A 113,844-nucleotide genomic window follows, 5' to 3' on the forward strand; every position below is an offset into this window, starting at 1 on the left:
GCGGGCACGGGCTTGAGCAGCTCCGGATCCGCCGACTCCAGCACCTCGTGCACCAGGGACCCGTAGCGGTCCAGCAGGTGCCGCACCCGGTACGGGTGCAGGCCGTACCGGGTCGCCAGCTGGTCCGCCTGGTTGACCAGGGCGTGGTACCCGTCCGCGCCGATCAGCGGGACCTTGTCGGTGATCGACGGCTGGATCCGGCCCGGCAGGTCCACCGAGGCCGCGTCCACCGCGTCCGCGCCCATCACCCGGTAGGTCGTGTACTTGCCACCGGCGATCGCGACCAGACCGGGCGCCACCCGCGCCACCGCGTGCTCGCGGGACAGCTTCGACGTCGACTCGCTCTCACCCGCCAGCAACGGCCGCAGCCCGGCGTACACGCCCTCGATGTCGTCGTGCGTCAACGGCGTCGCGAGCACCTCGTTGACGTGCTCCAGGATGTAGTCGATGTCCTTGCGCGTCGCCGCCGGGTGCGCCAGGTCGAGTTTCCAATCGGTGTCGGTCGTTCCCACGATCCAGTGATTTCGCCACGGGATCACGAACAGCACCGACTTCTCCGTGCGCAGGATCAACCCCGACTCGGACACGATCCGATCGCGCGGCACGACGATGTGCACGCCCTTGGAGGCCCGCACCCGGAACCGACCGCGACTGCCCGACAACCGCTGCAACTCGTCGGTCCACACCCCGGTCGCGTTGATCACCGCGTGCGCCCGCACGGACGTCTCCCGCCCGTCCTCCACGTCGCGCACCCGCACCCCGGACACCCGGTCCGCCTCCCGCAGGAAGCCCACGACCTGCGTGGACGACCGCACGACCGCCCCGTAGTGCGCCGCGGTCCGCCCGACCATCATGGTGTGCCGCGCGTCGTCGGCCTGCGCGTCGTAGTACCTGATCCCGCCGACCAGCGCGGTCGGCTTCAACGCCGGCACCAGCCGCAGCGCGCCGGCCTTGGTCAGGTGCTTCTGGCCCGGCACGGACCGCGCGCCGCCCATCGTGTCGTACATGAGCAGGCCGGCCGCGGTGTACGGGCGCTCCCAGCCGCGGTGCGTCAGCGGGTACAGGAACGGCACGGGCTTGACCAGGTGCGGTGCCAGGCGGGTCAGCATCAGCTCGCGTTCCCGCAGCGCCTCCCGCACGAGCCCGAACTCCAGCTGCTCCAGGTACCGCAGACCGCCGTGGAACAGCTTGGACGACCGGCTCGACGTGCCCGAGGCCAGGTCGCGCGCCTCGACCAGGGCCACCCGCAGACCGCGGGTCGCGGCGTCCAGCGCGGAACCGACGCCGACCACGCCGCCACCGATGATCACCAGGTCGAACGTCTCCGCGGCGAGGCGGTCCCAGGCCTGGGCGCGTTCGAGCGGTCCGAGCCGGCCTGCCGTGGTGGGGTGCTTGCGCATGACCACTGACGCCTCCCTGATGCTCGAACCGACTGGCCAGACCAGGACTGACTCGACCACGTTACCCGCTGGTACGCCACCCGTGGACAACTGATCAGGCCGGAACTAGCGTCAACATGCATTGTGGGGTGGGCAGCGCCGCCGGACCCGGACCGTGCTGCCTCCTGTCAAGGCGAGGAGGTCGGCGAGTGAGCAGTGGCTCGATCTTCGTGTGGGAATTGCTGGGCACCGCGATCCTGATCCTGCTGGGTGCGGGTGTCGTCGCCAACGTCGTCCTGAAGGACACGCTGGGCAACGCCGGTGGCTGGCTCCTGATCAACCTGGGCTGGGGTTTCGCGGTCTTCGCGGGCGCCAGCATCGCCGCGCCGAGCGGCGCGCACCTCAACCCCGCGGTGACCCTCGGTCTGGCCATCGCGGACAAGACGCCCTGGGACCAGGTCCCCGTCTACTTCGCCGGTCAGCTGGTCGGCGCGTTCCTCGGCGCCGTGCTCGCCTGGCTGGCGTACAAGGCGCAGTTCGACGCGCACGACGACCCGGCGGGCACGCGCGGCATCTTCTGCACGGGCCCGACCATCCCCAAGGCCGGCTGGAACGTCGTCACCGAGGTGATCGGCACGTTCGTGCTGGTCGCGTGGGTCCTGCTGAGCCCGGCCGCGAAGGAGACCGCGGACGGCGTCCCGCAGCTGGGCAACTCCGCCCTCGGCTACGCCGGTGTCGCGTTCGTCGTGATCGGCATCGGCGCCTCGCTCGGCGGCCCCACCGGCTACGCCATCAACCCCGCCCGCGACCTCGGTCCGCGCATCGCCTACGCGATCCTGCCCATCCGCGACAAGGGCAGCGCCGAGTGGGGCTACGCCTGGGTGCCGGTGGTCGGCCCGCTCGTCGGTGGCGCGCTCGCCGCACTCCTGTACCTGGTTCTCCCGGTCTGAAAGGACTCCAGCGCATGACGAAGTACGTGGCCGCGATCGACCAGGGCACGACGTCGACCCGGTGCATGGTCTTCGACCACTCGGGCCGGGTGGTCTCCGTCGACCAGAAGGAGCACGAGCAGATCTTCCCCAGGGCCGGGTGGGTCGAGCACGACGCGAACGAGATCTGGACCAACGCCAGGCAGGTGGCCGCGGGCGCGTTGGCCAAGGCCGACCTCACCGCCGCCGACATCGCCGCGGTCGGCATCACCAACCAGCGCGAGACCGCGCTCGTCTGGGACAGGACCACCGGGCAGCCGGTCTACAACGCGATCGTCTGGCAGGACACCCGCACCGACAAGATCTGCCAGGACCTGGCCGCTTTGGGCGGTGGTCAGGAGCGGTACCGGGACAAGACCGGCCTGCCGCTGGCGACGTACTTCTCCGGCCCCAAGATCCGCTGGGTCCTGGACAACGTCGAGGGCGCGCGGGAGCGTGCCGAGGCCGGTGACCTGCTGTTCGGGAACATGGACACGTGGGTGCTGTGGAACATGACGGGCGGGGTCGACGGCGGCGTGCACGTCACCGACCCCACCAACGCGTCCCGCACGCTGCTGATGGACCTCGACACGCTGAGCTGGGACGAGGGCATCGCGGCCGACATGGGCATCCCCCTGTCGATGCTGCCGGAGATCCGGTCGTCGTCCGAGGAGTACGGCAGGGTGCGCGAACGCGGCGCGCTGGCCGGCGTGCCGATCTCGGGCATCCTCGGCGACCAGCAGGCGGCGACGTTCGGCCAGGCGTGCCTGTCGCCGGGCGAGGCCAAGAACACCTACGGCACCGGCAACTTCGTGCTGCTCAACACCGGCACGGACAAGGTGATGAGCGAGAACGGGCTGCTCACCACGGTCTGCTACAAGATCGGCTCGCAGGCGCCGGTGTACGCGCTGGAGGGTTCGATCGCGGTCACCGGGTCGCTCGTGCAGTGGCTGCGCGACAACCTCGGCATGATCTCGACGGCCGCCGAGATCGAGGAGCACGCCCGCACGGTGGAGGACAACGGCGGCGCGTACTTCGTGCCCGCGTTCTCCGGCCTGTTCGCGCCGTACTGGCGTTCGGACGCGCGTGGCGCGATCGTCGGGCTGACCCGGTTCGTGAACAAGGGCCACCTGGCGCGCGCGGTGCTGGAGGCGACGGCGTTCCAGACCCGTGAGGTGATCGACGCGATGAACGCCGACTCGGGCGTGCCGCTGAAGTCGTTGAAGGTCGACGGCGGCATGGTCGTCAACGAGCTGCTGATGCAGTTCCAGGCCGACATCCTGGGCGTGCCGGTGATCCGGCCGGTGGTGAACGAGACGACCGCGCTGGGTGCGGCCTACGCGGCGGGCCTGGCGGTCGGGTTCTGGGCGTCGGAGGACGACATCCGGCAGAACTGGGCGCAGGACAAGCAGTGGGATCCGGCGATGGACGACGAGGCCCGTGCTCGGACCTACGCGTCCTGGAAGAAGGCCGTGACCAGGACCTTCGACTGGGTCGACTAGCAGGGGGTCGACTGGCAGGTCGGGGGGCGTCGCCAGGTGGTGGCGCCCCCCAGCAGGTCAGGAGGTGCCGCCTCCGCCGGTGTCCGGCGCGCCCTTCGGCTTCTTGACCGGCTGACGCGGCGGCTGGTTCGCCGGCGGGTCGCCGAGCACGCTGAAACCGACCGCGAACAGGCCGTCGCGGCACTGCATGGTCGCCTGGTAGGCGCCCGGTGCGGCGACCGCCCTCGCGGTGCCGACGAGTTCGGCGCCCTGGGGCCGGAGTTCCAGCGGCGCCACGAACCCGGTCGACTCGACCGTCGTCCCCGTGCAGTCGTGCTCGGCGGGGATGCGGGCGGTCAGCTCACCACCGGGCCGTACCTGCGCCGGGCTCAACGTGAACGCCCGCAGCGGCGGCGACAGGATGGTGAACGTCGCGTAGCCCGGTTGCCGGTGCCACAGGCAGTCGAGCCGCGCGGTGTAGGTGCCCGGGGTGGTGATCACCCGGCCGCGGGCGACCCGCGTGCCGCCCGAGTCCTGGAAGCCGATCGGCGCGGCGAAACCGGGTGACGTGGCCCGGTCGTGCGCCTCGCACATGCCGCCGGCCGTGACGGTGATCTCGCCGCCGGGCTCGACCTCGGTCGGCGACAGCAGGAGCGTCGGCGCCCCGTGGTCGGGGGTGCTCGCCCCGGCGGTGGCGGTCGTGGAGGCGGTGGCGGTGGCTGTTGCGAGCAATAACACGGCGGCCAGCACAGCGGGCCGGGTGAGCGGTCTTCGTTGCATTTCCGGTGGTCCTCTCAGATCAACTTGGCGTACACGATGATGTTGTCGAGATAGCTGCCGCCGGTCCGGTCGAACGTGCCGCCGCACGTGATCAGGCGCAGTTCGGGTCCGGGCGTGTCCCCGTACACGGCGTCGGTCGGGAACCGCTCCTTGGCGACCTGCTCGACCGCGTCGACGCGGAACCTCAGCGTCGAACCGTCGGCCCTGGACACCTCGACCTCGTCGCCGACGACGAGTTCGCGCAGCCGGTGGAAGATGCCCGGCTGCGAGTTGCCGTCGACGTGGCCGAGGATGATCGCGGGGCCCGGCTCGCCCGGTGCCCGCGCGTGGACGTACCAACCGGCCTGCATGGGCTGTGAGACCGGCGGCACTTCGACGGTTTCGTCCGGGTTGAGGCCCAGCGGGATCAGCGACGAGCGCGCGGCGATCTTCGGCACGTTCACCTCGACCGGTGCGACCCGCGCTCCGACCGCGCCCGCCGCGGCCCCTGTGGTGCTTTCCGTCGCTTTCGTGCTTTCCGCCGACGTTGCCGTCGAAGCCGCTGTCGTGATCGCCGTCGTGGTCGCGGTCGTGGTCGCGGTCGTCGCGCAACCGGTCAGCGTGAGGGCGAGCGCTTGTGCCAACACGGCGGCGTGCAGGCGGGACAGCGGCATATGGCCAGCGTCCGCCTGCTCAGGTCGGAGTAGTGATCAACCGCTCACTATCACCCGATCCGCCTAGTGGAGGTCTCCGACGGGGGTATTCAGTCGAGGTCGTCGTGACGCATGAGCTGGCGACCGGCCTCGGTGATCGAACCGGTCAGGGACGGGTAGACGGAGAACGTGGTCGCCAGGTCGTCCACCGTGAGCTGGTTCTGCACGGCCAGCGTGATCGACAGGATCAGCTCGCTGGCGTTCGGCGCGACCACGACACCGCCGATCACCACCCCGGTCGCCGGGCGGCAGAACAGCTTGACGAAACCGCGGCGCAGGCCTTCCATCTTCGCCCGCGGGTTGGTGGCCAGCGGCAGCATGATCGTGCGCGCGGGCACCTCGCCGGAGTCGATCGCCTGCTGGCTGATGCCGACGCTGGCGATCTCCGGGTTGGTGAACACGTTCGCCGCGACCGTCTTGAGCCGGATCGGGCTGACGCCCTCGCCGAGCGCGTGCCACATGGCGATGCGGCCCTGCATGGCGGCGACGCTGGCCAGCAGCAGCAGGCCCGTGCAGTCGCCCGCCGCGTAGACGCCGGCGACGTTGGTGCGCGAGACCCGGTCGACCGGGATGTACCCGCCTCGACCGAGCTCGATGCCGATCTTGTCCAGGCCCAGGTCGGCGGTGTTCGGGACGGAGCCGACCGTCATCAGGGCGTGGCTCGCCTCGATCGTGCGACCGTCTTCCAAGTGAATCAGGACGCCGTCGCCGACGTTCTCGACCCGGTCCGCGCGGGCGTGCTTGACCACCGCCGTGCCGCGTTCGGCGAACACGTCCTCCAGCACCACAGCCGCGTCGGCGTCCTCGTGCGGGAGCACCCGGTCGCGGCTGGAGACCATGGTCACCTTCACACCCAGTTCGGTGTACGCGGAGGCGAACTCCACCCCGGTGACACCCGAACCGATGACGGCGAGGTGCTCCGGCAGCTCGGGGAGGTCGTAGATCTGCCGCCAGGTCAGGATCCGCTTGCCGTCGGGCTCGGCGCCGGGCAACACGCGCGGGGTCGCACCGGTTGCGATGAGCACCACATCGGCGGGCAGGACTTCCTTCGTGCCGTCGTCCGCGACCGCCACGACCTCGTGCTGGGCGAGGCCGCGGGCGTTGTCGCAGAACTTGCCGATGCCGTTGACGATCCGGACGCCCTCGCGCTGGAGGCGGGCGCGGACGTCGGCGGACTGGGCGAGCGCAAGGCCCTTCACCCGTCCGTGGACGACCGGCAGCTCGACCGCCGCTTCCGCGTTGTTCGTGCGAATGCCCAGCTCACCGGCGTTGCGGAAGGCGCTGCGGCCGCCGGCGGAGGCGATGAACGTCTTCGACGGCACGCAGTCGTAGAGCACGCAGGCGCCGCCGAGGCCCTCGCGTTCCACGATGGTCACGTCGGCCCCGTGCTGGGCCGCGACCAGTGCCGCCTCGTAACCTGCGGGGCCACCGCCCATGATGACGATGCGGGTCACGACACGTCCTCCTCGTGGTCGTCGGCGCCGTTCGCGCCGCTGGAAGCCGCTGGTAACCGTACGCGGTCGGGTGTCGGGGTGTGTCGTCCGGTCTTCTGGTGCCTCGCGGTGATCGCGAGGTCGCTAGGCTGTCCTCGTGCCGCTCTATGCCGCGTACGGGTCCAACATGGACCCGAACCAGATGATGGAGCGAGCCCCCTACTCCCCGATGGCGGGGACCGGGTGGCTCGCCGGATGGCGTCTGACGTTCGGTGGCGAGGACCTGGGCTGGGAGGGCGCGCTCGCCACCATCGTCGAAGACCCCGACTCGCAGGTGTTCTGCGTGCTCTACGACGTGAGCCCGCGTGACGAGTCCCGACTCGACCGATGGGAAGGCGCCCTCGGCCTCTACAAGAAGATCCGCCTCCGCGTCCAAACCCTGGAAGGCTCGGTCACCGCCTGGCTCTACATCCTGGACGCCTACGAAGGCGGCCTGCCCTCGGCGCGCTACATCGGCGTGGTGGCCGACGCCGCCGAAGCCGCCGGCGCCCCCGACGACTACGTAGCCGACCTCCGCACCCGCCCCTGCCAAGGCATCGGCCCCTGACCCCCGCGAGAGTCCAACACTCACGCCGCGAGAGTCCTACGTTCAACGCGCGTGAGTCCTACACCCAGAACGCGTGAGTCCTACGTTCAGGACCCCCGAGTTCAACACTCAGCTGTCGAAACAGCCGCGTGGGGTCGCGCAGGTCCGAGACGTCGGCGCGGAGCACCTTCCAACCGCGCCGGCGCAAGTCCTCGTCACGGGCTTGGTCGGCCTCGGCTTTGTCGACGTGCGCGGCGTAGCCGTCGTACTCAAGCGCCATGCGTGCGTCGGGCCAGGCGAAGTCCAGGCGCCAGACCTCGCGGTCGTCGAGGTCGCGGATCGAGTACTGTGGCTGGGGGAGCGGGAAACCCGCTTCGGCGATGCTGAGCAGGAGCGCGCTCTCCGCGGGTGACTCGGGCAGTCCGGTGGCGAGATCCAGCAGGAACACTCCTTGCCTCCGACCGCGGTGGTCACGACGGGTCGTGATGCGGACCGCGAGGTCGGCCTTGAACGCGGCACGCTGCTGCGGTGGGAGAGCGCCGAGTGCCTGATCCGCGCAGGCCAGGGCCGTGGAACGGTGGCGCGCACGGCAGAGCAGGTCGGCGATGGTGAAGTCGAGCACCATGCTGCGCAGGCCGTCGACCTCGACCACGTCCGCTCGGTCGTACGAGTGGTAGTGGACGGCCAGGTCCGGGCGCGGTCGGAGCCGGCGGTCGTAGTCCAGCAGGATGTGCACTCGATGGGTCTCGGCGGCCGTGCAGCCGTGCAGCCAGGCGGCCGTGTGGTCGGTCAGCACGGCACCCGGACCGGCCATGAGCAGCGCCGCGGCGGCTCGGGTGTGCAGGTCGGTCATGCGTTCCCGTCGGATGACGACCGTGCGGCAGTAGTTGACCAGGTGGCCGTCGCGGATGGCACGGCTCAGCGCTTGCGTGCCGATGTGGTCGTGCAGACGGGTACGCGGGTAGGCGCCGTGGAGGCCCGGAGGCAATTCGATCATGTAGAACCGAGCGCCTAGACGCCGATTCCGTACACGGCTCACCTGATCGTGTGAAGCCGCGCCGAGCTGAGCGTTGAATTCGGGTGCCGTGAACGTTGGACTCTCGCGCGTTGAACGTTGGACTCTCGCGCGTTGAGTGTTGGACTCTAGCGGTTAGGGGGTGGTTAGGGAGTCCAGGTGTTGGATTAGGCGGCGGGAGTCGACGGGGGAGATGGTGCTCCAGGGTTGTTGGCCCGGGGTGGCGCGGCGGAGTTGGATGTAGCGGCCGTGCGGGTTGTCGAAGAACGACACGACGTGCTCCTGGCGGACGCGCTTGCCCCACTTGTCACGGGCCGCGGCGCCGAACTGGCCGCGGTTGCCCGCGTCCCGGAACATGTCGGCCAACGTCCGGGCGTCCTCCGCCCGGACACCCCGTGCCACCAACGCGTTCTGCAGGTCGTCGGGCGTGTTGGCGACGGCCGCGGCGGCGTCCAGGTCGGCGCTGGGCAGGGTCACCGAGTGCCCCGGGCCGGCGGGGAGCGGCGGCAACACGGAGAGGGCCTCGCGCGGCAGGCCTTCCCCGGACGCCGGACGCAGCGTCAACTGGTCGTGCGACAGCACCGCGAGCACGCCCGACTGGCCCTTCGCCGCCGCCAGGACGCGCACGCTGTGCCCGAGCCACAAACGGCCGTCCACCTCCTGCTGCGGCCGGTTGAGCAGGTGCAGCAGGTCCTCCAGCAACGGGTCCAGCGAAGCCGGGCGGCCCAGACCCCGCCGGTCCAGGTCCGCCCACGCCCGCTGCTCCAACTCGGCCCGCTCGGCGTGCGTCTTGCCCGGCGACGGCACCTTGAGCACCAGCGGCATGGTCTCCAGCCGCAGGTGCTCCCACAGCACGTCGAACTCCAGCGCCGAGATGGTCACGGGTTCGCGCAGGTCGTTGCTGCCCAAGTCCAAGCCGAACGTCGTCATCAGTGGGTGGTGCTCTCCCCGATCACCGGGGGCGAGATGGTCCCGCCAACGCCGTAGATGTCGTCCGTCTGCCGAAGGTAGTCGGCGGCGTCGTGGGTGGCATCCTCTTCCTCTTCCGCGCCACGAGGACCGCCCAGTCCGCCGAACGGGTCGAACGTGGGCTGCGCCGGCGCCGCGACGGTGCGCTTGTGCACGGTGTCATTCCCGCCGACCTGTCCGCCCGCGCCGAGCATCGAGCCCGGCGACCCGGGAGTCGACGTCGCCGCGTGCTGCGCGTTGGCCGTGGCGAACGCACCGATCTCCGCCGAGCTCACCGACGTCGTGCCGCTGGGCAGCGGCAGGGATCCGCCCGCGCCCGGGAGCAGTTGCTGGTTCGCACCGCCGCCACCAGAGCCACCAGAGCCGCTGCCACCCGCACCGTTGCCACCCGCACCGCTGCCGGCGTGCTGGCCGTTGGTCAGGTCGGGCGACTCGGACGACGACTTGCGCCGGTCCTTGTCCTGCTGGCCGCCGCCACCGCCGATCACGCCACCCGGCCCGAACGTCGCCGGGCCCGACGCGGACGCCGGTAACGTGGCCGACGAAGGTCTGGTCGCCCCCGCCCCCGCCCCAGCCCCCGCCGCGGGCGCCGAGGACGGGCCGGTCGGCGAACCGCCGCCGAACCACGGCTGAGCCGCCGGGCGCTGAGGCGAGTAGCCGCCACGACCACCACGGCCGCCGCGCCACCCACCACGACCGCCGCCACGTCCGCCACCGCGCGGACCGCCGTACCCCCAACCGGGCCCGGACACGCCCGCCGAGTCGTTGCGCACGACCTCGGGCGCGCTGATCACCAACTGCGGCGGCTGGTGGAACTGGCCCAACGTGCTGGTGTTCGAGACGGTGCTGGAGGCGTAGGTCGTCATCACCTCACGCGCGCGCTGCTCGGCCGCGTTCTGCGCCTTCTCCTGCTGCTCGTAGTCCGTCTGCCCGCCGACCAGGTTGGTCACCACGCTGACGAGCATGTTCGGCTGCTCCGCGGTCACCTTCACCGGCGGCGGCATGTCGGAGCGCGCCTTGGCGATGTAGTCCGCCTGGAGCTCGGCCGAGATGCGCATCACCTCCGCGCCGGCACGGGCGTCGTCCGCCCACGCGGCCAGCGGGTTGATGCCCGCCCGGGCCCGGTCCGCCGCGCCGCCCTCCCAGGAAGCCCCGGAACGCAGCACGCCGGCGTGCAGCTCGGAGTTGATCTCGGTCAACGCGGCGGAGACGCCCTGCCACCGCTCCATCGAGGCGTGCGAGGCCTTCGGCCCCGGCCCGGAGTTGATCTGCTCGTACAGCTCTTCATGGCTGTACCCGCTCCAGCGGTGTCCATCGGGCATGAACTTCCCCTTGCCTGCGCCGGGCGATCAGCGGCCGCCCTGCTGTCCCATCAACCCGGTGTTGTCGTCTTCGATGGACTTGTACTGCTGCTCGACCAGGTTGAGCGCGTCCATGGCCGACTTGAGCTGCCGCTGGTAGTTCTCCAACGCGATCAGCGCCGAGTCGCCCGATTCGAGCGACCGCTCGTTGAACCTCTCCGCGGCGTCCTGGCTCACCGGATCACCGGCCCAGGGTCGGACCCTGACCTCGGTGATGGCCAGCTCGATCTGCTTGTCCAGCTTCGTCAACGCGCCTGCGAACGCGCTGCGCAAGCTGGGGATGGCACTCGGCTCGACGTTCAACGTGTGCGACAGGGGCGGTGGTGAGCCCGTGTCAGCACCGTGGCCGTGGTCTTCCGACGGCATGGACAACCTCCCGCCTTCCTCGTTCCCACCGCGCACTCCCGATATCCATCGCGCACGGTCACTCTAGCCACACGGTCTGACAACGGGGAGTAGGTGCACCGCACATCCCCCGCGTGGGTCAGCGCCGTTGCAACAAACCGGCTATCGCCGCCTCTGCCGCCCGTTGCGCCCCCTGGCACAGCGTGTCTTGCTTGGCCGCCGTTTCGTTACCGCCGTCGCGGAACATCACGTCGAGGAACTGCCCCTCCGCGACGTCCACCTCGACGTTGCACACGTTGTCCATGCCCGGCGTCCGCACGGTCAAACCGGGGAACCCGGCCACCGTGATCTGCTCGGCATCGACCTGGGCGTTCTCGCTGAGCCACACGCCGACGCCCTCCACTGTGACGAGCGCGAGCCGGACCACGTTCCCGCTGATGTTGCTGCGCATGGTGCACGCCTTCGCGTTGCCGAAGCCCGCTTCCACATAACCGCTCGGCGGGTTGTCCAAGCTCAGCGCGATGCGCTGGTCGGGTGAGAGGACCGCGCACGGGTCGACGTCGTCCAGCCGGATCTCCTGCGGCCGGGGCGGCAACGACGGCGCGGTGGTCGTGGTGGCGGCCGGCGGTTCGTCCACCCGGCCGTCGGCCTTCTTCTCCGGGACGGGCGTGCAGGAGGCCATCGCCAACGCGCAGAGCGTGGCGGTGAGCACCCGAGCACCCCTCATGGACACCTACCGTAGCCGGGTCCACACGCCAAGTGGACCCTCGGCTGTGAAGCCGCACTTCTCGGCGACGCGACGCGCCGGTCCGTCCGGGGGTCTGGCGGTGACGAGCGGTAGGTCGAGGAAGCCGAAGCCGAACCGCAGCACGGCCGAGGTCGCGTGCGTCGCGATGCCCTTGCCGCGCAGGTCGGGCGTGGTCCAGCAGGTGAGCTCGCCGGTGCGGGTCAGGGCGATGACGCCGACGGCCGTACCGGTGAGCTGGTCGCACACGGCCCAGGAGCACGACTCTTCGGTGTGCCACTGCTCCGCGCGTTCGGCGATGTGCGCGCCCGCCGCGTCGAGGTCGGGGAACAGGCCGCCGGCCACCAACGCCACGCGGTCGTCGACGCGGTCGTCGGCGCGGAGCGCGCGCAGGTAGAACTCACCCGCGTTGATCTCGACGGACTCCATGCCGGGTGGTCCTCGTTCCGCTCGACCGGGCGGGGTCGCCCGGGCGACCTCGGTGGGCAGGGAGACTAGTCCGTCACGAACCCGTCGTAGCGCCCGGCCAGCTGTTCGAGCAGCCCGCGGTGGGCGGCTGCGGGCTGGTCGTCGGGACCGGTGGTCAACTCCACCACCCAGTCGGCGTCCTCGGCGTCGTCCTCGCCGGCCAGCAGGTCCTTGTGCACCGCGCACGGCGACCAGCCGGCCGTCGCCAGCTCCCGCGCGGCTTCCTCCGCGTCGTCACGGTCGTGCAGGACCAGCAACAACGAACCCGAAGGTCCGGACGTACCCGTGCCGACGCCGTCGTCCAGCAGGCCACGCGACGACAACGCCCCGTGCAACGCGGCGAAGTCCGGCGTGTGCACGGCGTCGATGCCGATCGTCCGCGCCGCCTGCGCGTTCTCCGCGTTGTCATCGCAGAACAACGTCCCCGAAGGGGAGTGCTGGAGCACGCGCAGCGCGCGCCGGAACGCCTCGGGCGACGGCTTGGCCACCCCGATCCGGGCGGACGACACGACCGCGTCCACCTCGCGGTCCAGCCCCAACGCCGCCAGGTCGCGCGGCAGCCGGTCGGTCGCGTTGGACAGCAACGCCACCCGGCACCGCTTGCGCACCCGCCGCACCAGGTCCAACGCCTCGGGGATGACCTCGCCGACCCGGGTCCACGCCGCCACCGCGTCGGCCGCGCGTTCCGCCGGCAGCCCTTCGCCGACCAACCGCTCCCGCACCGCCGAGCGCCACTCCTCATCGGTGGCACGGCCCGCGGTCGCGGGTCCGGACAGCGGGAACGACACCCGCGCCAACGTGCCGCGCGGCAGGCCGTACCGGTCCTCGACCGGCCCGTCCGGTGGGAACCGCCGCAGCACGCCGTCCAGGTCGAGCAGCAGCAGCGACGGCGCGCTCACCGCCTGCCCATCCGGCCGATCAGCAGCATCACCGCGGGGATCAGCAGGAACACCAGCGGCGTCTTGGCCACGAAGAACAACACCACGCTGACCAGCGCGACCGCCGTGACGGCCGCGCTGCTGACCCGGAAGTCGACCGGGAGCCCGCGCCGGGCGGACGCCTGCGCCACCGGCGCGGACGGGTCGACCTGCGTGAACTGAGGCCGCGGCGCGGGCAGGTCGCCGAAGAGCCCGTACAGGTCGCCGCGGGTCTTGGCGGTGGCGACGCGAGCGGAGCGCTCGCCGTACTCGTCCACGCTCAACCGCCCCTCGCCGAGGTGCGTGCCGAGCAGTTCGAGCGCGTGCTGGCGCTCCGCGTCGCCGATCCGGATGTCCCGCTCGCTCACACAGGTGAGCCTATTCCTTGATCTCGCAGATGACCGTGCCCTGGGTGACCGTCGAGCCCTGCTCGGCGGTCAGGCCGGTGACCACGCCGGACTTGTGCGCGATGACCGGGTTCTCCATCTTCATCGCCTCCAGCACGACGATCAGCTCGCCCGCCTCGACCGGCTGCCCGTCCTCGACGGCCACCTTCACGATCGTGCCCTGCATGGGCGCGGCCACCGCGTCACCCGACGCCGCCGCACCGCCCTTGCCGCCGCCGCGCTTGCGCGGCTTGGCCTTCACGCCCGCCTTGGCGCCGCCGCCACCGCCACCGCCGGTCAACGCCAGGTCACCGGGCAGCGAGACCTCCAGCCGCCGTCCGCCGACCTCGACCACCAGGGTCTGCCGCGGCTCGTCCTCCTCGGCCTCCGCGCCGTCGGTGAACGGCGCGATGGTGTTGTCGAACTCCGTCTCGATCCACCGCGTGTGCACGGTGAAGCCGTCATCGGAGCCCACGAACGCCGGGTCGCGCACGATCGCGCGGTGGAACGGCAGCACGGTCGCCATGCCCTCCACCACCATCTCGTCCAGCGCGCGCCGTGCCCGTTCCAGGGCCTGGGTGCGGTCCTCGCCGGTGACGATCAGCTTGGCCAGCAGCGAGTCGAACTGGCCGCCGATGACCGTGCCGCTCTCGACGCCCGCGTCCACGCGGACACCGGGGCCGAACGGGGCGGTGAACGTGGTGACCGTGCCGGGGGCGGGCAGGAAGTTGCGGCCCGCGTCCTCGCCGTTGATGCGGAACTCGATCGAGTGGCCGCGCGGGGTCGGGTCCTCGGTGAACCGCAGCTCCTCGCCGGCGGCGATCCGGAACTGCTCGCGCACCAGGTCGAGGCCCGCGGTCTCCTCGCTGACCGGGTGCTCCACCTGCAACCGGGTGTTGACCTCCAGGAACGAGATCGTGCCGTCCACCGCGACCAGGTACTCGACCGTGCCGGCGCCGTGGTAGCCGGCCTCCTTGCAGATGGCGCGGGCGGAGGTGTGGATCGCGGCGCGCTGCTCGTCGGTGAGGAACGGCGCGGGCGCCTCCTCGACCAGCTTCTGGTGGCGGCGCTGCAACGAGCAGTCACGCGTGCCGACGACGATGACGTTGCCGTGCTGGTCGGCCAGCACCTGCGCCTCGACGTGCCGCGGCTTGTCCAGGTACCGCTCCACGAAGCACTCGCCGCGGCCGAACGCCGTGACGGCCTCGCGCACCGCGCTGTCGAACAGCTCGGGGATCTCCTCCAGCGTGCGGGCCACCTTCAGGCCGCGGCCACCGCCGCCGAACGCCGCCTTGATCGCGACCGGCAGGCCGTGCTCCCGGGCGAAGGCGATGATCTCCTCCGGGCCGTTCACCGGGTCCTTGGTGCCGGGCACCAGCGGCGCGCCCGCGCGCATCGCGATGTGCCGCGCGGTCACCTTGTCGCCCAGGTCGCGGATGGCCTGCGGGGTCGGCCCGATCCAGATCAGGCCCGCGTCCAGCACCGCCTGCGCGAAGTCCGCGTTCTCGGACAGGAAGCCGTAGCCGGGGTGCACCGAGTCGGCGCCCGCCCGCTTGGCCACGTCGAGGAGCTTGTCGATGGAGAGGTAGCTGTCCCCGGGCGTGCTGCCGCCCAGGGCGAACGCCTCGTCCGCCAACCGGACGAACGGGGCGTCCCGGTCCGGGTCGGCGTACACGGCGACGCTGGCCAGACCGGCGTCCCGGCAGGCACGGATGACCCGGACGGCGATCTCACCGCGGTTGGCGACGAGGACCTTGCGCAGCGACACGACGTCCTACCTCCTGGCAACGCTGGGACTTGGAGCGGCAATGGTCGGGGAGTTTAGTGACCCGTCAGTTCCCGGTGACCGAGAGACCGCTCACGCTTGGGTGGAACAATCGGGAATCGTGACACGTCCGCCCGCCGCCGCGCTTCTGACAGCTTGCCTTGCTGTCCTGACGACCGTCGCGGGCCTGGTAATCGCCTGGTCACTGCGCCCCGCACCGGCGGCCGCCCCCGACACCGCGGCGCCCCAGGACGAATTGCGGTGCGGCGCGACCGCGTGCCGTTCGGTGGTGAAGCAGGAGGTCGGTGTCGATTCAGTGGAATTGGTCGTGGGCGAGGGCGCGGGCCGGATCCGGATCAGCGGGGCGTCCGGGCCGAACATCTTCGAGTTGACCATCGCGTCTTCGGGAGCCCGGATCGACGCCGGTTCGCTGCGGTGCGTGGACGCCGAGGTCGCGGTGTGCCTGGTGCGCGGCGAGGTCGGCGGCAAGGTGCGCGGCGAGGTGCTGGGCGAGGTGCTGGTGCGCAGGTCGGGGGCCTGGTCGCGGGCGCAGGTGCCGTACGTGTCCGACGGCGGGTACTTGGCGCTGCACGACGTGAACAACGACACGGTCGCGGACGTGGTGGCCGTGCAGCGGGGGTGCCCGGGGCAGGCGGACTGCGGGCGGTGGTTCGCGCAGGTGTTCTCGCTGGCGGACGGGGGTGGCGAGGTGGGCTGCACGCCGGTGGTGCGTGCGCCGGAGTCCCTGCCCGGCTGGCCGACCGTCACCCCGGACCCGGCGGACCTGCGCCAATGCGGTCACTGACCCGCCGGTCGGCGTTCTGAGCGTTGAACTCGGGGGTCCTGAACGTAGGACACGGCTGTTCTGGACGTAGGACTCGCGCGACCTGAACGTAGGACTCTCGCGCGTGTCCTACGTTCGGAACGCGCGTGTCCTACGTCCAGGTCGGGTGAGGTGAGCGGTCGGAACAGGTGGGAGGGAGAGGGAGGGGGTTAGGCGGGGACGGGGGTGGGGCGGGGGGTGGTGAGCAGCGGCGGGTCGCTGGGGGCGTTCAGGACCTCGTCGTCCAGCAGGCCCTCGGAGCGGGCGACCAGGACCGGGACGGTGATCTGGCCGGTCACGTTGGTGGCCGTGCGGACCATGTCCAGGATCGGGTCGATCGCGTAGACCACGGCGACACCGGTGGCGATGACCTCCGGCGGCATGTTCACCGCGCCCAGGGTCAGCGTCAGCATGGTGAACCAGCCGGTGGTCCCGGCGGTGGCCAGCGCGCCGAACACGGCCACGGCGACGATCGCCACGTACTGCCACACGCCCAGCTGCACGCCGAACAGGTTCGCGATGAACACCGTGGCGATGGCCGGGTACACCGCGGCGCAACCGTCCATCTTCGTGGTCGTCCCCAGCGGCACGGCGAACGACGCGTAGTCGTTGTCGACGCCGAGGTTGGCCGCGGTCTGCCTGCTCAACGGCAGCGTCGCGCCCGACGAGCGGGACACGAAGGCGAACTGGATCGCGGTCCACGCCTTGGCGAAGAACGTCACCGGCGACACCCGGCCGACGAACCGCAGCAGCAGCGGGTACACCACGAACAGCACCAGCAGCGACCCGCCGTACACCGACGCGATCAGCGAGAACAGCGGCTGGACGAACGAGTTGCCGTACGTCGCGAACGCGGTGCCGATCAGCCCGAACACGCCGATCGGGGCGAGCAGCACGATCCAGCCGACGACCTTCTGGATCAGGTCGAACACCGACCGGGTCAGCGTGACGAACGGCGTGGCCTTCTCGCCGAGCGCGTACGCGGCGAAGCCGACCAGCACCGCGATGAACACGACCTGGAGCACTTCACCCTCGGTGAACGCGCTGAACAGGTTCGACGGGATCAGGGTCTCCAGCAGCGTGCTCCAAGAGCCCTGGTCACGGGCGGCGAGCTTCTCCACCGCCGCCTGCGACGGCTCGACCCGCACGCCCGCGCCCGGCTTGAACACCAACGCGATGGCCAGGCCGATGAGCACGGCGATCAGCGACGTGGCGGCGAACCACAGCAGCGTCTTGCCGCCCAGCCGCGCGGCGCGCGAGTTGCCGAGGCGGCGCAGGCTGGTGATGCCCACGACGATCGCGGTGAACACCAGGGGGATGACGGTGAACTGCAACAGGCTGGTGAAGGCGTCACCGATGTGGCCGAGGGTGGTGGTGAGCCACGCCTGGTCGGCGCTCTTGGCGACGTAGCCCGCCAAGGCGCCCAGGACGAGCGCGGCGAGGACGGTGATGCCGAACACCTTCGGCTTCGTATAGCTGCGGACGAACGACACGACTGCTCCGGGTTGGGTGCGCAGGGGTGGACGACGGGGGCGGCGTCAGCCGCGACAACCCGTGTTCGTCCTGCGCCCGAAGTCGATGTGACGGCGGCGCGTCAGCAGTTCACCCACAGCTCCCCCAACGCGAAAGTGCTTCGGAGAGCTTCCCGGATCAGCGGAAGTGTGACAACGGCTACCAGATGTCGGACACCACGACGTCGACTTGACGCAGCAGCCGGCGCGTGAGCGGCAGGCTGATGCCGATCACGCTGGACGGGTCGCCGTCGATGCCGTCCACGAACCAGCCGCCCAGGCCGTCGAGCGTGAACGCGCCCGCGACGTGCAGCGGCTCGCCGGTGGCCAGGTACGCCTCCAGCTCGTCGTCGGTCGGGCGGCCGAACCGGACCAGCGTCGCCTCGTGCCCGGCGGCGCGCGCCACGACCTGCCCCTCGCGCACCCGCAGCACCGAGTGCCCGGTCAGCAGCGTGCCGGTGGTGCCCGCCATCTTCTTCCAGCGCTCGCGCGCGACCTCGACCGTGCCGGGCTTGCCGTGCACCTCGCCGTCGGCGGTGCGCAGCATCGAGTCGCACCCGACGACCACGGCGTCGTCCTCCTCGTCGCGGGCGATGGCCTCGGCCTTCGCCGTCGCCAGCGCGGTGACCAGCTCCTCCGGCGTCGGGTCGGCGAGGGAGGCGGCCAGCGCGTCCTCGTCGACGCCGGACACGCGGACCACGGGTTCGACCCCGGCGGCGCGGAGCACGGCCAGGCGGGCGGGGGACTGGGAGGCGAGGACGAAGCGCACGGCGTGCAGCCTAGGACGAGGGCGGGAACCAGGTGGCACGAGCGGTGCGTAGAACTACCGATGTGCGCCGTGACGGCGTTCGGCAACCTCGGAGTGGTGCAGCGCTTGGCTCTGGTGGTCCGCCGGATCGACCGGGGAAGGGGACGGTACCGGTGGCTCCTGGTGGTGCCGGCCGTCCTGCTCCTGGTCCTGACGGCTCGGGTCGTGTCCACGGACCCGGTCGGCTACGGCGTGCCGTTCTGGCCGTTCGCGAACGACAGCGACGACGTCGAGCACCGGGTGATGGACCGGGTGACCTCGATCGCGCGGGCGCTTCGGCGGCCCGACGCGGTGCCGTCGGCGCTGGCCGCCGAGGGCGTCGACGTGCTGGAGGCACGGGTCGGCGCCGGCGACACGTGGATGCGCGTGCGCGTCCAGGCGCCGGACGGCACGCGCTGCCGCGAGGTCACCGTCCTCGGCGACGGCATCGAGGTCAACTCGAGGCGCGTCGAGTGCTGAGTGCGGAGCAGGGGCGGTTCAGCTCGGCAGGGTGGAGGTTCGCCAGGCGCCGGGGCCGTGCGGTATCGGGCGCCTGACCTGCCTGGACTTGTCCGACCAGGCCGAGCGGCGCGGTTCGTCGCCGGTGGGACCGCCGGCCGCGGCCAGACCGACCACGACCGCCGTCACCGCGGCCAGCTCGACGTCGTCCGGGTTGCCGCGCACCACCCGGAGGTGCGGTGCCCCGCTCACAGCGGGATGTTCCCGTGCTTCTTGGGCGGCAGCGCTTCGCGCTTGTCCCGCAGCATCGCCAGCGCCCGGGCGACGTAGGAGCGCGTGAAAGAGGGAGGGATCACACTGTCAACATAGCCGCGTTCCGCCGCGACGTAAGGGTTGCAGAGGGTGTCTTCGTACTCTTGCTGCAAACGGGCCCGAAGCGCGTCGACGTCCTCGCCCGCGGCGACCGCGTTGGCCAACGTCTTGCGGTGCACGATGTTCGCCGCGCCCTGCGCGCCCATGACCGCGATCTGCGCCGTCGGCCACGCCAGGTTGATGTCCGCGCCCAGGTGCTTGGACCCCATCACGTCGTACGCGCCGCCGTAGGCCTTCCGGGTGATCACGGTGACCAGCGGCACGGTGGCCTCGGCGTAGGCGTAGATCAGCTTCGCGCCGCGCCGGATGATGCCGTTCCACTCCTGGTCGGTGCCGGGCAGGAAGCCGGGCACGTCCACGAAGGTGAGCACCGGGACGTTGAACGCGTCGCAGGTGCGCACGAACCGCGCGGCCTTCTCCGAGGCGTCGATGTCCAGGCAGCCCGCGAACTGGGTGGGCTGGTTGGCCACGATGCCGACCGAGTGGCCGTCGACCCGGCCGAACCCGATCAGGATGTTCGGCGCGAACAGCGGCTGGACCTCCAGGAACTCGCCCTCGTCCAGCACGCGGGTGATGACCTCGTGCATGTCGTAGGGCTGGTTCGCCGAGTCCGGGATCAGGGTGTCGAGCTCGCGGTCGGAGTCGGTGACCGAGTCCTCGACCGAGCCGTGCACCAGGTCGTCCGGCGCGTCGAAGACGGGCGGCTCGGACATGTTGTTCGCGGGCAGGAAGGACAGCAGATCCTTGACGTAGGAGATGGCGTCCTCCTCGTTGTCGCCGAGGTAGTGCGCGTTGCCCGACTTGGTGTTGTGCGTGCGCCCGCCGCCCAGCTCCTCGAAGCCGACGTCCTCGCCGGTGACGGTCTTGATCACGTCCGGGCCGGTGATGAACATGTGCGAGGTCTGGTCGACCATGACCACGAAGTCGGTCAACGCGGGCGAGTAGACGTGGCCGCCCGCGTTCGCGCCCATGATGAGCGAGATCTGCGGCACGACGCCGGACGCGGCCACGTTGCGGCGGAAGATCTCGCCGTAGAGGCCGAGCGAGACGACACCCTCCTGGATGCGCGCGCCGCCGCCCTCGTTGATGCCGACGATCGGCCGGCCGGTCTTGATCGCCAGCTCCATGACCTTGACGATCTTCTCGCCGTAGACCTCGCCGAGCGAGCCGCCGAAGACCGTGACGTCCTGGCTGAACACGCACACGGGCCGGCCGTCGACCGTGCCGTAGCCGGTCACCACGCCGTCGCCGTAGGGCCGGTTGCGCTCCTGCCCGAAGTTGGTCGAGCGGTGCCGCGCCAACTCGTCCAGCTCGACGAACGAGCCGGGGTCGAGCAGCAGCTCGATGCGCTCGCGGGCCGTTTTCTTGCCCTTGGCGTGCTGCTTCTCCACCATGCGCGCGGAGCCTGCGTGCACGGCCTCCTCGTTGCGCCGGTAGAGGTCGGCCAGCTTCCCGGCCGTGGTGTGGACGTCCGGCTCCTCGCCGTTGGGGGCGGTCGCACTGCTCATAGCGCGGCAGCTTAACCGTGTGGGATTGCTGTGTTGGATTGCGCCGCCTTCGGCGTCGCGGGCTCGACCGACGCGACCTCGCAAGTGCGTGAAATGGGTCACGGGGGTGCGGCGGAGTGTCGCGGGTGGGTGAATTCGGGGGTCGGGTGAGCGGGCGGGTGTCGTGGGTGGTCGGTTCGATCCCGAAAGGTTGTTGACCTCCAGCGCGGTGGAGGTTGCAGGCTGGGGTGCGCGATCCGCCCCGCCATCCACACCGCTCCGACGAAGCGGGTGGGGCGGGTCGCTCCTAGTCTGGCGAGCGTGATCCTCGACACCGCCGCACTCCGCGACCAGCTCATCGGCCCCTACGCGGCGCTCGACGTGGTCGCCGAGACCGGTTCGACCAACGACGACCTGCGTGGCGCGGCCGTTCGCGGCGCGCACGACCGGACCGTCCTCATCGCCGAGCGGCAGACCGCGGGCCAGGGACGGCGCGGCCGGGGCTGGACGTCGCCCGCGGGCGGCCTCTACCTGAGCGTGCTGTTCCGCCCGTCCGGGGTGGCGCCGGCGCGGCTGCCGTGGTTGACGCTGCTCGCGGGCGTGGCGCTGGTCCGCACGGCGCGCGGCCTCGGCGTCGAGGCGTCCCTGAAGTGGCCGAACGACCTCTTGATCGGCGATGCCAAGGCGGCGGGCGTGCTGGCCGAGATCACCGCGGGCGTGGCCCAGGCCGTGATCGTCGGCATCGGGCTCAACGTGGCGAAGCTGCCCGACGACGTCGAGCCGGGCGCGGGCGGTCTCCGGCCGACGAGCCTGGAGGACCACGCCGGTCCGCTGGACCGCACCGAGGTGGCGATCGCGCTGCTGCGCGAGTTGGCCGCGTTGGAGCGGCAGTGGCGGCACGCCGGTGGTGACGAGCCGTCGTTGCGCGACGAGTACCGCCGGTACTGCGTCACGCTCGGCAGTCAGGTGCGGGTGGACCTGGCCAAAGGCGAACCGCTGCTCGGCACGGCCCGCTACCTGGAGCCCGACGGCACGCTGGTGGTGCGCGACTACCAGGGCGCCGACCACTCCGTTTCCGCCGGGGACGTGGTGCACCTGCGGGTACGGTGAGGCCGGGCCCCAAGAGGGCCGGCGCTGCTTCGAGGCGAGCCCAGCCACCGAAAGGGACCCGTCGTGGCCTACCCGGACGACCTGCTCAGCACCGGCGAGCACGTCGTGACCCACCGGCACCCGCACTGGAAGACGCTGGTGGCCCCCGTGCTCGCGCTGGTCGTCGCGGTCGGTGGTGGCGCCTACCTCGCGGTGCAGGTGTCGGACTTCGGCTGGGCGTCGATCGCCTGGACCGTGCTCGCCGCGGTCGTCGTGGTGCTGGTCACCTGGTTGACCCTGGCGCCGGTGCTCCGCTGGCGCACCACGCACTTCATCGTCACCAACGAGCGGGTGATGTACCGGATCGGCGTGTTCAAGCGGACCGGCCTGGACATCCGGCTCGACCGCATCGACGGCGTCAGCTTCGAGCGCAACCTGGTGGACCGGCTGTTCGGCTGCGGCACGCTGATCATCGAGTCGGCGTCGGACGAGCCGTGGGAGTTCGACGACATCCCGGACGTGGAGAAGGTGCAGTCGATGGTCTACGGGGGCACCACCCCCGACCAGCGGACGGAGGACAGGGTCACAGATGGGCGCGCGTGAAGTCGGTCTGCCGGACACGGTCGGCGCGAACGGTCTGCCGGACCGCGTGACGATCTGGGAGGTCGGGCCGCGGGACGGCCTGCAGAACGAGTCCGAGGTGGTGTCGGTCGACACCAAGCTGGAGTTCCTGGACCGGCTGGCCGACGCGGGCGGCACGGTGCTGGAGGCCACGAGCTTCGTGCACCCGAAGTGGGTGCCGCAGTTGGCCGACGCCGAGGAGCTGCTGGCCGGCCTGGTCAGGCGCCCCGGCGCGAGCTACCCGGTGCTGGTGCCCAACGAACGGGGGCTGGAGCGGGCGCTGCGGGCGGGCGTCGAGCACGTCGCGATCTTCGCCAGCGCCACCGAGACCTTCGCGCGGCGCAACCTCAACCGGTCCTTGGACGAGCAGTTCGCCATGTTCGACCCGGTCGTGTCCCGGGCCAAGGCCGAGGGGCTGGCGGTCCGCGGGTACGTCTCGATGTGCTTCGGCGACCCGTGGGAGGGCGCCGTGCCGCGCGACCAGGTGGTCGGCGTGGGCAAGCGGTTGTTGGACATGGGCTGCGACCAGCTGTCGCTGGGTGACACGATCGGCGTGGCCACGCCGGGCCAGGTGACCGCGCTGCTGGCCGGCTTCGACGACGTCGACCGGCTCGCGGTGCACTTCCACGACACCTACGGGCAGGCGTTGGCGAACACGTTGGCCGCGTTGCAGGCGGGCGTGCGGACGGTCGACTCGTCGGCGGGCGGGCTGGGCGGCTGCCCGTACGCGGAGTCCGCGACCGGCAACCTGGCCACCGAGGACCTGGTGTGGATGCTCGACGGGCTGGGTGTCGAGCACGGCGTCGACCTGGACAAGCTCGCCGACACCAGCGCGTGGATGGCCGAGCGGCTGGGTCGGCCGAGCCCGTCGCGGGTGGTCCGGGCACTGCGGGGGTAGTGCGGCCGACGGCCCGCCGGCGTCGCCGAGGCGAGGCGCGGGCGTCGGCCGGGATTTCCCCGGAACGCGCGGGAACCGGGACGGGGGTCGTAACGTCCAACGCGCTACCGACGACCATGCCCGGCGACGGCGAAGACCGGAGGTGGCCGTGACGACCGATCACCGCGCCCAGGTGGACGAGCTGCTCGCCGACTACCGGCGCAGCCGCGACCAGCTGGCGTCCGTGCAGCGCGACCTGGCCCGGGTCTCCGGATCCGCCACCAGCCCCGACGGCTCGGTGACCGCCGTGGTCGACGCCAAGGGCACGCTCACCGACCTGGAGCTGAGCGACGGCGCGTACCGGTTGCGGCCGCCGCAGCTCGCCCGGTTGATCCTGCGCACGACGCAGGAGGCGGTGGCCAGCGCCGCCGAGGGCGCCTACCGGACGTTGAGCCCGGTGCTGCCCGCCGGCACGGACCCCGAAGCTTTGTTGCGCGGCACCGCCGACCTCCGACCGGACGAGATCCGGCCGGAGGACACCGACGAGGCCAAGCCGGCGCGCCGCCGGGCCGTCGATGACGACGACGACCTCGAACAGCGCGAGTGGATGACCAACGTCGACGAGACCGTGCCGAAGACCGTTCCGAGGAACGCGGCGAGGAGAACGAGATGAACGGCTTCCAGACCGACCTCGCCCGCCTGGCCGAGGGGGCGGACGACTTCACCGCGTTCGCCGAGCGGGCCGGGAAGATCGCGGGCGAGCTCGGCGGCGTGCTCGCCTCGGTCGGCGACTGCTGGGGCGGTGACGCGATCGGGCAGAGCTTCGCGGCGAGCCACGTGCAGCCGTCGGGCGAGGCGTTGAGCGGGTTGACCGGGTTGAGCGGTGGGTTCGGCGGCGTCGGGCAGCGCTTCGCCGAGACGGCCCGCACCTACCGCGAGGTCGAAGAGGGCAACCGCAACGCGCTCGGCGCGATCTGACTCAGGGGGCCGTGATGGGGATCGAGCTGCCGGCCGAACTGGCCGACGTCGCCGCGAAGGCCGGGGTGTCGTGGCCCCAGGCGGACGAGGACAAGTTGCGCACCTCCGCGACCGCCTGGCGGGACGCGGGCGTGAAGCTCTCCACGTTGGCGGGCGAGTCCGACGGCGCGGCGGGCAAGGCGTTGGCCGCGATGTCCGGGTCGACCGGTGAGGCGGCGCGCGGCCACTGGAACAAGTTCACCGCGCCGGACGGCACGCTGAACTCCGTGCTGCGCGGCTGCAACGCGGCGGCCGACCGGTTGGACCACGCGGCCGAGCAGATCGGCGCGGCCAAGGTCGAGCTGGTGCGCGAGCTGGTCAACCTGGCGAAGAACAGCGACGCGGCCCAGCAGGCCGCGAACGCCGGGCACCCGACGGCGTTGCTCGGGCTGGAAACGGCGGTGCGCGGTGCGGCGGCGAACGTCGCCCACCTGACCGACACCTTGTCCAGCGCGGTGCGGTTGGACAGCGGCGTGCAGATCGGTGGCCAGCAGCCCCCGGTCAACGCCAACCCGGGGGTGCACGCGCCCGGTGACGTGGGGCCGGGCCAAGGCCAAGGGCAGGGGCAGGGTTCCGGCTCGTCGCACGGTGGCGGTCAGTCCGCTGGTGGCGGCCAGTCCCAGGGTGGCGGCCTGCTCGGCGGTGGCGGTCTGCTCGGCGGCGGTGGCCTGGTGGGCGGCGGTCAGGGTGGCGGTCTGCTCGACGGTGTGCTGCCCGGGGGTGTGCTGCCTGGGGGTGTGCTGCCCGGCGGGTCCGAGGGTGGCGGTGGCGCGTCCGGTGGCGGTGCCGTTCCTGGCGCTGCTCCTGGCGCTGCTCCTGGTGGCGGTGCTCCTGGCGGTGGGCAGGCGCCCGGCTTGATCGGTGGTCTGGTGGGCGGGGTGACCGACACGGTGGGTGCGGTCGTGCAGCCCGTCGTGGACACGGTCGGCGCGGTCGCACCACCGGTCGCGGCCGTGGTCGAACCCGTGCTGGACACGGCGGGCAAAGTCGTCGAGAACGTCGGCGGCGCGGTGGACGACGCGGTGGCGCCGGGACAGGGCCACGGACCGGATCGCGGACCCGACCGGGGATCGGATCGCGGACCCGACCGAGGACCGGACCAGGCACCTGGCCACGGCAACGCGCCCGGTCGGGGCGGCACTCCGCCAGGCCTGGGCAACGTGGTCGGCGACGTGCTGAACCCGGTGCTCGGCGCGGTCCCGGGCGTCGCGGCCCAGGTCGTGGACCCCGTCACCCGCCCCGAGGGCACGGTCACCCAGTCCGCGGCGGCGGTCATGGAGCGTCCGCTGTTGGCGCACACCGAAGCACCGCACGCCACCGCCCAACCCGCGGCCCCGGCCGCGAACCAGGCCACGCCGCAGGGTCCGGCGTTCGGCGGCCCGTCCGTCGGTGGTGGGCCCGCGGCGGCTCCGACGTCGGCGGTCGCAGCGGGCTCGGCCGCCGCGGCCAACGCCGCCGCCGGCGCCGCGAACACCCAGGCACCGGGGCAGCAGTCCGGTCAGCCGGCGGCGCCGAAGGCCGAGGCACGTGCTGCGCAGGTGCAGCCGCAACCCGGCCAGACGCCGGCGGGTCAGACGTCGACGGGCCAGCCGGGTTCCGCGCCGTCCGGCGCGGGCCAGTCGGGTTCGGCGCAACCGGGTTCGGCGCAGTCGGGTCAGGGCCAGTCGGGTCAAGGGCAGGGCCAGGGGCAGGGCGGTCAGGCCAAGGACGCGGGCGCGGGCCAGGCCAAGGGTGAAGCCGCCGCCAAGGCGGAGGGCCAGCCCAAGGGCGAGGTCAGGGACGTCCAGGCGAAGGACGTCAAGGACGCCCTGGCCGCGATCGGGCAGCAGGTCAAGGAGGGCGACCTCGCGTTCGCGATCGTCCCCGTCCCGGTCGGCGGTCGTGACACCGCGGGCTTGCCGCTCCAGGCCGGCCCCACGTCGGCGATCCTGCCGACCGAGCCGGACGACACCCCGCCCGCGCCCCGGGTCAAGGCCGCGCAGACCGCGCAGCCGAGCACCGAAGCGGCCGCGTTGTTCCTGCTGCACATGTTCCCCGGCGGCACGCTGCCGCCGCCCAGCGCGAGGCCCGCCCGCCAGCTGCCGCCGCCGTCGGAGGACGAGACGTTCGCCGGTGGCCTGCGCTTCGAGCCGCAGGCGCACCCGGACGGCCACCTGGTGGACGCCTCCGCCCGGTTCGGCCTCGACCTGCGCGCCGGTGGCCCGGACGGGCTGCGGTCGCGGCTCTCCGGCGAGGAGCCGACCGGTCCGGTGTCGACGGACCCGGTGCCCGCGGGCAACCGGCCGCGCCTGGTCCTCGGTCCCGGCACCGCGCCGGATCCGGTGCTGCTGGCCGGCTACGACCCGCTCGCGGGGATGCACGAACGCGACTGGGACCGCCGGTTCCTGGTCCGCGCCGACCCGCCCGAGTACGCCTGGCCGCCCGGTGAGCTGTTCCCCGAGGGCGGTTACGAGGCGGGCCAGGCCGGTGTGCTCGCGGTCGGCGTCGAGCTCGACCGGTTCGGCGGGCCGGAGGGCCGGGTGCTGTCCCAGCTCGGCACCGCCTACGCCGAGCGCTCGTTGCCACCCGCGCTGGTGGACGCGGGCTACCACCGCTACCGGGTGGTGCAGGTCCTGCCGGTGTGGTTCACCCTGTCCGCCGAGTGGTTCGGCCAGCCCGGTGGCGGCGCCCGCTTCCGGGCCACCTACCCGGTCGCCGACCTGGTCGCGCTGGGCTACCTGGAGGAGATGGCATGAACGCGGAGTCGATCCAGGGTTGGCTGCTGGCGGTCGGCGTGCCCGCGGAGGTCGTGTCGATCGGCGTGGAGGCGGACAACACGTGGTGCCTGCTGCCGACCGAGGAGGGCTTCGAGGTCTTCTGGCGCGAGCAGGGCAACCGGTACGACTGGGCGGCGTTCACCAGCGAGGACGTCGCCTGCCACTACCTGTTCGGCCGGCTGGTGTGGGCGCAGGTGGTGCGCGGCGCGGTCGGCGTGCTGCCCCAACCCGGAGCCGCCCAACCCGAGGACACGCGGCCCGCAGCCGGCGAGCCGGAGGCCGCGACTAGCGAGGCGTGAGGTCGGTCCGCCAGGTCACGCCCACCACGTCCTCGGCCTTCGGCACGGGCAGGAACAGCGCGAACGTCGCCGGCCGGGCCGTGGACAGCTCCAGCCGCCCGCCGTCGGCGTCCACCAGGGCCCGGGCCAGCGCCAAGCCCACACCGGTGGACCCGCCGCCGGACACGCCGCGTTCGAAGATGTGGTGCGCCAACTCGTCCGGCACGCCCGCGCCGCCGTCGGCGACCTCCACGACCACCGTGCCGTCGTCCCGGCGCGCGGAAACCACGACCTGACCCTCGCCGTGCCGCAGGGCGTTGTCCAGCAGCACGCCGATCGCCTCACGCAGCCGTGCGGGCGTGGCACGCGCCAGCAGCCCGTCCGGCACCCGGACCCGCAGCGCGCGCCCGACGCTGCGCAGCGGTTCACGCCACTCCTCGGCGATGGCCGTCAGCTCGGCGCCGAGGTCGAGCGGTTCCGCGTCGACCGCCCGGGCGGCCCGCGCGGCGGCCAGCATCTCGTTGAGCACCTCCGCCAGCCGCTCGGCCTGCTCCAGCGCGGCCCGCGCCTCGACGGCCATGTCCGGCTCCGGGTGCAACGACAACGCCTCCAGCCGCAGCTGCAGGGCGGTCAACCGGCTGCGCAGCTGGTGCGAGACGTCGCCGACCAGCTCGCGCTCCCGCTGCACGAGCTGCGCCAGCGCGCCCGCCGACCGGTCCAGCGCGTCGGCCACGAGGTCCAGTTCCGGCACGCCGTGCCGCCGGTCGTCGCGCCGGAAGTCACCCGCGCCCAACCGGGCCGCCCGCGCCGCCACGTGCCGCAACGGCATGGCGAGCTTGCGCGCCGTCACCGTGGCGACCACCGTGCCGGTGCTCACCGACAGCACGACCAGCAGCACCACCAGCCCCGCCACCTGGTACTGCGCGGTGTGCATGGCCGCCGACGACAGCTCCAGCCGGACCGTGCCCTGCTGCGCGATCGGCACCTCCACCGACAGCGGGTTCGGGCCCGGCGTCCGGCCGAACTCGTGCACCCCGCTGGACGACGTCACCACCAGGTGGCCGCCCTCCGGCACGCCGACCTCGACCGGCCCGAGGTCTATCGGCCGACCGCTCGCGATCTGGTCGTCGATGGACGCCGCGATCCGCTGGGCCCGTGCCGCCAGGTCGGTGCGCGCGCCGTCCTCCACGAGCCGCAACGCGGTGTAGCCGAGGGGGATGCCGAGGGCGAACCCGGTGACCGCGACGGCCAGCAGGATGGCGCGCAGGATCCGGCTGCGCATCAGTCGGCGGTGTTGAAGCGGAAACCGACACCGCGCACGGTCGCGATGCGGCGTTCCACCGAGCGCGCGTCACCGAGCTTCCGCCGCAGCCACGACATGTGCATGTCGAGGGTCTTGCTGCTCTTGAGCTCCGGGTCGTTCCAGACCTCGGAGAGGATCTCGTCGCGGTGCACCACCTGGCCCGCGCGCTGGATCAGCACGCGCAGCAGCTCGAACTCCTTGTTGGCCAGCTGCACCTCCATCCCGTCCACCGTGACGCGGCGGGCGGCGAGGTCCATGCGCACGCCGTTGACCTCCAGCGTGCCGGGCGAGCGGCGGCGCAGCAGGGCGCGGATGCGGGCCATCAGCTCGGCCAGCCGGAACGGCTTGGCCACGTAGTCGTCCGCGCCCGCGTCGAGCCCGACGACGAAGTCGACCTCGTCGGACCGCGCGGTGAGCATCAGCACCGGCAGGCCCCGGCCGCCCGCGCGCAGCCGGCGGCACACCTCCAGCCCGTCCATCCCGGGCAGGCCGAGGTCGAGCACCAGCAGGTCGATGCCGTTGTGCTCGGCGGCGTCCAGCGCGCCCGGGCCGTCCGCGACGACCTGCACCTGGTAGCCCTCCCGCTGCAACGCGCGGGACAGCGGTTCGGCGATCGCCGGGTCGTCCTCGGCCAACAAGACCACGCTCACACCACCCAGCGTAGGCGTGGCACGATCCCGTGCGTGCCCGACCTTCGCGCAGATCTGTCCCTGGCCCTCCGCCTGGCCGACGAGGCCGACAAGATCACCACCGCCCGGTTCCGCGCCCTCGACCTCGTGGTGCAGCGCAAGCCCGACCGCACACCGGTGACGGACGCGGACGTGGCGGTCGAGGACGCGATCCGCGCGGTGCTGGCGGTGCGGGCCCCGGACGACCGGATCGCGGGCGAGGAGCGCGGCGGCACGGCGGGCGAAGGCCGGACGTGGGTGCTCGACCCGATCGACGGCACGAAGAACTTCCTGCGCGGCGTGCCCGTGTGGGCGACGCTGATCGCGCTGGTGACCGACGGCGTGCCGGTGGTCGGCGTGGTCAGCGCACCCGCGTTGGGCCGTCGTTGGTGGGCTTCGGCGGGCGGCGGCGCGCACACCTCGGACGCGTCGGGCGAGCGGGCCGTCTCGGTGTCGGCGGTGCGGGACCTGTCCGACGCCTACCTGTCCACCACGCACCTGGGCACGTGGCGCGAGCACCACTCCCGCGAGGCCTACCTGGCCCTGGTCGACGCGTGCTGGGAGAACCGGGCGTTCGGCGACTTCTGGCAGCACTGCCTGGTCGCGGAGGGCGCGATCGACCTGGCCGCCGAGCCGATCGTGAACCCGTGGGACGTGGCGCCGTTCCAGGTGCTGGTGACCGAGGCCGGTGGCCGGTTCAGCGACCTCGGCGGCGTGGTGCGCTTCGACGGCGGCCACGTGCTCACCAGCAACGGGCACCTGCACGACGCGGCGCTGAAGGTGCTCGGCGAGGGCCGCTGACCGCCGGTCAGGAGTGGCCGAGCGCTTGCTCGTCGTCGTCCGGGCGGTCGTAGGCCCTGGTCACGCGGCGCGGCCGGAAGTCGGCCTCGGGGAAGACCCACTTCTTGTAGCCCCACCAGCGGAACGCCATGGCGATCAGGGTGCCGATGACCTGGGCGCTGATGAAGTCGGCGAACTCCTCGCCGAGCCTGCTCACGTGCGGCTCCTGGAAGTGCAGCAGGTACCGCGACACCCACAGCGGCAGCGAGTTGAGCGCGATGCCGATGCCGTTGACGAGGAAGAACAGCGCCGCCTCGTGGTGGCGTTCACGCCCGCCCCTGGTCTTGAACGACCACTCGCGGTTGAGCACGTACGACACGATCGTCGCCACCAGCGTCGCGACGATCTTCGCGGTGACCGGTTTCTCGGTCAGCACGGTCGTCTTGAGGCCGAAGAAGATGGCCGTGTCGATCACGAAGCAGGTGCCGCCGACCAAGGCGAACTTCAGCAGCTCCCTGTGCTTGAGGGCCAGCGAGCGCAGGGGTTCGGGCAGGCGCAGGACGACGCTTTCCACAACGGACACCCGGGTAGTCTACGGAAACCGGGGTGAAAGGCCTGTTCAGGCGACTTCGCGCTGCTCGGTGACGACGTGCAGCGGCTGCACGGACGGCCGCGCGTCCGCCTGGGGGAACACGAACTTCCGCATCGCCCAGAACTTGAAACCGGTGGCCAGCAGCATGCCGATCACCGAACCCGCGGCGAAGTCGGCGACCTCCGAGTGCAGGTCGAACACGTGCCGCGAGACGTACAGCGGCAGCAGGTTCACCCCGATGCCGATGCCGCTGACCAGGAAGAACAGCGCCGCCTCGTGGTGTCGCTCACGTCCGCCGCGGGTGTGGAAGGACCACTCGCGGCTCAGCACGTACGACGAGATGACCGCCACCAGCACCGCGATCGCCTTCGCCGTGACGACCTTGTCCTGCAGGACGGTCAGCTTCAGCGCGTACCAGACGCCGTTGTCGATCACGAACGTCGTGCCGCCGACGACGGCGAACCGGATCAGCTCGCGGTGCTTGTTGATCAGGAAGCGGACCGGTTCCGGGAGGAGGCCCAAGACCCTGCGCACTAGTGGCAGCACCGGGGCAGGCTACCGACACCGTGATCGAACGATCACGAAGGGGTGCGACAACGATCGGGCAGCAGATCGTCCAGCAACGGCGGCAACCACGGCGGTCTGGGTTGGCACGGCTCGCTGCGCGGTGGTGGCGGTGTCGTCGTCGGTGGCGGCTCGGTCGTGGTCGGCGCCGTGGTGGGCGGGGGTTCGGACGTGCCCGGTTCCCCGGCTGGATCCGTCGCGGGCGAGGACGGCGTCGCAGGACCGGACGGCTTGGTCGTCGTCGGAGTCGGCGTGGTGGTGGTCGTCGGCGGCGTGGTGCGCGTGGTGGTCGGCGTCGGGGTCGGTGTGCCGGTCGGCGGTCCGGGCAGGTGGCCGTCGCCACCGCCGGGGCGCGTCGAGACGGGCACCTCGACGGTCTCGGACGCGGTGCCGAGGGTCGCGCTGACCCGCACCACGCCGTCCCGGTGCACCGATCCGAACACCCACACCGCGAGCCGGAACGACTCACCGCGCGCCAACGGGACCTCGCACACCACCTTGTGCCACGACCGCTCGCAGCCGTGCCGGAGCGCGACCAGCACGAGGTGCCGGTCGGCCTCCACGACCAGCCGCAACTCGCCCGCCCGGCCACCGGTGTTGGTGGCCTTGATGTCCAGCCGCGGTTCCCAGAACCCGTGCTGCCAGGTCCGGACCAGCAGCTCCAGGTCGTCGGCCGGGGGCCGCACCTCGACGTCGACGCCGATCGACACGCTCGACGTGCCCGCGCGGACGGTGCCGGTGATGCGGCCGGTCACCGCCTCCAGGTCGGCCTGGACGCGGAACACGAACGTCGCCGTGCCGCCGGGCGCGATGCCCAGCGGGGTGGTGCACGTCACCGTGCCCGTGCCGGCGGGGCAGGTCACGGACTGGTCGGCCGAGCCGTCGAGCCCGGCCAGTCGTCCTCCCCCGAACGACGGGGCCGGCCCGGTGGAGCGGACACCGGGCGGCAGGTCCAGCACGGCGCTCACCGGGTCCGAGGCCGTCCCGCCGGAGTTGCGCACGGTGACCGGCAGGTCGACGGGGTCGTCGCCGGGGGTCAGCACGAACCCGCTCGGCACCACCGGCACCAGGTTGGGCGGCGTCGGCTGCGGCTCGGGTTCGGGTTCAGGTTCGGGCTGGGGCTCAGGTTCGGGCTGCGGCTGCGGCTGCGGCTGTGGTTCCGGCGACGGCACCGGTTCGGCCGTCGGCGCGGGCTCGGTCGTGGGCGCCGGTTCCGTGGTCGGTGCGGGGGCGGGTTCGGTCGTCGGTGCGGGCGGCGGCGGCTCCGGCGACCGGGTGGGTTGAGCCGGCTGCGTGGTGGTCGCCGGTGCGACCTGCGCGGCCGGCACCTCCTGCTCACCGCCCGCCGCCAAGCCGATCGCCACGGCCACCACCAGGGCCACGGCCGAGGCGGCGGTGACGAGGAGGTTGCGCGGCGCGGACGCGGCGGCACCGGCGGCACCGCCCGTGCCCGCGGCGGCGGCGACCGCGGCGGCCTTGCCCGCGCCGGCCGCGGCCAGGTAGCCGGACGCGCCGACACCCAGCACCAGCGGCGCGATGATCCCGCGCAGCGCACCGTTGACGTCGGCCAGCTCGGCGGCCAGCGCGCGGCAGTGCGAGCACTCGTCCAGGTGGGCCTCGACCTGCGTGGTCTCCCGCTTCGACAACCCGCCGCGGGTCCACGCGCCGAGCCGGTCGACGGTCGCGCGGCACTGCTCGGTCCGCGACTCCGCCAGGTGCACCTGGAGGTAGGCCTGCTTCAGGCCCTCACGGGCCCGGTAGGCCAGGGCGGACACGCCGTTGGCGGTCAGGCCGAGCAGCGGCGCGACCTCGGCGGGCGACTGGCCCTCGATCTCGGTGTGCCACAGCACGGTCTGCCAGCGCTCGGGCAGCCGGGCGAACGCCTTCGCCGCCATCGACCGCTCCAGCCCGGCCACGGCGGTGTCCTTGAACGGCACGCTGGTCGCCTCGGGTGCGACCTCGGCCACGTCGTCGGCCAGTTCGAGCTTGCGGTCCCGCCGGGTCTTGTCGTAGGCGGTGTGGCGCAGCGCCGTGAGCAGGTAGGCGCGGAACGCCGTGTCGGGCCCGCGGCCCGCGCGCAGCGCGTCGAGGACCTTCGCGAACGCGTCCGAGACCAGGTCGTCGGCCTCGGCGGACGACCTGGCGAGCTGGCGGGCCAGGTTGTACGCGGCGCTGACGTGGCGTTCGTAGAGCTGCCCATAGGAGTCGATGTCCCCGGCGCGCACGGAGTCGATCAGCTCCGCGTCGCTCGGTCCCTGGACTTCGGCAGGAACGGTCGCCACGTGTCAGTCCCTCCTCGCGCGGCGCCAGTCTGACGCACCGGGTCGCGCACCGTCACCTAGAACCGCCCGACTGGGTGGACTAAATGCCGTCATGGATGAGCCGAGACAACGTCCCGTATCCGGAGACCAACGTCGAGGAGGCAACCGGGTGGGTGTTCGGGAAGCGGTCGCACGGCGCTCGGGCGCTGGAGGGTCGCGGGCACTGCGGTCGAGGTGGCGCACCGCCACGATAGCCGCCGGCTGGGCGTTCCCGGCGGACTGGCCGCTGGCCGAGGTGGACGACGTCTGCCGGGCCGTGCTGGGTGAGGGCGATCCGGGCGCCGAGCTGTACCGGCTGGGTGGCGCGCGTGCCGAGGCGGGCGCCGGGCTGGCCGAGACGTTGCTCGACCTGGCGGCGCTGCACGCGGTGCTGGCCGAGCCGCCGGGATCGAGCGGCATCGTGTCGCCGAACGTGGACGCGATCCCGGCGCGGATGCTGCGGTGCACCGCGCTCGGCTGGGGCGACGTGATGAGCAGGCAGGCCGCGAACTGCTCGGCGGACAACCCGCTGACCGGCCTGGCCACGCCCGCGTACCTGCGGACCAGGCTGCGCGAGGTGTACGCGGAGACGCGGGCCGTCGGTCGCCAGGAGCACGTGCTGGTGCTGGTGTCGCTGGACCTGTCCAGGACGTCCGGGTGGTCGCGCGTGGTGGCGATGACCCTGTTGGCCGACGCGGTGAAGGAGGTGTTCGACGCCGGCCAGACGGTCGCCTCGATCGGGCCGTCGGTGGCGTGCGTGCTGCTGCGCCGTGACCGGCACCTGCTGCGCGCGGTGGCGAACCTCCAGGTGCTCACCGCGGACCGGCTCGCCGTGGACCCGCACGTCGCGCCGACCGGACCGGTCCGGGTCTGGTTGGAGGAACTGCCCCCGACCTGCGAGGACGCGATGGCGCTGGTGGCGCGGCTCGGTCGCTGACCGCCGGTCGCCGAACACCGAGCACCGAGCACCGGACGCCGAATCCCCTGTCCGGCGTCCGGCACCTGTTGACAGCCTCCGGACTGTGATGGTCTTCTAGTGTCTTAGTTGACCAACACAATTCGGAGGCGCCGGGTGGAGTTCCGCATCGACCGGTCCACCGGCCTCCCCGCCTACCTCCAGCTCGTGCGCCAGGTGCGGGAAGCGTTGCGCCTGGGCTGGCTGGGGCCGGGAGACCGGCTGCCGACCGTCCGCGACGTCGTCGCGAGGAGTGGTGTGAACGCGAACACGGTGCTCAAGGCGTATCGGGAACTGGAACTGTCCGGCCTGGTCGAGGCACGCCAGGGCTCGGGCACGTTCATCAAGGCCGGTCTCGGCTCCACCGAGCCCGAGGTGATGGCCGCGCTGAGAGCGCGGCTGGCCGAGTGGGTCCGCGAAGCGCGCGCGGCGGGGTTGGACGACGAGGACGTCGACGCGCTCGTGCGCACGGTTCTTGCCGCCGACGGAGAGGGCGACCGGCCGACGGCCGGCGAGGGGGTGGCGGTCCGGTGAGCACCGCGGTCGAGTCCGTCGACGGCACCGCGATGGCGGTGCGCGCACAGGCGCTGGGCAAGCGCTACCGGGGCAAGTGGGCGCTGCGGGAGTGCACGTTCGACCTGCCCGCGGGTCGGGTGGCGGCACTGGTCGGCGCGAACGGCGCCGGCAAGACGACGTTGATGACCGTGCTGGCCGGTCTCCTCGGCGCCGACGAGGGGTCGGCGGGCGCGGTGGGCCGGGTGGCGTTCGTGTCGCAGGAGAAGCCGGTGTACCGGCACTTCACGGCGGCCGAGATGCTGCGCCTCGGCGCGCGGCTGAACGTCGTATGGGACGAGCCGCGGGCCCGGCGCTGGTTGGCGCGCTTCGAGATCCCGCTCGACTCCGCCTGCGGCAGGCTGTCCGGCGGCCAGCAGGCCCAGGTGGCGTTCGCGCTGGCCATCGGTTCCCGGCCGGACGTGCTCATGCTGGACGAGCCGCTGGCCAACCTCGACCCGCTGGCCCGGCGCGAGGTGACCGCCGAACTGCTCGGCGAGGTCGACGAGACCGGCATGACCGTGCTGCTGTCCACGCACGTCGTGGCGGAGCTGTCCGGCGTGGCGGACTACCTGCTGCTCCTCGCGCACGGGCGGCTGCTGGCGGGCGGTGACCTGGACGAGCTGCTCGGCGGGCACGTCAGCTACACCGGCCCGCGCTCGGACGTGCCGCCCGCGTTGGGCGACGTCGTGGAGGCGCGGCACTCCGGTACCCAGTCGACGTTCCTGGTCCGGTTGCCCGAGGGGCAGCCGCGCCCGGTGGTGGCCGGCCCGTGGGTCGAGCGCCCGCCGACGTTGGAGGACTACGTGCTCGCGCAGCTCGAAGCCACCCGGAAGGGGCTCCGCGGATGACCGCCACGACGACCGGCGTCGCGACCGCCGCGCCCGTGACCGAGCGCACCCGCGTGGGGTGGGGGGACCTGGCGTGGCTGACCTGGCGGCAGCACCGGTGGACGATCCTCGGCACGACCGTCGTCGTGGTCGGGATCGTCGCCCTGGCGCTCGGCATCGCGTGGCACGTCGACGCGACCGGCGAGACGCACCGGCTGTTCGGGCGGTGGCGCTACCTCAGCGTCGGCCAGGCGCTGGTGCTGACGCCGGCGCTGTTCGGCCTGGTCGTCGGGGCGTTCTGGGGTGCGCCGCTGGTGTCGCGCGAGCACGAGCAGCGCACGCACCTGGTGGCGTGGGGGCAGGACGTCACCGCGACCCGCTGGCTGGCGGGCAAGGTGGTGCTGCTCGGCGTGCCCGCGGTGGCGTTGGCGGCGGGCCTGGGCTTGGCCTTGATCACCCTGATGAACAGCCTCAACGCCGTCTCGACCGACTACGCGCCGTTCGTGCCGTTCGACGTGCCGGCGTTCGAGGCGGCGCCGCAGGTGCAGGTCGGTTATGCGGCGTTCGGCTTCGCCCTCGGCCTGGCGTTCAGCGCCACCACCCGGCGCACGGTGCTGTCCATGGGCCTCACGGTCGGCTTGTTCTTCGCCGTGCGCGCCGCCGTCGCAGCGGGGTGGCGGCCGTACTTCCAGGCGCCCGTGCGCGTCGTGGAGGAGTACGACGAGTTCGACCGGTCCTGGAGCGGCCATGACGGCACCTGGTCGGTGAACGGCGGTTTCGTCGACACGGCCGGCAACGAGGTCCCGTTCCCCGATGCGTGCGACGAGGTCCAGGGCATCGGGGAGTACGCGCGGTGCCTCAAGGAGACCGGCGTGCGGTACTTCGTCGACCACCACCCGGCCGACCGGCTCGTCCCGTTCCAGCTGTTCGAGTTCACGATCTTCACCACGCTCGCCGCCGGACTGCTCGCGCTGACCTTCCTGTGGGTGCGCCGGGCACGTCGGGTCTGATGGGACCGGGCCTGCCGCCTTCGCACCGCGGCGGCCCTGCTGAGGGGGGTCCCGCGTGCTTCGCCGAAGCGCGCGGGACTTCCCGCACGGCCGGTCGACACCCGGTCCTGACCATCGCGTTTGTGCAGGTAGAATCACCGAACCGTGGACTCCCGAACCCGCCTCCCCGTCGTCGGCATGATCGGCGGCGGCCAGCTCGCCCGCATGACGCACCAGGCCGCCATCCCGCTCGGCCAGTCGCTGCGGGTGCTCGCCGAGTCGGACTCCGACCCCGCCGCGCTCGTCGCCCGTGACGTGGAGCTGGGCAAGCACACCGACCTCGACGCGTTGCGCGCGTTCGCCAAGTCGTGCGACGTCGTGACGTTCGACCACGAGCACGTCCCGCAGGAGCACCTGCACGCGCTGGTCGCCGAGGGCGTGAAGGTGTTCCCCGGGCCCGACGCGCTGGTGCACGCGCAGGACAAGCTGGTCATGCGCGTGCGGCTGGCCGAGATGGGCGCGCCCGTGCCGCCGTTCTCCGCCGTGCTGGAGACGGCCGACGTGCTCCGGTTCGGCGCGCGGCACGGGTGGCCGTGCGTGCTGAAGGCCGTGCGCGGCGGCTACGACGGTCGAGGCGTGTGGATGCTCAACACGCCGCAGAGCGCGCAGCGGGTCGTGCCCGAGCTGTTGGCGGCCGGCACGCCGTTGATGGTCGAGCAGTGCGTACCGATGCGCCGGGAGCTGTCCGCGCTGGTCGCGCGCTCGCCGTTCGGCCAGGGCGCGTCGTGGCCGCTGGTGCAGACCGTGCAGCAGGACGGGATCTGCGTCGAGGTGCTGGCGCCCGCCCCGGACGTGGACCCCGCCCTCGCCGAGCAGGCGCAGGAGCTGGCGCTGAAGATCGCCGCCGAGCTCGGCGTGGTCGGGCTGTTGGCGGTGGAGCTGTTCGAGACCGCGGCCGGGCTGGTCGTCAACGAGCTCGCCATGCGCCCGCACAACTCCGGCCACTGGACCATCGAAGGCGCCCGGACCTCGCAGTTCGAGCAGCACCTGCGGGCCGTGCTGGACTACCCGCTCGGCGCGACGGACCTCGCCGCGCCCGCCGTCGTGATGGCCAACGTCCTGGGCGCCTCGTCGCCGCCCGAGATGGGGCCGGACGAGCGGTTGCACCACCTGTTCGCCCGGTTCCCCGACGCGCACGTGCACCTGTACGGCAAGGCGGAGCGGCCGGGACGCAAGATCGGTCACGTGACGCTGCTCGGTGAGCGGATGGACGAGGTGCGGCAGCGGGCCCGGCTCGCCGCCCACTGGCTGTCCGACGGTGTGTGGCTGGACGGGTACGACATCCACGGAGGGCAGCAGTGACGCAGGTCGGCGTGATCATGGGCAGTGACTCGGACTGGCCGGTGATGAAGGCCGCGGCGGAGGCGCTGGCGGAGTTCGACGTGACCTACGAGGTCGGCGTGTACTCGGCCCACCGCACCCCGCAGCGGATGCTGGACTACGCCGCGACCGCCGCGTCCCGGGGACTGCGGGTGATCATCGCGGGCGCCGGTGGCGCGGCGCACCTGCCGGGCATGGTGGCGTCGGCGACCGTGCTGCCGGTGATCGGTGTGCCGGTGCCACTGAAGTACCTGGACGGGATGGACTCGCTGCTGTCGATCGTGCAGATGCCGGCGGGGGTGCCGGTGGCGGCGGTGTCGGTCGCCGGCGCCCGCAACGCGGGACTGCTGGCGGTGCGCGTGCTGGCGGCGTCGGACCCCGAGCTGCAGAAGCGGATGGCCGAGTTCCAGGCGTCGCTGGCGGACCTCGTGCTGGAGAAGGACGCGGCGCTGCGGGGTGTTGTGGACGGCACAGCGGACAAGTGAGTGAACGCGCGCTAACATCCGGGTAGGACGCCCTACCGGGAGGTAACTTAACGTGGACCCGAGCTTCGGTACCTACCAGCTCGCCGAGGAGCACGAGGCGCTGCGCGAGGCGGTCCGGTCGCTGGCCGACAAGGAGATCGCACCGCACGCGGCGGACGTGGACGAGCAGGAGCGCTTCCCGGTCGAGGCGTTGCACGCGCTGGTCAAGTCGGGGTTCGCGGCCGTGCACGTGCCCGAGGCCTACGACGGTCAGGGTGCCGACTCGGTGGCGACGTGCATCGTGATCGAGGAGGTGGCGCGCGTGTGCGCGTCGTCGTCCCTGATCCCGGCGGTGAACAAGCTGGGCACGATGCCGATCCTGCTGTCCGCGTCGGAGTCGCTGAAGCAGCAGGTGCTGCCGTCCATCGCGGCGGGCGAGGCGATGGCGTCCTACGCGCTGTCCGAGCGCGAGGCCGGTTCGGACACCGCGTCGATGCGCACCAGGGCCCGGCTCGACGGCGACCACTGGGTGTTGAACGGCACGAAGTGCTGGATCACCAACGCCGGCGAGTCCACCTGGTACACGGTCATGGCCGTGACCGACCCGGACGCGCCGAAGAAGTCGCAGGGCATCTCGGCGTTCGTCGTGCACAAGGACGACCCGGGCTTCGTCGTGGGGTCGAAGGAGCGCAAGCTCGGCATCAAGGGCTCGCCCACCCGCGAGATCCACTTCGAGAACTGCACGATCCCGGCGGACCGCATCATCGGCGAACCGGGCACCGGCCTGAAGACCGCGCTGCGCACCCTCGACCACACCCGTCCGACCATCGGGGCGCAGGCCGTCGGCATTGCCCAGGGCGCCCTGGAAGCCGCCGTCGCCTACGTCAAGGACCGCAAGCAGTTCGGCAAGTCGATCTCCGAGTTCCAGGGCGTCCAGTTCATGCTGGCGGACATGGCCATGAAGATCGAGGCGGCCCGCCACATGGTCTACGTGGCCGCCGCCAAGGCCGAGCGGGGCGAGCCGAACATCGGCTTCATCACCGCCGCGGCCAAGTGCTTCGCCTCGGACGTGGCGATGGAGGTGACGACGGACGCCGTGCAGCTGTTCGGCGGCGCCGGCTACACCCGCGACTTCCCGGTGGAGCGCATGATGCGCGACGCCAAGATCACCCAGATCTACGAGGGCACGAACCAGATCCAGCGCGTGGTCATGTCGCGCGCCCTGCTCAACCGCTAGAGCGCATCGCGACCCGGAGGCGGCCTGTTCTTCGTGATCAGGCCGCCTTTGGTGTGTCTACGGAAATCCGCACGCGGTCAAGTGGATTATCACGGTTGGTAGCGGCGCGTTACTCGGTTGGTCGAGTGTGTTCCGGTGTTTCCTGCCCCTAACGTTGCGTCCCGGTTCGACGGATCGAACCTGGACGCGATACCGGAATGGAAGCAGGGCTCATGAACAGGATCAGGAACGCGGTCGCGGCACTCGCCGTCGGCGTCGGCCTCACGGTGTCCGGCGGGGTCGCGGCCGCCGCCCCGGTCGAGGTCACGACCGGTGACGTCGGTGTCCAGTGCACCCGGCAGTACGTGGTGACGGGGAACGCGACGCTGCGCAACAGCCCCGGCGGCGCGGTCATCGCCTACGCGATCACCGGCGACAAGTTCAACGTTCCCAACCCGTCGGGTGTCTGGTACCTGGGGAACCTCTACGACCAGTACAACAACCACCTCGGCTACGGTTACATGCTGGCTTCCTCATTGGCCTACACCGGCACCTGCTTCTGATCCGCGAATTCGGTCCGACCCGGTGGTGGAATTCCCGGTTTCCCTAATTCGGGACGCCGGACAACGCGGTCGGGTGACGGTGGTTCGCCGTCGGGATCGCGCGCGTGTCGGCGGCCAGGTCCGGCCAGCCCCGTTGGTCCCGGCGGAAGACCGGGACGACGAACGCGCCCACGACGAACAGGGCCAGCACGGCCATGTCGACGGCGAACCACCAGCTCGACGGTGCCAGGGCGGCGTAGGTGATCAGGCCCGTGACACCCAGGAGTTCACGCAGGGCGATCCGCAAGGGGTTGGCACGCCCGCCGCCTGCCCGCCCGTCGCCCGCAGGTCCGCCGTCGGCACGACCCAGGCGGTAGCGCAGCAGCCATCCGCCCGGGGTTCGGCCGGTCGCGGACGGCAGCAGCACGCGGATGGTCGCGGTCAGGGCGACCAGCCACCAGCGGTTGTCGTCGAACACCAGGTGGGTGATCACGATCAGGGCTGTCACATCGACCGCCAGGCCCAGCAGCCTGCGCGGCACGGTCACCGTGTCCGGCGAGGCGGTGGACGCGTCCGGGTGCGGCACGGCCGGCACCACGAGCGCCACCGGCGCGATCATCCACCCCAGCAGCGAGCCGGCGGTGTTCGAGATCAGGTCGTCGACGTCCGCGATGCGGTACGGGCACGGGTACGCGCCCAGGTTGCCCGTGTACTGCACGACCTCGACCGCCAGCGAGATGCCCAGGCCGATCAGCACCACCGCGAGCGGCCCCCGGCCGTAGGACTTGCGCAGCACCACGCCCAGCGGCACGAACAGGGCGACGTTGAACGCCTGCTGGAGGAACACGGTCGACGTGACCACGGCCCCCAACCCGGAACGCCCGTTGGCCGCCAGGTTGTTGCGCATGTCCGTCACCCACCCGAACGGGGTGGTGGACAGCATCTCCTCGCCGTCGCACACCAGGGACGACGGGAACGGCAGGAAGATCAGCGCCAACGCCACCAACCCGTACGCCAGCAGTCCGTACAGGACCAGGGCCCGACGTGGCTCCACCCGCCCGAACCGGTAGTAGTGCAACGCGATCAACGGCAGCAGGACGAGCGCACCGACGCCGACGAACGCCGTGAAGCCCGTCCGAATCGACTCCAGGTAGGAACTCAGCATCTCCACCGATCCGGTTCAGCGGCTCACGGCCCGCGACGTAGGTCAATCCGCTCATTAACCCCATCGCGTGATCGTCAAACCCGATCGAGGCGCGCTGCCGCCGAACGGACGCGGTCAGCCGACCGTCGCCAGGTACGCGTCCAGCCGGTCGTAGCTGGTGTCGGCGCCGTCCTTCATGCCCGTCTCGACGGCACGGTCGCGGTCGGCCCGGGACGGGAACCTCATCGTCTGCACGACCGTCGTGCGGTCACCGTCGGCGATGAACTCGGTCGTGTTGACCGTCGACGCCCACTCCGGACCCCACGACTCGGTCTGCACGGTCCGCGAGTGCGGCGTGACCTCCTGGAACTCGCCGGTCATGGACATCTCGCTGCCGTCGGCGCGCCGCCACACCATGTGCCACCGCCCGCCCGGCCGCAGGTCGATCTCGCACACCGGCATGGTCCAGCCGTCGGGGCCGAGCATCCAGTGCACGACGTGCTCCGGCTTGGTGAACGCGTCGAACACCAGCCGCTGCGGCGCGTCGAACGTCCTGGTGACGGCAACCTCCACATCGGACGGTGTGGTCCACCGCGCGGTCGTCTCAGTCGACATGGTCCTGCTCCTTCATCCGTTCGAGGTAGGTGTCCAAGCGGCGGTAGCTGTCGTCCCAGAACCGGCGGAAGTCGTCGGCCCATGCGCTGACCTCGCGCAACGGCGTCGCGTCGAGCGTGCAGGGCCGCCACTGGGCGTCCCGGCCACGGGTGATGAGCCCGGCCCGTTCCAGCACCCGCAGGTGCTTGGAGACCGCCGGGCCGCTCATCGCGAACGGCTCGGAGAGTTCCTTCACCGTCGCCGCGCCCTCGGCCAGCCGCGCCAGGATGGCTCGTCGCGTCGGGTCGGCCAACGCCGCGAAGGTGATGCTCAGGGGATCGTCCGCCATGACTACCTAACCACTTGGTTATCTAACTGATTGGTTTTCTACGCTCCTGTCGAGTCGCTGTCAACCCCGTCCGCGGACGCCAGAACTGGTTGAAAGTTCATATAACGTCGGGGCGGTTCGACCGTCGACACGAAGGGAAACGCAATGCTCAAGGACGTGGCAGCGCTCATCGGCCGCATCGCCGTGGGGGTCGTCTTCATCGCCCACGGCTGGCAGAAGGTCACCGAGTGGGGGCTCGACGGCACCGCCACCGCCTTCGCGGGCATGGGCGTGCCGCTGCCGACGCTGTCCGCCTGGTTCGCCGCGGTCGTCGAACTCGCCGGCGGCGCGCTGCTGATCCTCGGCGTCGCGATGCCGGTAGTCGGCGTGCTGCTGGCCGTGAACATGCTCGGCGCGCTGGTCCTGGTGCACCTGCCGAACGGCCTGCTCGGCCAGGGCGGCTACGAGTTCGTGCTCGTGCTCGGCGCGGCCGCGCTCGCGATCGGGTTCAACGGCGGGTCGCTGTCGGTCGCCCGGCTGGCGAAGGGCCGCAAGGTCGCGCAACCGGCGTAGGGCCGCGCGGCCGGTCGGCCGGAGCTCAGCCGACCAGGTCCAGGGTGGTCTGCTCACTGGCGCGGCGCGCGGCCAGCAGGTCCGGTGCGGCGTTGCTGCACTGCACCAGCGAACCGCCGCCCGCCAGCACGGCCAGCAGACCGTTCAGCAGCCCGTCCGGCATGGTCCACTCCACAGTGGACAGCACGCGGGAGGTCGTGGTGATGCCCAACGTCGCCGCCCGCTGGTGCGCCTCCTCCACCACCTCGTCCACAGTGGAGCGCAGCAGCGCCGGGGTGTTGCCGGGGACCGGCTCCCACGGCGTGAAGTCGTCGCCGAACACGCGCACGTCGTCGTTGTAGTCCACCGGAGCGCCGCTGCCCAACCCCATGGGGTGCAACGACGCGACCGCCGTCACCAGGGCTCCGGGCGCTTCGGCACCGGGCGCCACGACCGCCACCTTCGCGCCCGCCGGGTCGTCCGTCACCGCCGCGCCGCACCACCACGCGCCCAGCAGCACACCGGCCGTCTGCCAGTGCGCGGGCAGCAGCACGGCCACCGGGTCGCCCGGCTCGACGTCGTGCTCGTCCCGCAGCCAGTTCGCCGTCTTGGCCGCCCAGTTCCGGATGGTGGCCCGCGACAGCTCGACCCGCGTGCCCGCCGCGTCGTCGTAGTGCGTGATCAGGGGCCGGCCGGGATTCGCCGCGAACAAGGGCGCGAACAGGGCATCCGTGACGGTCATGGTCCAACCTTGCCACGCCCCACACCACCCCCGCCCCCCACCCCAACCGCGAGAGTCCAACCCCCACCGCCCGAGAGTCCAACCTCCACGTCGCGCGTGTCCTACGTTCGCGTCGCGCTTGTCCTACGTTCAGGACCCCCGAGTTCAACGCTCAGAACAGTCGATCTTGTTCTGAGCGTTGAACTCGGGGTACGCGAACGTAGGACACGCGCGTTCTGAACGTAGGACACGCGCGACGTGAAGGTACGACTCTCGGGGGTTAGTCGATGCAGGGTGGGGTTGGTTGGGTGGCGGTGCGAGGGCGGGGGTGAGGGCCGTCGAGGGTGAGGAGGTGGTTGGGGGCGAAGCGGTTGGTGGGGGAGGGGTCGGTGGAAGCGGAGGGGGAGGTGGGGGGAGTGGTCGGAGGTGGGGTTTTGGCGCCCAGGAGTTGGGCGACGAAGGCTTGGACCTGGGTGGGGTCCACGGTCACGACGTTCTGGCCGCGCTCGTTGACCGCGTCGACGCCGGTCACCGGGATGGTCGCGAACTCGACGTTCCCGCCCGCCAGCCCGCGCGCCTGACCGGCGAACGTCGCCAGGTCCAGCTTCTCGTCCACCACGACCGACTTGCTCACCGCGTCCAGCAGCCCCGACAGCCGCGCCGGGTCGGCGAGCGTCCCCGCCGACAGCAGCTTCGACATCGCGGCCGACATGAACACCTGCTGCCGCGTGATCCGCCCCAGGTCACCGTTCGGGATGCCCTTGCGCTGCCGCACGAACGCCAGCGCGTCCCCACCGGAGATCGACTGCACGCCCGCCCGGAAGTTCGCGCCCGAGTCCGGGTCCGACGTGGCCTGCTTCAGGCACACGTCCACACCCCCGATGACCTCGGTGAGCAGGTAGAACCCGTACAGGTTGATCTCCGCGTAGTGGTCGACCCGCACCCCGGTCAGCTCCTGCACCACCTGCACCAACGCCCGCCGCCCGGCCTGGTCGCCCGCCTTGGACCGCTCCGCCAGGTCGGACGTGCCGGAGGCCGCCAAGCGCTCCATGGTCAAGAACTTGGTCACCCCGTACGCGGAGTTGATCTTCTCCTGGCCGTGGTCGGGGATCGTCACGTAGGTGTCGCGCGGGATCGACACGGCGTGCGCCTTGCTGCCGTCGCGCGGCACCCGCATGACGATGATCGTGTCCGTGTTGAGCGTGTCCGTCGCCTCCGTGCGCAGCTTCCGCAGCACGTGGTCCGGCAGCGGCACGCCCTGGGCGTCGGTGCGGCTGTCGCTGCCGACCAGCAGGATGTCGGTCGCGCCGTCGTTCGCGGGCGGCGCGTTCGGCACGTCCGACAACGCGGTCAGCACGTCCGTCGTGTTCACGCTCTCCTGCACGCGCTGCAACGTCGACCAGCCGTACCCGGCCGCCGCCAGCACGGCCGCGGACAGCAGCGCGACGAGCACGCGTAGCACGCGTCCGGCGATCACCGCAGCCCTCACCGGCGTTCCTCCTACGAATGGGTGTCCGATCAGGCTAGCCACCTGCGGCCGGTCGGACGTCCGGGTTCACCAGGAGGTGGTGTTCAGTTGACGCAGACCACACCGTCGGCGGTGATCGGCGGGGTGGAACTGGTCGTGGGCGCGATCCGGGTGCCGGTGACGTCGACCGACGCCGGGTCGGACTGGTCCGGCGGCGCGTAGTCGGCGCCGGCGTACACCAGAACCTGCCCCCTGGGCACGGAGTCGTCCTCGACGGCCTCGGCGTTACCGCCCATGGCCGAGATCACCCTGTCGGCGCTCGCCCGCTCACCGGGCGCGTGCCGGACCGTCGTCGTGTCCGCGTACGGCCCGGAGTCCGCCTCACCGCGGCGGAACCCCTTCTCCACCAACATGTCCAGCACGCTGGCGGCCAGCCGGCTCACCCCCGCCGAGTTGTAGACGTGCACGGTGATCGCCGAGTTCGGCGGCCCGGACGGGGTCGTGGTGGTTGGCGCGTTCGAGGGGCGCTTGTCGGTCGCCAGGTCCTTGATGAACTGCCGCACCTGCGCCGGGTCGACCGGCAGCACGTTGCCGTCCCCCCAGGTGTCCATCGGCTCGCCGACCGGGATCGTGCGGAACTGGATGTTGCCGCCCACCAGGCCCTGCATCTGCTCGGCGAACTCGGTGATGTTCCAGCCCTCGCTGAGCACGACCGACTTCTTCACCGCCGTGACGAGCTGTTCGAGCTTGTCGAAGTCGGTCAGCGTGCCGGTGGACAGCACCTTGCGGGCCAGCGCGCCGATGAACACCTGCTGCCGCACGATCCGGTCCAGGTCGCCGCCGGGCAGCCCGCCGCGCTGCCGCACGAACGACAGCGCCTTCGCGCCCTCGACGGTCTGCCGACCCGCCGGGAAGTCCGCCCCCGAGTCCTGGTCGCGGGTGGCCTCGTTCAGGCACACCTCGACGCCGCCGAGCGCCTTCGTCACCTCGTAGAAGCTGGCCAGGTTCACCTCGGCGTACCGGTCGACGGTGACCGAGCCGCCGGTCAGCCCCTCGATCGTCCTGATCAACGTCTTGCGGCCGGCCAGCGTCGACTCCAGCTCGATGCGGGCCTCGCTGGTCACGCCCTCGTTGCGCAGCTTCTGCGCGGTCTCGTTCTTCTGCCTGGCCAACGCCGAGTTCAGCTTGTGCTTGCCGAACCCGTCCGCGATCTCCACGTACGCGTCGCGCGGGAACGAGATCGCCACCGCGCGCGTGCCGTCCTGCGGGATGTGCACCAGGATCATCGTGTCGGTGTTCAGCGTGCCGTCCGCCACACCGCCGTTGAGCAGCGCCAACACCTCGTCCGACAGCGGGTTGCCCTGCGCGTCCGTGCGGCTGTCGACACCCACCAGGAGGATGTCGATCGCCCCGTCGAGCGGCTTGCGGGCCACCCCGTCGGCGTCCTGGGTGACCGAGGAGGCGATGACGTCGGTGGTGGTGATGTCCTCGTCGAGGTCGCTGAGGTAGTACCAGCCGTACCACGTGACGACGAGCACAGCCGCCGACAGCAGCGCCAGCAGTGAACGCGCGGTGAGCGCGAGAGCACGGAACGCGGCCGACCCACCGGCCGATCCGGGCGGACTGGAGTCCACTGCCTGCCTCCCCCGTGTGCTCAGGCGTGCCTGTTCGAGATTAGTGGCGCGACCGTGCACCGCGCCGCACATTCCTCTTATACGGGAGACGCTGTAACAACCAGGTGGGTTGCACAGAAGGTGCTCGTGACAGACTGCGATGAGCAACGCCGTCGGGAGGGCATGGAGCATGCGGGTACTGGTAACGGGCGGAGCCGGGTTCATCGGGTCGCACTACGTGCGGGAGATGGTGGGGGGCGCCTACCCGGCCTACGCCGACGCCGAGGTGGTGGTGCTGGACAAGCTCACCTACGCCGGCAACCAGGCCAACCTGGCGCCGGTCGCGGACGACGAGCGGTTGACCTTCGTCCAGGGCGACATCTGCGACCGCGAGCTGGTCGCCGACCTGATGAGCCGAACGGACGTGGTGGTGCACTTCGCCGCCGAGTCGCATGTGGACCGTTCGATCTCCGGGTCGGCCGACTTCGTGCTGACCAACGTGCTGGGCACCCAGACGCTGCTCCAGGGCGCGCTGGAGGCCGGTGTGGCGAAGTTCGTGCACGTCTCCACCGACGAGGTGTACGGCACGATCGACGAGGGCTCGTGGACCGAGGACCACATCCTGGAGCCGAACTCGCCGTACTCGGCGTCCAAGGCGTCGTCGGACCTGCTGGCGCGGTCGTTCTTCCGCACCCACGGGCTGCCGGTGTGCATCACCCGGTGCTCGAACAACTACGGGCCGTACCAGTTCCCCGAGAAGGTCATCCCGCTGTTCGTCACCAACCTGGTGGACGGCAAGAAGGTGCCGCTGTACGGCGACGGGCTCAACGTCCGCGACTGGCTGCACGTGGACGACCACTGCCGGGGCATCCAGCTCGTGCTGGAGGGTGGCCGCGGCGGCGAGATCTACAACATCGGTGGCGGCACGGAGCTCACCAACCGGGAGCTGACCGAGCGCCTGCTGGAGGCCACCGGGCGCGACTGGGACTCCTCCGTCGAGCCGGTGACCGACCGCAAGGGCCACGACCGGCGCTACTCGGTGGACATCACCAAGATCGCCACCGAGCTGGGTTACGCGCCGCGGGTCGACTTCGCCGACGGCCTGGCCGCCACTGTGCAGTGGTACCGCGACAACAGGTCGTGGTGGGAGCCGCTCAAGCAGCGCGCGGCCCTGGCCGGCTGATGGCGCTCGCACTCCTGGTACCCGGTGGCCGCGGCCAGCTCGGGCGGGACGTCGCCGCGGCGGCGCCCGGTGACGCGCTGGTGCACGCGCCGTCGTCGGCCGAGCTGGACCTGACCGACGGCTCGGCGGTGGCGGACGCGGTGGCCGTGTTCGCCGCGACCGCGCGTGACGCCGGGTTCCGGCCCGTGGTCGTGAACGCGGCGGCGTACACGGCGGTGGACGCGGCCGAGACCGACGCCGACCGGGCGTTCGAGGTCAACGCGGTCGGCCCGGGGAACCTGGCCACGAGCTGCCGCGAGCACAACGTGCCGCTGCTGCACGTCTCGACGGACTACGTGTTCCCCGGTGACGGCACGCGGCCGTACGAGCCGACCGACGACACCGGGCCGAAGTCGGTCTACGGTCGGACCAAGCTCGACGGTGAGCGGCGCGTGCTGTCCACTTGGGACCACGCGTGGGTCGTGCGCACCGCCTGGGTCTACGGCGAGCACGGCAGCAACTTCGCGAAGACCATGGTGCGGCTGGCGGGCACGCACGACACGCTGTCCGTTGTGGACGACCAGGTCGGTTCGCCGACGTGGTCGCTCGACCTGGCGAACGGCCTGCTGGAGCTGGCGGCCCTGGTGTCGTCGGGCGGCACGCCCGCGCGGGTGCTGCACGCGACCGGCGGCGGCGAGACCACGTGGTGCGGTTTCGCCCGCGCCATCTTCGCCGAACGGGGCCTCGACCCGGAGCGCGTGCGCCCCTGCACGACCGCCGACTTCCCCCGCCCCGCCCCGCGCCCGGCCTACTCCGTGCTGTCCGGCAAGGCGTGGGCGGACGCGGGGTTGACCCCGCTGCGGCACTGGCGAGAAGCCCTGGCGGCCGCAGCAAGCTGTATTTGATGGCTACTGCCCCGCAGCCGGCGGGCGAGGCCGCCTGGTGCTCGTCCACCGTCCAGGCGACCCTCGCGCGGTGGCGGGAGTGGACCGGGTTGCCGTTCGACCGGGACGGGCCGGTGGTCGTGCCCGGCGCGCTCGCCCCGGTGCACGTGTCGACGTCACAGAACGTAGCCGTGTACGTCGAGCCGAACGTCTGGGTCTCCCGCCCGCTGCCGACGGGCTAGGCGGCCTGCCACGGGACGGACCTCGGTCGCTCGGCGGTGGTGAGGAACTCCTTCAGCGCGGTCGCCAGGACCTCCACCGGCACGCCCGCGCCGGCCGGGTAGTCGACGTACTCGGAGCGGTACCCGGGGGACGCCGGGTCGCCCTGCAAGGTCGAGTAGTCGTGCTCCGGATCGGCGTAGGTCAGGTAGCCGTACCCCTGGTGGACGGTGGCGGCCACGTCGTGGTCGGGGATCTTGGTGGTGCCCGGCGCACCGAGCAGGCCCTCCGTGTCGGTGATCAGCTCCCGCTCCTGGTGCTCGATCACGGCAGGGCCCGCGCCGGGCTCGGCCAGGCGGCTCAGGAGGGTGTCGACGTCCTCCGGCGCGTCGACGGTCATCTCGTCGGCGGAGTCGGCGTCGGTCTCGGCGATGATCGGCCACACAGCCGTGAAGCTCATGGCCGGCATCATCGCAGTGGACGCGGTGAGTGACCACCGGAGGGGTCGGTTGCGCCGTTGGGGTGGAGTAGGTTTATCGCACTGGTTTTGCGCTCAACCGGTGCGAGAACCTTTCCGCCATGTCCGCGCTCGGGCGATCCCCTGAAGCGACCGCGCCTCGCCACGAAGGTGAGCGCCAGCGGTTCCTGCGTCGCGTTTGTGCCGTGACCGGCTCACGGCAGATCTCGTGGAGCGTGCTGAAGAACCCCCAGGACCGACAGCCCGGGCATCCCTAGGGCACCGGCCCGAAACCCTTGGCGCGCAACGCCATCGCGCGCGTCAGCGCAGAGCGGCGAAGAACTCCCGGACGTCGCCGACGAGCAGGTCCGGCGCCTCCATGGCGGCGAAGTGGCCACCGCGGTCGAACTCGGACCAGTGCACGACGGTGTGCTCCAGCTCGACCGTGCGCCGGATCGACACGTCCATGGGGAACACCGCGACACCGGTCGGCACCGGTGACCGCTCGCTGGCGCTCCACGCGCCGGCGTGCGCCGTCTCGTAGTAGCCGTTGGCCGAGGACCCGGCGGTGCCGGTCAGCCAGTACAGCATCACGTTGGTGAGCAACAGGTCCCGGTCCACCGCGTCCTCGGGCAGCTCGGCGGCCGGATCGGTCCACTCCTTGAACTTCTCCACGATCCAGGCCAGCTGACCGACCGGTGAGTCGTGCAGCGCGTGCGCCAACGTCTGCGGCCGGGTGATCTGGACCGCCACGTACCCGGCCTGCTCGGTGGTCAGGTAGTCGAGGGTCTTCAGCCGGGCCCGTTCGGCATCGGTCAGCTCGCCCACCTCGTCCGCGGGGATCCCGGTGAACGCGGAGAGCCCGTTCGCGTGCACGCCGACGACCTTGTCGGGGTTCAGCCTGCCGAGACCGGGTGAGACGACGGCGCCGGTGTCGCCGCCCTGCGCGCCGTAGCGGTCGTACCCGAGCCGGTCCATCAGCTCGGCGAACGCCCTGGTGACCCGGTTGGTGTCCCAGCCCGCCTCGACCGTGGGGCCGGAGAACCCGGTGCCGGGGATGGACGGGATCACCAGGTGGAACGCGTCCGCCGGGTCGCCGCCGTGCGCCCGCGGGTCGGTGAGCGGGCCGATGACGTCGAGGAACTCCACGACCGAACCCGGCCAGCCGTGGGTCAGGATCAGCGGCAGCGCGTCCGGCTCGGGTGAGCGCACGTGCAGGAAGTGGATGTCCTGCCCGTCGATCTCGGTGGTGAACTGCGGGTAGGAGTTCAGCCGCCGCTCGTGGACGCGCCAGTCGTAGCCGTCGCGCCAGTACCCGGCCAGGCCCTTGAGGTAGCTCACGGGCACCCCGCGGCTCCAGCCGGCGCCGGGCAGGTCCGCGGTCCACCGGGTCCTGGCGAGCCGGTCCCGCAGGTCGTCCAGGTCGGCCTGGGGGATGTCGATGGTGAAGGGCCGGATCGCGCCGTTGTCGCTCATGTGGACAACCCTAGGAACCTGCTAGGTCAGGTTCGGTCCTAGGACGGTGCCAGACTTCGAGGCATGTGGGAAACCTCGGCACGGCTGCTGCGACTCCTCTCGCTCCTCCAGACCCGACGTGACTGGTCCGGCGCGGAGCTGGCGGAGCGCCTGGAGGTCACCCCGCGCACGGTGCGCCGCGACATCGACCGGCTGCGCGTCCTCGGCTATCCCGTGGACGCCACCGCGGGAACCGCCGGTTACCGGCTCGGCGCGGGCGCGGACCTGCCGCCGCTGCTGCTGGACGACGACGAGGCCGTCGCGGTCGCGATGGGCCTGCGCACGGCCGCCGGTGGTTCGATCACCGGCATCGAGGAGACCTCGGTGCGGGCGCTGGCCAAGCTCGAACAGGTGCTGCCGTCCCGGCTGCGCCACCGGATCAACGCCCTTCAGTCGATGACGGTGCCGATGGCCAACGCCGGTCCCACCGTCGACCCGGGCACCCTGACCGCCATCGCCGCCGCCTGTCGCGACTCGCTGCGCCTGCGCTTCGACTACCGCACCCACGACGGGACCGCCGGCGTCCGCACGACGGAGCCGCACCGCCTGGTGCACGCGGGCAGGCGCTGGTACCTCGTCGGCTGGGACGTCGACCGGCAGGACTGGCGCACCTACCGGGTCGACCGCCTGGAGCCGCGCACCCCGACCGGCCCCCGGTTCACCCCGCGCACGCCGCCCGACCCCGACCTCGGCGGCTACACCTCACGGGCGATCTCCACGTCCGCCTACCGGTATCAGGCCAGGTTCACGCTGCACGTCGGCGTGGAGGTGGCGGCGGAGCGGATCGCGCCCACCACCGGGGCGCTGGAGCCGATCGACGAGCGCAGCTGCACGTTGCGGGCGGGGTCCGACTCGCTGGACGAGCTGGCGATCCACGTGACGACGAAGGGGTTCGACTTCACCGTGCACGAACCACCGGAACTGGTCGAGCACGTCCGCGCGCTGGCCGCCCGGCTGGCCAACGCCACCGCCAACGCCACCGCCACCTCGACGGCTCCCGTCACCGCTGCGCGGCACGCCGGTAGGCCGCGACCGTCTTCTCCGCCGTCCGCCGCCACGTGAACTCCGCCGCGTGCGTCCGCCGTGCCGCCTGGGCGGCGGCCGTGGGCGGGGCCTCGACGGCGTCGACCATGGCCGTCGCCAAGGCCTCCACGTCACCGACCGGCACGTGCACCGCGTGCCCACCGGCCACCTCGCGCAACGCCGCCACGTCCGTGCACACCACGGGCACGTTGCAGGCCAACGCCTCCAGCACGGGCAGCCCGAACCCCTCGTCGCGAGACGGCAGCACCAACGCCGCCGCGCCCGCCACGACGCGCCTGAGGTCCACGTCGTTCAGGTAGCCGGTCCGCAGCACGCGATCGTCGGAGCCGACCACGTGCGGCCCGGCCAGCACCAGCGGCGGCAACGAGGGCCGGGCGGCGTGGGCGGTCAGCAACGTCCCCAAGCCCTTGCGCGGCCCGCCCGCGCCCACGAACAGCAGGTACTCCGACGGCAGCCCCAACCGGGCGCGCAGCGCGGGCGACGGCGACCGGGCGGCGAACCAGGCCGGGTCGACGCCCAGCGGCGTCACCACGATCTTCGACTCCGGCACGCCCAACCGCTCCATCACCACCTCGGCCACCGCACGGGTCGGCGTGCACACGACGTCCGCCCGCGTGGCCGACTTCTGCACCAGCTCGGGCAGCCGGCGGTCCGACGGCGGCAGGTCGCCGGGCGTGTCCAGGAACGCCAGGTCGTGGATGGTGGTCACGCCGCCGGCCCGCAGCACGGGCGGCAGGATGAAGTTCGTCGCGTGCATGACGTCGGTCGGCCCGGCCAGGAACTCCACCGGCGGGAACGGCATCCGCAGCCAGAACTGGCGCAGCAGCCGCGCCGACACCGGCAACCCGCGCGCCACCACGTCGTGCGGCAGCACGGTCCGCAGCGCACGCCACCCGCGCAACGTGAACGCGACCGCCCGGACGTCCACCTCGTCCAGCATCGACGCCAGCTCCTCGGCCAACGCCGCGGTGTACCGGCCGATCCCGGTCCGCTGCCCGAGCAGCGGGGTGCCGTCGATCAGCACCCGCAACGGCCTAGCCACGGCCGCGCAACTTCTTCAGCACCCGCCCGGTCGCCCGCCGGGCCACCTCGCCCGCGCCGCCGGCGGTCATGTACTCCTTGACCAGCGCCACGTCCCGCTGCACCTTCTCCAGCCGCCCGAGCGGCCGGTTGGCCACCATGAACGACGCGCCGGGCAGGCGGTCCGCGGCCGGCCGCGGGTTGCGGCAGAACGCGGTCAGCGGCGCGAGCACGTTCTCCCAGGTGAACCGCTCCCGCACGGCCGCGATCCGCTCCACGCAGGCGGCGGCGAAAGCGGTGTCGTACATGACCTTCTCCAGCGCGTCGGCCAGCGCGTCCGGGTCCTCCGACGGCACCACGACCCCGAGGCGCTCCCGGCGCACGAGGTCGGCGAACGAGTCGCCGTCGGTGGTCACGATCGGCAGCCCGGCCCACAGGTAGTCCAGCACCCGCGTCCGGAACGCGAACGTCGTCTCCACGTGCTCGTAGTGCGTGGTGACGCCGGCGTCCGCGTCGAGCAGCCAGTTCTGCCGGTCGTGGTAGGGCACCCAGGTCTCGTTGAAGAACACGTGCTCGCCGGCGAGGCCGAGCCGGTCGGCCAACGCGCGGGTCTGCCCGGCGATGTCCATGTCCGGCACCTCGGGGTTGGGGTGCTTCATGCCCAGGAACACCAGCCGCACGTCCGACCGGCGCTTGCGCAGCCGGTCCACCGCGTGCAGCAGGGTCAGCGGGTCGAACCAGCTGTAGACGCCGCCCGCCCACAGCACGACCTTGTCACCGGCGTCGATGCCCAGGGTGGCGCGCAGACCCGGCCCGGTGCGCTGCGGCGGCTTGCCCGCCAGCCCGAACGGCGCCTCGGCCAGCAGCGAGCGCGTGGTCGGGTCGTTGTCGTACAGCGACGGGGTGATGCGGCCGATCGCGGTCAGGTGGCCGAGCCAGAAGTGCCGTTGCCGCTCGGAGGCGCACAGGAAGAAGTCGCCGCGCCGCAGCTGGTTGTCGATGATCCGGGTGACGCCGACCAGGTCGAGCTCGCGCTGCTCGTCGGTCGAGTCCTTGCCCTGCTCCAGCAGCTCCAGGTGCATCGGGTCGTAGATGTCGCAGACCACGATCTTGGTGTTGCCGGGTTCCTTGAGGAAGCCCAGGTTCTCCAGCACGTGGCCCTGGAGCACGATGATGTCCGCCCACTTGGCGTGCTCGACCAGCTCGCGCGGCGCGGCGCGGTCCACCGGGAACGACGACTCGGGCGGCGCGCACAGCGCGTTGATCGTGACCAGCCGGACGTCGTGCTCACCGGACAGCACGTCGGCCATGTTCCACGCCCGGATCGCGGGGCCAGCCATCTTGTCGGAGATGGCGTCGCCGGTGACCACCAGCACCCGCCGGGGCCGGCCGAACACCTCCTCCAGCCCGAACACCTCGACCAGCACGTCGTGCGCGGCCAGGTAGCGGGGCAGCGGGTAGGCGGGCTCCATCGCCTTGCGCATCAACGGCACCAGGTCGGCGTCGGTCAGCCGGCGCGCGGCCTGCTCGGCCTGGCGCGACTCGGCCAGCGACGGCAGCAGCTCCACGAACTGGTCGATCGCGAGGAACCCGGCCAGCGCCTGCCGCGGCACCGGCACCGGCGCGCGGTCGTCGGCGGGGTCGTCCGGGCGCCGGGTGATCTCCAGCTGGGTGGCGTCGAGCTCGCCGCGCGCGGTGGCCCGGCGGACCACCAGGGCCAGCGCCGCGGGCAGCACCTTGGCCAGCGTCTCGTCGGAGAAGTTCTTGTAGAGCGCGGCGAGGGCGTTGCGCTCCAACAGGTACAGCTCACGGCTGGTGTCCACGGTGGACATCGAGGCGTGGTGCTTGTGGAAGGTCAGGGAGGTGGGCACGTACCGGACGCGCCAGCCGCGCAGGTTCATCCGCCAGCCGAGGTCCACGTCCTCGTAGAACATGAAGAACCGCTCGTCGAACCCACCGAGCTCGCGGAACACCGCGGTCCGCGCCACGAGCGCCGAGCCGGTGCCGAACAGCACGTCGCGCGGTGTGTCGTGGGAGCCGTCGTCGGGCTGCCCCGCGTGCCGCTTGTAGCCCATGCCGAACCAGGTGAGGCCGCCGTCCACGAAGTCGATCTCGCGGCCGTCCCAGTCGAGCACCTTGCTCGCCACCGCGCCGACGGCGGGCTCGGCGCGCAGCACCGCCACCGCCTCGCGCAGCCACCGGGGGTGCGGGCGGGCGTCGTTGTTGAGGAACGCGACCACCGACCCGCGAGCGCCGCGCACACCCAGGTTGCAGCCGCCCGCGAAGCCCAGGTTGGCCGGGGCCTCGACCACCTCGGCGTTCGGCGCGGCGGCCCGGACGCGGTCCGCACCGCCGTCGCCCGAGGCGTTGTCGACCACGATGACCTGGAGTTTCTCCGCCGGGTAGTCGAGGTCGCCGAACAACGCGCGCAGGCAGGTGATGGTGTCGTCGGCGCCGCGGTAGTTGACCACGACCACCGAGACCACAGGCAGGGTCCCTTGCTCCACGGGCTAACTCTGCCTCATCACGCTCCGCAGCGTGAGGTCAAGGTGGCCTACGCCTCGGCGTCGGGCTCGGCGCTGCGCTACCGGCCCGCCCACTCCCGCCACACCACGCGCCGGGCCACCGTCGCACGTCGGCCGATCCGCCACCGCTCGACCAGCGTGCCCGGCAGCCTGCCCAGCACCTCCAGCAGCACCCGCAGGCGGAGCGGAACCTCGAAGTTCGCCGCGTCGGGGACGTTCCTGCGCACCGGCAGCAGGGCGGTGATCGCGGTGAACCTGGCCAGCTCCCGCACCGCCGTGCCGAGGGGCGCGCAGCGCAGGAGCGTCAGCAGCCGGTTGCGCTCGTTCCAGTGGTGGAAGAGGCGGGAGCCGGGGTTGGTGCTCGCGCCGTGCCGGTGGCGGACGCGGGCCGGGCCGACGGAGAGCACCCGGTGGCCGGCCAGCCGCAGCCGCCACGCCGTGTCGGTGTCCTCGTAGTAGCAGAAGAACGCGGCCGGCACACCGCCCACCTGCGTCAACGCGTCCCGGCGGAGCAGCGCCGCGCCCCCGCAGAAGCCGAAGACGTCGCGTCCCGCGAGGACCAGGTCGGCGCCGTGCCCGTCGGCGGTGAGCCGGACGCCCACCGACTGGGTCGAGCCGTCGGCCAACAGCATCGACGGGGTCGCCGCGGCGGCGTCGGGGGTGGCGTGCAAGGCGTCTTCGAGCTCGGCGAGCCAGTCGTCGTCGGGCACGGCGTCGTCGTTGAGCCAGGCCACGTACTTCGTGGTGACCCTGGGCAGCGCGGCCGCGAGACCGCCCGCGTAACCGCGGTTCGCGGTCAGGCGGAGGGTCTCCGGGCGGCTGGGGTGCGCGGCGACCAGGTCGGCCGTGCCGTCGTCGGAGGCGTTGTCCACCACGAGCGTCCGATGTGGACGTTGCCGGGCGAGGGCGTCGAGGCACGCGGTGATGTGCTCGCGGCCCCGCCACGTCACCACGACCACCGTCGTGCTGGGGATCGACACGGCGTGAGACGGTACGCGACGTGCCCGACCTCGTTGTGCTGACCGAGCAGTTGCTGGCGCCGGTGCCCGGTGGCACCGGCCGGTACACCCGTGAGCTGGCCGCCGCGCTGGCCGCCACCGCGCCCGCCGGGTGGACCGTCACGGGTGTGGTGAGCAGGCACGCGGACGTGTCGGCGGCCGTGGTGCCCGGGGTGCTCGGGCCGCGCGTGCTGCCGCTGCCCCGACGTGCGCTGATCGCGGCGTGGGAGCGTGGCGTGCCCTACTGGCCGGGCGGTGACTCGGTGCACGCGTTCACGCCGCTCGCGCCGCCGCGCGGTCGGGTGGTGGTGACCGTGCACGACACCGTGCCGTGGACCCACCCGTCGACGTTGACGCCACGCGGAGTGGCGTGGCACCAGCGCGTGATCAGCCGTGCCGCGGCCCGGGCGGGCGCGATCGTGGTGCCGACGTCCGCAGTGGCCGAGCAGCTGCGGCGGTACGCGCCGGGGCCGGTACCCGTCCACGTGGTGGGAAACGGGGTGACGGCGTTCCCGGCCGAGGAGCCGGTCGACGTGCCGCCCCGGTACGTGCTGGCGATCGGCACCATCGAGCCGCGCAAGGGCTTCGACCTGTTGGCGTCCGCGACCGCCGACCTGGGCGTGCCGCTGGTCGTGGTCGGGCCGCAGGGGTGGGGTGGGGTGGACCTGCGCGCACCGCACGTCCACCTGCTGGGACGGCTGAGCGACGCCCGGTTGGCGTACGTGCTGCGTCGGGCGGCGGTGCTGGCCGCGCCGAGCCTGGCCGAGGGGTTCGGGCTGCCCGTGGTGGAGGCGATGGCGGCCGGCGTGCCGGTGGTCCACTCGGACGCGCCCGCGTTGGTCGAGGTGGCCGGCGGCGCGGGTGTGGTGGTGGCGCGCGGCGACCGTGAGGCGCTGGTCACAGGACTGCGCTCGGTGTTGTCCGACGCGGCGCCGGCGGACCGCCTGGTCGCCGCCGGACGGCTCCGGGCCGAGGCGTTCACCTGGGAGAACGCCGCCCGGTCGGTGTGGGGCATCCACCTGGGGCTGTTTCGTTAATGAACCGTTTGCGCCATTCCCGGTCAACCTGTCGGCCGCCCGCCGTACCCTTCACCGCGTGTCACCCGTCGAACCCAGCGTGCTGATCGACGCCACCGCCGTCCCAGCCGACCGAGGTGGCGTCGGACGGTACGTGGACTCCCTGGTGGCCGCGCTGGACGCGGACGGGGCCCGGCTCAGCGTGGTGTGCCAACCCCGTGACGCGGAGCTCTACACGTCCCTGGCGCCCGACTCGCGGATCATCCCCGCGGCGGAGGCGGTGGCGACCCGGACCGCCCGGTTGACCTGGGAGCAGACCACCCTGCCGCGGCTGGCGAACCGGCTCGGCGTGGCCGTCGTGCACTCGCCGCACTACACCGTGCCGCTGGCGAACCGCGCGGCCTCGGTGGTGACGCTGCACGACGCGACCTTCTTCACCGACGCGGTGCTGCACTCGTCGGTCAAGGCGCGCTTCTTCCGGGCTTGGACCAGGGCCTCGCTGCGGCGGGCCGCGCTGTGCATCGTGCCGTCGCGGGCGACCGCGGACGAGTTGACGCGGGTCGCGGGCGCGGACCGGCGGCTGCTGCACATCGCCCAGCACGGCGTGGAGACCGAGCGGTTCCACCCGCCGACGCCCGAGGAGGTGGCCGAGGTCCGGCGGATGCTGTCGCTGGGTGACGCGCCCTACGTGGCGTTCTTGGGCGCACTGGAACCGCGCAAGAACGTCCCGGCGCTCATCCGCGGTTTCGCGCAGGCGTGCCGCGACCGGTCCGACCCGCCCGCGCTCGTGCTGGCCGGCCAGCCCGGCTGGGACAGCCAGGTCGAACGGGCGCTCGACGCCGTGCCGCACCGGGTCCGCGTGATCCGGGCCGGTTACCTGCCGTTCCCGTCGCTGGCCGGGTTCCTCGGCGGTGCGGAGATGGTGGCGTACCCGTCGCTCGGCGAGGGGTTCGGGCTGCCGGTGCTGGAGGCGATGGCCTGCGGCGCGGCCGTGCTGACCACCCGGCGGTTGAGCCTGCCCGAGGTCGGCGGCGACGCGGTGGCGTACTGCGGGGTCGGCGCCGGCGACATCGCGGCGGCCCTGGGCGAGCTGCTCGACGACCCGGCCCGGCGCGCCGAGCTCGCGTCGGCGGCGGTCGTGCGGGCGAAGGACTTCTCCTGGTCGACGTCGGCGGCCCGGCACCGGTTGGCCTACGAGCGCGCCGCGCGCTCGCACCGGCGGCGTTAGGGCGAACGCCACGGCCGCACCCCCAAGGCCCGGCGTGAACCGGTGGCTCCTCCCACGCGGCGAGGGACACGCCGTCGTGCACGACGCGCACCACCACTATGGTGGCCGGCGTGACGCGTTACGGAGACGAGCTGGCGGTGGTGACCGTCACCTACTCGCCCGGTGAGACCCTGGACACCTTCCTGTCCACGCTGTCCGCGGCGACCACCCGGCCGGTGTCGGTCGTGCTGGCGGACAACGGGTCCACCGACGGTGTACCCGAGCGCGCCGCCGCCGAGCACCCGCACGTCACGTTCGTGCCGACCGGGGGCAACCTCGGCTACGGCGCGGGCGCGAACCGCGGCGTGGCGTCGCTGCCGGAGTCGGTCGGGTGGGTGGTGATCGCCAACCCGGACCTGTCGTGGGGCGTGGGCAGCCTGGACAAGCTGCTGGACGCGGCCAAGCGGTGGCCCCGCGGCGGCGCGTTCGGTCCTCTGATCCGGGAACCGTCCGGCACCGTGTACCCCTCGGCACGCCTGCTGCCGTCGTTGGGGCGCGGTGTGGGGCACGCGTTGTTCGCGGTCGTGTGGCCGTCGAACCCGTGGTCGCGGGAGTACCGGCAGGCCGCGTCGGCGCCGGAGGAGCGCACCGCCGGGTGGCTGTCCGGCTCGTGCCTGCTGATGCGGCGCGAGGCGTTCGACTCGGTCGACGGCTTCGACCCGCGCTACTTCATGTACTTCGAGGACGTCGACCTGGGCGACCGGCTCGGCCGGGCCGGCTGGCTGAACGTGTACGTGCCGGAGGCGGAGGTCGTGCACATCGGCGGCCACTCCACCCGGCGCGCGTCCAAGCGGATGCTCGCCGCCCACCACTCCAGCGCTTACCGCTACCTGGCCGACCGCCACCGCGGCCCGCTCTGGGCACCGCTGATGCTGGCCGTGCGCGCGGGCCTGTCCCTGCGGCTCCGGATGATGACCCGCTGATTGCGCCTTGCCGCCGGTCGTTCCGGTGGATGATGGCTCGATGCGCAGCGGGTTCTCCTACAGCGACGCGGTGAAGCTGCTGGGCGGCGACACCGGTCTCGCGAAGCTCCTGGACCACGCCTCGGCGGCGGGGGTGGTGGTCACGGGCGGGATCGACCTGCTGGACGCCCGCACCGAGGTGGTCCGGGTGGGCAAGAAGGTGCTGTCGTCGGTGCGCGAGCGGGTAACCGGCCTGCACCGCGTCGACCGGACCCGATTACTCGAAGCCGCGCACAGCATCCTCGTGGTCACCGCCTTCTTCGAGGCCCTGGACGACTTGAGGATGCCGTTCAAGCTGAGGATGACCAAGGGTGAGCAGGTGGTCCTGGCCGGCGGGGACTGGCCCGTTTCCCGGCGCGAGGCGGGCGTCGTGGGCGGGCTGCTGGACACCGCGATCCCGTTGCCGAGCGCCGAGCAGCCCTCCGAAGTCGTCACCGATGAGCTGTCGGCCTTCTACCTGAAGACGGTCGGGAGGTTCCTCGACTTCGTGGCGGGCTTCGAAGCCTGGGGTGACCTCCCCGTGCGCCGACGCGACGAACTCGTCGTGGAGGCACAGGAGGTGCCGAGCCGGGCCGTGGCCCTCTACCAGGCGCGATACCGGCAGCTGGCGGTCGACTGCCCCGAGTTCTCGCTGTGGACCTCCGGCATCGAGCACGCGGCGACCCGTGCCGAGGTCCGAACCGCTCTGCAGGACATGCGGGCGCTGTTGACGCGGTTCGCGGGTCCCGAGGCGCCTGACGAACGCCGCAAGGCCCTGGCCCGGACCTACCGCGCCGCGCTGGAACGGCCGGTGGTCGACGGCGAGGTCCCGTCCGGGCTGGTCCTGCCGACGTTGGCGCAGGCGTACGTGTCACCGTGCTTCAAGGTCGTGGAAGCCGGCACGGCCGACGACGTCAGCGCGGACGGCTGGTGGTCGGAGCAGCCGGTCCGCGTCGACCTGGACGACTACCTCGCGGGCTACCTCACCTCCTCGCGGGCGACCGCCGCGCCGCTGGTCGTGCTGGGTCAACCGGGCGCGGGCAAGTCGCTGCTGACCAAGGTGCTGGCCGCGCAGCTGCCCGCCGAGGACTTCCTGCCGATCCGGGTCGTGCTGCGGGACGTGGCCGCCGACACGACGTTGCAGGACCAGATCGAGGCCGCCATCACGCACGCCACCGGTGAACGGCTGACCTGGCCGGATCTCGCCCGTTCGGCGAAGCCGGCCATTCCGGTGGTGCTCCTCGACGGCTTCGACGAACTGCTCCAGGCCACCGGCACGAGCAAGTCGGACTACCTGGCCCGGGTGCGCGAGTTCCAGCAGCGGGAGCTCGACCAGGGACGAGCGGTGATCGTCGTGGTGACCACCCGCGTCGCGGTGGCGAACCGCGCGCGGTTGGCCGGCCCGACCATGGTGCTGAGGCTGGAGCCGTTCAGCGCCGACCAGGTCCGCCGCTGGCTGGACGTGTGGAACGCGGCCAACCCCGGCGCGGTCCTCGAACCCGACGTGGCTCTTCGCTTCGACGACCTGGCCGGCCAGCCGTTGTTGCTGTTCATGCTGGCCCTCTACAACGCCGACGGGAACGCCCTCGACACCGAGGGCGCGGAACTCGCCAAGGCCCGCCTGTACGAACGGCTGCTGACCAGGTTCGCCCGCCGCGAGGTCGACAAGAGCCTCCGGCACGCCATGGACGACCACGTCGCGCTGGCCGTGGAGGAGGAACTGGTCCGGCTGTCGGTCGTGGCCTTCGCGATGTTCAACCGGGGCGTCCAGTGGATTGACGAGAGAGAGCTGGACGACGACCTGAACGCCCTCCTCCAATCCGGTGCGCGAGGGGTCCGCGACAAGCTCCGACTCAGCTCGGCGCAGCTGGCGGTGGGTCGTTTCTTCTTCGTCCACGCCGCCCGTGCCGCGCACGACGACCAGGTCTTGCGGACCTACGAGTTCCTGCACGCGACGTTCGGCGAGTACCTGGTCGCGCGCCTCGTCCACCGGCTGTCGCTGGAGGTGCTGGCGAAGGAACGGGCGGCGACGTCGCTGTACGGCCGCCAGGAGGGCACGGGTTGGCTGGAGCCGGTGCTGTCCTTCGCGTCGCTGACCACGCGCACCCCGGTGATCTCGTTCCTGCGCGAGCTGTTCGACGGAACTCCCGAAGCCGACCGCGCGGAACTGCACGGCTTGTTCACCGCCCTGGTGGCCACGGCCCAACACCGGCTACCGGGCGCCGACCACCCCGACTACCTCCCGCGCACGCTGCCGATCGCCCACCGCATCGCGGCGTACACGGCGAACCTGGTCGTCCTAACCGTCGCGGTGGGCGGCCGATGGGCCTTCCCCGACCGAACGACGTGGCAATCCCTGACCCTTTTGTGGCAGTCACAACTGGGCGAGGAGGAGTGGGACACCATCACCCAGGTGCTCACGATCGAGCCGTCACCGGACCCGTCGGTCGTGCTGCGGGGCGTGGAACCGGTTTCCCCGGTCGATGTGAGGTGGTTGTTGGAGATTTCGAGCCCTCACGGGAGCCACGACCTGCCGAATTACCTCGATGAGATTCGCAGGTGGGAGTCCGTTCACATGTCCTGGCGTGAGGGCTTGCTGCTCCACAACGTCGAACCCCTCATGGCGAGAATGAGATCCGCGTCGAGCATGCTCTTGGTCCACCAAGGGCGTCTCACCACCCCGTTGCACCTGCTGCTGACTGCCCTGACCGCGCCCGACCCGAGCGAGCGGGTGGCCGCCTACACGTCCGCCTTGACCGTGCTGAAACCAGGGTTGGCGCTGGGAGTGCGTTACTGGTCAGTGCTGTTCCACGCCTTGGCCAGGGATCCGGCGGCGACCCCCGCACTGCTCGAACAGGTCGTTGTCCTCGGGAGCGGCGAGATCAGACCGTTGATCAGGTGCGCGTTGCGCCTGTTGGCGGACACCGGTGAGGAACACCCCGGCGCGATCAACCTGCTCGCGGAGTCGTTCGCCAATCGAGCAGTGCGCGACAACCAGCCGGACGCGGTCGCCGAAGCGCTCGTCTGGTGCGTCGAATTGGGCCTCGACCCCGAAGCCGTTTTTCAGGACGTCCCCGAGCTGCTGCACGACCTCGACCTCGACCGGATCGCCGCCGGCAATCGGCACCTGTACGTCCGTCTTCGGCGGGCGTTGGAGTCAGTCGGTCTGGGTGATCACATGGCGCGGTAGTCGCGGGGGGAGAAGCGGGGACCTCGGCGTGGCTTGGTGACGCCCGAGGAGAGGATGTAGCGGACGGCGCGGTGGCGTTGAGGGGAGTACGGGGCCAGGAGTTCGGCCATGCGGTCGTCGTCCACGGCCTCTCCCACCAACGCCCAGCCGACGATGCCGGCCAGGTGGTAGTCGCCGAAGCTGACCGCGTCCGGGTCGCCCCACGCCCGCTGCGCGACCTCGGCGGCCGTCCACACCCCGATTCCCGGCACCTTCCGGAGCAGGTTGCGGCCTTCCTCGCCACGCATCTCGCACGCCCGCTCCAAGCGGTGTGCGACCTGGGCCGCTGCGATGAGCGCACGGCGCCGTCCACCGTCGACACCGGCCCGGTGCCACTCCCAGTCCGTGATGCTCAAGATCGCCCGCGGCGTCGGCGGGACGTGCAGGCCGGTCGTGCCGGGCGCCGGCGTGCCGAACCTGCGCGTCAGTTCCCGGTACGACCGGAACGCCTCGATGCCCGTCACCTTCTGCTCCAGGATCGCGGGCAGCAGCGCGTCCCACACCCGGCCCGTCGTGCCCAGCCTGAGCCCGGGACGTCGCCGTCGCGCCTCCGCGACCAACGGGTGGTGGCACTCGAACGCCGAGTCGTCGTCACCGGCGCCCAGCAACGCGGGCAGCCCGTCGAGCAGCCACTCCGCGCCGTCACCCCACGCGTCCGCCTCCACCACGTCGGTGACGCGGACGCGCAGGGTGCCCGGCCCCGCCGGGGTGTTGGCGGCCAGCCACACGCCGTCGGCACCGGCGCGGAACGTCGGATCGCCCGCGCCCCGCCGCAACGGCATCAGCAGCGCGCCGACGTCCAGCGGGAACGTCGGCGTCCACGTCCTAGAGAGCATCACTGGCCATTACACCTCGGCTACACATCGGCGGAGAACCGCACCCCGCCCTCGGGCAGCGCGACACCCGGCCACACCCGGGCGCCGTTGATCAGCTCGCACCGCGCGCCGACCACCGCGTTGTCGCCGATCACCGCGTCGGACACCACCGCACCGGCCTGCACCAGCGAGTTCGCCCCGAGCACGCTGCGCTCGACGCGCGCACCCTCGCCGACCACCGCGCCGTCGAACAGCACCGAGCCGTCCACCACCGCCCCGGCCGCGACCGTGCAGCCAGCACCGATCGTCGCACCGCCCGTGACCACCGCGTTCTCGTCCACCGTCGCGCCGTCGAGGATCACCGCGTCGCCCTGGAGCGCGAGCGCGGCCGTCGGCGCGATCCCGCGCACCAGGTCGGCCGAACCCTGCACGAACGCGGCCGGCGTGCCCAGGTCCAGCCAGTACGACGCGTCGACGTAGGCCTGCAATCGCGCGCCCGCCGCCAAGAGCCCCGGGAACGTCTCCCGCTCCACCGACACCGGCCGACCCGCGGGGATGCCCTCGATCACCTCGCGGCGGAACACGTAGCAACCCGCGTTGATCTGGTTGGTCGGCGGGTCCTCCGTCTTCTCCAGGAACGCCGTGACGCGGCCGTCGGCGTCCGTGGGGACGCAGCCGAACCGGCGTGGGTCCTCCACCCGCACCAGGTGCAGCGTCACGTCGGCCTCGGCCTTGCGGTGCGTGTCGACCACCGCGCGCAGGTCGACGCCCGACAGGATGTCGCCGTTGAACACCACCACGTCGCGTTCGCGCAGCTTGTGGGCGACGTTGCGGATCGCGCCCGCCGTGTCCAGCGGCACGTCCTCGACCACGTACTCCAGCTCCAGGCCGAGCGCCGCGCCGTCGCCGAAGTGCTCCTCGAAGACCTCGGCCTTGTAGGACGTGCCGAGCACGACGTGAGTGATGCCGGCTTCCCGGATCCGCGACAGCAAGTGGGTGAGGAACGGCACCCCGGCGGTCGGCAGCATGGGCTTGGGCGCGGACAGGGTCAGTGGTCGGAGTCGGGTTCCCTTGCCCCCGACCAGAACCACTGCCTCGGCGCCTTGCAGCTCCGACATGCCGTTTTTCCTCCTCCGCTTACTTCCACCCGTAGTTTGCGAATACTCTGGCACGAGCACTCCGGCGGCACGGGCGGTGGTCCGTGTCGGCGAGCGTCACCGATCGGCACGCCGGCGTTCCCCAAGCCGGCCCAAGGCACACGCAGGAGAGATCCGGATGGACCCCCGCGCTCGGGCCGACGCGGCGCTGGCCCGTGCTCGTGCTCGTGGCATCCACGTCGTGACGCCGGACAACATGACGTCGCCCATGGACTCGTCGGCGACCCAGCAGATCCCGCGGTCCATGGTCAACGCGGTCGACCCGCGTGCCGACCCCGACTCGACCATGGTGCTGGCCGCGCACGTCGCCGCAGGTCAGCCCGCCCCGCCAGCTCCGCCACCACCACCGGCCGCCCCGGAACCCGAGCCCGAACTCCGCGTCGCCCCCGGCCCGGTCCCGACCGTCCAACAGGTCCCGACCTCCCGCCCGTCCCTGTCCCAACGCCTCTCCGGCGGCCAGCCCCAACACCCCCCGGGCCTGACCCAACGCCTCAACGGCGACACCTGACCCCCACGAGAGTCCTACCTCCAACCCGCGAGAGTCCTACGTTCGCGTCGCGTGAGTCCAACGTTCACGCACCCCGAGTTCAACGCTCACGACGAACGGTCGGCTACCTGAGTGTTGAATTCAGGTGCTCTGAACGTAGGACTCTCGGGCCGCGAACGTAGGACTCACGGGCGGTGGAGGTTGGACTCTCGGCGCGTGGAGGTTGGACTCTCGGGTTTGTGCAGGTCGGGGTGGGCGGCGGTGATCATGGGGTGCAGGTCGTCGGTGTCCGGGGGGAGGGCGGTCAGGGGCCACCAGCGGAGGTCGACGGACTCGGTGCTGCGGAACGGGCGGGCGGACAGCGGCGCGCGGACCAGGAAGCGGACGTCGAAGTGACGGGTCGGCTTGCCCAGTGAGCACGTGATCGGGTGGACGTCCAGGTGGATCGGGGTCGGGGAGATCTCCAGGCCCTCGATGCCCGACTCCTCCGTCGCCTCACGCAGCGCGGCGCCTGCCAGGGTCACGTCCGACGGCTCGCAGTGCCCGCCCAACTGCAACCACCGACCCACGCGCGGGTGCAGCGTGAGCAACGTCCGGTCCCCGGAAGCGTCCACCACCAGCGCCGACGCCGTGACGTGCCCCGGCTCGCACGAGCGCAGGCAGGCGTCCCCACGAGCCGCCAGGAACCCCAGGTACGCCTGTCGCAGCGACTCCTGCGTCCGGTCGGCGGGACGCCAGGCGCCCAACGTCGCCACCACGTCCGCGTGCAGCTCCGAGCGGCTCACAGCTCCAGGAACCTCTCGTCCGACTCAGCGGGCGAACGCGGCGTCAGCTCGACCTCCGGGTGCCCGATCGCCACCGCACCCAGCGGCTCCCACGAGTCGGGCAGCTCCAGCACCTCGCGCACCACGTCCGCGCAGAAGATCGTGGACGACACCCAGCACGACCCCAGCCCCTCGGCGGCCAACGCCACCAACAGCCCCTGCACCGCCGCACCGCCCGCGATCGTGAACATGGTCCGCTCGGCCGCCGTCCGCCGTGCGTCCGGGTAGGCGTGCTCCCCGGTCCGCACCAGGAACGGCACGACGACCTCCGGCGCGTCCCGCAGGATGTCACCCCGCCGCACCCGCGCGTCGACCCGGTCCTCCGGCAACCCGTCGCCACGCAGGTCCGCACGCCACCGGTCGGCCATCGCGTCCAGCAGCACGTCCCGCCGAGCGGTCAACCGCACGAACCGCACCGGCCGCGTGTGGTGCGGCGCGGGCGCGGTCAACGCCGCCGCCACGGCCCGCCGCACCGCCTCCGCGGCGACGGGCGCAGGAGAGAACGCCCGCACCGAACGGCGCAGCAGCACCGCCTCGGCCCGACCCTGCGCCACCGCCTCGGCCGTGCCCAGCCGGAACAGGTCCTCCGCCACCGGCCGGGCCAGGTCACGCGCGGTCGACCCGTCGTCGGCCACCGCCAGCCCCCGCACCACCGCCACCGGCACCGCGCCCAGCTTGCCCTTCACCAGGTCGGCCGCCGCCGCGATCTCGTCGGCCACCGCGACCTCGGTCACCACCAGCGGGTTGCCGAACCCGTCCGCCGACCCCGCGTACCGGTGCAGCACGGCGAGCCCGGACGCGCCGATCGCGGCATCGGTCTGCCCCACCCGCCACGCCCGGCCCATCGTGTCCGTCACCACGACCGCCACCGACACGCCCAACCGCGACGCCAACGCCGCCCGCAGCGCCGCGGCCGAGCCGTCCGGGTCGACCGGCAGCAGCGCGATCTCGTCACCGGCCACGTTGGACGCGTCCACACCGGACGCCGCCTGCACGATCCCCAGCTTGTTCTCGGTGATCAACGTCCGCCCGCGCCGCGCCAGCACGCGCACCGCCTCGGCCTCGACCCACTGCCGCCGCACGGCGTCGCGCTCCTCGGGGTCGGCGGGCACCGACACCAACCGACCCTCCACTTTGGACAGCACCTTGGACGTCACCACGACGACGTCACCGTCGGCCAACCAGGGCGCGGCGGAAGCGACGGCGGACGCCAGGTCGTCACCGGGCCGGAACTCCGGCAGCCCGGTCACCGGCAGCACCGTGATCGGCGCGGGTGCGGCGTGATCAGCGGACATCGACACCGGCCAGTTCCAGCGCCGCCCGCGCCATCGCCGCCGTGGCGTCCACATCGGACATCAACAGCGGCACCGCGCGCACCGCGACACCCGGCACGTCCGACCGGTCACCGGTGTGCACGAGCCAGCCGTCCAGCACGCCCTTGTCCGTCGTCTTGCGCGAGCCGTAGTACCGGCCGACGGCCTCGGCGGAGGTCTCCACGCCGATCGCCGACAGGCACGCGTCCGCCATCCCGCGCAACGGTTTGCCGCCGATGATCGGCGACATGCCGACCACACCCGCCTCCGTCTTGCGCAACGCGTCACGCACCCCCGGCACACCCAGGATCGTGTTCACGCTCACCACCGGGTTCGACGGCGCGATCAACACCGCGTCCGCGTCGCGCAACGCGTCCAGCACACCGGGGGCGGGCGTCGCCGTCTCCACCCCGACCGACGCGAACGACCGCGCGGGCAGCTGGGCGCGGTGCTTGACCCACCACTCCTGGAAGTGGATCGCCTTCTCGCCCTCGTCCATCGTCACGACGACGTGCGTCTCGACCCGGTCGTCCGACATGGGCAGCAACCGCACGCCGGGCTCCCAGCGGTGGCACAACGCCTCGGTCACCGCCGACAAGGGGTAGCCCGCGCGCAGCATCCGGGTCCGCACCAGGTGCGTGGCGACGTCGCGGTCGCCCAGCCCGAACCACGTCGGGTCGGCGCCGTAGGCCGCCAGCTCCTCCTTGACCGCCCACGTCTCGCCCGCGCGGCCCCAGCCCCGTTCGGAGTCGATACCGCCCCCGAGGGTGTACATGCAGGTGTCCAGGTCGGGACAGATCCGCAACCCGTGCATCCACACGTCGTCACCCGTGTTCACCACGGCGGTGATCTCGTGCTCCGGACCGGCCAGCAGGCTCTTCAGCCCGACCAGGAACCGCGCCCCGCCAACCCCGCCAACCAGTACGACGACCTTCACGAGTCGCCATCCTCCCACGGGCCGGTCGACGCGAGGACCTCAACGCCAGAACAGGAACGTGCCCTGGCCGTCGGCGGCCAGCCACCGGTCGCCGCCGATCAACTCGAACACCGCGTACCCGGCCTCGAAGAACAGCCTGCCGATGGTCGGGAACCCGATCAGCACCGCGAAGAGCACGAACGGCGCCCACATCCGCGCCTTCGCGCCGAACTGCCGCGCCGAGTACGACATGTACGGCTCGATCGCGCCCCACCCGTCCAGGCCGGGGATCGGCAGGATGTTCAGCACGAACGCGAGGATCTGCACGGCCGCCAGGTACGACAGCGCGGCGGCCAAACCCGCGGGCGGCGTGAAAAGGATCACCGACAGCGACAGGAGCACGCCGAGCACGAGGTTGCTCAGCGGTCCGGCCAGCGACACCATCGACTCGACCCGCTTGTTGCGCAAGGCGTGGTGGTTGATCCACACCGCCCCGCCGGGCAGCGGGATTCCGCCGAACGCCAGCAGCACCAGCGGCAGCACGATGCTGAACACCGGGTCGGTGTAGCGGCGGATGTCGAGGGTCAGGTACCCCTTGGCCTGCACGGCGTAGTCGCCGCCGCGGTAGGCGACGATCGCGTGGCCGAACTCGTGCAGGCACAGCGAAACCGCCCAGCCGCCGAGCACGAACAGCACCGTGCCGGCCGTCAGCGCGGCCGAGGAATCGTCGAACAGGGTCAGCACGGCGCCTGCCACCGTCACCGCGAGCAGGCTGAGGAACAGTGGACTCGGTCGCACCGCTGATCGCTTCACCCCTCCAGTGTGGCCTCCCCGATCCGGTGTCCCACAGCCCGTCCCGCAGGCCTTCCGCGCAGCTGTTATGGCACGCCGCACTCCCTCAATCACCGTCTGTGCTGCTAGTCAAGGCTTTTCACGCCATCTGCGGGAATATCCCCCGACCTGTGGACTCCGCTTGACCGCGTGTTGTGACACAGGTGTAATCACATCGGTGTCATTCGTCGTTGTGGGGACGGCGAGTGGTGTCCGCCAACCGGGGAGAGCGGAAGGCGAGGAGGCGGACTATGCAGGAATTCGACGGGGGTCGCATCGTGGACGGGGACGTCCCGGCACGGGAGCCGGTCGTGCTCGACCTGTTCGACGCGGCCGATGAGCAGGACTGGCAGGAGCGCGCCCTGTGCGCGCAGACCGACCCCGAGGCGTTCTTCCCGGAGAAGGGCGGCTCGACCAGGGAGGCCAAGCGGATCTGCCTCGGTTGCGAGGTGCGCTCGGAATGCCTGGAGTACGCCTTGCAGCACGACGAGCGCTTCGGCATTTGGGGCGGGCTGTCCGAGCGTGAGCGGAGGAAGCTCAAAAAGCGCGCGGTGTGATGCGCGCGGTCTGATGTGTGCGGTGTGATCGCTTGCGCGGTCGCTCTGGCCTACCGTGGTCGTCCCACGGCGTAGTCGGAGCAACTAGGAGCGGCACTTGACGAGCGGGGCCACTCCGCGGCTGCGCACCGCGCCCGTGCTGGCGGTGCTGGTGTGCCACGACGGCGACCGGTGGTTGGGCACGGCGCTGTCCGCGCTGCGCCGTCAACAGCCGCGCCCGCGGCACGTGATCGCGGTCGACACCGGGTCGGTGGACGGCACCGCGAAGGTGCTCGCCGAAGCCGCCGTCGGCCCCGATCGGGTGATCGACGGTGTGCTGACGCTGCCGCGCGGCACGGGTTTCGGCGCGGCCGTGCACGCCGCCGTCGAGCACGCCGTGCAGCGGTGGGGCGATCCGGGCGCGTGGTTGTGGTTGCTGCACGACGACTGCGCGCCGGAACCGGACTGCCTGTCTGCCCTGCTGACCGCGGCCGAGGTGTCGCCGTCGGCGGCCGTGCTCGGGCCGTTGAGCCTGGACTGGACCGACCCGCGGCTGGTCGTGGAGGCGGGCCTGTCGACCGACGCGTCCGGGCACCGGCAGACCGGCATGGGCCGGGTCGAGCTGGCCGGGTCGTTCCGGCAGAGCACCGAGGCGTTGGCGGTGCCGTCGGCCGGGTCGCTGATCCGCCGCGCGGTGTGGGAGGAGCTCGGCGGCTACGACCGGTCGATGCCGTTGCTGCGCGATGACATCGACTTCGGCTGGCGCGCCAACCTCGCCGGCCACCTGGTGCTGTCTGTCCCGGTGGCTCGGATGCGGCACGCGCGTGCGGCCGGGCGCGGCACGCGGCGGTTGGACGCGGCGGCGGCACGGCCGGGGCCCGCGTTGCGAGGTGTGGACCGGGCGCACGGGTTGCGCACGTTCCTGGTCAACTGCGGCGCGGTGTCGTTCGTCCTGGGGCTGCCGCGGATCACCGGCCTCGCGTTCCTGCGCGCCCTCGGGTTCGTGGTGCTGCGCCGGTTCTCCGACGCGCACGCCGAGCTGGGCGCGTTGCGGTACCTGCTCAGCGGGCGCGCGGGGCTGCTGGCCGGACGTGCCGAACGGCCGGTGCACGGGGTCGTGCGCGGGTTGTTCACCAGCCGCGTCACGCGGTTGCGCAACGCGGTCCGCGCCGCGTCGGCCGCGCTGGTCCGGCGGCGCGTCGAGGCCGACCTGGCGCTGGGCCGGCTGCCCGAGGACGACGCACGGCCCAGCGGGTGGTCGGTCCCGTCCGAAGTGGAACGTCCGGTGGTCGGCCCGTCGGCGTTGCCCGCCGGTGTGCTGTCCCGGCGTCGTCCCGTGCGGGCGACGGGCGGGTTGCGCCGTCCGGCGGTGATGGTGCCGGTGGAGGCCCCGTCCGGCCCGCGGCCCTCGCCCCGGCCGCGACCTTCGCCCGTGCCGCGCTCCGGTGCGCCGGGGATCGTGTTCGTGGAGGTCGACCGGGCACGGGTGCTGCGGTCGTTGGTGCTCGGGCCGCCGTTGTTGCTGGTCCTGGGGCTGGCCGTGTTCGGGATCCTGGCCAACGCCGCGCGCATCGGGCTGGACCTGAGCGGCGGTCGGCTGCTCCCGGTGGGCGACCTGGCGAGCACCTGGTCGTCCTACCTGGCCGCCTGGCACCCGGTGGCGGGTGGGACGGCCGCGCCCGCGCCGGCGGCGTTGGCCGTGCTGGGGACGGTCGGCGTGCTGCTCGGGTCGCCCGCCGCGCTGGTGGCGCTGCTGTTCATCGGCGACGCGCCGCTGGCCGGGCTCTTCGCCTACGTGGCGTCACGGCGGATGCCCGTGCGGCGGCCCGTTCGCGCGCTCGTGGCGGCGGCGTACGCGCTGCTGCCGGCGGCGACGTCGGCGGTGAGCCAGGGACGGTTGGACGTCGTCGTGGTGCACGTGATGGCGCCCGTGGTGTTCGCCGGGGTGGCGTCCGTGCTGCGGGGTGGGGCGGGCGCGTCGTGGCTGCCGGTGGCGTCGGGGACGGCGTTGGCGGTGGCGGCGGTGGGAGCGTTCTCGCCGTTGGTGCACGGGCTGGTGGCGTTGGCCGCGCTGGTCGGGTTCGTGGTGGTGCCCGGCAGGCACGGCGACGGGCGGCGGCGGGTGGCGGCGCTGTTCATGGTCGTGCTGCTGCCGATGGCGTTGTTGCTGCCGTGGCCGGCGGTGGTGTTGCAGAACCCGTCCGTGGTGCTGCACGGCGTGGGCGCGTTCGTGGAGTCGCCCGCAGTGGGGTTGCTCGACCTGATGTCGTTGCGGCCGGGTGGCACCGGTGCGGTGCCGTTCGTCGGGTTCCTGGTGGTCGGGTTCGCGCTGCTGGCCCTGGTGCTGCGGCCGAGCCGGTCGATGCTGGCGGGGCTCGCGGTGGTGGTGCTGGGCGGCCTCGCGGTGATCGTGCTGCAGACCGTGGCGGTGGCCCCGCTGCCCGGCGGTGACTCGTCGCCGGGGTGGACCGGTGGGCCGTTGGTGCTGGTCGGGTGGGGGTTGCTGTGGGTGGTGCTGTCGGCGTTCCGGCGGGACGCGGACGCGGTGCCGCTGCGGCGGGTCGTGTCGGTGCTCGGGGTGCTGTCGGTGCTCGGGCTGGCGTGCGCCGGGTTCGTGGGGCTGCGGTCGGGCGCGTTGACGGCGGACGCGGTGCGGTTGCCGTCGACGCTTGAGCAGGAGTTGCCGCGCACCGGGCGGTCGGTGCTGGTGCTGGGCACGCCGACGCGGCTGGTGGCGGGGCGGCTGCCCGCGTTCGGTGATGACGACTACGTGCCGGTGCCGACGGCCGTCACCCGGCTGGAGCGGTGGTCGCGTGACCTGACCGGCGGGTCGTCGTCGGCGGCGCGGACGGCGTTGACGCAGGCGGCGGCATCGGGTGTGGCGTTCGTCGTGGTGCCGGACCTGGCGACGGCCCAGCGGCTGCGTGACGCCGTGGGGGACCTGGTCGGCGTGACACCGGCGATGTCGGACGGGCGGCCGGTGCTGCGGGTGCAGTTGGCGGCGGGCAACGCCGTGCTGCTGTCACCCGAGCTGGCGCGACGGGCCAGGACCGGCGGCAACCCGCCGGTGGAGCTGGGCGCGCCCGGCATCGCCCCGGTCGAGGCCGCGCCGCCGGAGGTCGGCGTCCAGGTGTCCGAGGGTCCGGAGGGGCGGCTGCTCGTGCTGGCGGCGGAGGAGGAGCCCGGCTGGCGGGCGTGGGTGAACGGCCGCGAGGTGACGATCGTGCGGGCCTGGGGTCACCTGGTCGGTGTGACGGTGCCCACCACGGCCTCGGAGGTCCGCGTCGAGGTCTCCTCGACCCTGCGCGAACTCCTGCTGATGCTCCAAGCCGCCGCCGCCCTGTTCACCTTCCTCACCGCCATCCCCTCCCGCCGCCGCCCCTGAGCGTTGAACTCGGGTGTTCCGAACGTAGGACACGCCTGTTCCGAACGTAGGACACGCGCGACCTGAACGTACGACTCTCGCGCGTGTCCTACGTTCGGAACGCGTGAGTCCTACGTTCGGAACGCGTGAGTCCTACGTTCAAGACGCGTGAGTCCTACGTTCAGGGTGGGTTAGTCGCCGTCGATGACGTCCGGGTCCAGGCCCAGGTAGTTGGCGACCTGTTCGACCAGCACGTCGTGGACCAGGTCGGACAGGTCGGCGCCGTCCTTGGCCCGCGCTTCGAGCGGCCGGCGGTACAGGACGATGCGGGCACGGCGGTCCGCGCCGGCGGCCACCAGCCGCGCCAGCGGCACGTTGCCGTCCTCGACCACGTCACCGTCGTCGCCCGACTGGATGTCCGGCACGTCGTCGACCGCGACGTCCAGCTGCGTGAGCTCCGTCCGCCACCGCGCCTCGATCGGCTCCAACGCCTCCAGCACCAGCGCGTCGAACCGCTCCGCCCGGCTGCGGGCCGCCGGCAGCGTCGCCGGGTAGAGCGGACCGCGCAGTCCTCGACCGTGCCGGTCGCGGTTGCGCCGACGCGGTGCGCCCTGCCGTCGTGAACCCCGAGCCATGACCACGGGGTAGAGGGTAGTTGCCGCCCGGTGGACGCCGTGGCCACCCCGGCCTCCGATCCCTCCCGGTCGGCCTTCACGACCAGGCAACTTGCCCGAACCCGGCACCACCGCCAACGCCGCGCCGGAGGTAATCCAACACACGTCGCGCGGGACGCGATATCGTCCCCGCCGTGCGGAGCGTGAGACGGTGCTCGCGAACCGGGTGCGCGAACCCGGCAGTCGCCACGCTCACGTACGCCTATGCGGACTCCACCGCGGTCGTGGGCCCCCTGGCGACGTACTCCGAACCGCACTCCTACGACCTCTGCGAAGAGCACGCCCTGCGCCTCACCGCGCCGCGCGGCTGGGAGGTCGTCCGGCACCAGGGCGAGTTCCGCGCCCCCGAACCCACCGTGGACGACCTGACGGCGTTGGCCGAGGCGGTCCGCGAGGCGGGCCGGGCCACACCGCAGGTCGAGCTGCCGGAGCTGCCCGCGGGCACGATCCGACGCGGCCACCTGCGCGTTCTGCCCGATCCGAACGAAGACTGAGCGAAGAGTCAACGACCGGACACGAGGCTCACGCGCGCGCCGGTAGGCTTCCCGAGGCAGTGTCAAGAGCCAACTTGGGAGTGTGGCCGTGCGCGATCTGTCCGGCATCGTCAAGGCTTACGACATCCGCGGTGTCGTCGGCGAGCAGCTCGACGCCGATGTCGTGCGCGACTTCGGCGCGGCGTTCGCCCGCCTGGTCGGCGGCACGGCCGTGGTCATCGGGCACGACATGCGCGACTCCTCGCCGGGCCTGGCGGCGGCGTTCGCCGAGGGCGTCACCGCGCAGGGCGTCGACGTGGTCAACATCGGCCTGGCCAGCACCGACATGCTCTACTTCGCCTCCGGCAAGCTCGACCTGCCCGGCGCGATGTTCACCGCGAGCCACAACCCGGCCAAGTACAACGGCATCAAGCTGTGCCGCCCGGGCGCCGCGCCGGTCGGCCAGGACAGCGGTCTGGCGCAGATCCGGCAGGACGCCGAGCAGGGCGTCCCGGACGCCGAGGGCGTGGCCAAGGGCGCGGTGTCCGAGCAGGACATGCTCACCGACTACGCCGCCTACCTGCGCGACCTGGTCGACCTCAGCGGCAGCCGGCCGTTGAAGGTCGTGGTCGACGCGGGCAACGGCATGGGCGGCCACACCGTGCCGAAGGTGTTCGAGGGCCTGCCCATCGAGGTCGTCCCGATGTACTTCGAGCTGGACGGCAACTTCCCCAACCACGAGGCCAACCCGCTGGACCCGGCCAACATCGTCGACCTCCAGCAGCGCGTCCGGGACGAGGGCGCGGACGCGGGCGTGGCGTTCGACGGCGACGCGGACCGCTGCTTCGTGGTCGACGAGCGCGGCGAGCCGGTCTCGCCGTCCGCCATCACCGCCCTGGTCGCGGTGCGCGAGCTGGCCAAGGACCCCGGCGGCACGATCATCCACAACCTGATCACCTCGCACGCGGTGCCGGAGATCGTCCGCGAGCACGGCGGCGTGCCGGTGCGCACCCGCGTGGGCCACTCCTTCATCAAGGAGGAGATGGCCAAGACCGGCGCCATCTTCGGCGGCGAGCACTCCGCCCACTACTACTTCCGCGACTTCTGGCGTGCCGACACGGGCATGCTGGCCGCGCTGCACGTGCTGGCCGCGCTCGGCGAGCAGGACGGTCCGCTGTCCGCGCTGACCAGCGACTACGCGCGTTACGCGGCCTCCGGTGAGATCAACTCCACGGTGGGCGACCAGCAGGGCAGGCTGGCCGCGATCAAGGCCGAGTTCGGCGGGCGCGAGGGCGTCGAGCTGGACGAGCTGGACGGGCTCACGGTGAACCTGCCGGACGGCTCGTGGTTCAACCTCCGTGCGTCCAACACCGAGCCGCTGCTCCGGCTCAACGTCGAAGCCGCCGACGCGGCCTCCGTCGCCGCGTTGCGCGACGAGGTCCTGGCGATCGTGAGGGGATGAACGCCGTGGCCGTCCAACTGGACGCGCAGTTGCTGGAGATCCTGGCCTGCCCGTGCCCGGAGCACGCACCGCTGAAGGTCGGCACCGCGTCCGACCCGCTCGCGGACTACCTGACCTGCACCTCGTGCGGCCGGTCGTTCCCGGTTCGGGACGGCATCCCGGTGCTGCTGCTGGACGAGGCTGTCGAGCCGACGGCCGGGTGAGTGCGGGTGCTTGACGACAGCCTCCTCGACGACCAGTCCCGGCTCACCGACGCCGACCGGGAAGGGCTGCTGCGCGCCGCCGCACGCGCGGGCGCGCAGGTCCGCGCGACCGCCGAGGCGGCCGACGAGCTCGGCGTCCAGCGGGTGTTCCAGGAGCGCCCGCGGGCGCTGGTGCTGGTCACCCGGCCCGGCGTCGGGCAGGCCATCGCCGGGGTGGTGACGGCCCTGCTCGGGTCGCGCTGCCCGGTGCCGGTCGTGGTCGCGGACGACGTGCCGACGTGGGTCGGCGCGCTGGACGTGGTCCTCGCGCACACCGAGGACCCCGGTGACGTGCAGATGGCCGAGTCGGTGCACCGGGCGGCCCGGCGTGGCGCGCGGGTGCTGCTGACCGCCGAGCCGGACGGCCCGGTGGCCGCGTCCGCCGCGCAGCACGCGCTGCTCATCCCGCCGCGGGTGGCGGTGCCGCCGGGCTTCGGCTTCGCCCGCGGTTTCGCCGCGTGGGTGGTGGCGCTCAAGGCGCTGGGGCTGCTCGAAGCGGACGTGCAGGCGATCGCGGACGAGCTGGACCGCGAGGCCGAGCGGTGCCACCCGATGCACGAGTCGTTCGTCAACCCGGCCAAGACGCTCGCGTTGCGCATCGCCGACCGCACCCCGCTGCTGTGGGGTCTGGACGACCTGGCGACGGCGGTGGCCGCGCACGGCGCGGGCGTGCTCGCGACCTACGCGGGCGTGGTGAGCGACGTGGCCGGCTATCCTCAGGCCCTGACCCGGTCGGTGCTGCACCGCCGGGCCGTGCGCGGCACCTCGGGGGCGGACCTGTTCGCCGACCCGGAAGACGAGCACGACGGCCTGGTCCGCGTGTTGCTGGTGGCCGTGCGGCAGGGCCCGCAGGCCGAGTTCGGCCGGCGGGTCGCGATGGAGACCTTGTCCGGGGCCGACGTGCTCGAACCGGCCGAGGAGGTGAGCGGCGGGGACGCCGTGTGCGCCGCGCTGCTCGCCCTGCGGTTCGAGTTGGCCGCGCTGTACCTGGGCCTGGCGGCGGGGACGCTGGGTGGGCCCGGGCTGTACGCGCCGGCCGTGTGAGGGGATGACTGTGGATCTGCTGCACAACGCGGTGCGCGCGTACGCGTGGGGATCGCGCACCGCCATCGCGGAGCTGCGCGGGAAGCAGGTGCCGACGCCGCACCCGGAGGCGGAGCTGTGGATGGGCGCCCACCCCGGCGACCCGTCGCGGGTGGTGGGTCCCGACGGCGAGTCGCGGTCGCTGCTCGACCTGCTCGCCGACGACCCGGACGGGCAGTTGGGCACCCCGCACGCCGACCGCTGGGGCAGCAGGCTGCCGTTCCTGCTCAAGGTGCTGGCCGCGGACGAGCCGCTGAGCCTCCAGGCGCACCCGTCGGCCGAGCAGGCCGCGAACGGTTTCGCCGCGGAGGACGCGGCGGGCGTGCCGATGGACTCGCCGATCCGCAACTACAAGGACCCGTCCGCGAAGCCCGAGCTGATCTGCGCGTTGACCGAGTTCCACGCGCTGGCGGGGTTCCGCGAGCCGGCGCGCACGGTGGCGCTGCTGCGGTCGTTGGACGCGCCGGACTTCGCCCCGTACGCCGAGCTGTTGGCCGCCCAACCGGACGGCAGCGGCCTGCGCGCCCTGTTCACCACCCTCATCACGCTGCCGCAGACCGCGCTGGACATGCTCCTGCCGCAGGTGCTGGACGCGTGCGTGCTGCACGTGAAGGAACGCGGCGAGTTCGACCTGGAGTGCCGCACGATCCTGGAGCTGGGCGAGGCGTACCCCGGCGACGCGGGTGTGCTGGCCGCGCTGCTGCTCAACCGGCTGGTGCTGCGGCCCGGCGAGGCGATCTACCTGCCCGCCGGCAACCTGCACGCGTACCTGCACGGCACCGGGGTGGAGATCCTGGCGAACTCCGACAACGTGCTGCGCTGCGGGTTGACGCCCAAGCACGTGGACGTGCCCGAGCTGATGCGCGTGCTGGACTTCACGTGCGGCGACATGCCCGTGCAGACCGGTGTGGAGAAGGCGCCGGGCCTGTGGTCGTACCGGACGCCGTGCCACGAGTTCGAGCTGTCGCGGCTGGAGGTCGGGCCTGACACGCAGGTCCGGGTGGACCACAGCGGGCCGCAGATCCTGCTCTGCACGCGCGGCCGGGCGCGGTTGACGTGCGGTGGCCAGACGGTGGAGCTGGCCCGCGGCCAGTCCGTGTGGCTGCCCGCCCGTGACCCGGCGGTGGTCGTGTCCGCGGATGTGGACACCCAGCTTTTCCGGGCAACCCCGGGTGTTGAGTAGGGTCACACCGACAAATCGGACTGGGCGCTTAGGGAGCAACCGTGTCAGCAGGGGGCGGGACCAAGGCGATCATCGCCGCGCTGGTGGCCAATGCCGGGATCGCCGTGGCCAAGTTCGTCGGCTTCCTGATCACCGGATCGTCGTCCATGCTCGCCGAGTCGGTGCACTCGGTGGCGGACACCTCCAACCAGGGCCTGTTGCTGCTCGGGCAGAAGACCGCGCGGCGCAAGGCCACCTTGAACCACCCGTTCGGGTTCGGCCGGGACCGGTACTTCTACTCGTTCATCGTGGCGTTGATGCTGTTCAGCCTCGGCTCGGTGTTCGCCCTGTACGAGGGCATCCACAAGCTGGAGTCGCACGAGCCGCTGAGCAGCCCGATCGTCGCGGTGATCATCCTGGTGGTCGCGATCGGCCTGGAGACCTACAGCTTCCGCACCGCGATCGTGGAGTCCAACCTGATCCGGGGCGACGCCACCTGGTGGCAGTTCATCCGGCAGTCGAAGGTGCCGGAGCTGCCGGTCGTGCTGCTGGAGGACGCGGGCGCGCTGTTCGGCCTGGTCCTGGCGCTGATGGGCGTGGGTCTGTCGACGTTGACCGGTGACCCCGTGTGGGACGCCATCGGCACCATCTGCATCGGCGTGCTGCTGGGCGTGATCGCGGTCATCCTGATCGTGGAGATGAAGTCGCTGCTGATCGGCGAGGGCGCGTCGCCGGCGGAGCTGGACGTGATCGTGGACGAGCTGGCGGCGGGCAAGGTGCAGCGGGTCATCCACATCAAGACCCAGTACATCGGGCCGGACGAGCTGCTGGTGGCGGCGAAGATCGCGCTCAACCCGGGCCTGACGATCGACGAGGTGGCCGAGGCCATCGACGGCGCGGAGCAGCGCGTCCGGAACAAGGTCCCGGCCGCGCGCCTGATCTACCTGGAGCCCGACCTGGACCGGTCGCTGACCAAGTCATAGCCCTTCGGCGAGCAACCGCTCGCCGTTCGGGAGCTTCCCGCCGTGGGCGAGGGCGACGAGCTGCTGCGCGCAGTGCTCGTCGCCCTTTCTCGTGCGGTCGAGCAACTCGTCGTACCGGCCGCGTGCGGCGAGCAGCGCCGCGAGTTCCCGTCCGGCGTGGCTGAGGCCCGTGTCGGCCAGCTTGCGCAGCACGGCCAGGTTGCCCGCCTTGGCCAACTGCTCGGCGACCCACTCGCCTTCCCACGGCGCGGCCTTGGCCAGCTCCAGCGCTTCGGCCCAGCGGCCACCGGCGGCCAGTGCGTCGGCCAAAGCCTCGGTGACGTGCCGTTCGTCGATCGGATCGACCCTGGCGAGGACCAAGCGGAGCGCCTCGACCGCGGCAGCGTGCCGACCTTGGGCGACCAGCTTGGTGGTGAGCACGCGGACCAGCCGGTGACCGAACGGCATGTCCTCGCCGAGGCTGCTCAGCAAGGTCAGCTCATCCAGGGGTTGTCGCTGCTCTTGCTCGTACGGCACCACCCTGGCCAGGTACTCGTCGGCGTCGACGGATCCCGCTTCGGCCAGTCGGCGCAGCTGCGCCACGTTCCCGGCTCGGCTGAGCCGCTCGGCGAGCCACGACTTGGTCCAACGCCTGGTGTCCGAGCGCACCACCGCGAGTGCCTCGTCCCACCGTCCCCGGTCGGCCAAGAGGTCGGCCAGCCACTCGTAGGCGTCGACTCCGGCGTCGATCCAACGGCGGAGCACGTCGACCGCCTCGTCCACCTGTCCCGATTCGAGCAGGTCGGCGACCAGGAGTTCGCCGAACTTCTCGGGGTTCTGGTGCGCGAGGAGCGCCCGTACCGCCAGCCGGTACGGGTTCGGGTCGCGCTCCAGGATCCGGAGCACCGAATCCAGTGCGGGCGGGTTCTCGATCACGAGGTCTTCCAGTTCGGCGAGCCGACCGTGCTGGATCAGGACGTCGAGCAGCTCGTGGCGTGGTTCGGCGGTGGTGGCCGCGGTGCGGTAGAGCGGGTCGGCGTGCCGGTAGCGCAGGCGGTGGTAGGCGTTGCGGGCGAGGCGGAGCCGGTCCTGGGGGTCGGTGGTGTGCGCGACCACCGCGTCCCACAGCGAGTCCGGCGTCCGCGCCCAGTGCCGGGTGGCCCGGCCGTGCTGGTCCAGGTAGTCGTGGATGTCGTAGCCGTCGGGCGGGCCGATGCCCGGGCTCCGGCGCTTCGGGATGAGGGCGGCCACGCCCATGCGGTTGCTCGCGGCGATCCCCAGGCCGACCTCGAACCAGGTGGCCGGAGCGCCCACCCTGTCGTCCTCGTGCAGGTAGCCCGGTGCGGCGGCGGTCAGCAGGTCGGTCGGGAGCAGGGCCTGGTGGCCCAGCCGCCGCGCGTCGAGGGCGGCGGTGACGATCGCGGTCGCGAAGCGGTCTTCCGGGGTGTCGGGGTGCTCGTAGCACTCGACCAGGGCAGGCCCGCCGGCGATGGTCTGGATGACCTTGCGGTCGTGGGCGGTCGCGAGGGCTTTCCGCAGCCGGGGATCGGTGGTCCGCGCGGCCATCTGCGCCGGGTCGAAGCGGTCGGCCAACCGGATTCGGGTGGCGCGGTGCTGCAACAGGTTGCGGACCTGGGGGTGGTCCGTGCCGGTGAGCGCGGACCAGTACCGCGGCCACAGGGTGCCCAGGACGACGTACGGGCCGGGCAGTTCGAGCAGGGTGCGCAGGGCGGCTGCGGCTTGTTCGCCGTGGGAGCCGGTCAGGTGGTTCTGCGTCTCGTTGAGCCACAGCACCGTGCCGGGCTCGACGCCGGCGGCCAGCACGTGCAGCAGGTCTTCGGCGGTGCGCGGGTAGAGCAACGGCCAGGTGGGCAGCTCGGTGGTGACGGCCTCGTACAGCGCACGGGTCTTGCCGGTGGACGACTCGCCGGTCAGCACGGCCATCACCGTGCTCTTCGCGGACAGCAGGTCGGCCAACGCCCGGTCGTGGTCGCGGGGCAGGTAGGCGGGCAGGTCGGGCAGGTCGGTCGTGCCGACGGTGACGGCGCGGTGCACGTCGAGGTCGAACGGGTGCCACTCGGTGATCGGTCGGGCCGGCGAAGGGGCGGCGTGCCGCGCGTGCACGTGCACGCCGCCCTCGATCGAACCGGCCTGGACGACCGCGGCCGCCTGGCCCGACATCTCGATGCGCACCGGTTCTGGCACGCCTGGTGACGCTACGGAATCTCGTCGTGCTTCACCACGGGCACGGCGGTGGTGCCCTGCCGGCCCAGCAGCGAGTGCCGCCGGCTGTAGGCGAAGTACACGACCACGCCCAGCGCCATCCACACCAGGAACCGGACCCAGGTCAGCGCGGTCAGGTTCAGCATCAGCCACAGGCAGGCCAGGATCGCGAGGATCGGCACCAGCGGCACCAGCGGCACGCGGAAGCCGCGCGGCAGGTCCGGGCGGGTCTTGCGCAGCACCAGGACACCCGCGGAGACCAGGATGAACGCGAACAGCGTGCCGACGTTCACCATCTCCTCCAGCCGGCCCGCCGGGAAGAAGCCCGCGGCGATGGCCACCAGGACACCGATGATGGCGGTGATCCGGACCGGCGTGCCGTGCTTGCCCGTGCGGGCCAGGCGGCGCGGCAGGAGGCCGTCACGGGACATCGCGAACAGCACCCGCGACTGGCCCAGCATCAGCACCATCACCACCGTGGTCAGACCGGCCAGCGCGCCGACCGAGATGACCGTGGCCGCCCAGTCCACGCCGTTGGCCGAGAACGCCGTCGCCAACGTCGCCCGCGAGCCGTCGGGCTGCGTCTTGAGCTGGTCGTACGGCAGCATGCCGGTGATCACCAGCGACACCGCGACGTAGAGCACGGTCACGATCGCCAGCGACCCGAGGATGCCGCGCGGCACGGCGCGCTGCGGGTTGCGGGTCTCCTCCGCGGTCGTCGCGACCACGTCGAAGCCGATGAACGCGAAGAACACCAGCGACGCGGCGGCGAGCAGGCCCAGCACGCCGTACGTGCTGCCCTCGAAGCCCGTGAGCAGCGAGAACAACGACTGCTCCAGGCCGGACGCGGTCGTGCCGCCGGACTGCGCGGGCGGGATGTACGGGCTGTAGTTCGCCGCCTTGATGTACCCGATGCCGAGCACGATCACGAGCAGCACCACGGCCACCTTCACCGCCGTGATCACCGCGCTGACCCGGGACGACAGCTTCGTGCCGACCACCAGCAGCACCGTCAGCACCGCGATCAGCAGCAACGAGCCCCAGTCGACGTCGACCCCGCCGACCGACGCGGTGGTCTGCACCGTCACGCCCATCTGCCCCAGCACCGTCTGCAGGTACAGCGACCAGCCCTTGGCCACCGCCGCCGCGCCGACCGCGAACTCCAGCACCAGGTCCCAACCGATGATCCACGCCATGAACTCGCCGAACGTGGCGTAGGAGAACGTGTACGCGCTACCCGCCACCGGCACGGTCGACGCGAACTCCGCGTAGCACAACGCGGCCAGCGCGCACGCCACCGCGGCCAGCACGAACGCCAACGACACCGACGGCCCCGCGAGGTTGCCCGCGGTGGACGCGGTGAGCGTGAAGATGCCCGCGCCGATCACCACCGCGACGCCGAACACCGTCAGGTCCCACGCGGTGAGGTCCTTGCGCAGCTTGGTGTCCGGCTCATCGGTGTCCGCGATCGACTGCTCGATCGACTTCGTGCGCCACAGCCCGTTGCCCGGCACAGTGCCTCCTGTGTTGAATTGCGCCGCCTTCGGCGTCGCGGGCGAGGTCGCCTGGAAGTCGACCGTTCGCGTCCTGATTCCCCGACGATCGAAAAGCGTGATCGCCGGCGAATGAGGACGCGAACGGTCGACGCGACCTCGCGGATCCGGTGGTGGATGAGGGTCGAGAGGTTGGTCCGATCAGACTAGAGGTGGGTGTTGGTTGGGCGGTGCCGCCGGTAGTTTTCGGGCATGACCGTGCTCTGCCTGGACATCGGCTCGACGTGGACCAAGGGCGCCCTCGTGTCGCACGCCGGTGAGCTGCTCGGCACCGCACAGCACACGACTACCCCGCCGGAGGTGCTTCAAGGCATCGACGCGGTCACCGGTGCGCTCGGTCCGGCCGAGCACGTCCTCGCGTGCTCCTCCGCCGGGGGTGGGCTGAGGCTCGCGGTGGTGGGGCAGGAGCGGCTGGTCAGCGCGGAGGCCGGGTACCGGGTGGCGTTGTCGGCGGGCGCGAAGGTGGTGCACGTCTCGGCCGGGCGGCTCGACGGCGCGGGCGTCGAGGCCCTGCGCGCGGCCGGACCGGACCTCGTGCTCCTGGTCGGCGGCACGGACGGCGGTGACGAGTCGGTGCTCCTGCACAACGCCCGCGAGCTCGGCGCGAACCGCATCGCGTGCCCGATCGTGCTCGCGGGCAACGTCGAGGCCCAGCCGGAGGCTGCGGAGCTGCTCCGGGGCCGGACCGTGGTGCGCACCGCGAACGTGCTGCCGGACGTGGGCGAACTCGCGCCCGGACCGGCGCGTGCGGCGATCCGCGAGGCGTTCCTGGAGCACGTGATCGGCGGCAAGGGCCTGTCCGGCGGTCCGAGGTTCCGCGGGCTCGTGCGCGCCGTCACGCCCGATGCGGTGCTGGAAGGCGTGTCGCGGTTGGCGATGCGGGACCGGGAAGGCGCGGTGCTGGTCGTGGACGTCGGCGGCGCCACCACCGACGTCTACTCGGCGGTGTCCACTGTGGAAGGTCCGGAGCGGGTGGTGGCGCTGCCGCCGGACCGCCGCACGGTCGAGGGCGACCTCGGCATGCGCTGGTCCGCACCGGGGGTGGTGGCCGAGGCGACGGCGGAGAAGCTGATCGACAAGGCCGAGGCCGCCGTGCTGCAACGGGAAGCCGCGGCACGGGCCGCCGACGTCACGTGGCTGCCCGACGACCCGACCGTGGACCACCGGCTCGCCGCGCTCGCCGCCGTGCTGGCCGTGCGCCGCCACCTCAGGCTCGTCGACGGCCGGCTCGGACCGCAGGGCGCGGGCCTGCTCGTGCTGTCCGGCGGCGTCTTCCGGCACGCCGACTCGACCGCGGACGTCGAACGCGTGCTGCGCGCCGACCCCGTCCTGCGCCCGGTCCTGCGCACCGCCGCCATCACGGTCGACCGCGACTACGTGCTCGCACCGGCGGGCCTGCTCGCCGGGTCCGGCCGCACGGACGCCGCCGACCGGCTGCTCACTTCGGCTCTGGCGACCTGACCGGCGCCTGCCGAGCGGTCGGCAGCACGGGCGGCGCCGGCGGTTGCGTCGTCTCCAGCCCGGCCGCGATGGCGATCGCCCGGTCCCACTCGGGGTCGGAGGTGTAGTCGGTGTGCCGGTTCACGCCCGGCGCCCACCGCCTGCCCGGGAACGGCCCCCGCTGCGGGTCCGGCAGCCAGTGGTCGCCGCCGAGCACCAGCGCGCCCGTCGGACCGCGCAGCGCCGGCGGCAACGCGCCCGACGTGCCGTCCGGCCGGAAGCCCGCGCCGAGCAGCATCCCGTCGAACACCTGCCGGTCCCACGTCATCACCGCGCCGCCCAACGCGTCCGTGCCGCGGCACAGCGCCCGCCACCGCCCGGCCAGCCCACCGGCCAGCGTCTCCAGCGAGCCGTGCGGCACCACGGCCGGGAACGCCCGCGGGTACGCCCACTGGAGTTGCGACCCCGCGGTGACCAGGCCGAGGCGCTCGGCCTGGTCGGCGGGCAGCTCCTCCAGCAACCGGGCCGCCGCCACCGCCGCGAGCAGGCTGCCCTGGCTGTGCCCGGCCAGCACCACCCGCGTGCCGGGATCGGCCAGGTGCTCCCGCACCCGTGCGACCAGCTCCGGCACCACCTTCAACGCGTAGCACGGCGGCACCACCGGGTGCGCCTCGCGCGGCCAGAACGCCGCCAGGTCGGCCAGCACGCCCACCTGCCGGGCCTTGTCCGGCCGCCGTGCCGCCAGGTACACCGCCCGCAGCAGCGACAGCGCCAGCACGGCCAGCACGACCACGCCGAACCCGATGACCGGCCGTGCCCAGGTCGGCGGTTCGACCTCCCGCAACCGCAGGAACGCCGCCGGCACCGCGCCCACGGCCAGCACCGACGACATGATCAGCACCACGTGGTGGCTGTGCCGCCGCTGCCAGTGCGCCCACCACCACGCCCGCGCGGCGCGCTTCGCGTCCCGAGCGCGTCCCGTGTGCAGCAGCGACGCCTCACGCGCCCACTCCTTCGCCCGGTCCTCGTCTCCGTCGCGGGGTATCGGTCGCAGGGAGCTCCACCGCATCATCCCCGTGGTCGCGGCCATCGCCACCCCGGCCAGGAACGCCAGCACCCCGGCCACGCCCCACAGCAGCGCGATGTAGTCGTACCCGTCCGGCAGCTCGCCGTGCCCGAGCACCCGCTGCACGGTCAGCGCCACGCCCGCGCCGAACCCGCCGCCGAGCAGGGCGGCCACCGCGACCACCGGGGCGGCCATCCACCCACCGGCCCACGGCCGCAGCTCCCGGGGCTGGGCCGACCACGTGCGGCGGGCCACCAGCGCGGCGGGCACGAGCAGCAGCCCGATCAGCACGCACACCAGCGCCACCAGCGCGGCCACCATCTGCACGGCCAGGTCGGCACCGGACAACCGCACCGGCAACCGCACCAGCAACGCCGCCGTGACCAGCAGCGACAGCCAGGCCACGGTGTGCAGCACCCGTCGCGGGCCGCGGCCCAACGCCGACCGCAGCCACCGCCCACCCCGGTGCGGCGCGCCGCCGGTCGGGTCGTCCAGCAGCATCGCGCCCAGTGCCGCCACCGCGACCAGCGCGAGCCCGAGCACCCAGCACACCGTGATCGCGACCCCGTGCCAGCCGGGCGCGAGCAGCGGTCCGGGAGGTCCGCCCAACGCGACCACCACGGCCGTGCCCAGGGCCGCCACCAGGTGCAGCACCCGCAACGCGGGCGTGTCCGGGTCGGTGGCCACGTGCGCGCCGGGCAGCCCGGACCGCGTGCCCTCGGCGGCGGGCACCTCCTTGCGCTCGATCCGCCAGTCCACACTGGACATGCGGTGCAGCACCAGCACGGCCAGCGCGATCGGCGTGAGACCCACCACAGCGCGCACCCACGGCGTCGTGCTCACCCACGACGGGCCCCACAGGCAGGACGAGCCCGGCGCGAGGCACTGCGCCGCCACCAGGTCCAGGCTGATCACCTCCAGCTGCGCGACCAGCAGCACGGTCAGCAGCAGCGCCGCCAACCTCAGCAGCGCGCGCAGCGCGACACCCAGCAGGTGGGCGGGCACCGACCCGGTCGGCGCGGGCGGCAGCATCCAGTGCGCCACGTTCGCCAGCGAGAACGGGAACAGCAGCGCCCACGTCGCCTTGGCCCAGCCGCCCGAGGTCATCGCACCCCAGACGTAGCCCTCGACGACCCGCGTCACGGGGCGGCCCGCGGCCTGCAACACCGGGCCGGGTGCCGGTCTGCGGAGGCGGTCGGCCGGGCGGACGACGCGGCCGAGCCCGTCGCCCGCCACGTCCACCGCCGCCACCGCGTCGACCAGCGACTGCGGGGTGGTGCCCTGCACACCGTGCACCCGCAGTTCGACCACCCGTGTGTCGGGGCCCGGAATGAGCACGAATCCTCCCGCGAACCTCGCGTCAGCCTCGCCATACTGGTCCATCGGCACCCAGTTGCCGCCGACCTCCGGGGCCCGGCGTGGCGGGCGGTACTGTCAGCCCGTCCTATCCGAGATGGAGGAACACGCGATGACCGCCGAGAGGCTCCAGACCCGCAACGGCATCGACTTCGCCGTGGCGGACCTCTCCCTGGCCGAGTTCGGCCGCAAGGAGATCCGGCTGGCCGAGCACGAGATGCCCGGCCTGATGGCGTTGCGCCGCGAGTACTCGGAGGTCTACCCGCTCAAGGGCGCGCGGATCTCCGGCTCGTTGCACATGACCGTGCAGACCGCCGTGCTGATCGAGACGCTGGTCGAGCTGGGCGCCGAGGTCCGCTGGGCGTCCTGCAACATCTTCTCCACCCAGGACCACGCCGCCGCCGCGGTCGTGGTCGGCCCGCACGGCACCCCCGAGGAGCCCAAGGGCATCCCGTGCTTCGCCTGGAAGGGCGAGACGCTGGAGGAGTACTGGTGGACCGCCGAGTCCATGCTGACCTGGCCGGACGGCGGCGGCCCGAACATGATCCTGGACGACGGCGGCGACGCGACGCTGCTGGTCCACAAGGGCGTGCAGTACGAGAAGGCCGGTGTCGTCCCGCAGCCCGAGGCGGACGACCCCGAGGAGTGGGTGCTGATCCTGGAGACGCTGCGCAAGTCGCTCGCGGCGGACAACGGGAAGTGGACCAAGATCGCCGAGGCCATCCGCGGCGTCACCGAGGAGACCACGACCGGCGTCATGCGGCTGTACCAGCTGGCCGCGGCCGGTGAGCTGCTGTTCCCGGCGATCAACGTCAACGACGCGGTGACCAAGTCGAAGTTCGACAACCGGTACGGCATCCGGCACTCGCTGATCGACGGCATCAACCGCGGCACCGACGTGCTCATGGGCGGCAAGGTGGCCGTGATCTGCGGTTACGGTGACGTCGGCAAGGGCGCGGCGGAGTCGCTGCGCGGCCAGGGCGCCCGGATCATCGTGACCGAGATCGACCCGATCTGCGCGTTGCAGGCGGCGATGGACGGCTACGAGGTGCAGACGCTGGAGGACGTGATCGGCCGCGCCGACATCGTCATCACCACGACCGGCAACAAGGACGTCGTGCGCATCGAGCACATGGCGGCCATGAAGCACCAGGCGATCGTGGGCAACATCGGCCACTTCGACAACGAGATCGACATGGCCGGCCTGGCCCGCTTCCCCGGCATCCGGCGGATCAACATCAAGCCGCAGGTCGACGAGTGGGTGTTCCCGGACGGCCACTCGATCCTGGTGCTGTCCGAGGGCCGCCTGCTCAACCTGGGCAACGCCACCGGTCACCCCAGCTTCGTGATGTCCAACTCTTTCTCCAACCAGGTGATCGCCCAGGTCGAGCTGTTCACCAAGTACCAGGAGTACGACAAGGAGGTGTACCGCCTGCCGAAGGTGCTGGACGAGAAGGTCGCCCGCATCCACCTGGAGGCGCTGGGCGGCAAGCTCACCAAGCTCTCCAAGGACCAGGCCGAGTACATCGACGTGGACGTCGAAGGGCCCTACAAGCCCGAGCACTACCGGTACTAACTAACTGCCGCTGCTCCGCAGACGGCGGCTCGGTCGCCGGGAAGTCGGTCGTTCGCGCCTGATTTCCCGGCGATCGAAGGGCGTGATCGTCGGGAAATGAGTCGCGACCGACCGACGCGACCTCGCGTTGTGGTCGCCCCGGGTAGGCCCCGGCCGTTGCGCTAGGTCCACTCGACGCTGATGCCGGCGATGCCGGGGCCGACGTCCTCGAAGTAGGCGCTGGCGAAGCCGCCCAGGCCGCAGACCAGCTCCTCCAGGTCCACCGGCGCGGCGTCGGCGTCCACCCGGAACTGCTTGGTGCAGCGGGCGGGCAGGGCGCGGCGGTTGAAGGCCAGTTGCAGCAGGTAGCCGCGGCACGGTTCGCGGAACGCCCGGCCGTGGCCGGGGGTGGGGCCGCCGGTGTCGTCCACCACGGTGAAGCTGAACACGTGCTCCTCGCCCTCGGCCAGCCTGCGGTCGAACAGCAGTTCGAACGCTAACCCGCGGGTGGCGAGCTGCCTGCGCAGCCGTCCCAGCCGGCACCCCTCGCCCGGCCGCACGAGCGCGTTGTCGATCAGGCACCCGTCGTCGCCCTGGTGCACGGCCAGGAACCGGTCCGGCCCGGCCTTCGCCGCCCGCACCACCAGCCGGGTGCTGATCGACCGCTGCTCCCGCTCCGGCCCGATCAGCACGGTGTCGTGCACGGCCAGCAGCTCGATGTCGGTGTTCGCGCCGACGTCGGTCACGGCCTCGAACTCCGACACCACCGGCACCGGCGACACCCAGCCGCTCGGCCTGGTCAGCCGGGGTTGCGGCCGGTTGCCGACGAGCGCGACCAGCGACTCGGGCGGCAGCCTGAGCACGGTCTCCAGCGCCCGCACGGTGGCGATCGCGCGCGGCACTTCGGGATGCCGCAGCCCGCGTTGCCAGTAGCTCAGGGTCGACTGCCCGACCTGCACGCCCAGCTGTTCCAGGTGCGCCCGCAGCCTGGCCAGGGACAGGCCGCGGTGCGCGATGGCGTCGTGCAGGGCACGGTGGAACGGTCCGTAGCGCAGCGTCTCGGCGAGCCCGCCCGGCAGGCTCCCGGGCGGCTGGGCGGCCTGCTCGTCAACCGGTCTGGCGTGCCCGGAATCCGCGGCCACCGCGGCACCACCCTTTCGCGCAACCGGAAATGGGGTTCACCGTAGTCACTCAATCTGGTGACGCAAAGGATCTCTGATCGCCCGACTGGGCGATGTCATGCGGCCGATCGTGAGCGGAGGGTGGCCCTTAGGGTGTCCTCGTGGGAAAACTCGTCGTGATCGAAGGTCTGGACGGCGCCGGCAAGCGCACCCTGGCCAAGGCGTTGACCGACGCGCTGGACGCGCGTGGCGCGAAGGTCGCGACCGGCGCGTTCCCCCGGTACGACGAGGACGTGCACGCCGATCTGGTGCGCGACGCGTTGCACGGCCGGCTCGGCGACCTGACCGACTCGGTGTACGGCATGTCGGTCCTCTACGCCCTCGACCGGCGCGGCGCGGCCGACCGGATCCGCGCCGACCTGGACCAGTACGACGTGGTGCTGCTCGACCGGTACATCGCGTCCAACGCGGCCTACGGCGCGGCCCGGCTGCACCAGGCGGCCGATGGCGAGTTCGTCGAGTGGCTGCGCGCGCTGGAGGTGGACCGCTTCGGCTTGCCGATCCCGGCCCTGCACTTGCTGCTGCGCGTGCCCGTGGCCGTCGCGGCCGACCGCGCGGCCCACCGGGAGGCGGAGGAAGCCCGAGGTCGCGACCTCTACGAGTCCGACGGCGGGCTCCAGGCGCGCTGCGCCGCCGTCTACGACGGGTTGGCCGCGGTGGGCTGGCTGTCGCCGTGGGAGGTGCTGGACGGTACCGCTGACCTGCACGTCGAGGCGCTACTCGACCGGTGGTTCACCCATTAGGGTAAGAAAGTAACAAAACGTCACCACTGGGCCGATGAGTCGCTGAGGATTCGCGTTTCGGCGGGACGAGGTGGGCACGTGGATCGGCGGCAGAGACTGGCTACGGAGTGGACGCGCACGACGACCAGCAGCGATGACCGCTGGGCGGTGCGTGGACTTCCGACCACTAGTGGGACGATGTTGGGTATGAAGGCACGCGTGCTCGTCGTGGACGACGACCCCGCTCTGGCGGAGATGCTGACCATCGTGCTGCGGGGCGAGGGCTTCGACACCGCTGTGGTGGCCGACGGCGCCCGCGCGCTGCCCGCGCTGCGCGAGTTGAAGCCGGACCTGGTCCTGCTCGACCTGATGCTGCCCGGCATGAACGGCATCGACGTCTGCAAGGCGATCCGGTCCGAGTCGGGCGTCCCGATCGTGATGCTGACCGCGAAGAGCGACACGGTGGACGTGGTGCTCGGGCTGGAGTCCGGCGCGGACGACTACGTGGTCAAGCCGTTCAAGCCGAAGGAGCTGGTGGCGCGCATCCGCGCCCGCCTGCGGCGCACCGAGGCCGAGCCCGCCGAGGTGCTCCAGATCGGCGACCTGACGATCGACGTGCCCGGGCACGAGGTGCTGCGCGAGGGCAAGCCGATCCAGCTGACGCCGCTGGAGTTCGACCTGCTCGTGGCGCTGGCCCGCAAGCCGCGCCAGGTGTTCACCCGCGAGGTGCTCCTGGAGCAGGTCTGGGGCTACCGGCACGCGGCGGACACCCGCCTGGTGAACGTCCACGTGCAGCGCCTGCGCTCCAAGGTCGAGCGCGACCCGGAGCACCCCGAGGTGGTGCTCACCGTGCGCGGCGTCGGGTACAAGGCCGGCCCTCCGTGATCGGGATCCACCGGACATGACTTCGCGTTGGTTCGATCCCGCGGTGCGCGAAGTGCGCCGCGGGGTCGAACGCGCGCGGCGGCAGGCCGTGTCGTTCGGCGAGCTGTGGCGGCGTTCGCTGCAACTGCGCGTCGTGGTCAGCACGCTCGCGCTGTCGTCGGCCGTGGTGTTCGTGCTGGGCATGGTGCTCCAGGTGCAGATCACCGGCCAGCTGCTGGAGACCAAGATCGAGGCGGCGGTCCGGCAGACCGAGGCGAGCGCGGCGGCGATCCAGCCGGACCTCGCGGGCCTCAACCCCGGCCCCGACAGCGTCAAGACCCGGTTCACCACCGCCCTGAACAAGATCAACACCTCCGGGGTGGACCTCGACCCCACCAGTTCCGGCGCGGGCGCGTTCGAGCCGGTGCTCCGCGACCCCGTCGGCACCGGCTCCGACGGCCTGCCGGTCGCCGTCGGCCAGTACGAGGACGTGCCGGACGGGCTGTTCAAGATGCTCGAACGGGGCAGCGCCGGCTACCAGATCACCACCGTGGAACGGGAGACCGGACCCACCACGCTGCTCGTCGTCGGCAAACCGGTGAACAGCTCCGCCCGCGCCATGCACCTGTACCTGCTGTTCCCGCTGACCAGCGAACAGGCCACCGCGGACGTCGTGCAGAGCACCCTGGTCGTCGGCGGCGTGGTGCTGCTCCTGCTGCTCGCGCTCATCGCGAACCTGGTCACCCGCCAGGTGGTCCGGCCGGTGCGGCAGGCCGCCGAGATCGCCGAGCGGTTCGCCGACGGCAGCCTCGACCAGCGGATGCCCGTGGTCGGCGAGGACGACGTGGCGCGGCTGGCCGAGTCGTACAACGAGATGGCCGCCAGCATCCAGCGGCAGATCCACCAGCTGGAGGAGTTCGGCCAGCTGCAACGCCGGTTCACCTCCGACGTGTCGCACGAGCTGCGCACACCGCTGACGACCGTGCGGATGGCCGCGGACGTGCTGCACGCCTCACGCGAGCAGTTCCCCGGCGGCCTGGCCCGCTCGACCGAGCTGCTGGTCGACGAGCTGGACCGGTTCGAGTCGCTGCTGGGCGACCTGCTGGAGATCAGCAGGCTCGACGCGGGCGTGGAGGAGCTGGCCGCCGAGCTGGTCGACATCCGCGTGCTGGCCAGGCGCGCCCACGACGCGGTGCGCGCGATCGCCAACAGCAGCGGCACCACGATCGTGATGGACCTGCCCGACCACGAGGTCAACGCCGAGCTGGACTCCCGCCGGGTCGAGCGGATCCTGCGCAACCTGCTGGCCAACGCCATCGACCACGGCGAGGGCCTGCCGGTCGAGCTGACGCTGCGCGGCGACGGCGACGCGGTCGCGGTGACCGTGCGGGACCACGGCGTCGGCCTGCGCCCCGGCGAGGCGGAGCTGGTGTTCAACCGGTTCTGGCGCGCCGACCCGTCCCGCAACCGCCGCACCGGGGGCACCGGCCTCGGCCTGTCGATCAGCCTGGAGGACGCGCGGCTGCACGGCGGCAAGCTGGAGGCGTGGGGCGAGCGCGGCCTCGGCGCGGTGTTCCGGCTCACCATCCCGTGCCGGCTCGGCCACGAGCCGACCTCGAGCCCGCTGCCGCTGGAGCCGCCGGACCTGCCGCCCGTGGTCGAGCCCGAGCCGGACGCGCCCGAGCCGGTGGAGGAGGTCGAGCTGACCGAGGAGGAGATCACGTGGCAGCCCGCGCAACCGGTCACCGGCGAACGCGAGGAGGTCCGGTGAGGCTGCTCGCGGTGCTCCTGGGCGTGCTGGTGGCCGCCGGCTGCGCCGCGATACCCACCGAGACCTCGCCGATCGCGGTCAACCCGTCGGCGGGCAACGCCAGCGCGGCCGCGGCGCCCGAACCGGTGCCCGACATCGACCCGTTGACGCTGGTCCGGGAGTTCGTCAACGCCTCGGCCAACCCGGAGAGCGACTACGCGGCGGCCAAGGCGTACCTGACCGAGGACGCGAAGAAGGCGTGGAACACCAAGGGCACGCCGACGATCATCGACACGACGTTCAACACCGTGCCGACGCCGGGCTTGACGGCGGACGACCGGCACCGCACGGTGCTGCTCCAAGGCCGCAACGTCGGCCGGTTGCAGCTGGAGGACAACTCGTTCATCCAGCTCATCGGCCCGCTCGACACCCCGATCGGGATCGAGCGCGACAACGAGGGCCAGTGGCGCATCTCCGCACCGCCCGATGGCATCTACGTGCCGTTGGGCGGGTTCCAGCAGAACTACCGGCGGGTGACGCTGTTCTTCCACAGCCCCGACTTCAGCGTGCTCGTGCCCGACCCGAGGTGGGTGGTCATCGCGCCGTCGACGTCGATCCCGAGCCGGGTGACGAGCCTGCTGCTCAAGGGGCCGTCGGTGGGGATGCGCGGCGCGTTGGCCACGGCCATCCCGAACGGCGCGACCCAGCGCAGGAACACCTCCGAGGCCAACGACGGCGCGCTCGAGGTCGACCTGACGAAGGTCGGCGACATCACGGTCCAGGTCGGCAAGCAGATCGTGGCGCAGGTGGTGAAGTCGCTCGCGGGCGTCACCAGCAGCCGGATCCGGGTGCTGGTCGAAGGTCAGTCGATCAACGCCGACCAGCACGAGTGGCGGCCCGCCGACGTGCAGACCGGTGAGGCCCTGACCACGCCGGACGCCGACCTGCACGGGATGCTGGTCGGCGACGGGCGGGTCAAGCAGGTCAACGGCGACCCGGTGCCCGGACCCGCCGGGGCGGGCGACTACCAGCTGGTGAGCGCCGCGCAGTCGTTGGACGGCAGCCAGCTGGCCGCGGTGGGCCGGGCGGGGAACTCCGTGCGGCTGCGGGTCGGACCGCTGTCGGAGCAGCTGGCCGAGGTCGACCTGCGCGCGGCCACCATGACCAGGCCGACGTGGCTGCTCAGCGGGCGTCAGGGCGAACCGGGCACCGAGGTGTGGACCGTCGCCGACGGCGCCACGGTGGTGCGCGTGATCAAGACCGACAGCGGGTGGACGGCGAACGCGGTCAACGCCTCCGAGCTCACCGAGCTGGGGAAGATCACCGAGCTGCGGTTGTCGCGCGACGGCACCCGCGTGGCGGCCGTGGTGGACGGCAAGCTCGTGGTGGCGGCGGTGGTGCGCGGTCAGGACTCGGCGGTGTCGCTGCGGTCGCCGCGCCACCTCCAGCCGTCGCAGCTCGGCACCAGCGCGTTGGCGCTGGACTGGCTCGCGCAGGACGTCCTGGTGGTGAGCACGTCGCTGGCCGCGTGGCCGATCGCGAAGGTCAACATCGACGGGGTGCGGGTCGAGCGGTACAACACGTCGAACCTGACCGTCCCGGTCGCCTCCGTGACCGCCGCGCCGGGGCGCAACGTGCTGGCGGTGGACCAGAGCGGGCTGTGGAGCGCGAACGACGTGGGCGACGTGTGGCGCGCGTCGACCACGAAGGTCGAGCCGGGCACCCAGGCGTTCTACCCGGGTTGAGGTTGGCGGTCGGTCGGATCCATCGGTTGGTCGGATCTTCTGCGGTCGCTCCATCTTCACCCGATCGAGCACGCCGCGCACCTCGGCGCAGGGGGCCGTTTTGTCGGTGGGCGCCGGCATCGTCGGGGCCATGCTGATCAACCTGCTGTTCCCGCCCCGTTGTCCCGGCTGCGGCGCCTGGGGTGCGCGTGCGTGCGCCCGTTGCCTGGCCCTGTTCGGCCCTCCGGTGCGCGTCCCCGGTGTCGGGCCGCCGGTGTTCGCGTTGGCCGCGTACGGGGGAGCGGCGCGTGAGCTGGTGCTCGCGTTCAAGGAGCGCGGGCGGCGCGAGCTGGCGGCCGTGTTCGGCGCGCTGGTCGCCGCCGCGGTGCCCCGGCTGCCCGGCGTGGGTCCCGACCCGTGGCTCGTGCCCGCGCCTTCCCGTGCGTCGGCCGCCCGTGCCCGCGGCGGTTCCCACGTATTGGGAGTGGCACGTGCGTCCGGCTTTTCCGCGGCGCCGGCGCTGGCGTTCGCGAGAGGAGTTCGCGATTCGGCGGCGCTCGACGCGGCGTCTCGACAGGCCAATCTCGCCGGCCGTGTCCGACTCGTCCCGGAATGTCTGCCACCACCGCGAACCCCGGTCGTCCTGCTGGATGACGTGGTGACGACGGGTTCGACGGCACGCGCCTGCGTTTCGGTGTTGAAAGCGGCCGGATTCGGGGTACCCGCTGTCCTCACGCTGACAACTGCACGCGGATCCCACCCACACGGGTGAACCGCACCGGGAACCTCCCGGGACGCTCGGCCGTTGGCCGGTTATGACGCCCACGCAGAGGCCGTTCGACGTAACCACTCTGCAGGCGGGTGCTCGCGCCGACCTCGGCCGTTCGGGTGAGCCGTTGTCCGCGCGAGGTTCCGGCGTGTCGGTGCGGCGCGCCGTCGGTGCCGATTTTTCGTCGCTCTGCGTTACGACAAGAAAATCTTGGATTTCCCCCGCCCCGGGGGCTGTCGCAGCGGCGAATACCGGGCTAACGTGCACCGCTATCAGCGTTCCCGGCACGCGGGGAGGAGGCGAGCAGCCCATGACCCTGGCGCCGGTGAGGCACTGAGGGACCACCCTCAGCGACAAGTCCGCGAACATGATCGCGGACCCGGCGCCCAAGCGATCCGAAGCCATTGCTCGCAGCAAAGCGAGGGAGGTCGTGTATGGACATCGTCGTTAAGGGCCGCAACGTCGAGGTGCCCGATCATTACAGGGTTCACGTCGCCGAAAAGCTGGCCAGGCTTGAGCGTTACGACCGCAAGGTCATCCGCTTCGACGTGGAGCTTTTCCACGAGCCGAACCGCAGGCAGTCCAAGAACTGCCAGCGTGTCGAGATCACCGGCAAGGGACGCGGTCCGGTGGTTCGTTCCGAAGCATGTGCGGGCGACTTCTACGCCGCCCTGGACTCCGCGGTGAGCAAGCTCGAAAACCGGCTGCGGCGCTCTCATGACCGCAGGCGCGTACACCACGGGCGACGTGGCCCGACTTCAGTCGCCGAGGCGACGAGCGGACTCGCGGAGTCGCTCCCCCTCCTGCCGGACGGCGACGGCGGCCAGGCGCAGGGCATGTGGCTCGGCCACACCGCGGTGCTGGAAGCAACCGAGCCGGAACCCGCGCACGAGGGCATGGCGGAAGTGCCCGCGCAGCGCTGGGAAGACGGCATCGAGGACAACCTGCCCGGCCAGATCGTGCGCGAGAAAGAGCACACGGCCAAGCCGATGACCGTCGACCAGGCCCTCTACGAGATGGAACTGGTCGGCCACGACTTCTACCTCTTCTCCGACGCCGACAGCGGCCGTCCGAGCGTCGTCTACCGCCGGAAGGGATTCGACTACGGCGTGATCAGACTGGCCTGAGCTGTGTTTCCCGGCCGCTGCTCCGCACGCGGCGGTCGGTCGACCAGTTGAGTCGAGTGGCCGCTGACGCGGCGGCCAGGTCGTCCGCGCCCCATTCTCCACCGGTCGAAGTGCGTGATCGGCAAAGAATGGGGCGCGGACGACCGTCGTGATCCGGTGAAGTGTCATCCTCCGCCTATTCGACGTCCGTCGAACTTGTCCTGCGCCCGAGGCGCGGGAGCTCCGGCGTCCGATGGTGTGGCATTCGTCTCTGAATCAGGTGAATGGCGCGATCTTGGCGCGCGCGGCCGTCGAGCCCGCGCCCCATGCGTCCAACCGGGTGGTACCCGCCGGTGCGCGATCACGGAAAGCGATCTTGTCGGCGTCGGCGCGGGTGCTCCGGAGGGGTTCCGCTGGACGTTCGACAGGGGTTCCTACCTGTGTCTGTGCACACACGTTCACGACTTGCCTACGATGGCAGGTGGTGAAGGTTCGCCATGGCCGTGGCGAACCCCTGTGGAAGGCGCCCGTCCCCCGGGCGCGTCGCGATGAGGTAATGAGGTCGACCCAGATGGTGCTGTCCCGACTGCTCCGCGCCGGCGAGGGCAAGATGCTCAAGCGCCTGCGCAACATCGCAGCGCACATCAACAACCTCGAAGACGACGTCGTCGACCTCTCCGATGCGGAGCTGCGCGCGAAGACCGAGGAGTTCCGCAAGCGCTACGCCGACGGCGAGTCACTCGACGAGCTGCTGCCGGAGGCCTTCGCGGTCGTCCGAGAGGGAGCCAAGCGCACCCTCGGCCAGCGCCCGTTCGACGTCCAGCTCATGGGCGGCGCGGCGCTGCACCTCGGGCAGATCGCCGAGATGCGCACCGGTGAGGGCAAGACGCTGACGTCCGTGCTGCCCGTGTACCTCAACGCCATCGCCGGCGAGGGCGTGCACGTCGTCACGACCAACGACTACCTGGCCAAGCGCGACGCCGACTGGATGGGCCGCATCCACCGGTTCCTCGGCCTCACCGTCGGCGCGATCCTGTCGGAGATGACGCCCGAACAGCGCCGCGTCGCCTACAACGCCGACATCACCTACGGCACGAACAACGAGTTCGGCTTCGACTACCTCCGCGACAACATGGCCTGGAGCCGCGAGGAGATGGTCCAGCGCGGCCACTACTTCGCGATGGTCGACGAGGTCGACTCGATCCTCATCGACGAGGCCCGCACGCCACTGATCATCTCCGGCCCGGCCGACCAGTCGTCGCGCTGGTACGTCGAGTTCGCCCGGCTGGCCACCAAGATGCGCCGCGACACCCACTACGAGGTGGACGAGCGCAAGCGCACGGTCGGCGTCACCGAGGCGGGCGTGCAGTTCGTCGAGGACCAGCTCGGCATCGACAACCTGTACGACTCGACCAACACCCCGCTGGTCGGGTACTTCCAGAACTCGATCAAGGCCAAGGAGCTCTTCGCCAAGGACAAGGACTACATCGTCCGCAACGGCGAGGTCATGATCGTCGACGAGTTCACCGGTCGCGTGCTGGCGGGTCGTCGCTACAACGAGGGCATGCACCAGGCGATCGAGGCCAAGGAAGGCGTCGAGATCAAGGCGGAGAACCAGACCCTCGCCACGATCACCCTCCAGAACTACTTCCGCCTGTACCGGAAGCTGGGCGGCATGACCGGTACCGCCGAGACCGAGGCGGCCGAGTTCCACCAGACCTACAAGCTCGGCGTGGTGCCGATCCCGACCAACCGCCCGATGCAGCGCAAGGACGAGTCCGACCTCGTCTACAAGACCGAGGAGGCGAAGTTCGAGGCCGTCGCCGAGGACATCGCCGAGCGGCACGCGAAGGGCCAGCCGGTGCTGGTCGGCACGACCAGCGTCGAGCGCTCCGAGTACCTGTCGAAGCTGCTCGTGCAGAAGGGCATCCCGCACGAGGTGCTCAACGCCAAGCACCACGAGCGCGAGGCGCTGATCATCGCCAAGGCCGGCCGCAAGGGCGCCGTCACGGTCGCCACCAACATGGCCGGTCGCGGCACGGACATCGTGCTGGGCGGCAACCCGGACATCATCACCGACCACGAGCTGCGCGAACGCGGCCTCGACCCGGTCGAGCACGCGGAAGAGTACGAGGCCGCCTGGGCGAAGCTGATCGAGGAGATCACCTCCGAGGTCACCGCCGAGGCCGAGGAGGTCCGCGCGGCGGGCGGCCTGTACGTGCTGGGCACCGAGCGGCACGAGTCGCGGCGCATCGACAACCAGCTGCGCGGTCGTTCCGGCCGCCAGGGCGACCCCGGCGAGTCGCGGTTCTACCTGTCGTTGAAGGACGAGCTGATGCGCCGCTTCAACGCGGCGATGGTCGAGACGGTCATGACCCGGCTGAAGGTGCCGGACGACGTGCCGATCGAGCACAAGATGGTCACCCGGGCCATCCGCAGCGCGCAGACGCAGGTCGAGCAGCAGAACTTCGAGATCCGCAAGAACGTCCTCAAGTACGACGAGGTCATGAACGAGCAGCGCAAGGTGATCTACGCCGAGCGCCGCCGCGTGCTCGACGGTGAGGACCTGCGTGAACAGGTCGAGCACATGATCACCAGCGTGGTCGGCGACTACGTCGACGGCGCGACGGCCGACGGTTACGCCGAGGACTGGGACCTCGACCAGCTGTGGACGGCGCTCAAGACGCTGTACCCGATCGCGCTCGACCACAAGAAGGTGGTCGAGGAGGACGACGACGTCACCCGCGAGTCGCTGAAGGCGAAGCTGCAGGCCGACGCCCTGGCCGCGTACGAGGCGCGTGAGGCGGACATCGACGGCCGGGTCGGGCCGGGCGCCATGCGTGAGCTGGAGCGCCGCGTCCTGCTCTCCGTGCTGGACCGCAAGTGGCGCGAGCACCTGTACGAGATGGACTACCTCAAGGAGGGCATCGGCCTGCGGGCGATGGCCCAGCGCGACCCGCTGATCGAGTACCAGCGGGAGGGCTTCGACATGTTCAACGGCATGCTCGAAGCGCTGAAGGAGGAGACCGTCGGCTTCCTGTTCAACCTCCAGGTGGAAGCCGCGGAACCCGAGCCCGCCGCCGAGCCGCCGGTCCAGGTCTCGATCGCCAACGGCGGCCCACTGACCGGCAGCCGCGCCCGAGCCCGCGCAGCCGCCGCCGCTGCCGCCCAGCAGCAGGCGGACGCCAACCAGGCACCCGCGGGCCCCGCCCTGGCCCAACTCCAGAGCGGCAACGCCATCCCGCCCGCGCTGCGCGGCAAGGGTCTGGACGGCCACGCCCAGCAGGGCCTGACCTACTCGGGCCCGTCGGAGAGCGGCGACGCCGAGACCAGCGGCAACACCGCCCAGCAAGGTGCCGCAGGCCAGCCCGGCGGCACCCGCAAGGAACGCCGAGCCGCCGCACGCGCCCAGGCCAAGGGCCAACGCAAGGGCCCGCGCCAGTAAGCCCGACCGGGCGCGGAACGACCTGACCGAACGCCACAACGAACTACGAACGAAGCCACCAACCGAAGCCAAAAAACGAAGCGGGGCCCGACACCACCCGGGCCCCGCTTCGTCGCATCCAACTACCTTCCACCCCTCCGCCACCCCCCAGCGCCGCCTGCCCTGCCGGCCCGTCCTGCCTCTTCTGCCTGCCTTGGGCCGTCTACCCGGCCTGTCCTGCGCTGCCTATCCCGGCCGGACCTCGCCCCGCTCACCTTGCGGCGCGTGCCCCTGCCCCCGTGCCGCCGCGTCACACGGCTCGTCCTCTTCCGGTCCTGTCTGGTCCTGCTGGGTCCTTGTCGGGTCCGCTCGACCGTGGCGGTGCCCGGCTCCTGCATCTCCGGAGGCGTGGCGACGGGCTGGTGGGGTCGGGGGTGTGGGTGGTGGCGGTCGGGGGTGGTTGCCGGCTCGGTCTTAATCAACCGAGGTACGGGAACAGTGTTTCCGTACATTTTGGTGGCAATGTCACCCGATCGTGTTATCGGTCGGCGGGGTCGAGGAGAGGTTCGGCCCCGCCCGCCGGTCGGACCGGTTGGGGTCAGGGGAGCAGGTGGAACTCGGTGCAGTGCCAGCGTGAGCCCCGGCGTTCTACTCGGGCGGCGAAGGCTCGGACCTTGGTCGGCATGTGCAGGGTGCCCGCCAGTTCCGCCGCGTCCGCCGACACGTGGCAGAGGCGGTAGCGGCCGAGGCGGGTTGGGGTCGGGGTTGCGGCGCGCGTCACGGTGGTCAGGGCGCGCGGCGTGAAGTTGGCTGACAACTGCCGTGGGGGACGGCGGCCGCTCAGCGCCTCCACCAGCGGGAACAGGAAGTGTCGGGCGTCCAGTGGCGGGCAGGTGGGCGGTTGTGCCGGGGTCGCCGCCGCCTCGACCTCCGGGTTCCGGGCGGTGGCGGGCTTCGTGGACGACAGGGCGCGGAGTTGAGGTGGCATGCTGAACCGAGGGCGGACGGCCGGGGTTTCGTACCAAGATCACCCGATGGAGGCACGGTGCGGGGACTCGTTCTCGACTTCGGTGGTGTCCTCACGGACCTCGGCGACGACCACGCGGCGATCGAACCACCCCTGCTCGCCGCCACCCGCCAAGCGCGTCACCAGGGCATCCTCACCGCCATGCTCTCGAACGCCGACTTCCTCTGGCGCCCACCGACGGGCTGGGAGGACCTGTTCGACGTCGTCATCACCTCCGGCGAGGTCGGCATGGCCAAACCCGACCGCCGCATCTACCTCCTCGCCGCCGAACGGCTCGGCCTCCCCGCGCAGGAGTGCGTGTTCGTGGACGACCTCGCGGTCAACGTTCGGGGCGCCGCGGCCGCCGGAATGGTCGGCGTGCACCACCAGTCCGTGCAATCCACGCTTGAGGAACTGGAAACTCTGCTCGACATCCCTCTGCGGAGTTAATCGGTGACGAACGGCTACGGGTAGTCCACCTGGGCGGTGAATTGCCGCTCACTCGACTGCCCTCGTACGTTCTGACCGCTACCGACGAACACCACCCGCGCGAGTGGCGGGTGTCTGCTTGCGGTTCCGCATCCGGCGTCGGACCAGGGGCGCGGGTGCGGGCCCTCGGGGGCTGATCGGGACGGTCCGACGGGTACCGCGTCGGGTGGCTGTGGTGAGCCACCGATCAGCCGGGTTAGGCAGTGCGGGCGTCGGAGCGGCCCTCCGGCGCCCGCGCTGCGCCCCCAAGCCGCCACGGCCAACCACGGCCAACCACGCTGACACCTCAGCGAGTCGTCCGCCGCCGAACCACCTCGAAGCACAGCACCGCCGCCGCGCTGGCCACGTTCAGCGACTCCACGCCCGCCGCCATCGGGATCGACAGCCACCCGGTCACGTGCGGCCGCACGTCGTCGGAGATCCCCGCCGTCTCGCTGCCCAGCACGAACGCCGCCCGCGCCGGCAGGTCCGCCGAGTACACCGACTCCCGCGCGTTCGCGTCGAGCGCGAAGATCGGGTACCCGGCCGCCCGCAACCCGGCGACCGCCTCCGCCGCCGTCGCGCACCGCAGCACCGGCGCCCGGAACGCCACCCCGGCCGAGGCCTTCACCACCATCGGGTCGATCGACGCGACACCGCGCCGCGGCACCACGATCCCGTCCACCCCCGCCGCCGTGGCCGTGCGCAGGATCATCCCGACGTTCGCCGGGGTGGTGATCCCGTCGAGCACCAGCACGGTCCGCGGCCGGTCGCGCAACCCGACCTCCAGCGGACGCATCCGCGGCGCCACCACGTCGGCCAGCACGCCCTGGTCCTGCTTGCCGTTCCCGGCGAGCACCTTGACCCGCTGCGCCGTCGCCCGCTGGACCGTGACGCCCCGGCGGTTGGCCGCGTCCAGGATCTCCCGGGCGGCCGGACCGCGGGCCGTGTCGGCGAGCATGACCTTGTCGACTTCGAGCCGCGGGTCGTCCAGGGCTTCGAGCACGGGCTTGCGGCCGTACACGGTGACGAACTTGTCCTTGGGTGACACATCCACGGGGCAAGTGTCCTCTACCCGTTTGGGGCTTGCTTTCGAGCCGTCAATCATGATGATCGTCACATGGCATCGCGCGACGAGGCGCACCGCCTGCTGGCCAGCGGCCGGGAGGCGGACGTCTACCTGCGTCCCGACGGCTTGCTGGTCAAGCGCAGCCGCACGGGTCGCGACCTGGGACCGGAAGCCGAGTTGATGCGCTACCTGCGCCGGCACGGCGTACCGGTGCCCAGGGTGGCGGACGCCTCGGAGACGGACCTGGTCATGGAGTACGTCCCCGGCCCGCGCATGTCGCAGGAGCTGGACGCCAAGCCGTGGCGCGCGGGCGCGCTCGGCCGCGAGCTGGCCGAACTGCACCGCAAGCTGGACGAGGTGCCCGCGCCCGCGTTCCTGCGCGGTGACGGCGACCTGCTGCACCTCGACCTGCACCCCGGCAACGTCGTGATGGGCCCGGAGGGCGCGGTGGTGGTCGACTGGGGCAGCGCGAGCAAGGGCGACCGCAAGGTCGACGTCGCGTTGAGCTGGCTGGCGATCGCGGTGGCACCGCTGCGGCCGTTCAAGCGGCTCGCGCGGTCACGCATGGTGCGCGGGTTCCTGTCCGGTGTCGACGGCTCGGTGCGGGTCGAGGCACGCCGCGCGATGCCGGCCGCCGCGGCGATCAGGCTGGCCCGGCACGAGCGCGACGAAGCCGAGGTCAGCGCCGTGCACCGGCTGGTGCGCGACTGCACCGAGTAGCCCGCACCGACCTGCCCGCACCGACTAGCCTGGACCGCATGCCCGACCGCCTGTCCGCGCTGGACGCCTCGTTCCTGTACTTGGAGGACTCCACGACGCCGATGCACGTCGGTGGGGTCGCGGTGTTCCGCCGGCCGCGCACGGGCTTCGACTACGACCGCCTCGTCGCCCTGATCGAGCAGCGGCTGTCGCTGGTGCCCCGGTACCGGCACAAGGTCGTGCACGTGCCCGGGCGGCTCGCGCGACCGGTGTGGGTGGACGACGCGGACTTCGACGTGACCTACCACGTGCGGCGGTCGGCGTTGCCGAAACCGGGCAGCGACCAGCAGTTGCACGACCTGGTGGCGCGGCTGATGTCCCGGCCGCTGGACCAGACCCGGCCGCTGTGGGAGATCTACCTGGTCGAGGGCCTGGCCCGGAACCGGACCGCGGTGATCACCAAGACCCACCAGGCGATGGTGGACGGGTTCGGCGCGCCGGAGATCGGGCAGGTGATGCTGGACGTGTCCGCGACGCCGCGGCCGCCGGTCGAGTCGTTGTGGATGCCGTCGCCGGAGCCGAGCGGGTTGCAGCTGGTGGCCGACGCGGTGGCGGAGGCCGTGCAGCGGCCCGGCGAGGTGGTGGAGAACGTCCGTTCGGCGGCGATGGACACGGTGGCGACCGTGCGCAAGGTCGCCGGGGTGTTCGGCGGGTTGGCCTTCGCGGTGCGGACCGCCGCGACGCCCGCGCCCGGCAGCCCGTTGAACGTGCGGATCTCGCCGCAGCGGCGGTTCGCGGTGGCGCGCACCAGGCTGGACGTGTTCCGCGAGATCCGGCGGATGCACGGCGGCACGGTGAACGACGGGGTGCTGGCGGTGCTGTCCGGTGCGTTGCGCAACTGGCTGCTGTCGCGGGGCGAGATCGTGACGGCGGGCACCACTATCCGGGCGATGGCGCCGATGTCGGTGCGCGACGACGAGACGCAGGTGTCGGCGTACCTGGTGGACCTGCCGGTGGGCGAGTCGAACCCGGTCGTGCGGCTGCACCACGTGTCGCACGCCATGCGCGCGCACCAGGAGTCGGGGCAGTCGGTGGCGGCGCAGACGTTGGTGCGGTTCTCGGGGTTCGCGCCGCCGACCCTGCACGCGTTGGGCGCACGGGCGGCGTCGTCGTTCTCCCGGCGGTTGTTCAACGTCGTGCTGACGAACGTGCCCGGGCCGCAGGTGCCGCTGTACGCGGCGGGGGCGAAGATGATCGAGATGTTCCCGGTCGTGCCGTTGGCGAAGAACCAGGCGTTGTCGATCGGCGTGACGTCTTATGACGGTGGCGTGTACTTCGGCCTCAACGCCGATCGCGACGCCATGTCCGATGTGGACGTGCTGGCGGCGATGGTCGAGGAGTCGGTGGAGGAACTGATGGGAACGGTGTCCACATGAGGGTGTACCTCCCGGCGACCGTCGCGATGTTGCGCGACCTGGTGGAGCGCGGTGAGTTCGTCGCGGTGGGCGGCACGGGGTTCGCCCTGACGCCCGCGTTGCGCGAGTCGTACGCGACCGGTGACACGGAGGAGCTGGAGTACTCGGCCATGCTCGACGCCGCGCGCGGCTCGCTGCGGTTGATCGCGGGTGACGAGAAGGCCGTGCCGCGGCGCGCGGTCGTGTCGGCGGACGTGCCGGACGTGAAGCTGCGGCCGGACCTGGACTTCTCGGTGGTGAAGCTGTCCGGGCCGGTGCCGATGGAGCTGATCGCGGCGATCCACCTGGACACGCTGGAGGCCGAGGACGACGTGCGCGCGGCGGCCGACGTGATCGACGCGGCGGACCTGGGCGACCCGGACGCGGAGTTCGCGCTCGGCGGTGCCGAGGACCACGAGCTGGCCTGGTACGCGCCGCAGGAGCTGCCGTTCCTGCTGGAGCTGATGTAGCCGCCGGGTGCGCGGGGGTTACATACCGGCCGCGGGCTGCCAGAGCTCGATGCGGTTGCCCTCGGGGTCGACGCACCACCCGAACCGGCCGTACTCCGAGTCCTCGGTCTGCGGCAGCACCTCGACGCCCCGCCCGCGCAGCTGCGCCAGCAGCGCGGTCAGGTCGTCCACCCGCAGGTTGATCATGGCTCGCTGCCCCGGTTCGCCGAAGTAGTCGGTGTCGTTGGCGAACAGCGCGAGGGTCGTCGTCTCCGCTTCACCCCAGTGGAACGTGATGGCGCCGCTCGCGCTCATCGGCACGCCGAGGTGCCGCCGGTACCACTCGGCCATGCGTTCGGGGTTGCGCGCGCGCAGGAAAACGCCGCCGATTCCAGTCACCTTGGCCACGGCTGCGCACCGTACTACCGCGTGCGGCGGCGGGCCCATGGTCACGGTCACGTCGCCACCCGAACCGGTCAACGAAACGGCGCGAGCGTACGTACCGGGCAGGACCGACCGTGACTCTCCGCTGTGACGGGTGAGGGGGTGTCACATCTCTTGGGGCTGTGCCGTCCAGGAGGTGTAACCCACCGACAACGGCAGGAGCGCACGTGGAAGCCCGCTTGAACCTCATCGACAGCCCCGCTTCGGCGAAGGTGCTGAAGCACTTCATCGCCGCGGACAAGGCGCTCAAGGACTCGACGCTGCCGCCCGCGACGCAGGAGCTGGTGAAGATCCGCGCCAGCCAGATCAACGGCTGCGGCTACTGCACCGACATGCACACCAAGGACGCCGCGCACGCCGGGGAGACGTCGATCCGGCTCAACCTCGTCGCGGCCTGGCGGGAGGCCACCGTGTTCACCGAGGCCGAGCGGGCCGCCCTGGAGCTGGCGGAGCAGGGCACCCGCATCGCCGACGCGGCCGGTGGCGTCACCGACGACGCCTGGGCGGACGCCGCCAAGCACTACGACGACGACCAGCTCGCCGCGCTGGTGTCCCTCATCGCCCTGATCAACGCCTTCAACCACGCGAACGTGATCGTGCGGCAGCCCGCGGGCGGCTACCGGCCCGGCCAGTTCGACTGACGGCGTCCTGAGCGTTGAACTCGGGGGTCCTGAACGTAGGACACGCGCGTTCTGAACGTAGGACTCACGCGACGCGAACGTAGGACTCTCGCGTTCTGGAGGTAGGACACGCGGGTTCTGGAGGTAGGACACGCTGGTTAGTCGTATTCCTCCAGTTTGCTGCGGGAGGACAGGAGGCGGCGCAGGGAGGCGAGGCGGCCCGGGGACGCCTCGCCGGTGCGCACCAGCTCGTCCAGCATGCAGTCGGGGTCGTCCGGCTCACCCAGGTGACCGCACCCGGACGGGCACTCCTCGGCCATCGCCTTCATGTCCGGGAACGCGCCGACGATGTCGTCCGGCGTGATGTGCGCTAGGCCGAACGAGCGGATGCCCGGCGTGTCCACCGCCCAACCGCCCTCGGGCAGCGGCAGCGCCACGGTCTGGGTGGACGTGTGCCGCCCCTTGCCCACGCCGCTGACCACGCCCACCGCCCGGTGCGCGTCGGGCACGAGCCTGTTCACCAACGTCGACTTGCCGACGCCCGAGTGCCCGATCAACGCCGACAGCCGGTTCACCAACCGCCCCCGCAGCTCGTCCGGGTCCTGGTCGGACCGCGTCACCACCACCGGCAGGTCCAGCTCGGCGTAGGCGGCGAGCAGCTCGTCCGGCGACGCGAGGTCCGACTTCGTCAGGCACAGCAGCGGTTCCAGCCCGCCCGCGTACGCGGCGACCAGGCAGCGGTCGATGAAACCGCGCCGCGGCTGCGGGTCGGCCAACGCCGACACGATCACCAGCTGCTCGGCGTTGGCCACCACCACCCGCTCGAACGGGTCCGTGTCGTCCGCCGTGCGCCGCAGCACGCTGCGCCGCTCCTCCACCCGCACGATCCGCGCCAACGTGTCCGGCTGGCCGGAGGTGTCGCCGACCAGCCCCACGTGGTCGCCGACCACGACCGGCGTGCGGCCGAGTTCGCGCGCCCGCATGGCGATCACCATCCGCGCCGGGTCGTCGTCCATCGCGCACGTCCACCGCCCGCGGTCCACCCCGACGACCATGGCGGGCACCGCGTCCGCGTGCTCGGGCCTGCGCTTGCTGCGCGGCCGGGTCCCCTTGCCCGGCCGCACCCGCACGTCGGACTCGTCCAACCGCCGCCAGTCGCCGCGTGCCACGTCAGCGCGCGCCCGGCAACGACAGCATCGACGCCCACATGCCGGGGAAGTCGGGGATCGTCTTGGTGGTCGACCCGATGTCGTCCACCGACACGCCCGCGACGACCAGGCCGATGATCGCGCCCGCGGTGGCCATGCGGTGGTCGGCGTAGGCGCGCCATACGTCCCCCCGCAACGGCCGCGGCGTGATGACCAGCCCGTCCTCGGTCTCCTCCGCGTCGCCGCCGAGCCGGTTGATCTCGGTGACGAGCGCGGCGAGCCGGTCCGTCTCGTGGCCTCGGATGTGCGCCACGCCGCGGATCCAGGTCCGGCCCTCGGCCAGCGCCGCCAGCGCCGCGACGGTCGGCGTCAGCTCGCTCTCGTCCCGCAGGTCCACGTCGATCCCGGTCAACCGGTCGGGACCGCGCAACGTGAGGCCCGCGTCGGACAGCGTGACCTCGCAGCCCATGCGCTCGAACAGCTCACGCGCCGCGCCACCGGGCTGCGTGGTCTCCGCCGGCCAGCCGGGGATGGTCACCCGACCGCCGGTGACGGCCGCCGCCGCCAGGAACGGCGTGGCGTTGGACAGGTCCGGCTCGACGTGCCAGTCGCGGCCCTCGACCACGCCCGGCTCGACCCGCCACTCGTTCGGCGTCGCGTCGTCCACCACGACACCCGCCTCGCGCAGCATCGCCACCGTCATCTCGATGTGCGGCACCGAAGGCACGGGCTTCCCGTCGTGCCGGATCGTCACGCCGCTCTCGTAACGCGCCGCGGACAGCAGCAGCCCGGACACGAACTGGGACGACGACGACGCGTCGATGGTGACCTCACCACCGGGCACACCGCCCTTGCCGTGCAGCGTGAACGGCAGCGCGTCGCCCGCCACGTCCGCGCCGAGCGCCCGCAGCGCGCCCAGGATCGTGCTCATCGGCCGGGTCCGCGCGTGCGGGTCGCCGTCGAAGGTGATGTCGCCGACCGCGAGCGCGGCGGCGGGCGGCAGGAACCGCATCACGGTGCCCGCCAGGCCGCAGTCGACCTGCGCCGGACCGCGCATCTCGTGGGGTGTGACCAGCCAGGACCCGTCCGGACCGTCGGTGACGTCGACGCCGAGCGACCGCAGCGCGGCGACCATCAGGGTGGTGTCGCGGCTGCGCAGCGGGGTGTGCACGGTGGACGCGCGGTCGGCCAGCGCGGCCAGCACGAGCGCCCGGTTGGTGATCGACTTGGAGCCGGGCACGGGTACCGTCGCCTGGACCGGGCCGTCGGCGGTGGGAGCGGACCACTGCTGAGTCATGGCTTGATGATTCCGCATCGGGTGGTCGACAGCTCGCACCGGGCTTTCCGACGTGCGACGATGGCTTGCCCGAGGTGACCCGTGGAGAGGTGATCGGTGTGTGCGGCAGGTACGCGTCCACCAAGAACCCGGCGCTGCTCGCGGCGGAGTTCGACGCGGTCGACGGCACCGAGGGCAACGCGCCCGGCCCGGACTACAACGTCGCGCCGACCAAGCAGGTGCTCGCCGTGGTCGAGCGGCACCCGCGTGACGACGAGGGCAACCCGGACCCGGACACCACCGAGCGCAGCGTCCGCGTGATGCGCTGGGGCCTGGTGCCGCACTGGGCCAAGGACCTGTCCGGCGCCGCCAAGATGATCAACGCGCGGGCGGAGAGCGTGCTGGACAAGCCCGCCTACCGCGACTCGGCGGCCAAGCGCCGGTGCATCGTGCCCGCCGCGGGCTGGTACGAGTGGCAGCCCGGCGAGGGCCGCAAGCAGCCGTACTTCATCAACCCCGGCGACGGCTCCAGCATCGCCATGGCCGGCATCTGGTCGGTGTGGTGGCAGCAGGAGGGCGACGAGCGCAAGCCGATCATCACCTGCGCCGTGCTCACCACGGACGCGATCGGCGAGATGACCTCGGTGCACCACCGGATGCCGCTCGTGCTGCCGAAGGACCGGTGGGCGGCGTGGCTCGACCCGGACAACGCCGACCCGGCCAAGCTGCTCGCGCCCGACCTCGACCTGGTCGACGCCCTAGAGCTGCGTCCGGTGTCGATGCAGGTCAACAGCATCAAGAACAACGACCCGTCGCTGATGGACGCGGTCGCCCTGGGGGAGTCCGAGAAGCCGGAGCCCACCTTGTTCGAGTTGACATGACCTCGCGGCTCGTCGACACGCCGCACGGCCCCGCGCGGGCCGAGCTGCACTGCGCCTCCGAGAGCCGCGCCGCGCTGCTGCTCGGGCACGGCGCGGGCGGCGGGATCGGCGCCCCGGACCTGGTGGCGGCGACCAGGGCGGCGGTGGGCGTCGGCGTGCACGTGGCGCTGGTGGAGCAGCCGTACCGGGTGGCCGGCCGCCGGGCACCCGCACCCGCCAAGCAGCTCGACGCGGCGTGGCTCGCGGTGGCCGACGAGCTGGGTTCGAGCCTGTTCGACGACCTGCCGCTGGTGTTCGGCGGCCGGTCGTCGGGCGCGCGGGTGGCGTGCCGGACGTCGTCGGAGGGCCAGGCGGTGGCGGTGCTGTGCCTGGCGTTCCCGGTGCACCCGCCGGGCAAGCCGGAGAAGTCCCGGTTGGCCGAGCTGGAGGGCGTGGAGGTGCCCACGCTGGTGGTGCAGGGCGAGAACGACCCGTTCGGCCGGCCCGAGCCCGCGCACCACCGCGACGTCCTGCTGCTGCCCGGCGACCACAACCTCAAGGCCGACGTCGACGCGGTGGGCCGCACGGTCGGCGAGTGGCTGGACCGCGTGCTGCGGCCCCTGGAGGTCTGAGCGGACCGCCGGAGGTCCGGCCAGGCCCCTGGAGGCCCGGTCAGGCCGAGATCGGCGCGACGACCGCCTGGGTGAGCCTGACCAGGTCCGCCGGCGCGAGCTCGACCTCGAGGCCACGCCGCCCGGCCGAGCAGTAGATGGTCCCGAACCCCGCCGCGGAGGCGTCCAACGCCACCGGCAGGCGCTTGCGCTGCCCCAACGGCGAGATGCCGCCCGCCACGTACCCGGTGGCCCGCTCGGCCGCCGCCACGTCGGCCATCTTCGCCTTCTTGCCACCCACGGCGGCGGCCAGCGCCTTCAGGTCGAGCTGCCCGGTGACCGGAACCACACCGACGGCCAGCCGGCCGTCCACCTCCGCGACGAGCGTCTTGAACACCCGTTCGGGTGCGATGCCCAACGCCTGCGCCGCCTCCAGCCCGTACGACTCGTGGCGGGGGTCGTGCTCGTACGCGTGCAGCGCGTAGGCCACCTTCTGCTTGTCCAGCAACGCGGTGGCGGGCGTCCCACGTCCGGCCATGATCGCGCACCCTAGTGCAGGGAATGCGCGAAGCGGTTGTCGCGTTGGTTCCGAACGTGGCTACCGAGGTGATGGATCAGCAGGTCGGCAGGCAAATCGGGGCACGCCCGCCGCGTGGCTCCGCTCACTGCCGTCCGGGCGACCGCCGCGTATTCTCGACTGCGTCCCAGACAGTTCCATCCGCCGCGCTGACCAGCCGGTGGGAAGGGAGCGCGGTGCCAGCCACGCGAACGCAGAACACGCCGACTGACGAGACAACGGCCGAGCGCGCAGCCAGGTTCGAGCGCGACGCGATGCCGATGCTCGACCAGTTGTACTCGGCGGCTCTGCGGATGACCCGCAACCCGGCCGACGCCGAGGACCTGGTCCAGGAGACCTACCTCAAGGCTTACGCGGCCTTCGCGTCCTTCTCGGAGGGCACGAACCTCAAGGCCTGGCTGTACCGCATCCTGACCAACACCTACATCAACGGCTACCGCAAGAAGCAGCGCCAGCCGATCCAGCAGCCGACGGACGAGATCACCGACTGGCAGTTGGCGCAGGCGGAGAGCCACACGTCGACCGGGCTGCGGTCGGCCGAGGTCGAGGCGATGGACCGGCTGCCGGACTCAGACGTCAAGGAAGCCTTGCAGCGCCTGCCGGAGGAGTTCCGGATCGCGGTGTACCTCGCGGACGTGGAGGGCTTCGCCTACAAGGAGATCGCAGACATCATGGGCACCCCCATCGGCACCGTGATGTCCCGGTTGCACCGGGGCCGCAGGCAGCTTCGCGACCAGCTGGCGGACACCGCGCGCGAGCGCGGCATCCTCCGCGACGGCCAGCAGGAGGTGGCGGGCCGATGAGTTGTGGCAAACCACACGAAACGGACTGCTCAGAGGTGCTGTCCGAGGTCTACCTCTTCCTCGACCACGAGTGCGACGAGACGCGCAAGGCCCTGCTCCAGACGCACCTGGAGGAGTGCCACCCGTGCCTGGAGCAGTACGGCATCGAGGAGCACCTGAAGGCGCTGCTGGCCCGCAAGTGCGGCGGCGAGCACGCGCCGGACGAGCTGAGGCGGCGGCTGCGCGCCCGGCTCTACCAGACCGCGGACCAGACGACGCTGGAGGTCGAGGTCACCACGACCGTGACCACCACCGAGAAGTCGGGCGGCTGACCAGGCATTACCGTGCGTCCGGCCGGGAGTGGCCCCGGTAGGTCGGAGAAGTCGAAGGGCCCCGGAGCGGTGCTCCGGGGCCCTTCGCACGCCGTGACGTCGATCAGGCGTTGGGGCGCTTCCCGTGGTTGGCGCCACCCTTCTTGCGGTCGCGGCGCTTGCGGGCACGCTTCGACATGGGGTTCTCCTAGTGCTCGAACTACCTCACGACAGTGTGTCACGCGGTCACCTGGCCACGGCACCGGGTCTGAATCGTGGTTGGATGTGGCCGGACGAAGGAGGACCATGGCCGAGGAAATCCGGGCCGAGATCGTGGCGAACGTGGCCCAGATCGCCGTCAAAGAGGGTGACGAGGTCACACACGAAACCACCGTCGTGGTGCTCGAAAGCATGAAGATGGAGATCCCCGTCCTCCCCGAGGGCGCGGGCACGATCACCCGCATCGCGGTGTCCCCCGGTGACGTGGTCCAGGAGGGCGACCTCATCGCGGTGGTGGAGTAGCTGTCCACGCTCACCGATCTCCTGGCCGAGCACACCAAGCTCTCCGGTGGCGCCGTCGACCACCTGCAACTGGTGGTCGCGGAGTGGCAGTTGCTCTCCGACCTCAGCTTCGCCGACTTCCTGATGTGGGTGCCGCTGGACGACACGACGTTCCTGTGCGTCGCCCAGGCCCGGCCGACGACCGCGCCGACCGCGCACCCCGAGGACGTCGTCGGCAGCATGGTCGACGTCGAGGAGCACCCGCAGCTGCGCCGGGCCATCACCGACGCGCGGATCTGCCGCGAGGAGGACCCGCGCTGGCACCTGGGCGTGCCGGTGCGCCGCGAGGCCATCCCGGTCAAGCGGAACGACGTGGTCATCGCGGTGCTCAGCCGCAACACGAACCTGGCCGTGCCGCGCGTGCCGAGCCCGTTGGAGATCTCCTACCTGGGCAGTGCCGCCGACCTGTGCCAGATGATCTCCGACGGCACGTTCCCGACCACCGAGCCGTCACCGGACGTGCACACCAGCCCGCGCGTCGGTGACGGCCTGATCCGGCTGGACGCCTCGGGCGCGGTGGTGTTCGCCAGCCCCAACGCGCTGAGCGCCTACCACCGCATGGGCCACGCGTCCGACCTGGTCGGGGTGCACCTGGCGCCGCTGACCCGGTCCCTGATCGGCGACCCGTTCGACGCCACCGAGGTCGCGCAGCGCATCCGGGCGGCCCTGGACGGCCAGCCGAGCATGCGCATCGAGGCCGAGTCCCGGCGTGGCGCGGCGGTGCTGTTCCGCGCCCTGCCGCTGCGGCCGAGGGGCAGCGCGGCCGGTGCGCTGGTGCTGTGCCGGGACGTCACCGAGGTCCGCCGCCGCGACCGCGCCCTGATGTCGAAGGACGCGACGATCCGCGAGATCCACCACCGGGTGAAGAACAACCTCCAGACGGTGGCCGCGCTGCTGCGCCTGCAGAGCCGGCGGACCAGCAGCGAGGAGGCGCGCGAGGCGTTGGCCGAGTCGGTGCGCCGGGTGACGTCGATCGCGCTGGTGCACGAGACGCTGTCCATGTCGGTGGACGAGCGGGTGGACCTCGACGACGTGGTGGACAAGGTCATCCCGATGATGTCGGACGTGGCCGCCACCGAGTCGCAGGTGGTGGTGCGCCGCGAGGGGCCGTTCGGCATCGTCCCGGCCGAGCTCGCCACCCCGCTGGTGATGGTGCTGACCGAACTCGTGCAGAACGCGTTCGAGCACGCGTACGCGGCGGGCCAGCGCGGCGAGGTGGTCGTGCACGCGGAGCGCTCGGCGAAGTGGTTGGACGTGGTGATCTCGGACGACGGCC

The 113,844-nt window shown here is 71.9% G+C and carries 109 protein-coding genes and 1 pseudogene (2 of these 110 cut by a window edge); 59 read left to right on the forward strand and 51 right to left on the reverse strand.

Annotation, left to right across the window (positions count from 1 at the left end):
* Positions 1-1,400: the 5' portion of a glycerol-3-phosphate dehydrogenase/oxidase gene (locus tag ACYVLT_RS17585; RefSeq protein WP_461121270.1), read on the reverse strand. 322 nt of this gene lie to the left of the window's left edge; the window shows 1,400 of its 1,722 coding nt (coding positions 1-1,400); it begins with the start codon at positions 1,398-1,400; its stop codon lies off the left edge, out of view.
* A 188-nt stretch (positions 1,401-1,588) separates the two neighbouring features.
* On the opposite strand from ACYVLT_RS17585, the gene ACYVLT_RS17590 reads away from it, so the two are divergent.
* Together ACYVLT_RS17590 and glpK are read left to right on the forward strand one after the other, a co-directional pair.
* Entirely contained in the window at positions 1,589-2,329 is a 741-nt protein-coding gene (locus ACYVLT_RS17590) for an MIP/aquaporin family protein (protein WP_461121271.1), read from the forward strand.
* Between the two features lie 14 nt (positions 2,330-2,343).
* On the forward strand, positions 2,344-3,849 hold the full coding sequence (gene glpK / locus ACYVLT_RS17595; RefSeq protein WP_461121272.1) for a glycerol kinase GlpK: 1,506 nt from the start codon (positions 2,344-2,346) through the stop codon (positions 3,847-3,849).
* Between the two features lie 57 nt (positions 3,850-3,906).
* Here glpK and ACYVLT_RS17600 read toward each other — a convergent pair whose 3' ends face one another.
* From ACYVLT_RS17600 to ACYVLT_RS17610, 3 genes are all read right to left on the reverse strand, one after another.
* Positions 3,907-4,608 (reverse strand): hypothetical protein, encoded by a 702-nt coding sequence (locus tag ACYVLT_RS17600; protein ID WP_461121273.1) that lies wholly within the window; start codon positions 4,606-4,608, stop codon positions 3,907-3,909.
* Positions 4,609-4,622: 14 nt separating this feature from the next.
* Positions 4,623-5,261 (reverse strand): class F sortase, encoded by a 639-nt coding sequence (locus tag ACYVLT_RS17605; RefSeq protein WP_461121274.1) that lies wholly within the window; start codon positions 5,259-5,261, stop codon positions 4,623-4,625.
* A gap of 89 nt (positions 5,262-5,350) precedes the next feature.
* Positions 5,351-6,754, reverse strand: a complete 1,404-nt coding sequence (locus ACYVLT_RS17610) for an NAD(P)H-quinone dehydrogenase (protein ID WP_461121275.1) — start codon at positions 6,752-6,754, stop codon at positions 5,351-5,353.
* 136 nt (positions 6,755-6,890) lie between these two features.
* On the opposite strand from ACYVLT_RS17610, the gene ACYVLT_RS17615 reads away from it, so the two are divergent.
* On the forward strand, positions 6,891-7,340 hold the full coding sequence (locus ACYVLT_RS17615) for a gamma-glutamylcyclotransferase family protein (protein WP_461121276.1): 450 nt from the start codon (positions 6,891-6,893) through the stop codon (positions 7,338-7,340).
* Positions 7,341-7,398: 58 nt separating this feature from the next.
* On the opposite strand, the gene ACYVLT_RS17620 is transcribed toward ACYVLT_RS17615, so the two are convergent.
* The 9 genes from ACYVLT_RS17620 to ACYVLT_RS17660 form a co-directional block, all read right to left on the reverse strand.
* Positions 7,399-8,316 (reverse strand): DUF559 domain-containing protein, encoded by a 918-nt coding sequence (locus ACYVLT_RS17620; RefSeq protein WP_461121277.1) that lies wholly within the window; start codon positions 8,314-8,316, stop codon positions 7,399-7,401.
* Between the two features lie 153 nt (positions 8,317-8,469).
* Positions 8,470-9,264, reverse strand: a complete 795-nt coding sequence (locus tag ACYVLT_RS17625) for an ESX secretion-associated protein EspG (protein WP_461121278.1) — start codon at positions 9,262-9,264, stop codon at positions 8,470-8,472.
* Positions 9,264-10,625: a PPE domain-containing protein gene (locus ACYVLT_RS17630; protein ID WP_461121279.1), complete on the reverse strand. Its 1,362-nt coding sequence runs from the start codon at positions 10,623-10,625 to the stop codon at positions 9,264-9,266. Before ACYVLT_RS17630 ends, ACYVLT_RS17625 begins: the two co-directional genes overlap by 1 nt.
* Positions 10,626-10,652: 27 nt before the next feature.
* On the reverse strand, positions 10,653-10,937 hold the full coding sequence (locus ACYVLT_RS17635) for a transcriptional regulator (RefSeq protein ID WP_461121280.1): 285 nt from the start codon (positions 10,935-10,937) through the stop codon (positions 10,653-10,655).
* A gap of 211 nt (positions 10,938-11,148) precedes the next feature.
* Positions 11,149-11,736 carry a DUF3558 domain-containing protein gene (locus ACYVLT_RS17640; protein WP_461121281.1) on the reverse strand — a complete coding sequence of 196 codons (588 nt, stop codon included), beginning with the start codon at positions 11,734-11,736 and terminating at the stop codon, positions 11,149-11,151.
* 6 nt (positions 11,737-11,742) lie between these two features.
* Positions 11,743-12,183, reverse strand: a complete 441-nt coding sequence (locus tag ACYVLT_RS17645; RefSeq protein WP_461121282.1) for a GNAT family N-acetyltransferase — start codon at positions 12,181-12,183, stop codon at positions 11,743-11,745.
* A gap of 65 nt (positions 12,184-12,248) precedes the next feature.
* A complete protein-coding gene (locus ACYVLT_RS17650) occupies positions 12,249-13,121 on the reverse strand; it encodes an HAD family hydrolase (protein ID WP_461121283.1) in 873 nt (290 codons plus the stop codon).
* Positions 13,118-13,507, reverse strand: coding sequence for a DUF1707 SHOCT-like domain-containing protein (locus ACYVLT_RS17655; RefSeq protein WP_461121284.1), 390 nt, complete (start codon positions 13,505-13,507; stop codon positions 13,118-13,120). The genes ACYVLT_RS17650 and ACYVLT_RS17655 overlap by 4 nt, the downstream gene beginning before the upstream one ends.
* 10 nt (positions 13,508-13,517) lie before the next feature.
* Entirely contained in the window at positions 13,518-15,293 is a 1,776-nt protein-coding gene (locus tag ACYVLT_RS17660) for an acetyl/propionyl/methylcrotonyl-CoA carboxylase subunit alpha (RefSeq protein ID WP_461121285.1), read from the reverse strand.
* A gap of 313 nt (positions 15,294-15,606) precedes the next feature.
* On the opposite strand from ACYVLT_RS17660, the gene ACYVLT_RS17665 reads away from it, so the two are divergent.
* Complete coding sequence (locus ACYVLT_RS17665) at positions 15,607-16,095, forward strand: hypothetical protein (protein ID WP_461121286.1); 489 nt, start codon at positions 15,607-15,609, stop codon at positions 16,093-16,095.
* 188 nt (positions 16,096-16,283) lie between these two features.
* Here ACYVLT_RS17665 and ACYVLT_RS17670 read toward each other — a convergent pair whose 3' ends face one another.
* Positions 16,284-17,606 (reverse strand): dicarboxylate/amino acid:cation symporter, encoded by a 1,323-nt coding sequence (locus ACYVLT_RS17670; RefSeq protein WP_461121287.1) that lies wholly within the window; start codon positions 17,604-17,606, stop codon positions 16,284-16,286.
* A 178-nt stretch (positions 17,607-17,784) separates the two neighbouring features.
* Entirely contained in the window at positions 17,785-18,393 is a 609-nt protein-coding gene (locus tag ACYVLT_RS17675; protein ID WP_461121288.1) for a Maf family protein, read from the reverse strand.
* 96 nt (positions 18,394-18,489) lie between these two features.
* Here ACYVLT_RS17675 and ACYVLT_RS17680 point away from each other — a divergent pair, with 96 nt between their 5' ends.
* Positions 18,490-18,891: a hypothetical protein gene (locus ACYVLT_RS17680; protein ID WP_461121289.1), complete on the forward strand. Its 402-nt coding sequence runs from the start codon at positions 18,490-18,492 to the stop codon at positions 18,889-18,891.
* Positions 18,892-18,909: 18 nt separating this feature from the next.
* Here the strand turns inward: ACYVLT_RS17680 and ACYVLT_RS17685 are convergent, their stop codons facing one another.
* Both ACYVLT_RS17685 and ACYVLT_RS17690 read right to left on the reverse strand, forming a co-directional pair.
* Positions 18,910-19,122, reverse strand: coding sequence for an acyl-CoA carboxylase subunit epsilon (locus ACYVLT_RS17685; protein WP_461121290.1), 213 nt, complete (start codon positions 19,120-19,122; stop codon positions 18,910-18,912).
* Positions 19,119-20,750: an acyl-CoA carboxylase subunit beta gene (locus tag ACYVLT_RS17690; RefSeq protein WP_461121291.1), complete on the reverse strand. Its 1,632-nt coding sequence runs from the start codon at positions 20,748-20,750 to the stop codon at positions 19,119-19,121. The genes ACYVLT_RS17685 and ACYVLT_RS17690 overlap by 4 nt, the downstream gene beginning before the upstream one ends.
* Before the next feature lie 300 nt (positions 20,751-21,050).
* On the opposite strand from ACYVLT_RS17690, the gene ACYVLT_RS17695 reads away from it, so the two are divergent.
* The 7 genes and pseudogenes from ACYVLT_RS17695 to ACYVLT_RS17725 form a co-directional block, all read left to right on the forward strand.
* Complete coding sequence (locus ACYVLT_RS17695) at positions 21,051-21,839, forward strand: biotin--[acetyl-CoA-carboxylase] ligase (RefSeq protein ID WP_461121292.1); 789 nt, start codon at positions 21,051-21,053, stop codon at positions 21,837-21,839.
* A 63-nt stretch (positions 21,840-21,902) separates the two neighbouring features.
* Positions 21,903-22,421: a PH domain-containing protein gene (locus ACYVLT_RS17700; protein ID WP_461121293.1), complete on the forward strand. Its 519-nt coding sequence runs from the start codon at positions 21,903-21,905 to the stop codon at positions 22,419-22,421.
* Positions 22,408-23,337, forward strand: coding sequence for a hydroxymethylglutaryl-CoA lyase (locus ACYVLT_RS17705; RefSeq protein ID WP_461121294.1), 930 nt, complete (start codon positions 22,408-22,410; stop codon positions 23,335-23,337). The genes ACYVLT_RS17700 and ACYVLT_RS17705 overlap by 14 nt, the downstream gene beginning before the upstream one ends.
* Positions 23,338-23,485: 148 nt before the next feature.
* A complete protein-coding gene (locus ACYVLT_RS17710) occupies positions 23,486-23,989 on the forward strand; it encodes a YbaB/EbfC family nucleoid-associated protein (protein WP_461121295.1) in 504 nt (167 codons plus the stop codon).
* On the forward strand, positions 23,986-24,294 hold the full coding sequence (locus ACYVLT_RS17715) for a WXG100 family type VII secretion target (RefSeq protein WP_461121296.1): 309 nt from the start codon (positions 23,986-23,988) through the stop codon (positions 24,292-24,294). Before ACYVLT_RS17710 ends, ACYVLT_RS17715 begins: the two co-directional genes overlap by 4 nt.
* Positions 24,295-24,308: 14 nt before the next feature.
* Positions 24,309-27,068, forward strand: coding sequence for a TNT domain-containing protein (locus tag ACYVLT_RS17720; protein ID WP_461121297.1), 2,760 nt, complete (start codon positions 24,309-24,311; stop codon positions 27,066-27,068).
* Positions 27,065-27,313, forward strand: a pseudogene (locus ACYVLT_RS17725) (hypothetical protein); the annotation flags it as partial. The gene ACYVLT_RS17720 and the pseudogene ACYVLT_RS17725, both read left to right, overlap by 4 nt.
* Before the next feature lie 61 nt (positions 27,314-27,374).
* On the opposite strand, the gene ACYVLT_RS17730 reads toward ACYVLT_RS17725, so the two are convergent.
* Positions 27,375-28,649, reverse strand: coding sequence for an ATP-binding protein (locus ACYVLT_RS17730; protein ID WP_461121298.1), 1,275 nt, complete (start codon positions 28,647-28,649; stop codon positions 27,375-27,377).
* Entirely contained in the window at positions 28,649-29,314 is a 666-nt protein-coding gene (locus tag ACYVLT_RS17735; RefSeq protein WP_461122238.1) for a response regulator transcription factor, read from the reverse strand. Before ACYVLT_RS17735 ends, ACYVLT_RS17730 begins: the two co-directional genes overlap by 1 nt.
* A gap of 39 nt (positions 29,315-29,353) precedes the next feature.
* Here ACYVLT_RS17735 and hisN point away from each other — a divergent pair, with 39 nt between their 5' ends.
* A complete protein-coding gene (gene hisN / locus ACYVLT_RS17740; RefSeq protein WP_461121299.1) occupies positions 29,354-30,139 on the forward strand; it encodes a histidinol-phosphatase in 786 nt (261 codons plus the stop codon).
* Positions 30,140-30,146: 7 nt separating this feature from the next.
* Here hisN and ACYVLT_RS17745 read toward each other — a convergent pair whose 3' ends face one another.
* From ACYVLT_RS17745 to ACYVLT_RS17755, 3 genes are read right to left on the reverse strand one after another with little or no spacing between them, the layout of a single operon-like run.
* Positions 30,147-30,701, reverse strand: coding sequence for a GtrA family protein (locus tag ACYVLT_RS17745; RefSeq protein ID WP_461121300.1), 555 nt, complete (start codon positions 30,699-30,701; stop codon positions 30,147-30,149).
* A 36-nt stretch (positions 30,702-30,737) separates the two neighbouring features.
* Entirely contained in the window at positions 30,738-31,253 is a 516-nt protein-coding gene (locus ACYVLT_RS17750) for a GtrA family protein (RefSeq protein ID WP_461122239.1), read from the reverse strand.
* A gap of 35 nt (positions 31,254-31,288) precedes the next feature.
* A complete protein-coding gene (locus ACYVLT_RS17755; protein ID WP_461121301.1) occupies positions 31,289-33,556 on the reverse strand; it encodes a sigma-70 family RNA polymerase sigma factor in 2,268 nt (755 codons plus the stop codon).
* 148 nt (positions 33,557-33,704) lie between these two features.
* Between ACYVLT_RS17755 and ACYVLT_RS17760 the strand changes: the two genes are divergently transcribed.
* From ACYVLT_RS17760 to ACYVLT_RS17795, 8 genes are all read left to right on the forward strand, one after another.
* The gene (locus tag ACYVLT_RS17760) at positions 33,705-34,511 is read left to right on the forward strand and encodes a GGDEF domain-containing protein (RefSeq protein WP_461121302.1); all 807 of its coding nucleotides are present in this window, start codon (positions 33,705-33,707) and stop codon (positions 34,509-34,511) included.
* Between the two features lie 135 nt (positions 34,512-34,646).
* Positions 34,647-35,063, forward strand: a complete 417-nt coding sequence (locus tag ACYVLT_RS17765) for a GntR family transcriptional regulator (RefSeq protein ID WP_461121303.1) — start codon at positions 34,647-34,649, stop codon at positions 35,061-35,063.
* Entirely contained in the window at positions 35,060-35,932 is an 873-nt protein-coding gene (locus ACYVLT_RS17770; RefSeq protein WP_461121304.1) for an ATP-binding cassette domain-containing protein, read from the forward strand. Before ACYVLT_RS17765 ends, ACYVLT_RS17770 begins: the two co-directional genes overlap by 4 nt.
* Positions 35,929-36,921: a hypothetical protein gene (locus ACYVLT_RS17775; protein WP_461121305.1), complete on the forward strand. Its 993-nt coding sequence runs from the start codon at positions 35,929-35,931 to the stop codon at positions 36,919-36,921. The genes ACYVLT_RS17770 and ACYVLT_RS17775 overlap by 4 nt, the downstream gene beginning before the upstream one ends.
* Before the next feature lie 144 nt (positions 36,922-37,065).
* A complete protein-coding gene (locus ACYVLT_RS17780; protein WP_461121306.1) occupies positions 37,066-38,262 on the forward strand; it encodes a 5-(carboxyamino)imidazole ribonucleotide synthase in 1,197 nt (398 codons plus the stop codon).
* Positions 38,259-38,765 carry a 5-(carboxyamino)imidazole ribonucleotide mutase gene (gene purE / locus ACYVLT_RS17785; protein WP_461121307.1) on the forward strand — a complete coding sequence of 169 codons (507 nt, stop codon included), beginning with the start codon at positions 38,259-38,261 and terminating at the stop codon, positions 38,763-38,765. Before ACYVLT_RS17780 ends, purE begins: the two co-directional genes overlap by 4 nt.
* 52 nt (positions 38,766-38,817) lie before the next feature.
* On the forward strand, positions 38,818-39,981 hold the full coding sequence (locus ACYVLT_RS17790; RefSeq protein WP_461121308.1) for an acyl-CoA dehydrogenase: 1,164 nt from the start codon (positions 38,818-38,820) through the stop codon (positions 39,979-39,981).
* A gap of 212 nt (positions 39,982-40,193) precedes the next feature.
* Entirely contained in the window at positions 40,194-40,523 is a 330-nt protein-coding gene (locus tag ACYVLT_RS17795) for a hypothetical protein (RefSeq protein ID WP_461121309.1), read from the forward strand.
* Between the two features lie 43 nt (positions 40,524-40,566).
* Here the strand turns inward: ACYVLT_RS17795 and ACYVLT_RS17800 are convergent, their stop codons facing one another.
* The 3 genes from ACYVLT_RS17800 to ACYVLT_RS17810 form a co-directional block, all read right to left on the reverse strand.
* The gene (locus tag ACYVLT_RS17800) at positions 40,567-41,667 is read right to left on the reverse strand and encodes a VanZ family protein (protein ID WP_461121310.1); all 1,101 of its coding nucleotides are present in this window, start codon (positions 41,665-41,667) and stop codon (positions 40,567-40,569) included.
* Between the two features lie 114 nt (positions 41,668-41,781).
* A complete protein-coding gene (locus ACYVLT_RS17805) occupies positions 41,782-42,261 on the reverse strand; it encodes an SRPBCC family protein (protein WP_461121311.1) in 480 nt (159 codons plus the stop codon).
* Positions 42,251-42,589 (reverse strand): ArsR/SmtB family transcription factor, encoded by a 339-nt coding sequence (locus ACYVLT_RS17810; protein WP_461121312.1) that lies wholly within the window; start codon positions 42,587-42,589, stop codon positions 42,251-42,253. Before ACYVLT_RS17810 ends, ACYVLT_RS17805 begins: the two co-directional genes overlap by 11 nt.
* 144 nt (positions 42,590-42,733) lie before the next feature.
* Here ACYVLT_RS17810 and ACYVLT_RS17815 point away from each other — a divergent pair, with 144 nt between their 5' ends.
* Complete coding sequence (locus ACYVLT_RS17815) at positions 42,734-43,141, forward strand: DoxX family protein (protein ID WP_461121313.1); 408 nt, start codon at positions 42,734-42,736, stop codon at positions 43,139-43,141.
* 25 nt (positions 43,142-43,166) lie between these two features.
* Here ACYVLT_RS17815 and ACYVLT_RS17820 read toward each other — a convergent pair whose 3' ends face one another.
* The 3 genes from ACYVLT_RS17820 to ACYVLT_RS17830 all read right to left on the reverse strand — a co-directional run bounded on the left by ACYVLT_RS17820 (position 43,167) and on the right by ACYVLT_RS17830 (position 46,943).
* Positions 43,167-43,862, reverse strand: a complete 696-nt coding sequence (locus ACYVLT_RS17820; RefSeq protein ID WP_461121314.1) for a TIGR03089 family protein — start codon at positions 43,860-43,862, stop codon at positions 43,167-43,169.
* Positions 43,863-44,121: 259 nt separating this feature from the next.
* Positions 44,122-45,330 carry an LCP family protein gene (locus tag ACYVLT_RS17825; protein ID WP_461121315.1) on the reverse strand — a complete coding sequence of 403 codons (1,209 nt, stop codon included), beginning with the start codon at positions 45,328-45,330 and terminating at the stop codon, positions 44,122-44,124.
* Between the two features lie 83 nt (positions 45,331-45,413).
* A complete protein-coding gene (locus tag ACYVLT_RS17830) occupies positions 45,414-46,943 on the reverse strand; it encodes an LCP family protein (RefSeq protein ID WP_461121316.1) in 1,530 nt (509 codons plus the stop codon).
* A gap of 169 nt (positions 46,944-47,112) precedes the next feature.
* On the opposite strand from ACYVLT_RS17830, the gene rfbB reads away from it, so the two are divergent.
* From rfbB to ACYVLT_RS17845, 3 genes are read left to right on the forward strand one after another with little or no spacing between them, the layout of a single operon-like run.
* The gene (rfbB, locus tag ACYVLT_RS17835) at positions 47,113-48,105 is read left to right on the forward strand and encodes a dTDP-glucose 4,6-dehydratase (RefSeq protein WP_461121317.1); all 993 of its coding nucleotides are present in this window, start codon (positions 47,113-47,115) and stop codon (positions 48,103-48,105) included.
* A complete protein-coding gene (gene rfbD, locus ACYVLT_RS17840; RefSeq protein WP_461121318.1) occupies positions 48,105-48,989 on the forward strand; it encodes a dTDP-4-dehydrorhamnose reductase in 885 nt (294 codons plus the stop codon). The genes rfbB and rfbD overlap by 1 nt, the downstream gene beginning before the upstream one ends.
* On the forward strand, positions 48,989-49,210 hold the full coding sequence (locus tag ACYVLT_RS17845; protein WP_461121319.1) for a hypothetical protein: 222 nt from the start codon (positions 48,989-48,991) through the stop codon (positions 49,208-49,210). Before rfbD ends, ACYVLT_RS17845 begins: the two co-directional genes overlap by 1 nt.
* Here the strand turns inward: ACYVLT_RS17845 and ACYVLT_RS17850 are convergent.
* Both ACYVLT_RS17850 and ACYVLT_RS17855 read right to left on the reverse strand, forming a co-directional pair.
* Entirely contained in the window at positions 49,207-49,647 is a 441-nt protein-coding gene (locus ACYVLT_RS17850) for an Imm1 family immunity protein (protein WP_461121320.1), read from the reverse strand. The genes ACYVLT_RS17845 and ACYVLT_RS17850 overlap by 4 nt on opposite strands.
* 318 nt (positions 49,648-49,965) lie before the next feature.
* A complete protein-coding gene (locus ACYVLT_RS17855; RefSeq protein WP_461121321.1) occupies positions 49,966-51,120 on the reverse strand; it encodes an epoxide hydrolase family protein in 1,155 nt (384 codons plus the stop codon).
* 63 nt (positions 51,121-51,183) lie between these two features.
* Here ACYVLT_RS17855 and ACYVLT_RS17860 point away from each other — a divergent pair, with 63 nt between their 5' ends.
* Entirely contained in the window at positions 51,184-52,221 is a 1,038-nt protein-coding gene (locus ACYVLT_RS17860) for a helix-turn-helix transcriptional regulator (protein ID WP_461121322.1), read from the forward strand.
* Here the strand turns inward: ACYVLT_RS17860 and ACYVLT_RS17865 are convergent.
* The 3 genes from ACYVLT_RS17865 to ACYVLT_RS17875 form a co-directional block, all read right to left on the reverse strand.
* Positions 52,160-53,245, reverse strand: coding sequence for a glycosyltransferase family 4 protein (locus ACYVLT_RS17865; protein ID WP_461121323.1), 1,086 nt, complete (start codon positions 53,243-53,245; stop codon positions 52,160-52,162). The two genes, ACYVLT_RS17860 and ACYVLT_RS17865, sit on opposite strands and share 62 nt — an antisense overlap.
* A complete protein-coding gene (locus ACYVLT_RS17870; protein ID WP_461121324.1) occupies positions 53,238-55,730 on the reverse strand; it encodes a glycosyltransferase in 2,493 nt (830 codons plus the stop codon). Before ACYVLT_RS17870 ends, ACYVLT_RS17865 begins: the two co-directional genes overlap by 8 nt.
* A gap of 77 nt (positions 55,731-55,807) precedes the next feature.
* Positions 55,808-56,722, reverse strand: coding sequence for a glycosyltransferase family 2 protein (locus ACYVLT_RS17875; RefSeq protein ID WP_461122240.1), 915 nt, complete (start codon positions 56,720-56,722; stop codon positions 55,808-55,810).
* 26 nt (positions 56,723-56,748) lie between these two features.
* Between ACYVLT_RS17875 and ACYVLT_RS17880 the strand changes: the two genes are divergently transcribed.
* From ACYVLT_RS17880 to ACYVLT_RS17895, 4 genes are all read left to right on the forward strand, one after another.
* Positions 56,749-57,783, forward strand: a complete 1,035-nt coding sequence (locus ACYVLT_RS17880) for a glycosyltransferase family 4 protein (RefSeq protein WP_461121325.1) — start codon at positions 56,749-56,751, stop codon at positions 57,781-57,783.
* A 79-nt stretch (positions 57,784-57,862) separates the two neighbouring features.
* The gene (locus ACYVLT_RS17885; RefSeq protein ID WP_461122241.1) at positions 57,863-58,990 is read left to right on the forward strand and encodes a glycosyltransferase family 4 protein; all 1,128 of its coding nucleotides are present in this window, start codon (positions 57,863-57,865) and stop codon (positions 58,988-58,990) included.
* A gap of 98 nt (positions 58,991-59,088) precedes the next feature.
* Positions 59,089-59,952 (forward strand): glycosyltransferase family 2 protein, encoded by an 864-nt coding sequence (locus ACYVLT_RS17890; RefSeq protein ID WP_461121326.1) that lies wholly within the window; start codon positions 59,089-59,091, stop codon positions 59,950-59,952.
* A gap of 40 nt (positions 59,953-59,992) precedes the next feature.
* The gene (locus ACYVLT_RS17895) at positions 59,993-63,160 is read left to right on the forward strand and encodes an NACHT domain-containing protein (protein ID WP_461121327.1); all 3,168 of its coding nucleotides are present in this window, start codon (positions 59,993-59,995) and stop codon (positions 63,158-63,160) included.
* Here the strand turns inward: ACYVLT_RS17895 and ACYVLT_RS17900 are convergent.
* Both ACYVLT_RS17900 and manB read right to left on the reverse strand, forming a co-directional pair.
* The gene (locus tag ACYVLT_RS17900; protein ID WP_461121328.1) at positions 63,145-64,035 is read right to left on the reverse strand and encodes a DNA-3-methyladenine glycosylase family protein; all 891 of its coding nucleotides are present in this window, start codon (positions 64,033-64,035) and stop codon (positions 63,145-63,147) included. The two genes, ACYVLT_RS17895 and ACYVLT_RS17900, sit on opposite strands and share 16 nt — an antisense overlap.
* Positions 64,036-64,055: 20 nt before the next feature.
* On the reverse strand, positions 64,056-65,132 hold the full coding sequence (gene manB / locus ACYVLT_RS17905; protein WP_461121329.1) for a mannose-1-phosphate guanylyltransferase: 1,077 nt from the start codon (positions 65,130-65,132) through the stop codon (positions 64,056-64,058).
* Between the two features lie 157 nt (positions 65,133-65,289).
* On the opposite strand from manB, the gene ACYVLT_RS17910 reads away from it, so the two are divergent.
* Positions 65,290-65,679 carry a hypothetical protein gene (locus tag ACYVLT_RS17910; RefSeq protein WP_461121330.1) on the forward strand — a complete coding sequence of 130 codons (390 nt, stop codon included), beginning with the start codon at positions 65,290-65,292 and terminating at the stop codon, positions 65,677-65,679.
* A 164-nt stretch (positions 65,680-65,843) separates the two neighbouring features.
* On the opposite strand, the gene ACYVLT_RS17915 is transcribed toward ACYVLT_RS17910, so the two are convergent.
* Genes ACYVLT_RS17915 through ACYVLT_RS17930 form a run of 4 tightly spaced genes read right to left on the reverse strand, consistent with a single transcriptional unit; the run spans position 65,844 to position 69,524 of the window.
* Complete coding sequence (locus tag ACYVLT_RS17915; RefSeq protein WP_461121331.1) at positions 65,844-66,443, reverse strand: NUDIX hydrolase; 600 nt, start codon at positions 66,441-66,443, stop codon at positions 65,844-65,846.
* Positions 66,440-67,777, reverse strand: coding sequence for a coenzyme F420-0:L-glutamate ligase (locus ACYVLT_RS17920; RefSeq protein ID WP_461121332.1), 1,338 nt, complete (start codon positions 67,775-67,777; stop codon positions 66,440-66,442). The genes ACYVLT_RS17915 and ACYVLT_RS17920 overlap by 4 nt, the downstream gene beginning before the upstream one ends.
* Positions 67,767-68,732 carry a 2-phospho-L-lactate transferase gene (gene cofD / locus ACYVLT_RS17925; RefSeq protein WP_461121333.1) on the reverse strand — a complete coding sequence of 322 codons (966 nt, stop codon included), beginning with the start codon at positions 68,730-68,732 and terminating at the stop codon, positions 67,767-67,769. Before cofD ends, ACYVLT_RS17920 begins: the two co-directional genes overlap by 11 nt.
* A 39-nt stretch (positions 68,733-68,771) precedes the next feature.
* The gene (locus ACYVLT_RS17930; protein ID WP_461121334.1) at positions 68,772-69,524 is read right to left on the reverse strand and encodes a site-2 protease family protein; all 753 of its coding nucleotides are present in this window, start codon (positions 69,522-69,524) and stop codon (positions 68,772-68,774) included.
* A 269-nt stretch (positions 69,525-69,793) separates the two neighbouring features.
* On the opposite strand from ACYVLT_RS17930, the gene ACYVLT_RS17935 reads away from it, so the two are divergent.
* Together ACYVLT_RS17935 and ACYVLT_RS17940 are read left to right on the forward strand one after the other, a co-directional pair.
* Positions 69,794-70,099 carry a WhiB family transcriptional regulator gene (locus tag ACYVLT_RS17935; RefSeq protein ID WP_360452261.1) on the forward strand — a complete coding sequence of 102 codons (306 nt, stop codon included), beginning with the start codon at positions 69,794-69,796 and terminating at the stop codon, positions 70,097-70,099.
* Between the two features lie 97 nt (positions 70,100-70,196).
* Positions 70,197-73,463 (forward strand): glycosyltransferase, encoded by a 3,267-nt coding sequence (locus ACYVLT_RS17940; RefSeq protein ID WP_461121335.1) that lies wholly within the window; start codon positions 70,197-70,199, stop codon positions 73,461-73,463.
* Positions 73,464-73,633: 170 nt separating this feature from the next.
* On the opposite strand, the gene ACYVLT_RS17945 is transcribed toward ACYVLT_RS17940, so the two are convergent.
* Entirely contained in the window at positions 73,634-74,077 is a 444-nt protein-coding gene (locus ACYVLT_RS17945; protein WP_360452265.1) for a metallopeptidase family protein, read from the reverse strand.
* Positions 74,078-74,250: 173 nt separating this feature from the next.
* On the opposite strand from ACYVLT_RS17945, the gene ACYVLT_RS17950 reads away from it, so the two are divergent.
* The 6 genes from ACYVLT_RS17950 to ACYVLT_RS17975 all read left to right on the forward strand — a co-directional run bounded on the left by ACYVLT_RS17950 (position 74,251) and on the right by ACYVLT_RS17975 (position 79,521).
* Positions 74,251-74,610 carry a DUF3499 domain-containing protein gene (locus ACYVLT_RS17950; RefSeq protein WP_073885657.1) on the forward strand — a complete coding sequence of 120 codons (360 nt, stop codon included), beginning with the start codon at positions 74,251-74,253 and terminating at the stop codon, positions 74,608-74,610.
* An 88-nt stretch (positions 74,611-74,698) separates the two neighbouring features.
* Positions 74,699-76,051 carry a phosphomannomutase/phosphoglucomutase gene (locus ACYVLT_RS17955; RefSeq protein WP_461121336.1) on the forward strand — a complete coding sequence of 451 codons (1,353 nt, stop codon included), beginning with the start codon at positions 74,699-74,701 and terminating at the stop codon, positions 76,049-76,051.
* A gap of 5 nt (positions 76,052-76,056) precedes the next feature.
* Positions 76,057-76,254: a Trm112 family protein gene (locus tag ACYVLT_RS17960; protein ID WP_073886315.1), complete on the forward strand. Its 198-nt coding sequence runs from the start codon at positions 76,057-76,059 to the stop codon at positions 76,252-76,254.
* 6 nt (positions 76,255-76,260) lie between these two features.
* Entirely contained in the window at positions 76,261-77,337 is a 1,077-nt protein-coding gene (locus ACYVLT_RS17965; protein WP_461121337.1) for an SIS domain-containing protein, read from the forward strand.
* A gap of 4 nt (positions 77,338-77,341) precedes the next feature.
* Positions 77,342-78,559, forward strand: a complete 1,218-nt coding sequence (manA, locus tag ACYVLT_RS17970) for a mannose-6-phosphate isomerase, class I (protein WP_461121338.1) — start codon at positions 77,342-77,344, stop codon at positions 78,557-78,559.
* A gap of 41 nt (positions 78,560-78,600) precedes the next feature.
* Complete coding sequence (locus ACYVLT_RS17975; protein ID WP_461121339.1) at positions 78,601-79,521, forward strand: cation diffusion facilitator family transporter; 921 nt, start codon at positions 78,601-78,603, stop codon at positions 79,519-79,521.
* On the opposite strand, the gene ACYVLT_RS17980 is transcribed toward ACYVLT_RS17975, so the two are convergent.
* Both ACYVLT_RS17980 and ACYVLT_RS17985 read right to left on the reverse strand, forming a co-directional pair.
* A complete protein-coding gene (locus ACYVLT_RS17980; RefSeq protein WP_461121340.1) occupies positions 79,516-81,705 on the reverse strand; it encodes a hypothetical protein in 2,190 nt (729 codons plus the stop codon). The genes ACYVLT_RS17975 and ACYVLT_RS17980 overlap by 6 nt on opposite strands.
* Positions 81,706-81,716: 11 nt before the next feature.
* Positions 81,717-83,237 carry an amino acid permease gene (locus tag ACYVLT_RS17985; RefSeq protein ID WP_461121341.1) on the reverse strand — a complete coding sequence of 507 codons (1,521 nt, stop codon included), beginning with the start codon at positions 83,235-83,237 and terminating at the stop codon, positions 81,717-81,719.
* A 231-nt stretch (positions 83,238-83,468) separates the two neighbouring features.
* Between ACYVLT_RS17985 and ACYVLT_RS17990 the strand changes: the two genes are divergently transcribed.
* Positions 83,469-84,737 carry a glutamate mutase L gene (locus ACYVLT_RS17990; RefSeq protein ID WP_461121342.1) on the forward strand — a complete coding sequence of 423 codons (1,269 nt, stop codon included), beginning with the start codon at positions 83,469-83,471 and terminating at the stop codon, positions 84,735-84,737.
* On the opposite strand, the gene ACYVLT_RS17995 is transcribed toward ACYVLT_RS17990, so the two are convergent.
* Positions 84,715-87,165, reverse strand: coding sequence for a hypothetical protein (locus tag ACYVLT_RS17995; protein ID WP_461121343.1), 2,451 nt, complete (start codon positions 87,163-87,165; stop codon positions 84,715-84,717). The two genes, ACYVLT_RS17990 and ACYVLT_RS17995, sit on opposite strands and share 23 nt — an antisense overlap.
* A gap of 85 nt (positions 87,166-87,250) precedes the next feature.
* On the opposite strand from ACYVLT_RS17995, the gene ahcY reads away from it, so the two are divergent.
* Entirely contained in the window at positions 87,251-88,714 is a 1,464-nt protein-coding gene (gene ahcY, locus ACYVLT_RS18000; protein WP_360452285.1) for an adenosylhomocysteinase, read from the forward strand.
* 161 nt (positions 88,715-88,875) lie between these two features.
* On the opposite strand, the gene ACYVLT_RS18005 is transcribed toward ahcY, so the two are convergent.
* Positions 88,876-89,835: a hypothetical protein gene (locus ACYVLT_RS18005; RefSeq protein WP_461121344.1), complete on the reverse strand. Its 960-nt coding sequence runs from the start codon at positions 89,833-89,835 to the stop codon at positions 88,876-88,878.
* A gap of 140 nt (positions 89,836-89,975) precedes the next feature.
* On the opposite strand from ACYVLT_RS18005, the gene ACYVLT_RS18010 reads away from it, so the two are divergent.
* From ACYVLT_RS18010 to secA, 7 genes are all read left to right on the forward strand, one after another.
* Complete coding sequence (locus ACYVLT_RS18010) at positions 89,976-90,617, forward strand: dTMP kinase (RefSeq protein ID WP_461121345.1); 642 nt, start codon at positions 89,976-89,978, stop codon at positions 90,615-90,617.
* Positions 90,618-90,803: 186 nt separating this feature from the next.
* The gene (gene mtrA, locus ACYVLT_RS18015; protein WP_015104936.1) at positions 90,804-91,481 is read left to right on the forward strand and encodes an MtrAB system response regulator MtrA; all 678 of its coding nucleotides are present in this window, start codon (positions 90,804-90,806) and stop codon (positions 91,479-91,481) included.
* Positions 91,482-91,497: 16 nt separating this feature from the next.
* Positions 91,498-93,231 (forward strand): MtrAB system histidine kinase MtrB, encoded by a 1,734-nt coding sequence (mtrB, locus tag ACYVLT_RS18020; protein ID WP_461121346.1) that lies wholly within the window; start codon positions 91,498-91,500, stop codon positions 93,229-93,231.
* Positions 93,228-94,955 (forward strand): LpqB family beta-propeller domain-containing protein, encoded by a 1,728-nt coding sequence (locus tag ACYVLT_RS18025; protein ID WP_461121347.1) that lies wholly within the window; start codon positions 93,228-93,230, stop codon positions 94,953-94,955. Before mtrB ends, ACYVLT_RS18025 begins: the two co-directional genes overlap by 4 nt.
* Before the next feature lie 130 nt (positions 94,956-95,085).
* Positions 95,086-95,706, forward strand: coding sequence for a ComF family protein (locus ACYVLT_RS18030; RefSeq protein WP_461121348.1), 621 nt, complete (start codon positions 95,086-95,088; stop codon positions 95,704-95,706).
* 431 nt (positions 95,707-96,137) lie between these two features.
* Positions 96,138-96,830 carry a ribosome hibernation-promoting factor, HPF/YfiA family gene (gene hpf / locus ACYVLT_RS18035; protein ID WP_461121349.1) on the forward strand — a complete coding sequence of 231 codons (693 nt, stop codon included), beginning with the start codon at positions 96,138-96,140 and terminating at the stop codon, positions 96,828-96,830.
* 550 nt (positions 96,831-97,380) lie between these two features.
* Positions 97,381-100,254, forward strand: coding sequence for a preprotein translocase subunit SecA (secA, locus tag ACYVLT_RS18040; protein ID WP_461121350.1), 2,874 nt, complete (start codon positions 97,381-97,383; stop codon positions 100,252-100,254).
* Positions 100,255-100,831: 577 nt separating this feature from the next.
* Here secA and ACYVLT_RS18045 read toward each other — a convergent pair.
* Positions 100,832-101,221, reverse strand: a complete 390-nt coding sequence (locus ACYVLT_RS18045) for an Rv3235 family protein (RefSeq protein WP_461121351.1) — start codon at positions 101,219-101,221, stop codon at positions 100,832-100,834.
* 57 nt (positions 101,222-101,278) lie between these two features.
* Between ACYVLT_RS18045 and ACYVLT_RS18050 the strand changes: the two genes are divergently transcribed.
* Positions 101,279-101,689 carry an HAD-IA family hydrolase gene (locus tag ACYVLT_RS18050; protein ID WP_461121352.1) on the forward strand — a complete coding sequence of 137 codons (411 nt, stop codon included), beginning with the start codon at positions 101,279-101,281 and terminating at the stop codon, positions 101,687-101,689.
* A gap of 325 nt (positions 101,690-102,014) precedes the next feature.
* On the opposite strand, the gene ACYVLT_RS18055 is transcribed toward ACYVLT_RS18050, so the two are convergent.
* Positions 102,015-102,764 (reverse strand): TrmH family RNA methyltransferase, encoded by a 750-nt coding sequence (locus ACYVLT_RS18055; RefSeq protein WP_461121353.1) that lies wholly within the window; start codon positions 102,762-102,764, stop codon positions 102,015-102,017.
* 63 nt (positions 102,765-102,827) lie between these two features.
* Here ACYVLT_RS18055 and ACYVLT_RS18060 point away from each other — a divergent pair, with 63 nt between their 5' ends.
* From ACYVLT_RS18060 to ACYVLT_RS18070, 3 genes are read left to right on the forward strand one after another with little or no spacing between them, the layout of a single operon-like run.
* Positions 102,828-103,496, forward strand: coding sequence for a phosphotransferase (locus tag ACYVLT_RS18060; protein WP_461121354.1), 669 nt, complete (start codon positions 102,828-102,830; stop codon positions 103,494-103,496).
* Between the two features lie 38 nt (positions 103,497-103,534).
* The gene (locus tag ACYVLT_RS18065) at positions 103,535-104,911 is read left to right on the forward strand and encodes a WS/DGAT/MGAT family O-acyltransferase (RefSeq protein WP_461121355.1); all 1,377 of its coding nucleotides are present in this window, start codon (positions 103,535-103,537) and stop codon (positions 104,909-104,911) included.
* Positions 104,908-105,399: a DUF6912 family protein gene (locus ACYVLT_RS18070; RefSeq protein WP_360452308.1), complete on the forward strand. Its 492-nt coding sequence runs from the start codon at positions 104,908-104,910 to the stop codon at positions 105,397-105,399. Before ACYVLT_RS18065 ends, ACYVLT_RS18070 begins: the two co-directional genes overlap by 4 nt.
* 18 nt (positions 105,400-105,417) lie before the next feature.
* Here the strand turns inward: ACYVLT_RS18070 and ACYVLT_RS18075 are convergent, their stop codons facing one another.
* Positions 105,418-105,786, reverse strand: coding sequence for a VOC family protein (locus tag ACYVLT_RS18075; protein ID WP_360452310.1), 369 nt, complete (start codon positions 105,784-105,786; stop codon positions 105,418-105,420).
* Positions 105,787-105,989: 203 nt separating this feature from the next.
* Here ACYVLT_RS18075 and ACYVLT_RS18080 point away from each other — a divergent pair, with 203 nt between their 5' ends.
* Complete coding sequence (locus tag ACYVLT_RS18080; RefSeq protein WP_461121356.1) at positions 105,990-106,463, forward strand: carboxymuconolactone decarboxylase family protein; 474 nt, start codon at positions 105,990-105,992, stop codon at positions 106,461-106,463.
* 137 nt (positions 106,464-106,600) lie between these two features.
* Here the strand turns inward: ACYVLT_RS18080 and rsgA are convergent, their stop codons facing one another.
* Together rsgA and aroA are read right to left on the reverse strand one after the other, a co-directional pair.
* A complete protein-coding gene (rsgA, locus tag ACYVLT_RS18085) occupies positions 106,601-107,611 on the reverse strand; it encodes a ribosome small subunit-dependent GTPase A (RefSeq protein WP_360452314.1) in 1,011 nt (336 codons plus the stop codon).
* A 1-nt stretch (position 107,612) separates the two neighbouring features.
* Entirely contained in the window at positions 107,613-108,887 is a 1,275-nt protein-coding gene (gene aroA, locus ACYVLT_RS18090; RefSeq protein WP_461121357.1) for a 3-phosphoshikimate 1-carboxyvinyltransferase, read from the reverse strand.
* 98 nt (positions 108,888-108,985) lie between these two features.
* Here aroA and ACYVLT_RS18095 point away from each other — a divergent pair, with 98 nt between their 5' ends.
* Together ACYVLT_RS18095 and ACYVLT_RS18100 are read left to right on the forward strand one after the other, a co-directional pair.
* Positions 108,986-109,747, forward strand: a complete 762-nt coding sequence (locus tag ACYVLT_RS18095; RefSeq protein ID WP_461122242.1) for an SOS response-associated peptidase — start codon at positions 108,986-108,988, stop codon at positions 109,745-109,747.
* Positions 109,744-110,358, forward strand: coding sequence for an alpha/beta hydrolase family protein (locus ACYVLT_RS18100; protein WP_461121358.1), 615 nt, complete (start codon positions 109,744-109,746; stop codon positions 110,356-110,358). The genes ACYVLT_RS18095 and ACYVLT_RS18100 overlap by 4 nt, the downstream gene beginning before the upstream one ends.
* Positions 110,359-110,398: 40 nt before the next feature.
* Here ACYVLT_RS18100 and ybaK read toward each other — a convergent pair whose 3' ends face one another.
* A complete protein-coding gene (gene ybaK, locus ACYVLT_RS18105; RefSeq protein ID WP_461121359.1) occupies positions 110,399-110,875 on the reverse strand; it encodes a Cys-tRNA(Pro) deacylase in 477 nt (158 codons plus the stop codon).
* Positions 110,876-111,090: 215 nt separating this feature from the next.
* On the opposite strand from ybaK, the gene ACYVLT_RS18110 reads away from it, so the two are divergent.
* Entirely contained in the window at positions 111,091-111,717 is a 627-nt protein-coding gene (locus tag ACYVLT_RS18110; protein WP_360452322.1) for a sigma-70 family RNA polymerase sigma factor, read from the forward strand.
* A gap of 35 nt (positions 111,718-111,752) precedes the next feature.
* The gene (rsrA, locus tag ACYVLT_RS18115; protein ID WP_461121360.1) at positions 111,753-112,028 is read left to right on the forward strand and encodes a mycothiol system anti-sigma-R factor; all 276 of its coding nucleotides are present in this window, start codon (positions 111,753-111,755) and stop codon (positions 112,026-112,028) included.
* 103 nt (positions 112,029-112,131) lie between these two features.
* Here the strand turns inward: rsrA and ACYVLT_RS18120 are convergent, their stop codons facing one another.
* The gene (locus ACYVLT_RS18120; RefSeq protein ID WP_096498094.1) at positions 112,132-112,206 is read right to left on the reverse strand and encodes a 50S ribosomal protein bL37; all 75 of its coding nucleotides are present in this window, start codon (positions 112,204-112,206) and stop codon (positions 112,132-112,134) included.
* A gap of 107 nt (positions 112,207-112,313) precedes the next feature.
* Between ACYVLT_RS18120 and ACYVLT_RS18125 the strand changes: the two genes are divergently transcribed.
* Together ACYVLT_RS18125 and ACYVLT_RS18130 are read left to right on the forward strand one after the other, a co-directional pair.
* The gene (locus tag ACYVLT_RS18125) at positions 112,314-112,529 is read left to right on the forward strand and encodes a biotin/lipoyl-binding carrier protein (RefSeq protein WP_461121361.1); all 216 of its coding nucleotides are present in this window, start codon (positions 112,314-112,316) and stop codon (positions 112,527-112,529) included.
* Positions 112,530-113,844: the 5' portion of a histidine kinase N-terminal domain-containing protein gene (locus ACYVLT_RS18130; protein WP_461122243.1), read on the forward strand. Its footprint extends 164 nt past the window's final position; the window shows 1,315 of its 1,479 coding nt (coding positions 1-1,315); its start codon is at positions 112,530-112,532; its stop codon lies off the right edge, out of view.

Source organism: Saccharothrix stipae, from assembly GCF_054781895.1.

Bases quoted from the DNA above. Each gene is read 5' to 3' on its own strand.
- secA (WP_461121350.1), top strand. From the start codon at position 97,381: ATGGTGCTGTCCCGACTGCTCCGCGCCGGCGAGGGCAAGATGCTCAAG.
- ACYVLT_RS17805 (WP_461121311.1), bottom strand. From the start codon at position 42,261: ATGTCGACTGAGACGACCGCGCGGTGGACCACACCGTCCGATGTGGAG.
- ahcY (WP_360452285.1), top strand. From the start codon at position 87,251: ATGACCGCCGAGAGGCTCCAGACCCGCAACGGCATCGACTTCGCCGTG.
- ACYVLT_RS18125 (WP_461121361.1), top strand. From the start codon at position 112,314: ATGGCCGAGGAAATCCGGGCCGAGATCGTGGCGAACGTGGCCCAGATC.
- ACYVLT_RS17705 (WP_461121294.1), top strand. From the start codon at position 22,408: ATGGGCGCGCGTGAAGTCGGTCTGCCGGACACGGTCGGCGCGAACGGT.
- rfbD (WP_461121318.1), top strand. From the start codon at position 48,105: ATGGCGCTCGCACTCCTGGTACCCGGTGGCCGCGGCCAGCTCGGGCGG.
- ACYVLT_RS17625 (WP_461121278.1), bottom strand. From the start codon at position 9,264: ATGACGACGTTCGGCTTGGACTTGGGCAGCAACGACCTGCGCGAACCC.
- aroA (WP_461121357.1), bottom strand. From the start codon at position 108,887: ATGACTCAGCAGTGGTCCGCTCCCACCGCCGACGGCCCGGTCCAGGCG.
- mtrB (WP_461121346.1), top strand. From the start codon at position 91,498: ATGACTTCGCGTTGGTTCGATCCCGCGGTGCGCGAAGTGCGCCGCGGG.
- ACYVLT_RS17605 (WP_461121274.1), bottom strand. From the start codon at position 5,261: ATGCCGCTGTCCCGCCTGCACGCCGCCGTGTTGGCACAAGCGCTCGCC.
- ACYVLT_RS17820 (WP_461121314.1), bottom strand. From the start codon at position 43,862: ATGACCGTCACGGATGCCCTGTTCGCGCCCTTGTTCGCGGCGAATCCC.
- ACYVLT_RS17800 (WP_461121310.1), bottom strand. From the start codon at position 41,667: ATGCTGAGTTCCTACCTGGAGTCGATTCGGACGGGCTTCACGGCGTTC.
- ACYVLT_RS17600 (WP_461121273.1), bottom strand. From the start codon at position 4,608: ATGCAACGAAGACCGCTCACCCGGCCCGCTGTGCTGGCCGCCGTGTTA.
- ACYVLT_RS18070 (WP_360452308.1), top strand. From the start codon at position 104,908: ATGAGGGTGTACCTCCCGGCGACCGTCGCGATGTTGCGCGACCTGGTG.
- ACYVLT_RS17850 (WP_461121320.1), bottom strand. From the start codon at position 49,647: ATGAGCTTCACGGCTGTGTGGCCGATCATCGCCGAGACCGACGCCGAC.
- ACYVLT_RS18045 (WP_461121351.1), bottom strand. From the start codon at position 101,221: ATGCCACCTCAACTCCGCGCCCTGTCGTCCACGAAGCCCGCCACCGCC.
- manA (WP_461121338.1), top strand. From the start codon at position 77,342: ATGACTGTGGATCTGCTGCACAACGCGGTGCGCGCGTACGCGTGGGGA.
- ACYVLT_RS17810 (WP_461121312.1), bottom strand. From the start codon at position 42,589: ATGGCGGACGATCCCCTGAGCATCACCTTCGCGGCGTTGGCCGACCCG.
- glpK (WP_461121272.1), top strand. From the start codon at position 2,344: ATGACGAAGTACGTGGCCGCGATCGACCAGGGCACGACGTCGACCCGG.
- ACYVLT_RS17855 (WP_461121321.1), bottom strand. From the start codon at position 51,120: ATGAGCGACAACGGCGCGATCCGGCCCTTCACCATCGACATCCCCCAG.
- hpf (WP_461121349.1), top strand. From the start codon at position 96,138: ATGGACATCGTCGTTAAGGGCCGCAACGTCGAGGTGCCCGATCATTAC.
- ACYVLT_RS17900 (WP_461121328.1), bottom strand. From the start codon at position 64,035: ATGCTCTCTAGGACGTGGACGCCGACGTTCCCGCTGGACGTCGGCGCG.
- rfbB (WP_461121317.1), top strand. From the start codon at position 47,113: ATGCGGGTACTGGTAACGGGCGGAGCCGGGTTCATCGGGTCGCACTAC.
- ACYVLT_RS17620 (WP_461121277.1), bottom strand. From the start codon at position 8,316: ATGATCGAATTGCCTCCGGGCCTCCACGGCGCCTACCCGCGTACCCGT.
- ACYVLT_RS17895 (WP_461121327.1), top strand. From the start codon at position 59,993: ATGCGCAGCGGGTTCTCCTACAGCGACGCGGTGAAGCTGCTGGGCGGC.
- ACYVLT_RS17845 (WP_461121319.1), top strand. From the start codon at position 48,989: ATGGCTACTGCCCCGCAGCCGGCGGGCGAGGCCGCCTGGTGCTCGTCC.
- ACYVLT_RS17640 (WP_461121281.1), bottom strand. From the start codon at position 11,736: ATGAGGGGTGCTCGGGTGCTCACCGCCACGCTCTGCGCGTTGGCGATG.
- ACYVLT_RS17730 (WP_461121298.1), bottom strand. From the start codon at position 28,649: ATGCGCAGCCGGATCCTGCGCGCCATCCTGCTGGCCGTCGCGGTCACC.
- ACYVLT_RS17945 (WP_360452265.1), bottom strand. From the start codon at position 74,077: ATGGCTCGGGGTTCACGACGGCAGGGCGCACCGCGTCGGCGCAACCGC.
- ACYVLT_RS18030 (WP_461121348.1), top strand. From the start codon at position 95,086: ATGCTGATCAACCTGCTGTTCCCGCCCCGTTGTCCCGGCTGCGGCGCC.
- ACYVLT_RS17935 (WP_360452261.1), top strand. From the start codon at position 69,794: ATGCAGGAATTCGACGGGGGTCGCATCGTGGACGGGGACGTCCCGGCA.
- ACYVLT_RS17630 (WP_461121279.1), bottom strand. From the start codon at position 10,625: ATGCCCGATGGACACCGCTGGAGCGGGTACAGCCATGAAGAGCTGTAC.
- ACYVLT_RS17995 (WP_461121343.1), bottom strand. From the start codon at position 87,165: ATGGACCAGTATGGCGAGGCTGACGCGAGGTTCGCGGGAGGATTCGTG.
- ACYVLT_RS17715 (WP_461121296.1), top strand. From the start codon at position 23,986: ATGAACGGCTTCCAGACCGACCTCGCCCGCCTGGCCGAGGGGGCGGAC.
- ACYVLT_RS17645 (WP_461121282.1), bottom strand. From the start codon at position 12,183: ATGGAGTCCGTCGAGATCAACGCGGGTGAGTTCTACCTGCGCGCGCTC.
- ybaK (WP_461121359.1), bottom strand. From the start codon at position 110,875: ATGGCCGGACGTGGGACGCCCGCCACCGCGTTGCTGGACAAGCAGAAG.
- ACYVLT_RS17720 (WP_461121297.1), top strand. From the start codon at position 24,309: ATGGGGATCGAGCTGCCGGCCGAACTGGCCGACGTCGCCGCGAAGGCC.
- ACYVLT_RS18060 (WP_461121354.1), top strand. From the start codon at position 102,828: ATGGCATCGCGCGACGAGGCGCACCGCCTGCTGGCCAGCGGCCGGGAG.
- ACYVLT_RS17690 (WP_461121291.1), bottom strand. From the start codon at position 20,750: ATGAGCAGTGCGACCGCCCCCAACGGCGAGGAGCCGGACGTCCACACC.
- ACYVLT_RS17890 (WP_461121326.1), top strand. From the start codon at position 59,089: ATGGTGGCCGGCGTGACGCGTTACGGAGACGAGCTGGCGGTGGTGACC.
- ACYVLT_RS17920 (WP_461121332.1), bottom strand. From the start codon at position 67,777: ATGTCCGCTGATCACGCCGCACCCGCGCCGATCACGGTGCTGCCGGTG.
- ACYVLT_RS17775 (WP_461121305.1), top strand. From the start codon at position 35,929: ATGACCGCCACGACGACCGGCGTCGCGACCGCCGCGCCCGTGACCGAG.
- ACYVLT_RS17860 (WP_461121322.1), top strand. From the start codon at position 51,184: ATGTGGGAAACCTCGGCACGGCTGCTGCGACTCCTCTCGCTCCTCCAG.
- ACYVLT_RS18065 (WP_461121355.1), top strand. From the start codon at position 103,535: ATGCCCGACCGCCTGTCCGCGCTGGACGCCTCGTTCCTGTACTTGGAG.
- ACYVLT_RS17910 (WP_461121330.1), top strand. From the start codon at position 65,290: ATGGACCCCCGCGCTCGGGCCGACGCGGCGCTGGCCCGTGCTCGTGCT.
- ACYVLT_RS17795 (WP_461121309.1), top strand. From the start codon at position 40,194: ATGAACAGGATCAGGAACGCGGTCGCGGCACTCGCCGTCGGCGTCGGC.
- ACYVLT_RS17990 (WP_461121342.1), top strand. From the start codon at position 83,469: ATGACCGTGCTCTGCCTGGACATCGGCTCGACGTGGACCAAGGGCGCC.
- ACYVLT_RS18100 (WP_461121358.1), top strand. From the start codon at position 109,744: ATGACCTCGCGGCTCGTCGACACGCCGCACGGCCCCGCGCGGGCCGAG.
- manB (WP_461121329.1), bottom strand. From the start codon at position 65,132: ATGTCGGAGCTGCAAGGCGCCGAGGCAGTGGTTCTGGTCGGGGGCAAG.
- ACYVLT_RS17815 (WP_461121313.1), top strand. From the start codon at position 42,734: ATGCTCAAGGACGTGGCAGCGCTCATCGGCCGCATCGCCGTGGGGGTC.
- mtrA (WP_015104936.1), top strand. From the start codon at position 90,804: ATGAAGGCACGCGTGCTCGTCGTGGACGACGACCCCGCTCTGGCGGAG.